Origin of the sequence: Corynebacterium sp. ACRPO (genome assembly GCF_022347205.1) — a bacterium.
Taxonomy (GTDB): domain Bacteria; phylum Actinomycetota; class Actinomycetes; order Mycobacteriales; family Mycobacteriaceae; genus Corynebacterium.
On the sequence record NZ_JAKRNE010000005.1, the window covers coordinates 56477 to 144847 of the forward strand.

Genomic DNA, 88371 nt, shown 5'->3' on the forward strand with positions numbered 1-88371 from the left:
CTGCGCTGGTCCGCACTGGCGGCACTTGCCGCCGATGGCGCGGTAGAAGACGTCCCGGCCGCCGCGGATGCGCAACTCGAGCGCGATAACTCCGCCACCGGCTATTACTCTTCCCTGCGTGCCCGCGCAGCCGTGGCAACCGCCGAGAACAAGCGCGCGGTATGGGAAGAAATCGTGGCGGGAAATCTCACCAACCGCGAGCTCACCTCCAAGCTGGAAGGCCTGCTCTACCCGCATAGCGATGAATTCCTGCCCACCGCGGAGTTCTTCGACATCGCAGAAAAGGTATGGTCTTCCCAGTCCTCCGAGGTGGCGCTGACCACCGTGACGGGTCTCTTCCCTTCCTGGGATATCACGCACAAGGGCCTGGACCGCGCCGATGCCTTCTTGAAGAAGGAGCTGCCGGGTGGTCTGCGCCGCACGGTCACCGAGCAGCGTGACCGCGTGTCCCGCGCGCTGCGCAACCGCCAGGTAGACGCTAGCTAAGCCGGCTTTCCCGCGCCGTTGCCCTGGCCCGGTAGGGGTTGCGGCGCGGGATCCTCACCCAGGACCACCTCGACGTTGGCGATATCAGAGCGCAGCGACTCTTCAATATAGGCAAAGACCGCGCCCGATTTAGTCTTTAACAGCCGCACGAACCGAAGCAGCGGGTGCGATCGGCTCACGTGCAATAGTTTCTGCTCTTCGGTGCGAGCGGTAGCGGCGCGCATGCTCTCGCGCTTAAAGACGGGCTTGAGGTTGTAGCCAGCCAGGATTCCCATGATGGGCTCGCGCAGATCGTGCTGATTGAGATCGGGAGCCATATCTACCGGGATGGTGTAGCGCGAAAGGATGACGGGCTTGCCATCGACGGTATAGAGGCGCTTGATATCCCACGCAAAGGTGGAATCGCTAACACCCAGTACCGCTGCCACATGCTTGGGCACGTGGGCTTTGTTAACGGAGACCACGCGTACGGCGGTGTCGTGCCCGCGCTCGCGCAGCTGGGTGACGATATTGTCCTTGTTGGTCAGGCTCAGTGTAGGGGGAACCGTGCGCACGTAGGTGCCACCACTGCGCCCGCGGCGGCGGTCAATGAGGCCTTCTACCTCCAATATGTCTAAAGCATGGCGCACGGTCATGCGCGCAACATGAAATTCCCGGACCAATTCGCGTTCGGTAGGAAAACGCTGACCGGGTTCTAATTCATTGCGTTCGATCTTATCGCGTAGGGCATCCGAGATACGGAGATAGGCGGGCCGCTTTCGGCTTTGGGAATTCACAGCCCCCGAGTGTAATGGACACCCCTGGAAACCAAACCCATTAATGTGTGATGTCCATTACCACTACTTGCGTTCCTACTTGCGCAGATGTAACTCGATTCGCGGCCTGACCTGGATTTCCGTCAGCTGAGTGGTGGGGCCTGCCTCTACCACGGTACGAATGGCACGAGCCACCTCAGCCGGGGCAATAACCTGGGAGGGATCATAATCCTGCAACCCCTTAAGCATCGGGGTATCGGTAGGCCCTGGAGCCACGGTGGATACGCGGATTCCCGGCTCAGAGATGCGCAGTCCATCGGCGAGTGCATACAACGCGTGCTTGGTCGCCGCGTAGATGACGTTATCGCCGTAGCTGTGGCGTCCAGCGCCAGAGTTAATAAAAACCACGGTGCCTTCCGCTTTGCGCAGCTGCGGCAGCAAGGCGCGGGTCAGCTCTGCAGGGGCATGCACGTTGAGGTCCATGTGCGCACGCCAATTTTCCGGCGTGGCTTCCTCCACGGAGTACTTGGTAGCTCGTGCAGCAGCGTGGACGAGCACGTCCACGCGGTCCAGCTCCGGCAGTTTCATGCCTTCATCGAGGCCGGCGACGAGGTCGATGACTACCGGCGTAATAGAGTCCGATTCGGGCAGTTCCGCCGCGCTACGGCCCAGTGCATACACGTGGTAATCACCGGCTAGGTCAGCGATGATCTCGCGCCCCATGCCGCCGGTAGCGCCGGTGACGACGGCGACCTTCTGCGGGGCTTCGCTATCCGAGTGTGCTGGTGCGGTGACGTTCTTAGTATCAGTCATGCCGCCCCATCATAGGGATCCTTCGCCTTCAGCGCCGCACCGGAGCAGTCACCGGCGGTAGCCGATTAACGGAAGCGCTTAGGCACGTCCGGCTGGCCCAGGGTGAGCATCAAACGATTAGCCCAGTTGAAGAAGGAGGAAGCGTAGATGAGGTCCAGAATGGATTGATCATCGAATCCGGCCGCACGCAGGTCTGCGCATAATGCCGCGTCGAAGGCGAAGGGGGTTTCGGTCAGTGCTACGGCGGCGCGACGGATAAGGTCCCATTCCTTTGAGCCAAGGTCGGCGTCGATGCCCTCGTCCAAGAGGCGGTCTACGATTTCACGGTCGCCACCCTCCTGGACGCACCGCGCCTGGTGCACGGAGGCACAGTACTCGCAGCCGTTGTAGCGCGAGGCCACAGTAGCGGCGAGCTCGCGGTCCGCACGGGAGAGCCCACCTTCGGTGTTATAGAAAATGTCCAGGTCAGTCAGCGTGCGCGCCTTCAAGGCCGCAGGGTCGCGGGCGAGCAAGCGGAAGTACTCGGAATCGATACGCTCTGGCTTGATGAGGGCATCGGTATGCACCGCGGTAAAATCCCCCTTCGCCAGCGCCTCTACCCAAGGCTTCCAGCCCAGAGAGTGGTTGACAAAGTGGTCCGGCAGCACGGTATCGGGCTGCAACGTAGTCGCGGTTACCTCCCAGCCCGGATCGGCCACGCCGCCGGCGCGCTCGGCTGCGGGGTGAGACGCGGAATCCTCGCCAGAAAGTACGCGCAGGCCGTGGACCACGCGCAGCTGGAAGGCCAAAAATGCCACCAGCTGGGACAGGCTGACGATCTCCGTGGCGGACCATCCTGCGGCATCGAGGTGCCCGATGGCCTGCGGGGAGGCATCCTTGGGGTGGAAAGCCAGAAGGTGCGCCCAATCGAAGGCCGCAGCTAGGCGCGTGCCCAGCGCGGCTTCCGCGGCGGTATCGCCGAAGATAAGGAAATCACCCTGGTGATACGGGCCGGTGGACACACCGCGCTGGCTCGCGGCGCGCACGGCGGCAACAAGATCCTCGTCGGCCTCATCGCCCAGCAGGTCGAAGTAGAAATCCGCAGCCTCGCTCGCCTGGTAGATTGCAGCGGTAAAAGCCGCCACGGCATAGCGCTCCGTATAGGAGAACTCGCCTGGTTCTGCTGGCTCGAGCAAAGCGCTAAAGCTCAGTTGCGCATTGTCCTGCGCATCGTGGCGCGCACGGCGTAGCTGTTGCACCTCGGCGCTGGCGTGGGAGAGTTCATTAATAATGTCGGTCATATTCTCAGTCCAACCTTTCTGGGGCGCGGTTATAGCCCCAAGTTTAGGTCTCCGGCACGATAGCGGGAGCCTGGGATGGCGTCAATTAGCTGGCGCGTGTACTCGGTTTCCGGATGCGCAAAGACCTGCGCGGTAGGTCCGGATTCCACTTGCGTGCCGTGCGAGAGCACGGAAACAGTATCGGAGATTTGGTTGACTACCGCCAGGTCGTGGGAGATGAAGATATAGGTAAGCTCCAGCTCGCGCTGTAGCTCGTCGAGCAAGCGCAGGATCTGCGCCTGCACGGTGACGTCGAGCGCGGACACGGCCTCATCGAGCACCACGAGATCGGGCTCAATGATCATGGCGCGGGCAATGGCCACGCGCTGACGCTGGCCACCGGAGAGCTCGCGGGGACGGCGGGAAGCCATGGAAGAATCCAAGGCCACCAAATCAAGAAACTCGCGTGCTTTGGCACGCGCATCGCGCTTGGAAGCGCCGGTGAAATTGCGCACCGGTTCGGCGATAGTATCGCCAATGCTCAAGCGCGGATCCAGCGAGCCAAAAGGATTTTGGTAGACCATCTGGATGGAACGGCGCAGCTCGCGACGACGCTTGCCACGGGCAGAGCTAATGTCTTCCCCGCCCAAGCGAATGCTGCCGGAGGTGGGCGTGCTCAACAAGGAAATGGCTCGGCCGGTGGTTGTCTTACCGGAGCCAGACTCCCCCACCAATGCATGGGTGGTGCCGCGGGCCACGGAAAAGTTGATGTCTTCCACCGCGGTGAAATCCCCGAAGCGTTGGCTCAGCCCTTCCACCTCGAGCAAGATTTCGTGTTGCGCGGGCGCGGCGGTCCGCACAGGAGCTGCGGCCTGGGAGGAAGTGGGGGCGGTGAGCGAGGGGGCGTCGGCAAGCAGGCGCTTGGAGTAGGCATGCTGGGGATCGGTGAGGACGCGAGCAGCAACGCCCGACTCGCGGACGGTGCCCTTTTCCATCACCACGATGTTATTGGCACGGTCGCCTGCTACGGCCAGATCATGGGTAATGAAAAGGATGCCCATGGTGAGCTCTTCGCGCATCTCATCCAGGAGGTCCAGGATGATCTTCTGCACGGTGACATCGAGCGCGGAGGTAGGCTCATCGGCGATGATGAGCTCCGGCTCCAATGCCACGGCCGCGGCAATGAGCACGCGCTGCTTCATGCCGCCGGAAAGCTCATGCGGGTACTGGTGATAGCGGCGCTGCGGATCATCAATGCCCACGCGCTCCAAAAGCTCCAGTGCACGCTTCTTCCGGGAGGCCTTATCGCCCTGCCCATGGATGGCCATGCCCTCCTCCACCGAGGCACCGATAGTCTTGAGCGGGTTAAGCGAGTTATTGGGATCCTGCGGAATCAAACCAATGCGGCGACCGCGCAACTCCCGCCACTGCTTTTGGGAATACTGGGTAACGTCGTGGCCGTCGAAAGTAATGGTGCCAGAAACGATCGACGCATTGTCTGGCAGCAGGCCAATGGCGGCCATGGCGGAGGTGGACTTGCCGGAACCGGACTCGCCCACGATGGCGGTCATCTCGCCAGGTTTTACCTCGAGCTCAATGCCGCTTACCGCTTCTACCTCACCGTGTGCGGTGCGGTAGGTAATGGATAGATCACTAATGCTAAGCAGGGACATTAGGCCGCCTTTCGCAGTGTCTGGCTGAGGTGGTTGGCCGCGAGGACCACGGCGACGATGACAATGCCCGGGGCGATGGTCAACCAGCCGGCCGTGGCGATGTAATCGCGCGATTCAGAGATGAGCAAGCCCCATTCCGGGGTTGGGGGCGGTGCGCCATAGCCCAGGAAGCCTAGGGTGGCTAGCTGCAAAATGGCCAGGCCAAATTGCAGGGCTGCTACAGCGAAGACCGCAGTGAGTGAATTGGGAAGAATATGGCGCACGAGCACCTGGAAGGAAGAACCGCCGGAGCCATAGGCGGCCTCGACGAAATCGGAGCCGGCGACGCTGAGCACCTGGGAACGTGCAAGGCGCGCAAAGGTGGCCACGGAGGTGATACCTACGGCGATGGCGGCATTGAAAATGCCGTGTCCGAGCACGATGATGACGGACAGGGAGAGCAAGAGTCCGGGGATGGACAGCAGCACGTCCACGATGCGCATGATGACGGCATCGACCCAGCCGCGGCGCACGCCGGCGATGATGCCCAAGATGGTGCCGACGATGAGGCCGAAAAGGACGGCCAGCAGCGCGCCGAGTAGAGATTGGCGCGCGCCATAGACCACGCGGGTATAGAGATCGCGGCCGACGGCGTCGGTGCCGAACCAGTGTTGGAAGCTGGGTTGCAAGAGCGCCGTGGTGTCCCCGCCCTGGTTAGGGTCCTGGGAGGTAAATAGTTGGGGGAACAGGGCGCAGAGCACCGCCAGGCCCAGCACAATCAGCGAGATGATGGTGCCCGGGGTGAGCTTCAGCTGTGTGGATTTAAGCTTCATGCTTGGACCTTCTTCTCGTTCGTTGCGGTGGTATCGGCGGTGGTGGCAGCGGTGGCGGAGCTAGGTGCAGCCTCGTGCTCGCGCTCGCGCAGGCGCACGTCAAGCACTGGGTAGAGCAGGTCCACAATCAGATTGATAAGGACAAAGACGGCGGCGGCAAGCACCACGATGGCCAGCAGCACCGAGGTATCACGGTTAGCCACCGCATCCACGGTCAGCGCGCCAATGCCGTGGCGGGCGAAGACCGCTTCCGTCACCACTGAGCCGCCGACGAGCTCACCAAAGGTAAGGCCAGCCATGGTCAGCGCCGGCAGCAACGCGTTGCGCAAGACGTTGCGCCACAACAACCAGGCGCCGCTAGCACCCTTGGCGCGCACGACCTGCACGAAGGACATATCCATGACCTCATCGATGGAGCGCAGCAGCACCTGCGCCAGCGGCGCGGCCACGAAGATACCCAGGGTAATTACCGGCAGGATGAGGTTTTGGGCGTCGCTCGCGCCGATGACCGGCACCCAGCCCAAGCCAAAGGAGAATATCTGGATCAAAATGATGCCGATCCAAAAGGTGGGCAGGGAAACCATCACGGAAGGCAAGCTGCGGAAGAAACTGCGCAGCCAAGAAAATGGGCCAAAGGTGGAGACAATAGCCACCACGAAAGCCAAGACCACGCCTACGAGGAAGGCGAAGACCGCCAGCGCCAGTGTGGAGGGAAGGGCATCTGCCAGCATTTCCGATACGGTGGTACCGGTGGCGACGGAAAAGCCGAAATCACCGGTGAGGAATCCGCCGAGCGCGCTGAAATAGCGGCTCACGATCGGTTCATCGGCACCATAAACCTCGCGGATGGCGGCCAGCTGCTCGGCGTTGAGACCCAAGTTGGGGTTGTCATAGCGGGTCGCGACGGCGTCACCAGGCAGTGCTGCTAGGAGGATGAAAGAAAGGGTGAAGGTTGCCCAGATGACGAGCACGGCTTGGCCGATGCGCAGGGCAATAGTTTTCAGGCTCATGGTTTAGTCCTCCCCTTCTGTGGGGTTGATGTCTACCGCATAGAACGACGGACGGCCAATGGCCTCGGTGCTAAAGCCCTCGATATAGGGCTGGAAACCATAGACCTGCGGCTCTTCAAACATGGGCAGGATATAGGCCTGTTCGGACAGATAGTCCTGCATGCGGCCGGTCATGGCGAGGCGATCCTTTTCACTGCTGAGGTTGAAGTAGTCCTCCACCAGTTTCTGCAGCTTCTCATCGCCAAAGCTATCGGTCTTCTCGTCATAGTTGAGGAAAGAATTGCGCCCGGTGCCATCCAGCCACGTGGCCAAGGTGTCCACATTGGCACGGCCGGTCATGGTGTGGCGTACCTGCACGGTGTCTTGGTCCTTCATGGCCTTTTGCTGCGCAGAGCGGTCGCCTGGGTTGAGGTTGGCCTCGATGCCGACGTTCTTGAGCATCTCCTGGGCCTTGGTGAACATCTCTTTAGAGCGCGGCTGTGGGACGGCTTCATTGAAGGTCACGGACAGGCGCTTGCCGTCCTTTTCGCGAATGCCCTCTTCACCTGGGCGCCAGCCGGCCTCATCGAGCAGGCGCTTGGATTCTTCTGGATCGAAGGCATAGTTCGCGGACTGATCCTTATAGCCAATAGCCGTCTTGGCCAGAATCGATGTGCCCTTGGGGTAGGAATCAGAAAAGAGAGTGTCCAGGATGTTGTCGCGGTCAATGGCGTGGATGATGGCCTGGCGCACTCGCTTGTCTTCCAAGAGTGGATGGCGGAAGTGGAAGTGGAAGCTATTGTTCACGCCACGGGTGGGGGCGGCGAAAATCTGCAGGTTTTGATCCTTCAGGTGTTTCTCATCGGGAGCTTCGATCTGGCGCGCGACATCGGACTGGCCGGCTACAAGCGAGCCCACGCGCACGGAGTCTTCGGCCGCGAGCACGATATTGATGCCCTCAATATCGGCCGGGCCCTGGTGGTCCTTGCGGGCCGGAGGCGCCCAGTCATAATCCTCGCGCTTCTTGAGCACCAGCTTGGTGCCCAGCTCTTCTTCCTCAATCACGAAGGGGCCAGAACCGGAAATCGCGGTGGCATTGCCCGGCGCGAAGCCGGTGTCATCCAAATCCAGGGTGGCATTAGAAAGCAAGCCCTGGTTCATCACGGAGGTGGACTGCGGGAAGCCTGGGGAAGGCTCGCTGAAGTAGAACTTCACCGTGTAGTCATCGATGACCTCGGACTTTTCATAGTTGGGCAGCTGCTCCGATGGAGTGAGCATGCGATCTTCGTCGCCTAGGGCATAAAGGTCATAGTTCTTCTTCACGTTCGCGGCATCTAGGCGGGAGCCATCAGAGTAGGTCACGCCCTTGCGAATCTTGAAGGTGAATTCGGTGTTGTCCTTGTTTGCCTTGGGCATCTCCTCCGCAATCCACGGGTGCAGCTCGAGGGTATCCGGGTCCTGCCAGAGCAGGCGGTCCGTGATGTTATTGAGCACACCACCGTTGGGGTAATAGCCGCCGGAGGGTGGATAGAGGTTGTTGAACATATTGGGCTCGACATAGGTGACCATGCCATCTTCCGCGGCGTGGGAAGTAGAGGCGCACGAGGTAAGCGAGAGAGCTAGCGCGCCGCTGGCCAGGACCGCGGCCACGGGCCGCAGGAGCCGAGAAAGTTGCTTCATAAAAGCTCGAGTTCCTTTAAGTCTTAAGTAGTACTCGCCCATTAGACCACACTCATACCCCCAATTACAAGACCGGACGGTCTACCGTATTACCTGCCAAAACGGCTTAACAAAATGATCACGGTAGACTGAAAGGTCTATTTTGCTCTTACTGCCAGGTCCAATGATCCTGAAAGGGCCTGAATGTGGCACGATAGGAGGTATGTCTACTCCAGCAATCGCGATCGTCGGAATGGGCCCGCGCGGCATTTCCATCTTGGAACGCCTCTCCGCCCGCATGGACGATTCCAGCGACCCCATTACCGTCCACCTCATCGATGATGCCCAGCATGGCGCCGGCCGCATCTGGGAAACGGACCAAACCAAGACCCTGTGCATGAATACTCGCGCCGGGGCGGTCACCCTCTTTACCGAGCCCGGCTCCACCGTTGATGCCCCTGTGCTCGAGGGGCCCATTCAATACGAGTGGATTCAGCTGTTGCGCGGCGATGGCGAGAATATCTCCGCAGCCAAGCGCGAGCTTTTTGAGCAGCATCCACCGGCCGCACATATTGCCCAGGACTACCGCGAAGAGCTCGCGGCTACCCGTCCCGAATCCAACCCTTCGCGCGCACTGTATGGCGAATACCTGCGCTGGGTCTATGACGTGGTCATTGCGCGGCTACCCAAGAGCATTTCCACCGTAAATCGCTTCAGCAGGTTGGAGACCATCACTGAGGACGAGGGCATAGACGTCCTCCACCTGGCCGATGGCTCCGAGGTGCGCGCCGATGCCACGGTGCTGGCCTATGGCTGGATGATTCCGGAATACAACGAGCAAGAAAAGCAGTTGGCCGCTTCCGGCTTGAACTGGATCGCCCCTAATAACCCGGTAGAGCAGGACTACGCCGCCATTCCGGGCGGCGAGGACGTGCTGGTGCGCGGTCTGGGCATGGGCTTTTATGACATCATGGCGCTGACCACCATCGAGCGCGGCGGCACATTCGTGGAGGACCCTTCCGCGCGCTCCGGCCTGCGCTATGAGCCTTGCGGCCAGGAGCCCAACTTCATTATTTCCTCCGGCCGCGGCTACCCCTACCACCCCAAGTCCGAGTACGGCGAGCTGCCGCCTACCATGCCGCGCCGCCGCCTGAAAAATGTCATTGCGGAGCTCAGTGGCACCCAGGACATCGACTTTGACGCCCAGGTCTGGCCTGCCATCGCGCGCGATAGCTACGAGGCCTATATCACCACCTTGGAGCGCGTGCGCCCGGATTCCCTCCTGCGCCCGCGCGCAGAGATTCTCGAGGCCATCGATGCCACCGCCCCCGATGAGCTGGGCGCGGCCATTGCGCCCATGGTCACCGAGCCATGGGACATGAACGATCTCATGTACCAGATTGCCGGGTTTACCGGGGACATCGCTGAGCTCACCGAGCACATTGCCCAGTCCATGGAAGGCGATATCCGGGAGGCCGCCGCCGGCCATGACTCCCCCATCAAGGCCGCGCTGTGGTCGCTTTCGCAATCGCGCAAGCCGGCCTCCATCCTCGGCGCAGAGGGCCGCTACACCCGCGAGTCCCGCACCGGCCGCTACGGCCAGGTCATGTCCTTTGGCCAGATGATCGGCTCCGGCCCGCCGCTCTTCCGCGTGCGCCAGTTGCTCGCGCTTGTCGACGCCGGCCTGGCCCACTTCTTAGGCGATCACCCCACCGTGTCCATCGAGGCCGATCACTTCACCTTGACCTCCGGCCCGCGCTCGGCTTCGGCGTCCACGCTTGTCGACGCCTTTATGCACCGCCCCGACATCCGCACCGCCGGCGATGCCATGACGCGCTGCTTGGTGGATTCCGCCCGCGTGCGCCCCTTCCCCGATCACGGCCAGCCCACCGGTTCGCCGGAAACGGATGGGGCCACCCGCCGCACCGTTCATCCGGACGGCGAGTTGGATGCGCGCCTGCACATCGTGGGCATCCCCACCTATTCCCAGTGGCCGGACACCACCATTTCCCCCATGCCGGGCACGGACCCGCTCATGCTGCAAGAAACCGACAAGGCTGCCGGTTCCCTTCTTGCCGTGGTGCGCTCCTAGCCACGGCACCTGCGCTATGGGACCAGTGCCGCGGCCTATAGAGCGTCGAGGGCCTGCTCCAAGTCCGCGAGCAGGTCATCGATGTCTTCGATACCGATGGAGACGCGCACCAGATCCTCCGGCGGCACCAGCTCGGACCCTTCCGCGGATACGTGCGTCATATTCTTCGGATGCTCGATGAGCGATTCCACTCCGCCCAGCGATTCTGCCAGGCAGATAAGCCGCGTATTGAGGCAGATCTGCTTGGCATGCTCCGCACTGTGGAAGCGCACGGACATCATGCCGCCGAAGCCACGCATCTGCTGTGCTGCCAGCGCATGCCCCGGGTGCTCCTTGAGCCCTGGGTAGAGCACCTGCTTGACCTCGGGTCGCGCCTGCAAGAATTCCGCTACTCGCTGCGCATTCGCGCAATGGCGGTCCATACGCACCGACAGCGTCTTGACGCCACGGGCGGTTAAGTAGGCGTCGAAAGGCGAGCTCACCGCGCCCACATTGCCCTGGAAGTAGAGCAGGCGCTCGTCCACGTGGGCGTCATTAGTAACTACCGCGCCACCTAGTACATCGGAATGCCCGCCCAGGTACTTGGTGGTCGAGTGCAGCACGTGGTCGGCGCCGAGTTCCAGGGGGTTCTGCAGGTAGGGCGTGGCAAAAGTATTGTCCACCAGCACCTGCGCATTCCCCTTAATCTTGGCCACCGCGGCAATATCGGTGATATTTAGCGCCGGATTAGTGGGCGTTTCCAGCCAGATGAGCTTGGTATTCTCTTGGACCGCGGCGGCAACCGCTGCGGTATCGCTGGTGTTCACGATGGACATCTCCACGCCCCACTCGGTGAAATCATTGAGCAGGCGGTAGGAACCACCGTAGGCGTCATTGCCCAAAATGACGTGATCTCCTGGGCGCACCAAGATGCGGATCAGCGTATCGGCGGCGGCCATGCCGGAAGAAAACACGCGCGCATACTCCGCGCCCTCCAATGCCGCTAGGGTGCGCTCGAGCGAGCGCACGGTCGGATTGGCCACACGGCCGTATTCGAATCCGCCGCGCAGCTGCGCCAAGCCGTCTTGCGCAAACGTGGTCGAGGCATAGATCGGCACGTTGATAGAGCCCATGTGCGGATCCGGGTGATAGCCGCCATGGATGGAACGGGACGTAAAGCCTTGAGCGAGGTTCTGCGTGCTGCGTTCAGTCATAGCACCACAGTCTAGACCAAGCTGTTCATTTCCAACCGAGAGATGGGTATTTATTTTCACACTCTCAGACACCCACGACTCATCGCACTTTCAGCCTCTGCCCTTACAATGGGCGCAGTTCATTTTGTCCTCGACTAAGAAAGAATGATGAATACGCAATTCTTAGCATCCGCCGCTTCCACCACGGACTCGGCCATCGAGTCCGTGTCCAATTTTTGGAATGACGAGAAGGTACAAAGCTGGCTTATCGAGCGCCCGATTCGCATCGCTATCATCCTTATCCTGGCCATTATCGCCCACTGGCTCCTCCACCGAGTTATCAACAAAGTGGCCGAAAATAGCATCAAGTCCTCCGGGCTAGATAAGCAGCGCCTGCGCGGGAAATTCAAGGGCCGCGCCAATCGCCCCGAGCTCAGCCAACAAGAAGAGGCCATGCGCCAAACCCGCGAGACCCGGCGCGCCTCCCGCATCAAGACACTTGCCGGCGTAGCCCGTTCCGCCGCCGCCATCTTCGTCTGGGTGTGGGCCGTTATTGCCATCCTGGACGAGTTAGAGGTCAACGTAGCACCGCTTATCGCCTCCGCCGGTGTCATCGGTGTCGCCCTCGGCTTTGGCGCACAGGCGCTGGTGAAGGACTTCCTTTCTGGCATCTTCATGCTCATTGAGGACCAGTACGGCATTGGTGACGTGGTTGATTTGGGCAATGGCGTCTTTGGCGATGTCGAGTCCATCTCCCTGCGCATCACCACGGTCCGCGATATCGATGGTGCCCTGTGGTACGTGCGCAACGGTGAAATTCTCCAGGTGGCCAACCACTCCGATGAGTACTCCGTTGCCCGCATCCAGATTCCGGTAGGCCTTTCTAATGACCCAGAGGTTGCTGGCGAAGTCATTGAGGACGCAGTGAAAGAAGCCGCACAGGACGATAAGGTGCGCAAGCTCATCCTCAGCACGCCCCGTGTGGACGGCATGTCTGGCTTTGAGCCGGATTATGTTTCCTTCCGCGTCTCGACCAAGACCTTGCCGGGCAAGCAGTGGGACGTTCAGCGTTTCCTACAATCGCGCGTGCTCAATGTCATGCACACTAAAGGTATTACCACGCCCTACCCACACGGCATCGGCATTACCGATCCCCGCAAGGAAGAAGAAGCGTAAATGGATTCTGTTTATGAGGCCATCGGTGGCATGGAGACCTTTGAGCGCCTCGTCCACGGCTTTTATTCCCAGGTCAAAGAGGACGATGTCATTGGCCCGATGTACCCCGATAACGACTGGGAAGGCGCAGAACAGCGCCTTACCTGGTTCTTGGCGCAATACTGGGGCGGCCCGCAGCTATTTTCTGAAAACCGTGGGCACCCGCGCCTGCGCATGCGCCACGCCCCCTACCCCATCGATATCACGGCGCACGACCGGTGGCTAGAACTCATGGGCAATTCCCTCGCGGACATAGACGAGGAAACCATCCCACCCGCCTACCGCGAGATGATCTGGGATCACATGCAGCACGTGGCCGCCATGATGATCAACAAGGCACCATAACCGCACCGTCTTCCCCGCGCACGAGACAAGCCCGGCCCCCGCTATTTAGCGAGGAACCGGGCTTGTGGTTTATCTAGCCCACACTATGAAGACCCGATGCTTAGTCTTCCCAGTCAAAGGCCTTGCGCACAGGCTCGGACACCAGACGACCGCCTCGGGTCATCACGCCGCCTTCTAGGCCTGGGAAGCGCTTGATGGCGGCATCCAAGTTGTCCTTGGCTACCGCGCGGATATACGGCAGCGTCGCAGACGATAGCGCGCGGGTCGAGGTATTAGCCACCGCGCCTGGCATATTAGCCACGCAGTAGAACAAGGTGTCGTGCACCTTAAAGGTGGGATCATCGTGGGAGGTCTTCTTCGAGTTTTCGAAGCAACCGCCCTGGTCGATGGCCACGTCCACGAGAACAGCGCCCTTCTTCATCTTCTTCACGGTCTCCTCGCGCACCAGTTTCGGCGCAGCGGAACCTGGAATGAGCACGGCACCGATGACGAGGTCGGCTTCCTGTAGCTCCTTTTCGATGGTGGCCGGATCCGAGATCAGAGTGCGCACGCCACCGGCGTACTGGTCATCGAAGCGCTGCAAGACGTGTGGATCAAGGTCCAGCACGGTGACTTCGGCGCGCAGGCCGTGGGCCATCGCAACGGCGGAGGCACCAACTTGGCCGCCGCCGATCACGACGACGCGTGCCGGCTGGGTGCCCGGAACGCCAGAGACCAGCAAACCGCGGCCGCCCTGGGTGGACAGCAGGTGGTGGGTGCCTTCGATAACGGCAAGGCGACCAGCCACCTGGGACATTGGAGTCAGCAGCGGCAAAGTACCGTGGCGGTCGGTGACCGTTTCATAGGCAATCGAGGTGGTATTGGCCTCGACCAGTGCCTCCGCCAGCGGGCGGTCCGCAGCGAGGTGAAGGTAGGTAAAGACGGTAAGGTCCGAGCGTAGGTACTTGTACTCGGACTCGAGTGGCTCCTTGACTTTGAGCAGCAGTTCCGCTTGCGACCACGTCTCTTCCGCTGAGTCCACAATTGTGGCACCGGCATCCTTGTAGGCAGAATCGGGGAAGGATGCGCCTTCACCGGCACCGGTTTCAACGAACACTTCATGGCCATCAGCAACGAGGGTTTGCGCTCCCATAGGGGTGAGAGCCACGCGGTTCTCGTTATTCATGATTTCTTTTGGTACCGCAATACGCATTACACCGTCTCCTTGTAGGTGCAGGAAATTACTTTTACATTTCTAGAGTAACGCAGCACACGTTTAGCTGGGTGTCTAATCTAAAACTCACATAGCCGAAAAAGCACGAACCTATATGACTACCGTTATTGTCCTGCTAGACGAGTGTTTTGCGAGATAAGCACCACTCCTCACCCTCCCAAAGGTGGACCGCTTTTGGGGGTCCATGTTCTCCGAGGAGGAGGCCCTCGCCGAGTCTTGCGGTAGATGGATGGGCTTAAAACAGCGAGAGGCGGGTGGACCGATAAATGCTGCCGAAGGGGGCGTCGAGACGCACCCAGCGGCCCAGCTGAGCCACGCGCAAGTGGCGTGGCACGTCCATCGGGGCGGAAAATCCAGGAATAAGGCCCAGATTGGTGCAGGCAAAAATCATGCGCATGGGAATTTCCACCGTGGCGCCATCGCTTTCTACGGTAACGACGGTTTGATTCAAGAGGCTGGACGGCGGGCCCATGGGGCCAGAAAATTGCCGGGTCATTTGCTGACCTTTATCGGAAAGTTCACGAACAACGGTGACCGGCAAGGTATCGACCACACTGTAGCCAGTCGCCGGCGGCAAGGCTCCCGGCCAGGATGGATCGCGGGCTGGACCCAAATCTAACGTGCCGCTAGATTCATGCTCTTTGAGATGCTCGGCAAGGGTGGCAGCAGAAACCACTGCCCCATCGCGGGAAACGACGCCCTGCACGCGACGGGAGGCAACCACCTCGAAAGGGGTGGTGACAAAGACATCGACGACGTCGTCAGTCAGCTGGCGCAGCCGCACCGAAGCACCCGCGTCCAAGCCAACTGCGCGCGTGACAAGGGCCCGAAGGCCAGGTCCACCGCTTCCAATTTCTAGAGTCTCGGTGACCATACCTTCGGGCCCTGCCTTTCTAATCTGTGCTCTGCTCCGCTGCTAGTTAGCGGCGGTATTTTGCAGAATATCCTTTTCCTGGTCCGTCAGCGGACGAGGAGTCTGCTGCTGACGGTCGATGACTACCTGCACGCACTCCACAGTTGCCGCGACTTCCCCTTGGTCATCCTTGACCTGCTGGGTAGTGGTAAACGAGGTCGTGCCAATCTGCGAAATGGTAGTTTCTACCTCCACCGTAGTGGTGTCCTTAAACTCCATCGGGCGAAGGAAGTCCACATCGAGGTGGCGCACGAATGCGATGAAGTCAAGGCCCTTGGAATAGATATGCTCCTTCGCAAAGGCCAAGCGCGCTTCCTGGGCGAGCTCGATGTAGTTTGCGTTCATCATGTGGCCGTACATATCAAAGTCCGACCAGCGGGTTTGAATACGATACGTGTGCACACTTGGGGTTGCCATCATTCTCCTCAATAAAGGCTTCAGCTACTTAGCGGGTCAGCTTGCGGTGGGTCACGCGAGAAGGACGAGCTGCCTCTTCACCGAGGCGGTCGACCTTATTCTTCTCATAGTCGCCGAAGTTACCCTCAAACCAGAACCACTGGCCTTCTTCCACATTGCCCTCCCAGGCCAGGATGTGGGTACAGGTGCGGTCCAGGAACCAACGGTCGTGGGAAATGACCACGGCACAACCCGGGAACTTCTCCAGCGCGTTTTCCAGCGAGCCGAGGGTTTCCACATCCAAGTCGTTGGTCGGCTCGTCAAGGAGGATCAGGTTGCCGCCTTCCTTCAGGGTCAGAGCCAGGTTCAAGCGGTTGCGTTCACCACCGGAGAGCACCTTGGACGGCTTTTGCTGATCCGGGCCCTTGAAGCCGAAGGCGGACAGGTAGGCACGCGAAGGCATCTCGTTCTGGCCCACGTGGATGTAGTCTAGACCGCCGGAGACGACCTCCCACACGGTTGCCTCGGGGTCGATATTCTCACGGTTCTGGTCCACGTAGGACAGCTTGACGGTATCGCCCACCTCGACGGAACCGGAATCCGGCTGCTCCAGGCCAACGATGGTCTTAAACAGGGTGGTCTTACCCACGCCGTTCGGGCCGATAACGCCCACGATGCCGTTGCGCGGCAGGGTGAAGGAGAGGCCCTTAATCAAGGTGCGGCCATCAAAGCCCTTCTGCAAGTCCTTGACCTCCACGACCTTATTGCCCAGGCGCGGCGGGGTTGGAATCTGGATCTCTTCGAAGTCGAGCTTCTTGTACTTCTCGGCCTCTGCAGCCATTTCCTCGTAGCGTTCCAGACGAGCCTTGTTTTTGGCTTGGCGAGCCTTCGCACCGGAGCGTACCCACTCCAGCTCGTCCTTCAGACGCTTGCGCAGCTTCGCGTCCTTCTTGCCAGCAACTTCCAGGCGCTCCTGCTTCTTATCCAGGTAGGTGGAGTAGTTACCCTCATACGGGTAGAGCTTGCCGCGGTCAACCTCACAAATCCAGCCCGCGACGTGGTCCAAGAAGTAACGGTCGTGGGTCACGGCCAAGACAGCACCCGGGTAATCGGCCAAGTGCTTTTCCAACCACTGCACGGACTCGGCGTCCAGGTGGTTCGTAGGCTCGTCGAGCAGCAGCAGGTCCGGCTCGGTGAGCAGGAGCTTAGCCAGCGCTACACGACGGCGCTCGCCACCAGAAAGGTTGGTCACTGGGGCGTCGGAAGGCGGGCAGCGCAAAGCTTCCATGGCCTGCTCGATCTTGGAATCAACCTCCCAAGCATCGGCGGCGTCCAGCTCTTCTTGCAGCTTGCCCATCTCTTCCATGAGCTCATCGCTGTAGTTGGTGGCCATTTCCTCGGCGATCTGCTCGAAGCGCTGCTTCTTTTCAAAGATATCGCCCAAGCCCTCTTCGACGTTTCCGCGCACGGTCTTCTCGTCATTGAGTGGCGGCTCCTGCTGCAGGATGCCCACGGTGGCACCCGGATCCAGGAAAGCCTCGCCATTGGAAGGCTGGTCCAGGCCGGCCATAATCTTCAGAATGGAGGACTTACCGGCACCGTTAGGGCCGACCACACCAATCTTGGCACCTGGGTAGAACGCCATTGTTACATCGTCAAGGATGACTTTATCGCCAATTGCCTTGCGCACGTTTTTCATCGTGTAGATGAATTCGCCCACTTTTACCCCTTTGCAAAAATTTGGGAGACGTATTTATCTACACAAACACTACATCAGAACCACCGCCCAAGTGCCTCGGGTCAGGTACACCCGAGGCGATCAAGCCGGGGAGGAAACGCTTAAGCGTTTACTGGGGCGGATTCTGCCTCGGCAGCCTCCTCTTCCACTTCGACGTCGAAAGTATCTTCTTCCCCACCGCGTCCAGGTGCGGATCGTTCGGCTAGATAGCGGTCCGCTGCGGTATCGGCAGCGGTATCTCCCTGCCCCGCCTGCTGCGGCGGCAGGCTGTGGTCCACGTCCGGTTCGATGGCATTGTCCCCCAGTTCTGGGACCGCAATATTTTCCTGGTTGTACTGCGGAGCGAGCCGCTTCGTACCGATAACGTGGCGGTTCAGATCCAGGCCCACATACTGCGCCTTAATGAATGTGCGGAAGTGATCGGTGCCCTGGTCATCGCGCCATTGTTCTGTCACTAAGGAGCCCACGATGACCAGCGGCATGCCTTTAGCCAGGGATTTGCGCACATTGATGGCGAATTGATTCCACATTTCGACATCGATGTAGAGGTGGTCTACGTCGCGCCACTGCGGGGCCTTGGAGTTGTGTCCTTCCGGATCATTGGCGCCGGCATCGACCTGACGGTCCGGAATTCGGCGCGAGGAAGCTACGCGCAGTTTGGCCTTATAGGCCCCAGTTGAAGTCTTGGTCAGGATGGGATCGCGAGTAAGGCGACCGGTCAAGGTAATTGGGTATTGGGACATGGTGCTAGAAAATCCTTTGCTGGATAGTTGGATAGGCGAGTTCGGTTTTCCTCGCTCGCTTCCACATCCTGATACCGGCGCGCAAGCCACACCATGCCGGCGACCACTACCCTGTGAATAACTTGTTGTACCCGTCAGCAAAACTCGGGTTTGGGGGCGATTTTGGGCCGGTTATCCACAGGCTAGCGCCCGCGGAAGCTCGATTCATCGCCGTGGCCCATATCCTGCAGCATCGCGTTATAGCGTTCCAGTTCGGCATCATCGTCCGCATCCGCTTGCATATCGTGGCGGCGGGCGGTAGCACGATCATCGCTGAGCCAATCCAGGAAGAGCTTGCCAAAGACAATAACCAGCGGGAATTGACCAAAGCCCCACGCGATGCCGCCGCCCACGCGTTGATCTTGGAGCAGATCCTGATCCCAGGGCAGCTCCAAATACTGGTAGAAGTCTGCACCCAACACACTTTGCAGCTGCATCAGGTACACGCCGGCAAAGAGGTGGAATGGCATGGAAAGGAACAACACGGCCAATCGGAACGGGGTGGAGTGGCGCTTGGGAAGCGGATCCGGCCCGATGATTTCCCAGAAGTAGAAGCAGCCGGAGATGATGAACGTGAAGTTCATAATGAGGTGGCCGGCGTGCTCGGAGATAGCGAATTGATACAGGCCCGGGAACAAATACAGCACGTAGAGGAAAAATAGGTACTGCACGAGGTTGACAAACGGATTGGTAATAAACGCGACGATCTTGGACTGGGTGGCCGCCAGCGCATAGTCGTGCAGGCTGGGCTTTCCCTTCGGTCCCGCCTCAAAGGCCTCCATGAGCAGGGTCAATGGCGCACCCAGGACGAGCAGGAGCGGTATTGCCATCGACAAAATCATGTGCACCAACATGTGCATGGAATACATCGCCGGCATATACAGGCCTAGGCCGGTGGACATCACAAGGGTCAGGCCCAGCGCACCGCACATAAACCACGCAGTACGCCCCTTGCTCCAGGTCAGGCCACGCTTGTGTACGCGGTAGACGCAGTAACCATAGGCCGCAGCCAAAAGCAGGCCAATGGTGCCAAACATGATGTCAAAGCGGAACATGGTCCACACGTTGAGCACCGTGGGCTTTTCAAACAGCTCATATCCCATCAGAATCTGCATCGAGTTGAGGTTGGGATCCCGCGGCGCCGGGGGCACAGTGCGGCCCAGCGTGATGGCTACGCCAATAGTGGCGGCCATGACCGCTACTTCCACGATGGCAATACGAAGGAAAAGGCGCGGATTCTTGCCCAGCTGCGGGATGGTGAGCTCGCGGTGAGCAAGGCCGAAAATGCCCAGCAAAATCGTCAGCACGAACTTGGTAATCAGAATGATTCCGTACGCAGAATCCACCAGATCGGAGACATTCATGCGGATGAGCGTGTTAATCAAGCCCGAAACAGCAAGCACCACAATGGCCATAAAGGCGATGCCGGAGTAGCGCTTCACCGCAAAGGCGAGGTTGGGGCCAAGGCGCCGACCATGGGCGATAAGCGCCATAAGCCCGCCTACCCAAAGCATGACAAAGACCAAATGCCACAGGAGCGAATTGGTGCCGTAATCATGGTCGCCGCCCGCCGCGGAGTGGCCTTCCATGCCAATTGGTACGACCTGCATTATGGACAAGAAAAGCAGGACCGGCTGCATGGACCAGCCGCGGCCCACGAGACCGAGAATGCCCACTACGAGAGCGATGAGTACGGAGATTGCCCACACGATGGTGGTGGAAATTTCCGTCAGCGCCATTTTCATGATGGAAGGCTCGAATACCTGGGAAAAGGGCGCGCCGGTGAGGTCGGACATAATGAGTGGAATTTCCACGAGACCCACGGCCGCCACACCAAAGGAAGCCCACGTACCGGTGCGCGCGGCGATGTGGCCGTCGACGGACAAGGGGGCATCGATAAGCGTGGCATTGTCCCCGCGCGGTGCAATGAGGAACGACGAGGCCAAAAATGAGCCCACGGACAAAGCCATAAGCACCCACGCCATGCCACGAAAAAGTGGCAGGCCAAAGGTAGTTATGCGACCGGGATCCGGGATACCCAGGGCCGCCAGGGAATCGGCTAAAAGGAACAGCGAAATAAAACCGGCAATCAGGCCGGCAATAAGCATCGCTGCGATATAAATTCCCCAGGAAGGGCGGGGCTTCTTACCCGCCGCGTTCACACTGTTAACCTGCTCATTCGCCATAGTGCGCATTGTATAGCGCGACCTAGTTACTCACATAACACCCATTTTGTCTTTACATGTGCCATCATGGACCTTATGGACACCCGTCAACTTCTTTATTTTCGCGCCGTTGTAGACCATGGCTCCTTCACGCACGCTGCCGAATCCCTCGATATGACCCAGCCATCCCTGAGCCTTTCCATCCGGAAGCTAGAAAAGGAGCTAAACGCCCAGCTACTTTCACGCGGTCGCTCCGGTGTCTCCACCACTGAGGCTGGCGATTATGTCTACGAAACGGCCGTCAAGGTTGATGCACTGCTAAGCGAAACCCAGCGCCATATCAGCGAAATCACCGGCGACAAGGCCAGCACCGTATCCCTCGCCTCCGGCGCCATTTTGAACTGGGAATTTACCCCTTCCGCCCTCGCTGAGCTCAAGCGGATTTACCCCACCGCCAATATCTCGCTGGATGACGCCGAGCCGGCTACCGCTATCAAGCACCTACTGGATGGCCAGGTGGACCTAGCGCTCTTGCCGACGTCCGATCCGAAGGCCTTCATTCGCCGCTACTCCCCCGAGCTAACCGTCCACCAGGTGGCCACGTTCGACTACTCCGTCGCCCTTCCCCAGCGCCTCGCCGAGTTGGAATCCCCCGTCTCCCTCGCTGACCTGAAGAAGGAAACATGGCTTGTCCCACCGCGCAGCCGCGAACTTCCTGAACTAGCCGAGTTCTATCAAGACCTATGGAATAGCCGGCCGGGCCTCAAGCCGAAAAAGACCCAGGAGGTCGCCAGCCTCAATAGCGCAATTCCTATGGTCTCCAGTGGCCTCGGCGTCAGCATCGTGCCCAATTGCGCACCCGCTGTGCAGCCACACGGCATCATCACCCGCCCCATTGCTGATGACCTACCCCGCTACTACGCCATCGTGGCCTACCGCACGGATCGCGAGCTGACCGCAGCCACCCAAGACTTAGTGGACATCCTGCGCACGCCGCAGCGCACCCTGGCTTAGGTTTCCCCGCCCTCGTGGGCTACTATAAGTGCGTTGTAAGCCCCCATAGCTCAGTGGATTAGAGCAGTGGGTTTCTACCCCATGTGTCGCGGGTTCGAATCCTGCTGGGGGCACCGCGCGAAAGCCTTGAGGCGCCGAGTTTCTCGCCGCTTCAGGGCTTTTTGTTTACGCTAGGACTCACCATGCCCCCACTCCGGAAAGGCTTAACCATGTCACTTCCCGCTCCTTCCCGAACGTCCTACGCCCTCGTTACGGGCGCCAGCCAAGGCATTGGCAAGGCCATGGCGCAAGATTTCGCAGCCCTGGGCTATAACGTTATCCTTGTGGCTCGACGCCGCGAGCTCCTGGAGTCCATCGCCGCCGAGCTCGAACAGCGCCATAGTATCGAGGCCATTGCCCTGCCAGCGGATCTAGCGGTGGCTGACGACGTCGCCCGCGTGGCCGAGACCATCGCCACCCGCGAGGTGTCGATCCTGGTCAACTCCGCCGGCATCGCCAGCTTCGGCCCCTTCATGGACCAGGACTGGTCGTACGAGACGACACAGTTCGAGCTCAACGGAACTGCCGTCCACCACCTCACGCGAGCCGCCTTGGAACAGATGCTGCCTCGCCGCAGCGGCGCCATCTGTAATGTCGGCTCTGCCGCGGGCAATATCCCCATCCCTAATAACGCCACCTACGTTTTCACCAAGGCGGGCGTCAATGCGTTTACGGAGGCCCTGCACTATGAGCTGAAGGGCTCCGGCGTCTCGTGCACCCTGCTCGCCCCCGGCCCCGTGCGCGAGGCCACCATCGCAGAGGAAGACCAGTCGATCGTGGACAAGGTGGTACCGGACTTTTTGTGGACCACCTACGAGTCGTGCTCCCAAGAAACCATCGAGGCCATGCGCCGCAATCAGCGCCGCGTGGTGCCCGGCCCGCTATCTAAGGCGATGAATACCCTCAGCCAGGTGCTGCCCACCCCGGTGATTGCACCGCTGGTAGGCAGCTTCTACGCCAAGATGGGCTAGGCCCCGGTGCCTTCTAAGTCCTTGTCTTTGTCTTTGAGCACGCTGCCCTCGCCGCGTGCTCGTTTGCGCTCGACCCAGAAGTCCGCGTTCTTAATGCCCACAGCTTCTGGGTCGAACTGCGGATCCTTGCCGGCCTTCTTCTGCTTTTCGTAGTCCTTGAGTGCCTTGATGGCAGGAACCTGCAGGAAGAGGATGGCGATGATATTGAGCCATGCGGTCGTGCCGACGCCGATATCGCCCAGCGCCCACGCCGCACCCGGAGTGGTGGTGGCGCCAACCACGACAGAAACAATAATCAGCGCGCGCAGCACCCAAATCAGGCCACGGCGGGCCGTGCGGGAGCGGACCCAACGGTTGAAGTAGGTCAAGTTCACCTCGGACATGTAGTAGTACGCCAGGACCGTCGTAAAGGCGAAGAAGGCAATGGAGACGGCAATGAAGGTTGGGCCCCAACCGGCAAAGACGCTATCGAGGCCGGACTGCACGTAGCCAGGACCAACCTCGACGCCCTCAGGAAGCGAGCCGTTGTAGACCACTTCTCCGTCCTCGGAGCTGCCGCGGAAGACGGTGTACATGTCCGTAGAAATAATCATGAACGCGGTAGCCGAGCAGACAAAGAGCGTATCGACGTACACCGCGAAAGACTGCACGAAGCCCTGCTTAGCGGGGTGGGAAACCTCGGCGGCCGCAGCGGACTGCGGGCCGGTACCCTGGCCGGCCTCATTGGAGTAGATGCCGCGCTTAACACCCCACATGATGGCCGCGCCCAACATGCCGGAGAATCCGGCTTCCATATTGAATGCGGACTTGAAGATGAGCCCAAAGACCTCCGGAATCTGCGAGAAGTTCATGCACATGACCACCACGGAAATCACGATATAAATGAGCGCCATAAAGGGCACGACAATGGTGGCGAAGTTCGCAATACGCTTGACGCCACCAATAATGATGATGGCCAGGATGCCTGCGAGGACGACGGCCGCCCAGGTGGAGTTGATTCCCCACGCGGTATCGGCCGCAGCGGCCACCGCATTGGCCTGGATGGCAGGCAAGAAGTAGCTGGTAGCCAAGATCATGGCGACGGCGAACACGATGCCATAGACCACCATGAAAGGCGCGGCCTTAGTGTGCTTGTAGGCCTTTTCGATGTAGTACGCGGGCCCTCCGCGGTACTCACCGGTGTCCTGATCCTTTTCCTTGTAAATCTGAGCCAACGTACATTCGATGAACGAGGTGGACGAGCCCAAAAGCGCCACTGCCCACATCCAGAACACGGCGCCTGGCCCACCGAAGGCGATGGCTGTGGCCACGCCGGCGATATTGCCCACGCCCACGCGGCCGGAGAGCGAGACCATCAAGGATTGGAAGGAAGAAACGCCATCTGCGGACTTTTCTCCGTTAACTATCTGCTTGAGCATGTCCGGGATGCAGCGCACCTGCAGGCCGCGTGTCACCACGGTGAAATAAATACCCGCGCCGAGGCATAAAAACACCAAGACGGGGGACCAAATTGCGGTATTGAGGGCATCGAGAAAGTTTGCCATCTGGTCTCTCCTAAGTCTGTCGCACCTCCCGAATGAAGAGCGATTAACCAGAGTATGCCCTAACTCACATCTGCAAGTGAGGCAAATCACCGATAAATTTTATGCAGCACAGTGCCACACTTTCCGAAAGGTCGCGTTGTCCAGTAGTAATCACCCCTCAAGGGCAGCCCGGCTCGTACCCCATACAGGGGTAAAAGCACGCGGGCGTAGAATGGGCCGCATGCCACATTCCGAGATAGCCGCAAAACACGACCGCCTCGTCTGGATCGATTTGGAGATGACGGGCCTCGACCCCGAGCGCCACGTCATTGTTGAGGTCGCTGCCGTCATCACCGATGGCAACCTCAACATCCTGGGCGAAGGCATCGACCTCGTCGTCCACGCCACCGAGGATGAGCTGGCACAGATGGATTCCTTTGTCACGCAGATGCACGCTAAGTCCGGGCTGGATAAGGAAATCCGCGAGTCCACCACCTCCATCGGAGAAGCCGAGGATGCCGTACTCGCGCTCATCAATGAGCATTGCGATCCCGAGCACCCCGCTCCCCTAGCCGGCAATTCCATCGCCACGGATCGCACCTTCATCCGCACTTATATGCCGCGGCTCGATAGCGCCCTGCACTACCGCATGATCGACGTCTCCACCATCAAGGAGCTTGCCCGCCGGTGGCACCCGCGCGCTTACTTCAACCAGCCCGATAAGGGCATGGCCCACCGCGCACTACAGGACATCATCGAATCCATCCGCGAGTTGGACTTCTACCGCCGCAGCGTCTTCCGCACCGACGAGGGCCCCACCTCTCCCGAGGCGGAGGAGATCAAGGCCGAAACCACCGCAGATTACCAGGCGTTTTTGTAATTTAGGCGGCGTGAGTTAACCTATATCTCGTTGCTTTCACGCAGCGATGGTGGCTGTAGTTCAGCTGGTAGAGCACCAGGTTGTGATCCTGGGTGTCGCGGGTTCGAGTCCCGTCAGCCACCCCAAGTGCCCGAGCCTTGCGCTCGGGCTTTTTCAGTTTTCCACCTGCAGGCTCGCCAGCAGCTCCTCCGAACGGGCCCGACCGTCCACATCTGGCATGTCTCCGGTCACCACAAACTCGCTCACGCCCAGCCGCTTGCCGACGCCCCTAAGTTCCTCCCCCACTTCCTTCACCGTTCCCCACACGTCATGGGCCAGCGCTTCCTCAATGCGCCGGCGCTGCTGCCCCGTCAGTGCATCCATGTCCAGCTCTCCTGCAGGCCGCAGGGCCGCGAACTCGCCGGTGGATTGCGCGATCACTTTGGCATAGGCCTCCGGTAACAACAGATCACGGGCAGCTGCAGACGTATCGGCAACGGCGATATTGAGCGAGGAGATGATAGGTGGGGCGTCGGCAAGCGCATGCTCCCGATACACCCGCGCGGCCGCCTCCTGCGTAGCCACCGGACCACCCAAAATGACGCCGAGCCCCATCTTGGCCGCAATCATGGCCGAGCGAAAGCCCGCCAACACGTAGATCGGAGTGCCCGCATACTCCGGCCGCACCGTCACCGCCTCCTCGCCGCGCAGGTAGCGCAGCAGCGTCGCCAACTCCGCCTCAAAGCGCTGCTTCACTTCAGCCGGTTCGCCCTGGCGCAGTGCCCGCCGCACCGGGCCGGTAAAGCCGACAGAGGAACCAATTCCAATATCGATTCGCCCGGGATACAGCGCCTCGAGAAGATTAATCTGCTCGGCCACCAGAAACGGCGGATGATTTAACAGCATGATTCCGGCCGTGCCCACCCGAATGCGCTGCGTGTGCGCCGCCACGTGAGCCGCCAACATCCCCGGCTGGCCCGCCGGAATTCCCGGCACACCGTGGTGCTCGGCCACCAGAAAGCGCCGGAAACCAAGCCGCTCCACATGCCGCGCGTGCTCAGCCACCTGGTCCAACGGCCCGGCCGCCCCGCGGTCTAAAACAGAAAAGCGCATGGCCACCACTGTAGCCATGCGCTCATCGCCCGCGCCGCTCGTGGGCGCTACTGATTGGCGCCCGCGTTGCCCTTGGACCACTCGTCCCAGGACATATTCCAGTCACCTAGGCCATCCATCGCATTAAGCGTTTCACCGTAGGTATTGAATACACGCACTACGTCGCCGCGCTTCATCGTCTCCTGGAACCACTGGGCAGCCTCCGGCGTCACGTTGATGCAGCCGTGCGAGGTATTGGTATTGCCCTGCGCCCACACTGACCACGGAGCGGAGTGGACATAGATGCCGGAATAGGACATCTGGGTAGCCCAGTCCACGGTCGTGCGGTAGCCGCCTGCCTCATGGGCTAGGCCAAAGGTCTCCGAGTCCATGACTAGCTGCGGGTGCTCGTCACCGATGATGTAGCGCCCGTTCGGCGTATCGTACTGATAATCGCGGCCTAGCGAGACCGGGATGGCGCGCAAGAACTTCTTATTCTTGAAGACCTTCATGGTCTTGGTGGCGTTATCAATAATCGCAACGGTGCGGTCCCCAATGGTGAAATTGGTCTTGGCGTTCTCGCCGCCATAGATTCCGCCGCCTAGGTCTTTGCCGTACTGGTCCACCTTCACCTCAACCTTGGTGCCAGGCTCCCAGTATTCCTTTGGACGCCAGCGCACCTCCTGGTTGTTGACCCAGTAGAACGCGCCCTTAACCTCTGGGTTGGTGGTCACAGTAATAGTCTTCTCGGCCGCCTTGCGGTCCGTAATCGGCACACCAAAGTTCACACCAATAACCTGGCCTACGCCCACCTCAGAGTCAGGGATAGGGGTAAGCGAGACTTCGGCAACGCCCGCTGCTTGCGGGGTGGAAAAGCTGAGGTTCTTCTTGTTGCCGTCCACATCGGAGGCAACGATGGAATAGGTGTGGTTATAGCCCAAGTCCTCCGCCGTAGACCAGGTCTTAGCATCCTTCGAGAGCTTTTCTTTGACTTCCACGCCCACTTCATTGGTCATGGTGACGCTCTTGAGTTTGCCGTTGGTCTCCACCGTTACCGGCTTCGACGGGTCTACGTTCTGCGCCCCGTCCTTTACGGAAACCTTCAGGCCGCCCTTTTTCTTTTCGGACTCTTTGTCACCATCCTTCGCGCCGCTCGCGCTCGCGGCGGCGGTGGATTCTTGGTCAGCGGTTTGATCCTCGGCAGAGGAATCAGAGGAGCAGGAGGCGGCGGCTAGGGAAATGCACGCAACGCCCGCAGCCGCGATGAGGCGGCGCGCAATAGGGAGGGAATGTTTCACTGAGTTGCCCTTAGACACGTAATTGCTGCTTTCAAAGACCAATTTAGATTAGCGTCTCACTCCAGCAATTACCAGAAGCCACTTCAGGCATTAACCAATTCGTTATAGACCCCTCAAAACACGCCATAACCAGGCGATTTTACACTTTTCAAGAATGGCTGCTAGAGTATCTACTCGTTGCACAGAGAGCCACACGGCAGGAAGTCAACGATGCGCCATTAGCTCAATTGGCAGAGCAACTGACTCTTAATCAGTGGGTTCGGGGTTCGATTCCCTGATGGCGCACCACTGTGAAGTCTCGAGACATCGTTCCTATTTCGATGTTTCGAGACTTTCTTCGTTTTGGGGGTTCGTTTTCTAGATTTCGCCGAGTTGGTTGCGGTGGTATTTTTTGGTTTTGTCTAGGTGGTATCGGCCCCAGATTTCGCCTGTGTGGGGGTTAACGGCGGTGATGTCGTTGTTGATGCAGATGAGCATGATTTCTTTGGTGCGGTGTTTTCTTCCGACGTAGAGTTTGCGCATCATGCCGGCCCAGCGGAGGGTTACTTTTCCGTCGTTGTCGACTTTGTCTCGGCGTAGGCGGTTGTCGGTGCCGATGGGGATATCGAGTGGCTGGGCTTTGGGCAGTCGGTTGTAGGCCTGAACTGGCGTTTGTCTGTTGAGTGCTCGGTGGGGTCGGTGGTTGTTGTAGTAGTCGATGATGTCATCGAGTTGTTGGTTTAGCTCGGCGATGTTGTGGGCAAATGGCCTTGTGTGCAGGGCTTTTTGGAGTGTTTGGTGGAAGCGCTCGACTTTTCCTTGGGTTTGGGGATGGTATGGAGTTCCATTCTTTTGGTGGATGCCCATTTGGAGCAGTAGCTGTTCGAAGCCGTTGCGAGTGTCGGCTTTTCTGTAGAGCTTTGTGGTGAACACGCTGCCGTTGTCGGTGAGGGTGGATTTGGGAAATCCATGTTTGTTTCCTGCGGATATGAAGGTGTCGATGACGTTGGTGCCGGTTTCGTGCTCGACGGCTTTGCAAGCGATGACATAGCGTGAGTGGTCGTCGATGATGGTCAGGATGGCTACGCGTTGGTTGTTGTTGAGGTACCAGTGGCTGTAGTCGAGTTGCCAGGTTTCGTTCGGTTGGTCTGCTTGGAATCGTTTCCAGGAACTGCGTGGCCTTTTGTGAGGTTGTTCGATGACCCAGCCGTGGCGTTTGAGTATGCGGTGGATAGTCGATGCTGCTGGTAGTGGGGTTATTTTTTGTTGTTGAAGGTGCCAGCGGATGGTGTGGGCGCCGTTGTCTTGGCCGGTGTTTTCCAGGTGTTGTCGGATATCGAGGATTGCTTTGACCGTGCTCTCTGGCACTTGTCTGGGGTTGGAGTGTGGGCGCCGGGAGCGTGGTTCGAGTGCTTGGTAGCCGCCTTTGCGATAGCGGTGGATAAGTTCGCGGATCCAGCGGGTGCTGACGCTAAAGAGTGCGGCGGCATCTTTATGGCTCATGCCGGTTGCGAGGATGGTTTCGACGATGACTTTGTTGGAAGTGTGTTTCTTGCCCATGCTCTATTTTGAGCGGAAGTATGTCTCGCTACATCCTGGGTTGGTGCGTGTGGCCTCATTTTCCCTGTTGGGGTGGTTGTGCGGGAACAGTGGAACGATGTTGTGGCACATCAGGGCCTTGTGGGGCGGAATGATGTCGTGAGACAGAGCGGAACGATGTCATGGAACCAGACACCTGATGGCGCACCACTTAAAAATTTAAGTTAAAAAATTAGGCCGGGCAATAGCCCGGCCTTTTTGTTATCTCACCCGCAGCGGGGCAATGAGTGGAGCGCCGCCATGCTGGACGACGTCCGCCTCTACCCCATACACACCTTCCACGAGCTCCCCCGTGAGAACGTCCGAAGGTTTGCCCTGGGCGCGAATATGGCCCTTTTTGAGCACTACCAGCTGGTCGCACATGCGCGCAGCCAGGTTAATATCGTGGATGGCCACCAAGCCCAGGCTGCCGTCGCGCTTCGCCTTGGCACGCACCTCGTCCAGCACGAAGATCTGGTGGTGCAGATCGAGGGCGGAGGTAGGTTCGTCGAGAAGCATCAGGCCTGGGTTGCCCACCAACATCTGCGCCACCGCCACCAGCTGGCGCTGGCCGCCGGAAAGCTCGTTGAGGTAGCGCGAGGCAATCGCATCCAGCCCCAGCGAGTGCAGCACCTCACCGGTGCGCGTAATCGGGTCCTCGCAGGCTTCACGGCGCGCAGAGATCAGCACGGCCTCAAACGCCCGCAGCGCGGCCGTGCTCGTGAGATCCTGCGGCACGTAGCCGATGAGCTGCCGGCGGCGCTTGCCGCGCGGGGCCGTGCCATCGACGCGGAAATCCACCTCGCCATCGCAGCCGCGGTGCACGCCGGCCAGGGACTTGATAAGCGTGGTCTTGCCGGAAGCATTCGGCCCCAACAGGCCCACCAACTGCCCGCCGTGGAGTTTTTCCACATCCACGGACTCCAGTACGCGGTGCTTGCCATAGGCTGCACTCAGCCCGGAAATAGTCAGTTCTACGTCCACAGGGCCCTCCTTCGGGTCATGACGATGGCAATGAAGAATGGCACGCCCAAAAGCGAGGTAACAATGCCAATGGGAATAGCCAGGCCCGGCTTAATCATCAGGCTGACCGCATGCGCGGCACACATCACGGCCGCGCCCGCCGCCATTGAGGCCGGCAAGAAGTAGCGCTGGTCCTCGCCCACCAGCATGCGGGCAATATGCGGGCCGACCAGACCAATGAAACCGATGATGCCGGCAAAGGCCACGGTCGTCGCCGCGACGAGCGACACGACGATGAGCACCACGATGCGCAGGCGGGAGGTATTAACGCCCATGGCGGTGGCGCGGGCATCGCCAAGCCGCAAGGCAGTAAGGCGCCAGCCCAGCGCCCACAGAATGGGCAGGGCGATAATCAGCACGGCCGCCAGCACGCCGTTGGCCGCCCAATTGGCGCGGGTAAGAGAGCCCATGGACCAAAAGACGATCTGTTGCAGCGCCTCGGCCGAGGACTGGTACTGGATAAGCGCCAGCATGGCCTGGAAGAAGAACACCAAGCCGATGCCCAGCAGCACCATGGTTTCTGCCTTCGCGCCACGGATGACGGCCGCGATAACAATAATGGCCGTAGCCACCGCGGCAGCAAGCCACGCCATCAGCGCCAGGTTGAACTGCGGCTGCGCAATCAGCTGCCACTTGAGCACGATGGAGGTGGCGCCGCCAAACGCGGCGGCCGCAGAAATGCCGAGGGTAAACGGCTCGGCTAGCGGGTTATTGAGGATGGTCTGCATCTCCGCGCCGGCCAAGGACAAGGCCATACCGATAAGCACGGCCATCACGGCCATAGGCAGGCGCAGTTGCCACAGCACCGTGCGCGTCTGGTCCTCCAGACCCGCGGGATTCACAATGCCCTTTATTACCTCGGCCGGGCTGATATCAATCGCACCGACGAAGTTGCTAATGACAAATGCGGCGGCCGCAATCAGGGTCAGGCCCGCAACGATGCCTATGCGTTGCCAGGTTAACTTCTTATGTTGCCGCGCTAGAGCGGCTACCTCTGCACCCTCCATTAGTTGGTGCTAAAGAAGGTTCCCTCACCAGAGACCGGCGAGTACTTTTCTTGCGCATCCATCCACTGCTTGGCGACGTCCATATCGGCATACGCCTCCGGGTCGATCCACTCCGCTACCTGCAGCAGTGCCAGGTAGTTAAACGGCGAATTATAGAACTGGTGCCACATGCTGTGCAGGTGATGCTCCTTAACCGCCCGCAGCTTATCGAAGCCGGCTTGCTTCTCCGGAAGCTTCGCAATGCTGCCCTTGGCTTCCTTTTCATCAATGCCGTAACCCACTGCAGCGTATCCGACAGGGTGGCCTTCATCGTCCTTCATCTCGGACCAATCGCCACCGGTGGCGATGATCATATCCGGGTCAGATTCCAGGACCTTTTCCGGGGTGATTGTGCCAGACTCGCCCGGAATGGCTTTATCGCCGATATTCTCGCCACCGGCCGCGTTGACCAGCTGGGAAATATTGGAATCGTTCCAGGAACCGCAGCAATCGGACACACCTGCTGCTCTCCAAACGAAAGTCTTTGGTTTATCTTTTACCTTCTCTGCGCGGTCCTCGACCAAATCCACGGTCTTTTGCCAATCCGAGTTAAATTCCTCAGCGCGATCCTCTTGGCCAAAGATCTCGCCGAAGATGTCCATAGTCTTGGGCGTATTCTCCAGCGGGTCGCGGCGGAAATCGGTGACCGCATACTTCAAGCCAGCTTGGTCCATCTTGTCGGTCAGACCAGCTTCGCGAGAGGCATCATATTGATCCAGCGAGAGGACAATGAGGTCCGGGTCTAGGCTCACGAGTTTTTCCACGGTGACATCACCCTTGGTAAAGCCGCCGATCTCTGGAACCTCGTTTACGGACGGCAGTTCCTTTTCCAGCGCCTTGTAGTAATCCGGCACGTTCTGCTTGAGATCCGTTCCGATGCCAACGACCTTGTCCAGTGGATTATCGGGGTCGAGTACACCGGTAGCAAAAATCGATCGGCCCTCCCCCAAAATCACACGATCGGGAGCCTTATCCAGTTCCACGTCACGGCCGGTGATATCGGTGAAGGAGAACTCAGCATCGCCGCTGGAGCCGCCAGTTACTTCCTCAGCTGCGCCGCAGCCGACGAGTGCGGTTGCCGACGCCGCCACAACCGCCATCACCTTGAAGGGGGTATGAGCCATTTTTAGTCCTTGGTCGTTGGATGCCCTCGCGGCAGCCGCGATGAGCCTTACATAGGACATCCTAACCTGATTAACTAAGGCAACCCAAATCTAAACAGGTTCGCCGTTGATGGTGTAGTCCTCCGGCTCGCCTTTCGGCACCTCCGTGCCGTCCGACATGGTGCGATCTTCCAGCTCCCCATCCGGATCCACGATGGCGATATCAAAGCCAGACTCGCGAATTCGGCGCAGCCCCTCCTTCAGCATGCGTCGACCCATGCGGTTCGTGCCCGTAATATGTGATAGCTCGAGCACCACCGTGCCCTCGCCAAAATCTGACTCCATCAGCTCGTACAAGATAGTCTCGGCCGCGTTGAAGTTAATCAAGCCCTGCAGATAGATCACGGTCAGCTCCGCATCCTGCTCCACCTTGCGCACCGGGTTCACGCCATAGCGCTCGTCTGTAGACATCAAGTGCAGGCCCATGTCCTTCGACAACAGCTTGAACGCATCCACACCGCGTACCGAATTACCTTCTTTATTAAGCCGCGGCGAGAATGTCGCCACGCCCAACTGGCCCGGCAGCGTGCCCAGCAGGCCACCCGAAACACCCGACTTCGCCGGGATACCCACCTCGGCCATCCACCGGCCGGCGCCGTCGTACATGCCGGCCGAGCTCATCACCGATAGCGTCAACCGGCACACGTCCGCGTCCAAAATTTTGTCGCCCGTCACCGGCTGCACGCCGCCATTGGCCAGCGTTGCCGACATCACGGCCAGGTCCCGTACCGTCACCACAATCGAGCACTGCTCAATATATGTTGACACCGCATCGTGTGCCTCGTCCTGGATGATGTCGTAATTGCGCAACATGTGCGCCAGCGAGAGGTTACGTTCGCTGACTTCCAGCTCGGAGGAACGCATGGCGTCGTCGATAAGCAAATCGCGTCCCGCCAGGCGCGAAAAATAGGTGCGTAGGCGCTCCACGCGTGCGGCAGGCTCCGAATCCACGCCATTAATCAGCTGCGTGACCGCAATCGCGCCCGCATTAATCATCGGGTTGACCGGCCGGTGGTCATCTCGGTTGAGCGAAAGCTCGTTGAAGGCCTCGCCCGAAGGCTCCATACCCACAATCTCGCGCACCGCAGATAGTCCCAGCTCCTGTAGCGCTAGTGCGTAGACAAAAGGCTTGGACAGGGACTGAAGGGTAAATTCCACCTCATCATCGCCCGCGGAATAGACGTGGCCGGTGGTGGTGCACATCGCGGCGCCAAGGTATTCGGGCTCCGCCTTGGCCAGTTCCGGAATATAATCCGCCACGGCGCCGTCGCGATTATCGCGCACCTTAGTGAGGATTTCCTGCAAATAAAAAGGGATTGGTGTCTTCATCCCAACCCAGCCTACGAAAAAAGTCCCCGCGGTGTGCGGGGACTTCCATAATTAGTGGCGCTCGGACAGCAGGCGCTGCAGCTCCTTCAAATCGCTCTTGCGGCGGCGAGAGCGGAAGACCGAAAAAGCAATGAGGCCAACCACAGCAGCGCCGACACCGCCCAAGGCCATCTGCACGTTGCGGTCCTGCAGCTTATCGGTGGCCGCGGTCTTAGCCTCGTTGACAAAGTTCTGCGGCTTGCTGCGCTGTGCCAGCTCGTCCAGGGTGCCGGCCAGCTGGCGGCGGGTGCGCTCGATATCGCGCTGAATGTCTTCAATATTGCGTGCCACGAAGTTCTCCTCTTAACTTAGGTTCGCTCTTAACGGGGTCATTCTACCCCGCCGGCCCAAAAGCGTGCAGCCCGGGCGGTAAGTAAGGTGGGAACCATGACTGAAAACCGTTTGAACGTTGGAGATACTGCCCCTGCTTTTGCGCTTGCCGACGATGCTGGAAACACCGTTTCCCTCGCCGATTACGCAGGCCAGCGCGTACTGGTCTACTTCTACCCCCGCGCCAATACCCCAGGCTGCACCAAGGAAGCCTGCGATTTCCGCGATTCCCTGGAACAGCTCAATGATCTCAATATTGCCGTCGTAGGCATTTCGCCAGATAAGCCGGAGGCGCTGGCGAAGTTCCGCGCGGACCACGAGCTGAACTTCCCGCTGCTTTCGGATCCGGATAAGTCTGTCATGACCGCCTACGGCGCGTTTGGCGAGAAGAAGAACTACGGCAAGGTGGTCCAGGGCGTAATCCGCTCCACCTTCTTGGTCGAGCCGGATGGCACCATCGGCCAAACGCACTACAACGTCAAGGCCACCGGCCACGTCGCCCGCGTGATGAAGGGGCTAAGCTAGCACGTGGGAGAGATTCTGCTACCGCGGCGTCGGCCAGCGCAGGCGCGCAGTCGCGAGCGCTTCGAGCGCATTCTGCAGGCCGCACGCGCCGTGCTTGTCGACGTCGGCTTTGAATCCTTCACCGTCGACGAGGTCGCCCACCGCGCCGGGGTGCCCATCGGCACGCTGTATCAGTACTTTGCCAATAAATACGTGCTCGTCTGCGAGCTCGACCGCCAAGACACGGCCGCCAGCCGGGCCGAAATCGAGCGCTTCTCCCGCCGCGCCCCGGACGTGCAATGGCCCGATGTGTTGGATGAAACCATCGATCACCTGGCGCGTATGTGGCGCGACGATCCCTCCCGGCGCGCCGTGTGGCATGCCGTGCAATCCACCCCCGCCACCCGCGCGACGGCCGCAGATACCGAGCGGCAGCTGCTTTTCCCCTTGTCAGAAATCCTCTCCCCACTCGCGCCGTCCATGAGCGATGACGAACGCATTGACCTGGCCGGCTTCCTTATCCACAGCGTGGTCTCGCAACTCAATTACGCAACTGCGGGCGACCCAGGCGACTTTGACGCCGTGGTCGTAGAGATTAAGCGCATGCTCGTTTCGTATCTCTTTGCCATTGCGGCCCACTGGGGCGGTTGACGCTTAAACAAGTTATCCACAGGCTGCGGACGTCTTCGCCTCGGCTCGCCCACCGGCTCTGCTTAAATTTGCAACCATGAACGCACTGCAGGCCTATGCCACCCATATTGCCTCGGCGATGGACATCCTCGCCGAGGCCCACGGCATGTCTGAACGCGCCCTTCTCGAGCTGGGCTTGCCGGATGTCGAGGCCCGCGACCTCCGCGCGCTGGCCGCAGTCTACTTCGGCCCGACCGGCTTCAGCCGCAAGCAACGCCACGCAGCCGCGGCTGCCCGACACCACGACCTCGTAACGCTCAAGCTGATTGAAAAGTACGTCTCCCGGGTGCGCACTAAGCGTGAGGCGTGGAACCTACGCGTGGAGCTGTGCCGCCTGCGTGGTCCCGCTTCTGACATCGCCCGCCGCGCCAAGCAGCGCCTGCGCGAACTTCGCCCGCGCCGCATGCCACCCCGCGAAGGCGTCCAGCTCCTTCGCCGGCCGAACGGCCCGTGGACTATGCGGATTACCGCGCCCTCGGCCTTCCTTGCTGAATTCGACGCCGCGCTCGACCCCGACCGCCCACTCGATTCCCTCCGCGACCTCCTTCGCGGCACCGGCGCACCTTCCGCGCGCACCACCACTAACGTCATCATCCCGCTCAACGCCCTAGACCAAATCCTGGAGGGCGACGGCGACGAAGTCACGCTACGCCTTAGCAATGGCGCCACCATTACCGGCGCCGAGCTCGTCGAGCGCACCTTCACCGAGCACGGCCTAGCCACCCTTATCCACCCCGTCAAGGGCCCAGTCAACCTATATCGCACATCGCGCTACGCCACCGAGAAACAGCGACAGATGGCCGCCGCCGAAAATCCCACCTGCCCGTGGCCACCGTGCAACCATCCGGCAGACAAGGCCCAGATCCATCACCTCAAGGCGTGGAAACACGGTGGGTTGACCAACATGGAAAACCTGACCGTGTGCTGCCCTTACCACAACGGGGTCAACCAAGATGATCCAAATGCCCCACCGCTGCGCGGGCGCCTTGCCCGAGTCAATGGCAAGGTCCGCTGGGTTCGTTAGCGCTGCCTCTGCGAGGTAGCGCTACTAGGCGTGCTCTAAAAAGTCCGCGTAGACTTCGGCGGCTACCCGCGCGAATTCGGCGGGCGTCATGCGGGCCATGCCTTCCGGCAGGCTGCCCCACAGCGGACAGCCGGTCACCTGCGGCATCTCCTCGAGGTTCAGTCGGGTAGCTAAATCCGGATCGGCCGGCAGCGAGCCACCAATCAGCCCGAGCACCTCGATTCCGTGGCGTTGCGCCTCGCGCACAGTCAGCTCGGCCGCGTTGAGGCTTCCTAGGCTGAGGGAGGTGACGATGAGGAGCCTATCGGCGACGTCGGCAAGCGTATAGGCGTCCGTCAGACGCACGAGCAGCCCGCCGGCGCCTTCAACAAGCACCACGCGGCCGGGCGCGTCAAGGGCGGCAATCCACTCCTTGAGTTCCTGCAGGCCGGGTTGGTCCATGCCGGCCCGGCGCGCAGAAAGGTTTGGCGCCAGCGGCTCCGGGAAGCGCACCATCTCGGTGACCTCCACGCCTGCCAGCTTGCCGACGGTCACCGCATCCCCCTTCCCCTCCGGCTCCCCCGTCTGCAGTGGCTTAGCGTAGACAACCTCACGGCCGCGCTGCTTGAAGGCACTGGCGAGCGCGGCCGTGGCCACCGTCTTGCCGACGTCCGTGTTCGTCCCCGTCACGTAAATAATCACTACCGTCCTCCTGCTACCGCGGCGCGCACGCCGCGGCACATCTGGGTTACTTCGTCGGCGGTGCTGATAAACGGCGGCATGATATAAATCAGTCGGCCGAACGGGCGCAACCACACGCCCTGTCCCACGGCCGCGGCCGTCGCAGCGGCCATATTTACTTCGCGTTCCATTTCCACCACGCCGATGGCACCAAGCACGCGCACATCCGCTACCCCCGGCTCCTCGGCTAGGTCTGCAAGCCCGCGCTGCAGCTGCTTTTCGATGCCCGCTACCTGCTCGCGCCAGTGCCCTTCCACAATGAGCGCAGTCGCCTCGGCCGACACGGCGCAAGCGAGCGGATTAGCCATAAACGTCGGCCCATGCATCAACGCGCGCGGGCGCATTCTCTCGGACACCTTCGCGGTAGCGAGCGTGGCGGCCATGGTCATAAACCCACCGGTCATCGCCTTGCCAACGCACATAATATCCGGCACGACGCCGGCTGCTTGGGTAACAAAAAGGTCGCCAGTTCGGCCGAATCCGGTGGCGATTTCGTCGGCGATGAGCACGATACCGTGGCGGTCACAGATATCCCGGGCCCCGCGCACCAGCTCGTGGTCATGAAAGCGCATGCCTCCCGCACCTTGGACTACAGGTTCAATGACTAGGGCCGCGACCTCCTCAGTGATGCACGCTTCCAGCTCGTGCAGATAGGTTGCGCGCTCGGCCGGGCTAGCTCCGCGGGTAGGCGGCGCTGGGGCGAAAATCTGGCGCGCTAAGGTGCCAGTCCACATCGAGTGCATGCCGCCTTCAGGATCGCACACGCTCATCGCCGCGAAGGTATCGCCGTGATACCCCGATCGCCACGTCAGCATCTTGGTGCGCTCGGGGTGCCCTAGGCCACGGGCGTACTGTAGCGCCATTTTGATGGCTACTTCTACCGATACAGATCCGGAGTCCGAATAAAAGACCTGTTCGAAATCACCCCGGGTCAGTTCCATGAGGTTGCGGGTAAGCCGCGCGGCAGGTTCGTGGGTGAGCCCGCCGAACATGACGTGGCTCATTCGCTCGATTTGTGCGGCCGCTGCTGCCTTGAGTCGCGGGTGTCCGTGGCCATGGGCGGCGGCCCACCAGGAAGACATGGCGTCGATAAGCGTGGTGCCATCCGCAAGCGTTAGATGGACGCCGGCGGCCGAGTCCACCACAAGCGTTGGCTCGCCTGGCTCGGCGTAGGGGTGCCAAATGTGTCGCGCATCGAGACCGGCAATATCCTCCGCTGAAATATCCATGATTTTAGGTCTATCACAGACTTTCGGCCGTTATAGTGCTTTTATGACAATTATTAAACAGCGTTCAATCCGGCGTCTACCGGCGGCTTTACCAGCAGTCGCCGGAATTGAAATGTGGGAACGCTTTAGCTTCTACGGCATGCAAGCCATCCTCGCCTACTACCTCTATTCCACCTCCGGCGGGCTCGGCATGGACCAAGCACAGGCCACCGCGCTTGTCGGCGCATACGGTAGCCTGCTCTATCTGTGCACGTTCGTAGGCGGGTGGGTCAGCGACCGGCTCTTGGGCGCCGAACGCACGCTCCTTGCCGGCGCGGTTCTGCTCATTTGCGGGCACTTTTCGTTGTCCTTGGTGCCTGGCGCGGCAGGTCTCGTAGCCGGGCTTTTGCCGCTTGCACTGGGCTCTGGCCTGCTCAAGACAGCAGCAATCACCATTCTGGGTGCGGCTTTTCCTCCCGCGGCCGGCGCACGAGATGGCGCCTTCCAGATCTTTTATCTAGGGATTAATATCGGCGCCCTACTCGGGCCGATGCTTACTGGCTGGCTAGCACAAGAATACGGTTACCACGCTGGCTTCCTCACAGCCGCGATCCTCATGTGTTGCGGGTGCGCCCTCTACGGCACGCTGCGCCGGCGGCTAGTTGCGGAATTCGATTCGCGGCCGCCCAACCCCACCACCACACCGGGCAGGGCCGCGGCGATAGCGTTGGCGGCCGTCGTGGGCGGCGTCGTCGTTGCGGTGACTGTCTCGCCAGATAAGCTGGCCGTGCTTTTGCTCCTTACCACGATCACCGCCGCCCTCGCCCTCTTCGCCAGCATGCTGCGGTCGCCGCGGGTCAGCGCGCCGGAGCGGCGGAAGGTCGTGGCATATGTTCCGCTGTTTTTCTGCTCTACGGCCTATTGGACCCTCCAACCGCAGATTTACGGCGTGCTAGCCGTGTACTCGGATCAGCGTGTAAACCGCATGGTAGGCGGATTTGAGATTCCAGCGGCGTGGACGCAATCGCTCAACCCCCTGTTCATCTTGGTGTTGTCCCTTCCATTGGCTGCTGGCATGGCCCGATGGGCTCGCTCGCGACGTCTATTAATGGCCGTAGGCATCATGGTGGCTGGTTCCGGAATGTTTGTGCTGTTGCCGTTCGTCGGGGGCGGAGAAAACTCAACGCCGTTCGCGGTTTTGGCCTTGACCATCTTCTTGATGTCGCTCGGCGAGCTATTCATCGGACCAGTGGGCATGGCGGCATCGGCCGCGCACGCACCACGGGCCTACGCGACGCGCTTTTCAGCACTGTACTTTCTCACCATGGCCATCGGCACCTCGCTGGCGGGAACACTATCGACGCTCTATGACCCTTCCTCGGCAGATGCGGAGCGGAACTACCTACTTATTGTCGGAATCGTCCCCGTCGCACTGGGACTCATGCTCTTGGTCGGCCGAAAGGACGTCGTGGACGAGGTTTCGGGCGGCGTCTAAGGTATCGGCTCCTGAGGTAGCTTGGGTGTCAGTGGAGAAAATCTGGCACTCGTGATCAGGTATCACCTCCGCGCGGCGGGTTATGCCACGCTGCGCGGTATAGGCATCAAAGAGGTTATCGATGCTCAGGACTAGTCCTCGTTTTTCAGTTGCTCGCGCAGCTGCTGGAAGTACTCGCGTGCAGCCTGGGGCTGCGCGGTGGAGTGCTGGCCCTGCTGCGGGTGCGGCTCTGCCTGCTGGTTCTCGGAGCGTTGCTGCTCAGCGCGCTGGGAGGCAGCGATGGCTTCGCGCTTAGCGCGTTCGGCCTGACGCTTAGATTCGCGCTCGATTTCCTCGGCACGGGAAGGCTTCTTAGGCTGCGGGCGACGGCGTTGCGACGGCTCCTCGGCGGAGTCGAGGGCACGGTTGGCCATGAGCACATCGCGCATGCCGCTGAAAAGATCGCCCATCCCCTGCGGGTTAGAGGGCATATAAAGAACGGACGCCTGGCCATTGTGGGAAACGTCGACCATAGCGTCGAGGTACTGGGAGACCAGCATGAGGGCTTCGGGGGATTCTTCCACGCCGGCGTCGCGAAGCATCTCGTACTGCTGGGCAATGCCCTCGACGATTTCCTTACGCTGGTCGGCAACGCCGCGACCCTGCAGCTTCTTCGCCTCGGCTGCGCCTTCGGCCTCCTTCACCACGCGGATCTTCTCAGCCTCCGCCTGGGCGACGGCCGCCTCGCGCTCGCGCTGCGCTGCGTTAATGGAGTTCATGGACTCGCGCACGCGGGAGTCAGGGCGGATATCGGTGACCAAGGTATTGACAAAGTTCCAGCCATACTCGGCCATATTGTCGCGCAGGGAGGCCGCAACATTGCGGGCGATGGTGTCCTTGGAGGAGAAGGAATCATCTAGGTTCATATTCGCTACGGAGGAACGAACATTGTCCTGGACGTAGGCCACAATCTGCTGCTCGTGATTGGAGAGCATGTAGTACGCTTCGCGCTCGCGGCCCTGGACTACCTCGTACTGCACGGCAACAGGGATTTGCACGAAGACATTATCCTTCGTCTTGGTCTCCACCATCACGTCCAGCTGGCGCACCTGCAGCGAAATCTTATCGCGTACACGGTCTATCCACGGCATCTTAAAGTGCAGGCCAGCATGCGCCACCTTTTGGAATTTGCCCAAGCGCTCCAGAATGGCAGCTTCGCGAGTACGAACGATGAAATAACCATCGAAGAGCGTTCCCAAGATAATCAGCAGGATAAGGACTATTACTATGGTGGCAATCATTGAGTCTCCCTAAAAGTCGTGATGATCACTAATATTTTCGCATAGGAAATAGCGAAATGCTAGTGATCGTCGATAAGCGAAAAGAGCTTCCCCAAGATGGTCGCACCATCCTCGCGGATGCCGTTGTGCTGGAATTCATTGTTAATCCACGGCCGCAGATCTCCCAGGTGCGCGGCCGTAGCCAAGGACTCCTCGAGCGGGACGAAAATATCATCGACGTAGATGGCCGCGGCCGTAGACGGCACCTCGCCCAACGCGTAGGGCGGGGAGAATTCGTGGCGGGCGAGGTCATGGGCGGCGTCGGCAAACGCGTGCAAGGCCGGGTCCTCGTTGAACTGCCAGGGGAAAATGTGCTCGCCGGTCAGCCAGGTACCCGCCTCTGCAAACTCCGGAAATTCCTCGCGCACGCGGTGCGCCGCCCAGTTCGTAGCGGCCTGGCCACCGGCGCCGCCATAAATCGACTCATGTATTGCGGCGTACAACGGAGCGTCCGCAAAGCTCACGCGCTGGCCGACGTCCGCCAGGAAATCACCCCGCAACCGCTTCTCCCCCGCCACGGTGCGGAAAGGCTCTTCCAGCAGATAGGCCAGCGAATCAAAGCCGGTGCCGCGGCCGAGCTCGATGCCGATGGTACGAAAGCGCAGCGCGGACAGGCGCTCGCCAGTTGGAAGCCTCTCATCTGAATTGTCCAGGTGGGAAATGATCTCCTCGATACGGCCCTGTGCCCACGGGAATTCGCGGTAGAAACGCTGCTGGCGGGCCTTAAGCTTGCTAAAGGTAGCGCGATAGAGCTCGTCCGCCCCCTTCAACGTGGGGATGCCGCCGGTGAAGAAAGCATGCTCGACGCGCTCGGGCGCCTGGGATAGGTAGGCGGTGATGCAAAAGCCGCCGAAGGATTGGCCAAACAGCGACCACTTCTCGAGTCCGAGGTGCTCGCGCAGGCGCTCGGCATCGCGGACGATATTGTCCTGGCGCAGCAACGCCAGGTGCTTGGCTGTGCGCTCAGCCGCCGGGCTAAGCGCATCAATGCGGTGCGAGCGGCCGGTGCCGCGCTGATCCATGAGGATCACCCGGTAGCGCTCTAGCGCCTTGCCAATCAGCCCCGTAGGCGCCAATGGCCGAGGCGCCGGGAAACCGGGACCGCCCTGCAGGTAGAGCAATGCGGGCAGGTCCTCTCCGCCGGGCGGGATTATTTCGCGGGCGTAGAGCCCAAAAGTCCCGTGGGGATTGGAATAATCCCACGGGACTTCTAGGTGGTGCTCTTTAATTGTGTGGCCGAAGCGGCGATAGGAGGTCATGTCCTCCCAGGCTAGTAGACTTCCAAGCCCTTCGAGCGGAAGACGTCGCGGATTCTCTCCACATCCTCCGGCTTTGGTGGCTTCGTGTCAGCTAGCTGGTAGTTCATGCCCAAGCTATCCCACTTGTCCTTGCCCATATTGTGGAAAGGCAGGACCTCAACGCGCTCAACGATGGATTTCCAACGCGCCACGATATTGGCCACATTTTCCACGTTCTCTGGCGAGTCCGTGAGGTCTGGCACCACCACGAAGCGGATCCACACCGGTTTGCCTATCTTGTTCAGCCTGTCGCCGAAGTCCAGCGTGGGCTGGAGTTCGCGCTGAGTGACCTTCCGATAGGTTTCCTCGTCGCCCGACTTGACGTCGAGAAGCACGAGGTCGATATTATCCAGGTCCTCGTCACGCAAACGCGCACCGAGATAACCGGCAGTATCGATGGTGGTGTGGATGCCCGCATCGTGAACTTCCTTGAGCACGCGGCGCGTGAAAGAAAGTTGGAAGAGGGGTTCACCACCGGAGATGGTGAGACCGCCACCGGAAGCGTTGAAGATTGGCTTATAACGCTTAATGCGCTTGACCACATCCTCGACCCGCTCTAGCGTGCCGGTCTTCATCTCCCAGGTGTCTGGGTTATGGCAATACTGGCAGCGCAGTGGGCAGCCGGACATGAACATCGTCATGCGGGTACCCGGGCCATCGACGGCGGTCACGAGCTCCCAAGAGTGCACGAGGGCAATATCGCCGGTACGGCGCGCCTCCATGAGTTCGGGGCGGGTAATGTCATCGAATTGAACGTCGTTTCCCAGGCCCGCGGCCGCGCCGCGGACTCGCTCTCCCTCTTCAGGAGAGAGGGTAACGACACCAGTAACGCCATCAGCCATGATTAGGAACCCTGGTGGAAGGTGCGGGAGATAACGTCGAGCTGCTGCTCCTTGGTCAGCTTAACGAAGTTGACTGCGTAGCCAGAGACGCGAACGGTCAGGTTCGGGTACTTCTCTGGGTGCTCAACGGCATCTTCCAGGGTGGACTTGTCCAGCACGTTGATGTTTGCGTGGTACAGACCAGAGTTCATCTGGTGTGCATCGCGGTTTGCCTTCATTGCTGACATGCGGTCTTCGAAAGTTGGGGTTGCCATGATTTTCTCCTTTTCGGGATGGTTGAGGGTTGGTGGTTTTTACTTCTCCATGATGAAGCCGGCATCCAGAACGCCCACCAAGTTATTGATGCGCTCTTCTGGGGTGCGGCCCAATCCGGAAGGAGTAATGGTGTTGGTCAGCGAGATGCCGTCCAAGGCGTCCTTGTAATCCAGCTTGCCGACGGACAGCATGGAAGCAACCATGCCGTGGCTGTCAGCACCGTTTTCAGGGTTAGCGCCTGGGGAGAACGGCGTGCCGGCCTTGTGGCCCGACGGGAAGGCGCCTGTTGCCTTGCCGTAGACCACGTTCGAGGTAATGGTCAGCACGGACTGGGTTGGGATGGCGTTGCGGTACATCGGGATGGCCTTAATCTTTTCCATCACGGTGTGGACAATGGTAGCGGCGATATCATCGGCGCGGTCATCATCGTTGCCGTAGAACGGGAACTCACCTTCGGTAATGTAGTCCGTAATCAGACCGGTCTCGTCGCGTACCGGGGTGACCTTGGCGTACTTGATAGCAGCCAGGGAGTCGGCAACGATGGACAGGCCGGCGATGCCGCAGCCCATGGAGCGGACGATATTGGAATCGTGCAGCGCCATCTCGACTGCCTCATAGGCGTACTTGTCGTGGGAGTAGTGGATGATGTTGAGGGCCTCAACGTAGGTGCCAACAACCCAGTCCAGCATCTCCTCGTACTTCTGCCAGACCTCATCGAAGTCCAGCGGGCCGTCGCCCTTGATGGGCTCGTAGCCTTCGACAACCTGCTTGCCGGATACCTCATCGCGGCCACCGTTAATGGCGTAGAGCAGTGCCTTTGCGGCGTTCACACGAGCGCCGAAGAACTGCATCTGCTTGCCAACTTCCATCGGGGAAACGCAGCAAGCAATTGCGGCGTCGTCGCCCCACTGCTCACGAATCTGGCGGTCAGACTCGTACTGGATGGAGGAGGTCTCAATGGAGATGTGGGCGCAGAATTCCTTGTAGCCCTCTGGCAGCTTCGGATCCCAGAAAATGGTGATGTTTGGCTCAGGTGATGGACCAAGGTTCACCAGGGTCTGCAGCAGACGGAAGGAGGTCTTGGTGACCATGTGGCGGCCGTCATTGCCAAAGCCAGCGTCGGACCAGGTTGCCCAGTACGGGTCGCCGGAGAAAATCTGATCGTAGTCGATGGTGCGCAGGAAGCGAACGATACGCAGCTTGAGAACCAGGGAGTCGATGATTTCCTGGGCGTCTTCCTCAGTGATGATGCCTGCGGCAAGGTCGCGCTCGAAGTAGCAATCGAAGAAGGCGGACAGGCGGCCGATGGACATTGCGGCGCCATCCTGGGACTTAATGGAAGCCAGGTAGCCGAAGTAGGTCCACTGCACTGCCTCGTGAGCGGTCTTAGCCGGCTGGGAGATGTCGAATCCGTAGGACTCGGCCATCTTCTTGAGCTTCTTCAGGGCCTTGATCTGCTCGGAGTGCTCCTCGCGGTAGCGTGCCCAGTGCTCAGAGAAGCCAGCATCTGCGACAGAATCGCGGGAAGCCTGCTTTTCCTCGATCAGGTAATCCACACCGTAAAGTGCAACACGACGGTAGTCGCCGATGATGCGGCCACGGCCGTAAGCATCCGGCAGGCCGGTGATGATGTGTGATGAACGAGCAGCGCGGATGCGCGGGGTGTAGATATCGAAGACCGCATCGTTGTGGGTCTTGCGGTAACGGGTGAAGATCTTCTCCACCTCAGGATCTACTTCCTTGCCCGCTTCGCCGATAGCCTGCTTGACCATGCGCCAGCCACCGAATGGCATCATGGCGCGCTTCAGCGGGGTATCAGTCTGCAGGCCGACGATGACGTCGTCGTCCTCTGAGATGTAGCCGGCCGGGAAAGCGTCAATGTCTGACGGAGTGTGGGTGTCGACGTCGTAAACGCGCTTTTCGCGCTCGACGGACAGGTAGTTCTTTTCCAGGGTCTCCCAGACCCGCTTGGTCTTTTCGGTCGGGCCCGCCAGGAAGCTGGAGTCGCCGTCATACGGCGTGTAGTTGCGCTGGATGAAGTCGCGGACGTTGATGCCCTCGGTCCACGGACCGGACTCAAATCCCTTCCAAGCTTCAAACTGTTGAGGCTGCGTTGCGGTAGTCATAATTCCCTTCTTTCGGGCGAATTTCTAGCAGGGGATAAATGCCGCTTTCTTCGAGCCACAGCACCAAGCCCCTCTGGCCTCAATTGTTGACCAATTCCCTGGTAATAACAAGTCTCGCAAACGTTTGAAAGCCAAGTAATAAACCGGTCGTGTTGTTTAGCTGGTTAGTGATTTCATGCAGTACGCACGTACGTCTTTTATCGGGGGTGAACTAGCCCCGAACGTGTCCCTCATCACCCTAAGATTTTGGCCCCTACCTGCACGAACCTCTACTGTTAATCCCGTTCAGCTTCGCTTCCGCACAAAGGAGGACTTCGTGGCTTCGCAGCCCAAGCATCCAGTAGATATCGTCCCACCCGCCCCCAAACTAGCTGCCTTGGGTTTACAGCATGTGCTGGCGTTTTATGCCGGCGCAGTCATCGTCCCGCTGCTTATTGCCGGCTCGCTCAATCTGGATGCGGAAACCACCATCCACCTCATTAATGCGGATCTGTTGACCTGTGGCATAGCGACGATCATTCAATCCCTGGGCGTCGGCAAGCGCATTGGCGTGCGCCTGCCCATTGTGCAGGGCGTGACTACAACGGCCGTCTCCCCGATTATTGCCATTGGCTTGGGCGCGACCGACGGCGCGGGCGGGGTGGCCTCGCTGCCAACCATTTATGGCGCTATTATTGTCGCCGGCCTTTTTACCTTCTTTGCGGCGCCGGTCTTTGGCAAGGTGCTGCGCTTCTTCCCACCGGTGGTCACCGGTTCGGTCCTACTGGTCATGGGTACGTCGCTACTTGGGGTGTCGGCCAATGACTTTGTCAATTACGCCGAGGGCGTGCCGGCCACCCGCGACTTACTCTATGGCTTTGGCACGCTCGCAGTCATCATTTTGGTGCAGCGTTTTTCCTCCGGCTTCCTGGGTACCCTGGCCGTGCTCATCGGCCTAGTCTTAGGCACTGGCGTGGCGCTCGTGCTTGGCGACGCCTCCTTTGACGAGGTCTCCTCCGCCCCCGCCCTCGGCATTACTACCCCGTTCTACTTCGGTATGCCGAAGTTTGACCTGGTAGCGATTTTCTCGCTCATCATCGTCATGATCATCACCATGGTGGAGACCACCGGTGACGTCTTTGCCACCGGTGAGATTGTAAAAAAGCGCATCCGCCGCGATGATGTCGTGCGTGCCATTCGCGCCGATGGTCTGTCCACCCTGGTGGGCGGCGTGATGAACTCCTTCCCCTATACCTGCTTTGCCCAAAACGTTGGCCTGGTGCGCCTGACCAGCGTGAAGTCGCGCTGGGTGGCCGTTGCCGCCGCCGGGTTCATGATGGTGCTGGGCATTTTGCCTAAGGCCGGCGCGGTCGTGGCCTCCATCCCCTCCCCCGTTCTCGGCGGCGCCTCCCTGGCACTTTTTGCCAACGTGGCGTGGGTGGGCCTGCAGACCATCGCCAAGGCCGATCTTTCCGATGGCCGCAACTCCGTCATCGTCACCTCCGCGCTGGGGCTGGCTATGTTGGTGACCTTCAAACCGGATATCGCCACCGCCTTCCCGGAGTGGGCGCAAACCTTCGTCTCTTCTGGCATGTCCATCGGCGCCATTACCGCCATCGTGCTCAACCTTTTGTTCTTCCACACAGGGGGCAAGCAGGGAACGCAGGTGTCTCGGGCCGTCGGCAAGAGCGTGAGCTTGCAGCAGCTCAATGCCGCCTCCCGCGAGGAATTCGTCTCCGTGCTGCGCCCTCTGTTTAATAACGAGACTTGGCCGCTGGAGCTGGCGTGGGAGTCGCGGCCCTTCGGCGATGTTAATGAACTGCGCGCGGCCATTCAGGTGGCCGTGCTGACCGCGGATGATTCCCGCCGCGCCGCCCTCATCCACGATTACCCGGCCATGGATGAGCTGCTGCTTGCCGACGCCGACGAGGCTGCCACCATCTCCGCTGACCGCGGCTCCCTCGGTCTGACCGACTTGGATGATGTACAGACCGAGCGCATCACCGAGCTTTCCGCCGCCTACCGCGAGCGCTTTGATATGCCGTTTGTGGCCTATTTGGATACCAATGACACCGTCGACCGCGTCATTGATGCCGGCGTGCGCCGCCTGGCCAACTCCCCGGAGCAGGAGTACCGCACCGCGCTGGGCGAAATCGTAGAAATTGCCAACGACCGCTTCGATATCCTGCTGGCCGATGCCAACCCGGTCCGCTCCTCGTGGGACCGCAAGTTCACCGAGGTGGACTAGTTAGCGAAAGGAAAAGTCCACCTCGGCCTCTGGGTCCACGCCGGAAATAATGCCGGTGTAGAACTGCTTGGCCTGGGATTGGAGGACATCGCGATTATCGGCGATGTCCTCTTTCTTTTTGTCCTCATTGAGGATTTTGGTGATGGTTTCCGCCTTATCGATATCCGGGGTAATCCAGCTCAGCGCGCCGTTGTCCTCCACCGCGGTTTCGAAATTCTCATCCGAGTGCCCGATGAAAATGAACTCCGGGATCTCCACGCGGAAGTGGTGCGGGGATTCTTCTTCCACTCGCACCTGGGAACCTTCGATGCCGAGCTTCGCGCGGTAGGAGTACTTGATGTACTGGGTGCGCTCGCTGCCCGGGACCTGCCAATTCCACAGCTTGCTGGTGGCGGATTCCTCCGATAGGCCCTCGATACCCAGCGAGACGAGCACCACCTGCTCTTCGCGCTCCACGGCCTTGATGACCTTGGTATTACTCGATTCGGTCTCCACCTCCACCGGTTCCCGCACCTGCCAAATGAACACCGCGGCGGCAGCCACGGTGGCAATGAGAATGACGGCAACAAGGGTGGATAGCAGCTTTTTCATGATGACCATCATAGGGCGGATATGAAGTGGGGGTACGCGAAAGCGCCGCCGACCATGAGGACCGACGGCGCCGATTGTGTGATGCTCACGGTCGCTGCCCAACACGGGCCTTCAAGAAACACCTCCGGACCTACGAGTATTAAATCTCTCAAAATCCATCGCCCCGAACCCACGTTGCCACAAAGGCCGCCATAGAATCAGCTTCTCGTCACTCGGCAAATGCGGGGAAACAGAGGGTAGGCTTAAAATTCCCACCTACCGAGGGCGGACGAGCATTAGGACACACGCTTAACATGAATTAGCAAGTGCTTTACGTTCAAATCGGCACCTTAGCCAGATTGTTCCCCGTGCCATTGCGAGCCATTCGAAGTTTCTAACACACCGAGAGCTAGTGCCTTCGCTTCTCGGGCGGATTCGCGATCGGGATGCAAGCCGTGCTCGGCGATCGCCCCCTCGAGTATGAGGAAGAGGTGGTCGGCCGTCGACTGAGCATCGAGCTGCGGTGCATCTTCGCTAACGAGAGTTTCCAAGCGCTTACGAACGCAGCGCTTGTGCTCATGTACAACCTTCATGGCGGGATGGTTTCGCGGCAGCTCTGCAGCCGCGTTTAGGAATGCACAACCCCGAGACGAATCAGCCACATCCTCGAAATATGAGTCGAACAGAGCACCGGTCCTTGGGGGTGCCGAGACCGCTAGACGCTGATCGAATCGTGACAGCCATCGTTGGTGCCGTTGCAAGAGATACGCCTCGATCACAGCATCCTTGGAGTCGAAGCGGTCGTAGAGAGTGCGCTTAGTGACCCCTGCCGCAGCAGCAATTGCCTCGACACCGACAGCATGAATGCTGCATTCGTAGAACAACTTCTCAGCCGCATCGATAATCTTCTGGGCTGCGGGGGTTCGCGCACGACCGCGGTCCGGATCCATGCCTTATCCCTCCTTCTGCGTTGACTCCAGCTCCTAGTATAGCTAAGGTCGTGCGCATATTTACCGATCGGTGAAGTTTCAAATCGTAGAACTCGCCAGGCAGAGGGAGTAACTGATGGTGTCGTCGAACGAAGCATGGAAGATGCAGGACCGTTCCTTGGACTTCTCACGGCGGCGTGCGGGATCGCTCATCGCAGCCGGTGCGTGCCTAATTGGCGTGTGCTATGGCTTTGCACGTTTTGCATACGGCCTGTTCCTGCCTGCTTTCCGTCAGACATTCGATCTCAATGCCGCGACCGCTGGGGTAATCGCTTCGAGTAGTTATCTCGCGTACTGCATAGGTATCGTCGCGGCAACGATTGCAGCGCCCCGTGTCGGCGCACGGATCGTCGCTGCTGCCGCAGCGGCACTGGCGGCGTCAGGCTGTGCGATCATCACATTCGCACCTACGACGATGATGCTAGCTATGGGAGTTGCCGTCGCAGGCACCAGCACAGGAGCAGCTTCTCCTCCGATAGCTCAAGCCATCTCTATGCACTTACCCCCGACTTGGCAGAGCCGAGCCCAAACCCTCACCAACGCCGGCACGGGAGTGGGCGTGTTGGTCGCTGGGCCCGTGGCTCTCTTAGCACAGGAGCAATGGCGCATGGCTTGGGCCGGCTTCGCATTGGCATGCGCAGTCGTTGGAATTTGGATCATAATCGTCATCCCCCGCGAGACTACGCAATCCACCTCCACTCAGCCCCGAAGCTATACGCGGGCTCGGACTCCTAACGGCACAGTCCGGATGCTCGCCGCTTCATTCTGGTTGGGTGTAGCCAGCGCGGCGGGATGGACCTTCGGACAAGACTTCATTCAGGCCACCGGAGGACACGAAGAAGCAGTCACTAAAGGAGCCTGGATTGCTCTAGGTGCGTGTGGCCTACTCGGAGCCGCAGCAGGCGATGCCATCGAAAGATCATCACTGCGAATCTCTTGGCGGGTCCTCATGCTCGGCTTCGCCGCGGTGCTCGGCATCTGGGCCTTGCTGGTAGATTCCGTCCTTGTTGCAATAGCCGCCTCAGCAGCTTTCGGTGCACTTTATATCGCCCTCACGGGAGTGTTGCTCGTATGGGGCACTCGACTATACCGAAAACGTCCCGCAGTAGGTGTGGGCCGAGCTTTTCTCGCCATCGCTGCCGGACAGACCGTTGCGTCATGGACCCTTGGCCTCGTTTCAGACGCTGCAGGGATGGAGGCTGCCTTCATCGCCGCCGCCATCATTGCGGCGCTGGGCGCCCTGTTCTCACCGCCAGCAGAGGACATCGCCTGAATCAGAGCTCGCGCAATCCACGAACTAGTTCAAATAGGCATATCCCAACCAGACAGTTTCTGAAACGCAAAGAAATGAACCTCTATCTGTTCTCTAAAACAAGTTTTTATCAACACATAGGTATTGTCACACTCTCAAGGCAATACGAAACAGAGTGTGGCTAATGTTAGCTAAAATGAGCTACACAAGTGATAGCCCTAAAGGCCAAATACAAACAATCCCATCCGAGGCGTAAAAGAAAACGTTAGCTACAAGGCCATTGAGCGCTGCAGTGGAATTTAAAAGTTCATCCTCAAAACAGCGCAAGAAGTGACTTGCACCTTAAATCACTTCAGGCACAATTTTCTACCGAAAAAGACCGGAAAAGAAAGAAACCGGAGGTAACACCCTCTTTCAAGTTCGTTACTTCCGGCAGCGCAGTATGTTCAACTGCTCTTGGTGCGCCCGGTGAGACTTGAACTCACACGTCATAAGACACTAGAACCTAAATCTAGCGCGTCTGCCAATTCCGCCACGGGCGCGGGGGACTTGCCATAGTGTACACGGCACGCCGTCAATCCAGAAACCAGGGGTGTTCTGTTTTCCGGCCGCTGGTGGGTAGGGTGGATCGCGTGAGCACTCAAGAGGAAAAGAAGATCAAGCGCGTGCAGGTGCGGTGGTGGCACATCCTCCTCATCGCGTTTTTCGTCGTGCTCTTCCTATTCCTGGCCTATTGGCAATGGACGCGCTTCCGCTCCGGCTCGGGCACCTTCCAAAACTTGGGCTATGCCTTCCAGTGGCCACTGTTCGCCGTATTCGTGGTCTACGCCTATCGCACCACGCTGCGCTATGAAAACGAGCGCCTCGCGGCCGAGGAAGAAGCCCGCGACATGGATAGCACCGTCACTGAGGCCCCGGCTGAATCCCCCGCTCAGCCGCAGGCGGAAACCAAAATCGATGATGATTTCCTGCCCCAGCGGCCGCAGATAGATGTGGAAACGTTTAACGCCATGAATACCCCGCGCCGCCGGCGCGGCGAGAATGAAGAAAGCTGATTATGACCAATAAAGTTCACCCCGCCCGCCAAGCCCGCATCCGCGGACCTTTGAAGTTTTTCTCCATCGCGGCCACCGTGACCGGTGTCTTCCTGATTATCCTGGTCATCCGCATGGTCTGCCAGTACCTCATCGGCATGGAGATCCCAGAATGGGCCACCTATATCGCGATCGTGCACGGCATCGCGTACATGACCTACCTGCTGTCCATCCTCATCCTCGGCCCGCGCGCGCTGTGGCCGGTGGGCAAGCTCTTTACCACCGCCCTTGCCGGCGTGGTGCCCTTCCTGTCCTTCTGGATGGAGCACAAGCGCCGCAAGGAGATTAAGGAGGAGTTCCAGCTTTAGGAACTGCGAACCAGCTCCGCGATGGCGGGGACTAGTTGACTTAGAGCGCGGCCGCGATGCGAGACCGCGTTCTTTTCTTCTGGGGACATCTCCGCAGCCGACCGGGACTCGCCTTCTGGCTGAAAGAGCGGATCATAGCCAAAGCCGTTGTCCCCGCGCGGCTCGCGCAGGAAGCGGCCTTCCCAGCGGCCCTCGGCCACGTGCTCGGTGCCATCGGGAGTCACGAGCGCGCAGACGGAGACGAAAGCGGCGGCGCGGCGCTCATCGGGGACATCGGCCATCTGCGCCAAGACCAGGTCATTATTGGCCTGGTCATTGCCGTGCTGGCCGGACCAGCGGGCGGAAAGCACGCCGGGCATGCCGTTGAGCTCTTCGATAGCCAGGCCAGAATCATCCGCGACGGTAGCAAAGCCGGTCGCAGCCGCGCCGGCGCGGGCCTTGATAAGCGCGTTATCGGCAAAGGTGCGGCCGTCTTCTACCGGCTCCGGGTAAGGCTCCACTGCGGATAGCGGGCGTAGCTCGACGCCCTCGATGCCGGCGTCGGCCAGGATGCGCTCCAGCTCCGCGAGCTTCTTCGGGTTATTGGACGCGACGAGAATTACCACCCCAGCGCCGCCTTCTGTGCGGCGATGAGCTCGCGGCAGCCCTTCTGGGCTACGTCTAGCATCTCGTTGAGCTCTTCGCGGCCAAAGAGTCCGTGCTCGCCGGTGCCCTGGATTTCCACGAAGTCCCCGGATTCCTGCATCACCACGTTGAGGTCGACCTCGGCGCGGGAGTCTTCCTCATAAGGCAGGTCGAGGCAGATTTCGCCATCAATGATGCCTACCGAGACCGCAGCGATGGGATCGAGCAGTGGCTCGCCGGGGACGACGCCCTCGGCCTTGAGGTGTGCGATGGCGTCGGCAAGCGCAACATAGGCGCCGGTGATAGACGCCGTGCGGGTGCCGCCATCGGCCTGGAGAACGTCGCAGTCGAGCTGGATGGTGTTCTCACCCAGCTCCTCCAAGTCCACCGCAGCGCGCAGGGAGCGGCCGACGAGGCGGGAAATCTCATGGGTGCGGCCCTTGACCTTGCCCTTCATGGATTCGCGCGGCATGCGGTCGTGGGTGGCAGAAGGCAGCATGGCGTACTCGGCGGTAAGCCAGCCTTCGCCCGAATCACGCTTGAAGCGCGGCACGCCGTATTCCACGGATGCGGTGCACATGACGCGGGTATTGCCAAACTCCACCAGCACCGAGCCGGCCGGGTTGGTGGTGAAATTGCGGGTAATGCGGACGCTGCGCATCTGGTCGAGCGCGCGCCCATCGGCACGAGTAAATTCAGTCATGCCGTCCAGCGTATCTTAGAACTCCATCCCCGCGGCGCCGAGGACAATCTCGCCGTCGAATTCGGAGCGGGCTGCCTCCAAAGTAGCTTGCGCATCGCCCCACGGCTGAATGTGGATGAGCACCAGCTTGCTCACACCCGCCTCGCGCGCCGCCCTACCGGCTTCCGCGCCCGACATGTGCATGTCCGGCGCCTTGCCCTCAGAGGTCTCGCCCCAGGCCGCCTCACAGAGGAAGATATCGGCGCCGCGGGCGGCTTCGACAAGCGCGGGCGTATACGAAGAGTCACCGGAATAGGTAATAGTCTGGCCCGTCTTCGTGTGCTCCACGCGCAAGGCATAGGCCTCTACCGGGTGGTTTACCGGGAAGGGGGTGATATAGACATCGTCCACGAGCTGGCGCTCGCCCGGCTCCCAGGCGCTAAAGGCGAAGGTATCGGACATGTCATCGATGCCATCGACCTCATCGGAGGACAGGCGGCCCAGGTGCGTGGGCGTAGCCTTCGGCCCGAAGCACATATTGCGCGAAGCCGCAGGAGCCGTGGGATGGAAGCGGCGCCACACCATCAGGGAGGGAAAATCCAGGCAGTGATCGGCATGCAAATGGCTAAAGGCCACGTGCGCATCACAAGGGTCCTGCTGCTGTTCCAGCTGCGCCAAGGTGCCAGGGCCCATATCGAGGACGATGGACGGCGCATTATCAAAGGACAGCAAGTAGCCGGAGGCGGGATTTTGGGCGGTGGGGACGCTACCGGAGCAGCCTAGGATGGTCAGCTTCATGGGCTCAATAGTTCCATGAAATCGCCCCGCATGCGTACTCAACGTGCAAACGGGGGAGAAATTATTCCTACTTAAACAATCTGCGGGCCGAGAAAGCGTGTGGCAAGGCGGGCAAAAGCCTCCGGATCGCCGGTAGATTCAAAAGTGTGGACCGGCTGATTATCCGCAGGCGCCAACATATCTGTCTCGGTGAGAATTCGCATGACGTCCTTGGTGGTCTCCTCCGAGGAGGTCACCAAAGAAACATTATCGCCCATCGCCAGCTGGATAATGCCGGTCAACAGCGGATAGTGCGTGCAGCCCAACACCAGCGTGTCTACCCCTTGTGCCTGCAGCGGGGCCAGGTAGCCCTCGGCCACGCCGAGGATTTGGCGGCCGGCGGTAATGCCGCGCTCGACAAAGGGAACAAAATCCGGGCAGGCGGTGGCAAAGGCCTGCACCTTGGGGTTGAGCGCAAAGAGATCCTGATAGGCGCCAGACTTGATGGTGCCCTCAGTGCCGATGACGCCGATTTTTCCGTTGCGCGTGGTGGACATGGCCCGGCGCACCGCGGGCCGGATGACTTCCACGATGGGGATATCGTAGCGCTCGCGCGCATCGTGCAAGAAGGCGGCAGTTGCGGTATTGCAGGCAATCACCAGCATCTTGCAGCCACGCTCCACGAGCTTATCGGCTACGTCCTGGGAAAAGGCGCGCACCTCGGAGATAGGCCGCGGGCCATAAGGACTGTGGGCGGTATCGCCGGTATAGATGACGGATTCGTGCGGCAGCTGTTCCATCACCGCGCGGGCCACGGTAAGGCCACCCACGCCGGAATCAAAGATGCCGATGGGAGAGGTCGCAGTTGGCATTAGCGCTTCACTGCCTTAACCGGGTCGTCCGAGGTAATGGTCATGCCGGCCAAAATGCCGCCGATGGCGCCGAAGAGGTGGCCCTGCCAGCTCACGCCCTCGTAGACGGGCAACACGCCCCACACCAAGCCGGAGTAGGCGAAGCCGAGCACGATGCCCAAGATGGTCTGGATGAGCGAACGGTTAAAAATTCCGCGCACAATCAGATACGCCAACCAGCCATAGACCAAGCTGGAAGCACCGATATGCGAGGTACCGGGTCCGCCGATGAACCAGGTTCCAAGGCCCGCCACCAGCGTGGTAATCAGCGTGACCTCCCACCAGGCTTTGCGGCCGGACAGACCGATGAGGAAGCAGAAGATAGCGCCGGGCACCGAATTGGATATGAGGTGCTCAAAGTTCGCGTGGAGCAGCGGGGCGGTAACAATGCCCCAGATTCCATTGAAGTCCAGCGGGCGAATGCCGTAATTAGAAAGCTGGCCGCCGAACAGGAAGGCGTTGATGATGTGGACCGCCCATTCCACCACGAGGAAGCCAAAGGCTATGGAAAAGCCGGTGGTGATGCGGCCGCTGCGGGTGTAGTTCTTGGAATCGCCGCGATTGACCTGGCCCGCGGGCGCCGGCCGGAAGTTAGATGTTCCACCTGAAGTCATAATGCGCCTTATCTTAGTCCAGCAGATCGCGGTACGCGCTCAAGCCTAGGCCGGGGTTGGCGGCGGTGACCGCGTTGACGATGGCTTCTTCCACGGCGTCGGCGGCAGCGGCGCACAGCTGGGTGACCACCTGCGTGCTCAGTTCGGCTGGGCGCTTGGCGGTGGACAGAACAAAGATCGTGTCCCCATCCAGCGGCGAATGCGCAGGACGCACCGCACGGGCGATGCCGTCGTGGGCAGTCATGGCCAGGCGCTGGGCTTGGGCGGTGGTAACGGGGGCGTCGGTAAGCACGGCGCCGATGGTGGTATTGAGCTTGGACTCCGCAGGGTGCGGCAAGGCGCGGTAGGCGGCAGCATTGACCGCGGTGCGCCCCGGCGCGCCGTACAGGCGGCCGGACTGCGGCTCGATGACCTCGCCCACAGGGTTGGCAACCATCGCGGCGCTGACCTCGTAGTCACCCACCCGGCGCGTGGCCAGCCCGAAGCCGCCTCGTAGTTTGCCAGCAGTGGCTCCTACTCCGGCTCCCACCGAACCCATGGATTCATCGTTGTCCGCAAGGGCAGCTCGCAACGCGGCCGCGCCTTCTTCCGGCCCGGGGCGGGAAGGCCCGACCAAAAGGTCAAAAATGACTGCGCCGGGAACGATGGGCACGCGCGGCCCAGGCTTATCCTCACCAAAGACGGGAAAGCCGATCCCCCTCTCTGCCAGCTCATTCATCACGCCGTCGGCAGCGGCCAGGCCAAAAGCAGAACCGCCTGCTAACACCACGGCGTGGACGCGCTCGACCGTATTATACGGCTGTAAAAGATCCGTTTCGCGGGTGCCTGGGCCGCCGCCGCGCACATCGACGCTGCCGAGCGCTCCGCCAGGCCCGCAGTAGAGCACCGTGACTCCGGTATCGGTGCCGCTATAGTGCCCGATGCTCATGCCGTCCAGCATTAGTCCATCAGCACCTGCAGCAGCGAATCTTGACAGAACGCCAGCCATTCCACGAGGCTGTCGCGGTCAGACATCAGGTTGTTATCGGCCACATCGCCCGCCGCGACAAAGAGGCGGAGGTCGTTGAGGCCAGCGACGAAGGCCTGGGCCTCTTGCTCGTTGATGGTGACCTCTACCCCACCGGTAGGTCCGAGGGCAGAGCCAATTACCTGCAGGTTTTCCAGCTTGGCGCGCGCAATGTCGTTTTCATGCAGGGAGCGCAGCAATGATGCATCGCCTTCATATTCCTCATCGCCGGGCATTTCAAAGTCCGGGAAGAGACGTGCCAGCGAGGGATCGTCCGGGGCTTCGGTGTGGCCGGTAGGCATGTCCAGCATTTCCGCCAGCTCGTCCTTGGGCGCGGACTGGGCGCGCTTAATGATCGCCTCGGAGACGGTGGCGGTGAGATCGCCCAGTACCTCGCGTTCCATTGGTTCGAATACGGCCGTGATTTTCGGCGCGCGCATGAGGGACTTCTTTTTCTTCCACGGTTGCATCGATTTAACCTGCCTGCTGCATCGTTGCCCACAGACCGGCGATCTGGAGCTTTTTCACGTCCGCTTCAATCTTGTCGCGCTCGCCGCTGGACACGGCGGCCTTGCCCTCGGTGTGGACCTGCATCATGAGTTCATTGGCTCGCTTCTTGTCATAGCCCAACACGGTTTGGAATACATAGGACACGTAGCTCATCAAGTTGACGGGGTCATCCCACACGATGCACATCCACGGCAGGTTCTCGCTCGTGGCTACGTCTACGTCGAGTTCTTCATCCAATTCGGGCGTAGCCATCGGAGAGCTCATCCGGACTACAGGAAATTGCGCCTTCATGCCCTCTAGCCTAACCATATTTGGGAATCTATTGTGGGCCCGCGCAATCTGGCTTCGCACATTCCGGCGCCAAAGAATCTAAACCCCTGAAAACCACCTAGTCAGTGGGTATTATCACTCCCGTGAATGACAAAGCTATCCCTAATGATCGCTCTACTGCACTGCTCACGGATAAATATGAGCTAACGATGCTCCAGGCCGCGCTGCGCGATGGCTCGGCAAACCGCCAGGTCACCTGCGAGGTATTCAGCCGCCGCCTGCCCAATGAGCGCCGCTATGGCGTCGTTGCAGGCACCGAGCGCGTCCTGCGCGCAGTGGAGGATTTCCGCTTTTCGGCCAATCAGTTAGCGGAGATGGACTTCCTGGATGAGCAGACTAAGGAGTACCTGCGCCACTACCGCTTCTCCGGGCAGATTGACGGTTACCGCGAGGGCGAGCTTTATTTCCCCAACTCCCCCATCCTGACGGTGCGCGGCACCTTTGGGGAGTGCTTGGTTTTGGAGACCGTCATCTTGTCCATCATGAACGCCGATTCCGCGGTGGCTTCGGCCGCTTCCCGCATGGTCACGGCGGCCGACGGCCGGCCCATCATCGAGATGGGATCGCGCCGCACCCACGAGTATGCGGCGGTAACCGCCGCCCGCGCGGCCTACCTGGCCGGGTTCGATGCCACCTCCAACCTGGAGGCAGGCTACCGCTACGGCATTCCGGTCTCCGGCACTGCCGCCCACTCCTGGACCTTGGCGCATACCAACCCGGATGGCACCCCGAACGAAGAGGCCGCCTTCCGCTCCCAGATCGACACCCTTGGCGTAGACACCACTCTGTTGGTCGATACCTATGACATCACAAAGGGCGTCGAGACCGCAGTGAAGGTAGGTGGCCCGCAGCTAGGTGGGGTCCGCATCGATTCCGGTGACCTTGGTGCGGTTACCCGCCGCGTACGCAAGCAGCTCGATGATTTGGGCAATCACAACACCAATATCGTGGTCTCCTCCGACCTCGACGAGTTCGCCATTGCCGGCCTGCGCGGCGATCCGGTAGACGTCTACGGCGTCGGCACGTCCGTAGTGACCGGCTCCGGTGCGCCCACCGCCGGCATGGTCTACAAGGTCGTAGAGGTAGACGGCATCCCGGTGGCAAAGCGCTCTTCCTCCAAGCAATCCGTCGGCGGTGCCAAGCGGGCGCTGCGCACCTACCGTTCCTCCGGCGTCGCCGTCGAGGAAATCGTCTACCCCTTTGAGGCACCGGCGCCGGATACCGGCCAGCTCGATACCCGCGAGATGACCATTCCGCTCATGCGCGATGGCCACATCGTCGACGGACTGCCGGATCTGCATGCCTCCCGCGAGTATCTGGATCAGGCCCGCAAGACCCTGCCATGGGAAGGCCTGGCACTCTCCCGCGATGAAGCGGCCGTGCCCACGCGGATGGTGGGCTTTAAAAAGTAGGCCGCTAGACTGTGTGGGGTGAGTGAGCACGCAGATGAGCCCCTAAACCTCGACACGGAAACGCTGCTGGGCAAGGCCGTTGACGCGCTGGGCGGCAGCCGGCGCGAAGGCCAGGTGCGCATGGCCACCGCCGTCTCGGCTGCGCTCGAAAAGGAGCGCCACCTGGCAGTGCAGGCCGGTACCGGTACCGGTAAATCCCTGGCCTACTTGGTCCCGGCTATCCGGCATGCGATGAACTCGGGGTCCACCGTCATCGTCTCTACCGCTACCCTAGCCTTGCAGCGCCAGCTGGTGGAGCGCGATCTGCCGCGGCTTACTGAGGCGCTCGCCCCTGTAATGGAGCGTACGCCCACCTTCGCCATCATGAAGGGACGCAATAACTACCTGTGCATGAATAAGATTGCGGCTACCCCAGATGACCCGGAAGCACTTATCGACGAATCCGAAATATCCCACCGCGGCAAGGCCGTGCGCCGTATCCACGAGTGGGCGCAGGAAACTGACACTGGTGACCGCGGTGATCTAGAGCCGGGCGTGCCGGACGTGGTGTGGCGGGCGGTATCGGTAACCTCCAACGAGTGCTTGGGCGCTTCGCGCTGCCCGCACGGGCCGGATTGCTTTGCGGAAGAGGCTCGCAGGGCGGCTGCCGACGTCGACATCGTGGTCACCAACCACGCCATGCTCGCCATCGACGCGGTTTCTGAGGCAAATATCTTGCCTGAGCACGACGTCGCCATTATCGATGAGGCCCACGAGCTCGACGGCCGCATCACCTCCGTTTCTACCGCGGAGATTACTACCCGCGCCATCAAGATGGCCGCCAACCGCGCGAAGTCGCTGGGTAATGCCGGCAACCTCTCGGACTTGGCCGAGGAATTCGATGACCTGATGAAAATCCAAGAGCCAGGCCGTTGGACCGACTTAGATGAAACCTCACAGGGCCACCTGCGCGCGCTTGCCGACGAATTCCTGCGCGTTAAGTCCCTCATTTCTCGCGCACCAGAAGGCGAAGCCACCGACGACCCGGAGAAAAACGCCGAGCGCCAAAACTTGAGCAACCACCTCTCCGACCTCGCGCAGGCCGTGGCGCGCATGCTGGAGGTTTTCGCCACCGATGACCCGGCCAAGCAAGACGACGTCGTCTGGCTCGAGCGCGATCCGCGCAGCGACGCCGAGACCCTCGCCGTGGCTCCCCTATCCATCGCCCACATGCTGCGCGAGAACCTCTTTGGGGAGCAAACGGTGGTGTTGACCTCGGCCACCCTCGCCCTCGGTGGACGCTTCGATGCCATGGCCGCCCAGTGGGGCATGCCGAGCGGCACCTACGACACCTTGGACGCGGGCACGCCTTTCGACCCAGCCAAATCCGGCATCCTGTACACCGCCAAGCACCTGCCCGCGCCGGGCCGCGATGGCCTGCCCAAAGAAACCATCGATGAGATCTATGAGCTCATTATGGCCGCCGGCGGGCGCACGCTTGGCCTGTTCTCCTCCCGCCGCGCGGCAGAAGAGGCGGCTACCGCCCTCAAGCCGCGCATCCCCTTTGACCTTTTCGTGCAAGGCGAGGATTCCATCGGCGCACTGGTAGAGAAGTTCTCCCAGAAGGAAAACTCCTGCCTCTTCGGCACGCTTACCCTGTGGCAAGGCGTGGACGTGCCGGGGCCGGCGTGCTCGCTGGTCATCATCGACCGCATTCCGTTCCCCCGGCCGGACGATCCCCTGATGCAGGCGCGCGCCCAAGCGGCCGATGCGGCGGGCCGCTCCGGATTCATGGAGGTCTCCGCCAACCACGCCGCCTTGCTCATGGCACAGGGCGCAGGCCGCCTGCTGCGCCACGTGACCGACCGCGGCGTGGTGGCCGTGCTCGATAACCGCTTGGAGTATAAGCGCTACGGCAGCTTCCTCAAGGCCTCCATGCCACGCTTTTGGCAGACCACCGACGCGGATACGGTGCGCGGCGCGCTTAAGCGATTGGTCGCCGCAGGGCGCACACGGTAGCCGAGTCCGGCGCAATCTCCGTGAACCCGGCGTCCACGATCACCACGGCGCCGTCCTGCGCGCAGGCCGTGCGAAAATCTTCGCCAGACACCTCGCGCACCGAAAGCTTAAAACCGGTGTCGGCCCAAGCACGAGCCTCCTCCTCCGACATCGCCGCGGCGAGCATCATCGAACCGTGGCCCACCTGCGCTGCGGCCTTGCCCGCAGACATGTCGAGGCTACGGTCGACGTAGATGACGGGGGCGTCGCCAAGCGGGGCTCCTGGCTCATCATAGGCAAGGTCAGTGTGGCCGATTTGCAGCTTGCCAATGAGCGGATCCACCTCCCCCACGGCCGAAGGTGCAAAGGCCCGGGCACGGCCCGCCACGGTCACGCCGGGCAGGTTCTGCACATCGCGCCAAGCCTTATTTCGCGCCCGGCGGGCGATCTTGCGGATGCGGTGTCCATACCACTGGCCCAGGGCGTGGGCGAAGGCCCCATCCTCCCCCGCGCGCTCATCCAAGCACGCGGCCACGACGGCGCTAGCGGCTGCCTCCAGCACTTCCGTGCGCGCCGGCGGCTCCTGCTTGGGCAGGTTAAGCGCAATCTGCATCGCTTGGATAGTGGCGGGCTCGTCTGGGTTTTCTGGGTCATCGCGCCACGAACGCGCATCACAGGCTTCTACCAAGCGCTGGTGAGCGATTTCAAACTTATCCACGTACAACCTCCTCGGCTGGGATTCCCAAAATCTGTAGTACCTCATCCAGCCGCCGGTGATTTACCGAAGTATCCGCCACTTCTTGCAGCGCCGGCTTAGCGTTAAAGGCGATGCCTAACCCCGCGGCGGTAATCATATCGATGTCATTGGCACCGTCGCCCACGGCGACCGTCTGACGCATGCCCACTCCGGAATCCGCGGCAAACTCCCGCAGGAATTCCTCCTTGGCCTTGCGATCAACCACCTTGCCGGTTACGCGGCCGGTGAGCTTGCCATCGGCGACCTCCAAGGTATTGGCGCGGACATAGTCTAAGTGCATTTCCGCGGCTAGGCCCTCTAGAACTTGGATGAACCCACCGGAGACCACAGCGGTGCGATAACCGATGTGGTTGAGCGTGGCAATGGTCTCGCGGGCACCGGGGGTCAGCTGAATCTCGCGGGCTACCTCATCAATGATGGAAGCATCCAGGCCGGCCAAAACAGCCACGCGCTCGCGCAGGGACTCCTCAAAATCCAATTCGCCGCGCATAGCCCGGGCCGTGACAGCGGCAACCTCTTGCTCCTTGCCGGCGTGCGCGGCCAGCATCTCGATGACCTCGCCTTGAATGAGGGTGCTGTCGCAGTCGAAGCAGACGAGGCGCTTGGAGCGCCGGCCCAGACCCGCCGGCTCGATGGCAATATCGATGCCAATCTGCTGTGCGAGCTCTGCCAGCGCCTGGCGTACAGGTGCCGCGGAACCATCAAGGGACAAGGAAAGCTCCAGCCCGGTCAGCGGAGAAGTGGAAAGCCCGCGGATGCGATCGATATTGGCATCAAAGTTAGCCAATACGCGGGCGACCTCCTCTACGTGGTGAGCGGTTACTTCCGTTCCCATGAGGACCACCGCATGCGTGGAGCGAGCTCGTGCGTTAGATTCCTCCTCCCGCAAGTCCATGGATACCTGCTGCCCGTAGATGCTCAAGGTATTGCGCAAACCTTGTTCAATCTGCTCGGCGCGCGTACGGGGAATGCGGGTATGGGCAGCGAGGGTGATGCGGCCGGAAAAGATGGCCTGTTCGACGTCGACAAGCGCGGCGCTATAAGACGCCAACACGCGGAAAAAGGCCGCCGAGACCCCGGGCTTGTCCGGCCCAGTAGTGGTAATGACGGCATAGGTATCAGCTTGGGTACTCACGCCGCCCATTATCGCACGTAGGGCAAATAAGATACGCCAAAGCCGCCTCCCACGGCCTTTGGCGGGCTGGGAGGCGGCTTAAGTCAGGAGTGCTTTAGCGAGTTATATCGCTTTAGTGGCTACCCACGTGTGCTTCTTCGCGCATGCGCTGAACCATGTGTGGGTAGTGCAGCTCGAAGGCCGGACGCTCGGAGCGGATACGCGGCAGCGACACGAAGTTGTGGCGCGGCGGCGGGCAGGAGGTTGCCCACTCGAGGGAGTTGCCGTAGCCCCATGGGTCATCCACGGTGACGATCTCGCCGTAGCGCCAGGACTTGAATACGTTCCACACCAGCGGGATAACGGAAGCGCCGAGGACGAAGGAGAAGATAGTGGAAATCTGGTTGAAGACCGTGAAGCCATCGGACTCCAGGTAGTCAGCGTAACGACGCGGCATACCCATGTTGCCGACCCAGTGCTGTACCAAGAAGGTGCCGTGGAAGCCTACGAAGGTCAGCCAGAAGTGAATCTTGCCCAGACGCTCGTCCAACATGCGGCCGGTCATCTTCGGGAACCAGAAGTACAGGCCAGCGAAGGCGGAGAACACAACCGTACCGAACAGGGTGTAGTGGAAGTGTGCAATCAAGAAGTAGGACTCAGCCAGGTGGAAGTCCAGTGCCGGGGATGCCAGCATAACGCCGGTCATACCGCCGAACAGGAAGGTTGCCATGAAGCCCATGGCGAAGATCATCGGGGTATCCCAGGTGATGTGGCCCTTCCACATGGTGCCGACCCAGTTGAAGAACTTGACGCCGGTCGGAACCGCAATCAGGAACGTCATGAAGGAGAAGAACGGCAACAAGATAGCGCCGGTGACGAACATGTGGTGCGCCCACACAGCCATGGACAGGGAGCCGATGGCCAGCAGCGCGAAGACCAGGCCGATGTAGCCGAAGACCGGCTTGCGGGAGAAGACCGGAACGACCTCAGATACAACGCCGAAGAACGGCAGCGCGAGGACGTAAACCTCAGGGTGGCCGAAGAACCAGAACAGGTGCTGCCACAGGATGCCGCCACCATTAGCGGAATCGTAGATGTGGCCGCCCAGCTTGCGGTCATACAGAACGCCCAGTGCCGCAGCGGTCAGCAGCGGGAAGATCATCAGCACGATGGCGGAGGCGGTAAACACTGCCCAGCTGAAGACCGGCAGACGGAACATGGTCATGCCCGGCGCACGCAGGGTCAGGATGGTCGTGATCATGTTGATAGCGGAGGCAATGGTACCGACACCGGTAGCACCCACGCCGACGATCCACATATCCGCACCAATGCCCGGGGTGTGGACACCATCAGCCAGCGGCATGTACATGGTCCAGCCGAAGTCAGCTGCACCACCTGGGGTAACGAAGCCCAGCAGCATCACGATGCCGCCCAGCAGGGTAACCCAGAAGCCGAAAGCGTTCAGACGCGGGAAGGCCACATCCGGCGCGCCAATCTGCAGCGGCAGGATGTAGTTACCAAAGCCCCACACAACTGGGGTCGCAAACAGCAGCAGCATCACGGTGCCGTGCATGGTGAACAGCTGGTTGAACTGCTCATTAGACAAGAACTGGAGACCCGGGGTGAACAGCTCCGCGCGGATCAACAGTGCCATAAAGCCACCGAGGAAGAAGAAGCTGAAGGACATGATCAAGTACATGATGCCCAGCTGCTTGTGGTCGGTGGTGGTTAGAAATACCCAAGCCTTTGAACCGGTCTTCGCGTTACCGGTTGGCTCTGGACGTGTGGGGGCGACGTAATCGTCGACCCGTGGCGCCACAGCGGTCATAAAATCCTCCTGAATAACAAAGTGTCTGTGGACAGACTCCACCTACACCTAGGTTTACTCGCCTTATATTAGGCCATTTTCCCCTGTTCTTTCCAGCTTCCCCCAATACTTCACCGCAAGGACACACCTCATCACTGACCACATCTGCCACATTGCCCCTGCACGTGGCGCGGCCACTATTTCCACCGACGGTTTTCGCCAAAGATGCAGAGTGCTACATGTCACAGCCGCGCCGAATTGTGCGGCCCCAAAACGCAAAAACACACCCCCGCTCGTTATCAACCTTTCGGTTGAGTTCGAGCAGAAGGTGTGCCGCAAGACCACGCTGATCAGCGGGAATGCTTAGAAGTCCCAGTCATCATCCGTGGTGTCCTCAGCCTTGCCAATGACATAGGAGGAACCCGAACCAGAGAAGAAGTCATGGTTCTCGTCGGCGTTCGGCGACAACGAGGACAAGATGGCCGGGGAAACGCGGGTCTCATCGGCTGGGAATAGCCCCTCGAAGCCCAAGTTATTCAGCGCCTTATTGGCGTTGTACCGCAGGAAGCGCTTGACGTCCTCGGTCCAGCCCAGGTCATCGTAGAGATCCTCGGTGTAATCGATTTCATTGTCATAGAGGTCATAGACCAAGTCGAAGGTGTATTCCTTCAGCTCTGCCTGGCACTCTTCATCTAGCTGCTTATACGCCTGCTGGAACTTATAACCAATGTAGTAGCCATGCACAGCCTCATCGCGGATAATCAGGCGGATGATATCGGCGGTGTTGGTGAGCTTCGCGCGGGAGGAGAAGTACATCGGCAGGTAGAAGCCGGAGTAGAACAGGAAGGACTCCAGCAGCGTGGAGGCCACCTTCTTCTTCAGCGGATCATCGCCCTTGTAGTAGGACAAGATGATCTTGGCCTTCTTCTGCAGGTTCTCGTTTTCTTCGGACCAGCGGAAGGCATCGTTGATCATCGGCGTGGACGCCAGGGTCATAAAGATATTGGAATAGGACTTGGCGTGCACAGATTCCATGAAGGCAATATTGGTGTAGACCGCTTCCTCATGCAGGGTCTGGGAATCCGGAAGGAGGGAAATCGCACCCACTGTGCCCTGGATGGTATCCAGCAGCGTCAGGCCAGTAAAGACCCGCATGGTGGTTTCCTTTTCCTTCTCCGTCAGCGTCTTCCAGCTGGGCAGGTCATTGGAGACAGGGACCTTTTCTGGCAGCCAGAAATTACCGGTGAGGCGATCCCATACCTCGAGGTCCTTTTCATCCGGGATGCTATTCCAGTTAATGGCTTTAACTGGCTTTTCATGACTAGAAACGTAGTCATCGTACTCGTGCGACACGCGGCGTCACTCCAATACTAAAAACGGACACTTTTAGCTCCCCAGCATACCCAATTCGCCCGGCCTCTTTGCCATTGTGGTGAATGCCTCATGCCTATACTGATCCCAGCTATACCGAGTGCCTGGACAGAGAGGATTCACCCACCATGAGCGCCACCCCTCCCCTACTCGACTCCGTGGTGGATCAACTCGGCGCGGATATAGTAAGCGGAGACCTCGCAGAGGGTGAGCGGTTCCGGCTGGGGGACGTCGAAAAGCGCTTTGGCATCTCCCGCACCGTGGCCCGCGAAGCCATGCGCACCCTGGAGCATCTCGGCATGGTGAGCTCCGGGCGCCGCGTGGGCATCACGGTGCTGCCGATGGAAAAGTGGGCTGTATATGACCCAGCGATCATTGGCTGGCGGTTGAACAACGATAAAACGCGCGGGCAGCAAGTGGCCCGGCTCAATGAGCTGCGGCTTGGAATCGAACCGGTGGCCGCGCGCCTAGCTGCCGGCAATGCCACCGCCCAGCAGCGGGGGGAATTGCTGCGCCTCGCCGCGCGATTGGCCGAGCTGGAATCCACTCCATCTCCGCGCGTGGGCGAAGAATTAGAAACCGATTTACGCTTCCACACCCTCATCCTGCGGGCCTCTGGAAATGAAATGCTGGCCGCGCTCGCCCCCTCCCTGGTGGCGATGCTCAAGGGCAAGTCCGTCTTCGGCTCCCGCAAGCGAGACCCCATCAGCGGCACCACACAGCTACACATGGAGCTGGCCCGTGCCATCGATGCCGGGCTTGCCGACGCCGCCGAAGAAACCTCCCGCACCATCCTCGACCGCACCCGGGCAGAAAACGGCTAAACGCCTCGCTGCACGTCCTTCCCCACGACGTGCAGCGAGGCGCCCTACCTGCGGTTTAGAGCATGCAGGATACGCAGCCCTCGACCTCGGTGCCCTCCAGCGCCATCTGGCGCAGGCGGATGTAGTACAAGGTCTTAATACCCTTGCGCCATGCATAAATCTGCGCGCGGTTGACATCGCGGGTGGTCGCGGTGTCCTTGAAGAAGAGCGTGAGCGAAAGGCCCTGGTCCACATACTTGGTGGCTACGGCATAAGTATCGACGATCTTCTCATAGCCGATCTCATAAGAGTCCTTGAAGTACTCCAGGTTGTCATTATCCATGTGCGGCGCCGGGTAGTAGACGCGACCGATCTTGCCTTCCTTGCGGATCTCAATCTTGGAGGCAATCGGGTGGATGGACGAGGTGGAGTTATTGATATAGGAAATCGAGCCCGTCGGCGGTACCGCCTGCAGGTTGCGGTTATACAGGCCGTACTTAGCCACCTCCTGCTTCAAGTCCTCCCAGTCCTGGGCGGACGGGGTGTGGATCGAAGAGGCGTCGAAAAGTTCCTGCACCTTCTTTGTCTTCGGCTTGAACTCTTCCGGATCGTAGCGGTCAAAGAATTCGCCGGAGGCATACTCGGACTGCGGGAATTCCGTGAAGTACTCGCCGCGCTCGCGGGCGATCTTATTGGAAGCGCGCAGCGCCGCATACAGCACGGATGCGAAGTAGGCATTGGTGAAGTCCAGGCCTTCTTCCGAGCCATACTCGATGTGCTCGCGGCCCAAGTAACCGTGCAGGTTCATCTGGCCCAAGCCGATGGCGTGGGACTCGTCATTACCACGGCGCACGGACGGCACGGAATCGATGGAGGTCTTATCCGCCACGGCAGTAAGGCCGCGGATGGCGGTTTCCACCGTATTGGCAAAGTCCGGCGAATCCATGGTCATCGCGATATTCAGGGAACCCAAGTTGCAGGAAATATCGCTGCCCAGCTCCTCATAGGTCAGGTCCGCGTTGAATTCGGATGCGGAGTTGACCTGCAGGATTTCCGAGCACAGGTTGGACATGTTGATCCACGAGGTCTTCACTGGGTTCGCGCGGTTTACGGTGTCCTCGAACATGATGTACGGGTAACCGGACTCGAACTGCAGCTCTGCCACGGTCTGGAAGAAGTGGCGGGCGTTGATCTTCTTCTTGCGGATGCGTGGGTCTTCCACCATCTCCTCATAGTGCTCGGTCACGGAGATGTCACCGAAGGCCTTGCCATAGACGCGCTCGACGTCATACGGCGAGAAGAGGTACATATCATCATTGCGCTTAGCCAACTCAAAGGTGATATCCGGCACGACGATGCCCAGCGAGAGGGTCTTAATGCGGATCTTCTCATCCGCATTCTCGCGCTTGGTATCCAGGAAGTTCATGATGTCCGGGTGGTGCGCGTTGAGGTAAACCGCACCGGCACCCTGGCGGGCACCGAGCTGGTTGGCGTAGGAGAAGGAATCCTCCAGCAGCTTCATCACGGGGATGACGCCGGAAGACTGGTTCTCAATGTGCTTAATTGGCGCACCGGACTCGCGGATATTAGACAGCAGGAGGGCCACGCCGCCGCCGCGCTTGGAAAGCTGCAGCGCGGAGTTGATGGAGCGGCCAATGGACTCCATATTGTCCTCGATGCGCAGCAGGAAGCAGGAGACGAGCTCGCCGCGCTGGGCCTTGCCGGCGTTGAGGAAGGTCGGGGTAGCCGGCTGGAAGCGGCCGGTCATGATCTCATCTACGAGGTGCTCGGCCAAGCCTGCGTCGCCGTCTGCCAAGAACAGGGCGGTCATGGACACGCGGTCCTCAAAGCGCTCGAGGTAGCGGCGGCCATCAAAGGTCTTCAGCGTGTAGCTGGTGTAGTACTTATACGCGCCCAGGAAGGACTTGAAGCGGAACTTATAGGAATAAGCGCGCTTGAATAGCTCCTTAATAAAGGAGAAATCATACTGCTCAATGACCTGCGGGTCGTAGTACTTGTTATTAATCAGGTAATCGATCTTTTCTTCCAGATCATGGAAGTAGACCGTGTTTTGATTAACGTGCTGCAGGAAGAATTGGTTAGCGGCCTCGCGGTCTTTCTCAAACTGAATCTTGCCGTTATCATCGTAGAGATTCAGCATCGCGTTCAGAGCGTGGTAATCCAACTGCTCTTCTGGCTTTACTGGCTCGGCGACGGTCTTCCCCAATTGCGTACTCACAGCTGACAAGGCCTTTCTTAAAAATCAGGATCTTTATTTAAGTCGTAGTGGGCGCTAGGCCGCGGCCTCGAGCCCGAGCTCGGCGGCGTTAGCCAATAAACCTTCACGACAAATTTTTATATCGTCATCGTTTCCCAGCAACTCGAAACGATATACATAGGGCACTTTACATTTGGCACTGATGACGTCACCAGCCTTGCCAAAATCGGCACCGAAATTGCTATTACCACCAGAGATTACCGCGCGAATGAGGCTGCGGTTGTGCTCATCATTGAGGAACTTAATAACCTGCTTTGGCACGGGCCGAGAGTTTTGGTGGCTGATGGAAGCGCCCCCGCCGTAGGTGGGGCACACCAAGACATAAGGTTCGTTGACCTTGAGGGGCTCCTCCGTGCGGCGCAGCGGAATGCGCGCGCTGGGAAAGCCCAGTTTCTGCACGAACCGGTGCGTATTTTCCGTCGCGGAGGAAAAATACACGACCAACATAGCTACTGGCCTCCCCTACCTCTTAGGCGGATGCCGCTACGGAAGCCAAGCCCTTGATACGGTCAGGGCGGAAACCGGACCAGTGCTCGCCATTAGCTTCAACTACTGGTGCCTGAACGTAGCCCAGTGCCATGACGTAGTCACGGGCTTCATCATCAACAGAAATATCGACCAGGTTGTAATCGAGACCGGCGCGGTCGAGGGCCTTCTTGGTGGCATTGCACTGGACGCAAGCTGGCTTGGTGTAAACGGTGATAGACATATAGATCCTTAAAGCTCCTGCATTGAAAAATTCGTCAGAGCGGGGAGCGTTTTCCCGCCTAAACGGGCGCTTCCTGCGCCGCTCTGAACAACATCAACGACACTATACTTTGGGGGAAATACCCGCAACTAACACAATATGTAGTAGTTACAGCCATGGTATTCCCAGGATGGCACACCCCCGGCCCCCACATGTTGACCACACCTAAGGACAGCCATGAAACTACACCAATGGGATTCCTGCAGGTTTACCTGGAGTTCACGATTTTGTGTGTCAAAGTTCACATTTAAGGGGCTGGCGACCCGCTCTAGGCCCCGCTTATCGGCACCCCCTCAGAGACGCAGGTCGACGGGTTCGGCCCCTCCCCCGGGGCGCGCGTCAGCCCAAAAATGACCTGACTCAACACCGTCCGGTCGGTCGGCAGCTTGTCGTGCCGAGGAGCCACGCCGCAGACCTCGCCCAGGTCGAGGTTGACCACATCGGCGCCGTCGCCAAGCGCCAGCTGCGAAGAACTATTCGGAGTCACCGTCGTATCCCCCGGCGAGTAAATGGAGGTATAAAGCACGCCTGGCGCGGTATCTGGCAGCGCATTGAGCCGTTGCATAAACTCCGACCCCACTACTTGCTGGATGCCGGCCGTACTAGCCAGGAAGGCGGCGAGGTGAGGTGCGAAGGCAATGAATTTAGAAAGCGTCTCCCCCTGCCCGTTAAGCGTGGTGCCATGGAAGTTGCCACCTAGCGCCACCGCATGGGACACATGCCCCGCCCCACCATGCATCTGTGTATACGTCTTGATGTGCATACCGCCCTGGGAATGGCCCACCAAGTTCACCTTGTCCGAGCCAGTGACCTCGCGGACATAGTCCACCTGATCCGCAATTTCCGCGGCCGAATCATCCAGGTCCGCGATGGCTTTGACGCTTGGAATCATATTCTGCAAGGTGACATCATCGGCGCCGTAGTCAAAGGCCCACACGCACGCCCCCTGATCTTGCAAGAGATGGACCAAATTTCCCCACACGGAAGCATTATTCGAGGTTCCATGCAGCAGCACAACGGGCTCAGTGATGTCCCCTGAAGGCACACAGGACGGGTCATTGATACCAAGAGACTCCGGTGCAGAGGATTCCCACTGTGGTTCTGCGGCATGAGCCACTGGGGCAGACAATCCGAGTGCGGCGGCAGTGAGCGCGGCGACGATTCGCTGGGACATTATTCTTCTTTCTCACGACATAAATAGACAAAATAATTATATTCATATATTTGCCTTTATGTTCACTTGGATTTAAAAGAATTTATCCTTTGTGCCGGAGCTCACGCATGAAAAAATCCGCCCCACTCCGGGAGTCCGGAGGGAGCGGATGGAATCGCGTCTCAATTAGCCCTGACGAGCCTTGAAACGGGGATCCTTCTTGTTGATCACGAAGACCTTACCGTGGCGGCGAATAACCTGGGCGCCCGGCTTCTTCTTCAGCGACCGAAGGGACTTACGGACCTTCATCGGGCGCTCCTTTCGTTATGCGCAATCTACATGCGGTTGAATAAGTAAAGCACGGACTGGGAATCCCCAGCCATGACACGAGGAAAAATGTTACCTCACACGGCCGTCAATACCAAAACACTAAGGCTTCACGGGTGCGGACTCGCGCTCGTAGCGCGACTTCATTTCCTCGCCTACCTCATCCAGGCTACGTCCCATAGTCTCTGGAACCAAAACCTTGGTGTAGCCGATGGCGATGAGACCAAAGACTCCGAAGACGATAAACGCCACTGGGCCGGTCAGCCACTCCACTAGCGGCAGGAAGTACTGCGCCACGGCCCAGTTGGTGGCCCATAGCGAGAGCCCCGCAATGCCCATGCCTAGGCCGCGCACCTGCAGTGGCACCAGCTCGGAGATGAGTAGCCAGGTAGTGGGCGACACTGCCGCCTGCTGAAAGGCGATAAACAGCGCCATGAATACCAACGAGACCATGGCCATAGCAGTGGAGTCCTGCGCATGAGAATAGGCAAAGGAGAGGATAAACAGCGAGACCACGTTGCCGGTCAGGCCGATCAGCAACAACCGCTTTCGCCCAATGCGGTCCACGACCTTGAGCCCCACCCAGCAAGCCAGCACGGATACCGTGCCGATAACGATGGAGGTATAAACCGAGTTGGCAGTGGATATCCCCACCTGGTTCATCATGGTCGGCGCGAAGTACACGATGGCGTTGACGCCGGTAATCTGCTGCGTCAGCCCCATCAACATGGCAAGCAACACCGTAATTTGCATCCACCGATGAGCTTTCAGAGCCTTCCATTCGGATCCGCTGGACTTTCGCGCAGTCTCCTGCGAGGTCAGATCCGAAATATCCATCCCGGCGCGCCCGGCGATCTCTTGGGCGCGGGGCATTTTCCCGTTAGTGGCCAGCCATACCGGCGTCTCTGGCAGAAACGCCATCCCAAGCGCCAGCGCCAGGCCCGGCACGGCGGCCAAGCCCAGCATCCACTCCCAGCTACCGGTAGAGGCCAGCGCAGAGTTGACCAGGTAGGCCATCAACTGCCCCACCACAATCGCGAGGGTATTGAGCGAGACCATGCGCCCGCGCACCTTGGCGGGCACGATCTCCGCGATATACATGGGAGACACGATGGACACTGCACCCACGGCCAAGCCCAAAAAGGTGCGCGCCGCGGCCAGCATTCCCACCGAGCCGGAAAGCGCACACCAGATGGACCCCAACACGAAAATGATGCCGCCTGCAATCAGCGTGAAGCGGCGTCCATATCTATCGGCGATGCGCCCCGCCGTCAGCGCACCTACTGCAGCACCCACGAGCAGCATCGAGGTCACCCAACCCTCTTGGTGGGCACTCATGTCGAATGCGGGACTAATAAAAAGCAAGGCACCGGACATCACGCCGGTGTCGTATCCAAATAGCAGCCCGCCCAGGGCCGCTATTCCAGCTACTACCTTGACATAAACTTCCTTATTCACAGCACAATATTGTGTCAGGCGGCTACCATGAACGTCATGTCGAACGATGCCGAAAAACTGCAGCAAACCATCATAAAAGCCCTGGGTGTGCGCCCCTTTATCGATCCAGAAGCCGAAGTGCGACGCCGCGTGGATTTCTTGGTTGACTACCTGCGTACCACCGGTGCTAAAGGCTACGTGCTGGGAATTTCCGGCGGCCAGGATTCCACCTTGGCGGGAAAGCTTGCGCAGCTGGCGGTGGAGCGCGTCGACGGCGCGGAGTTTTGGGCCGTGCGCCTGCCCCATGGCGTGCAGGCCGATGAGGACGATGCCCAGATTGCCCTGGATTTCATCCAGCCCGATCACCGCGCCACCGTCGATATCAAGCCGGCCACCCTGGCCCTCGACGATCAGGTGGCGGATGCGCTGCAGCTTGCCGACGTCACCGATTTCAACCGCGGCAATACCAAAGCGCGCCTGCGCATGACCTCCCAATACGCCATCGCAGGCGAGGTAGGCGCGCTAGTCATCGGCACCGACCACGCGGCGGAAAACGTCACCGCCTTCTTTACCAAGTGGGGCGATGGCGCGGCGGATCTCCTCCCCTTGGCAGGGCTCAATAAGCGCCAAGGCGCCGCCCTCCTAGAGCACCTCGGCGCCCCGCGCTCTACCTGGGAGAAGGTCCCCACCGCGGACTTGGAGGACGATAAGCCCCAGCTTCCCGACGAAGAAGCCCTCGGCGTCACCTACGCCCACATCGATGACTACCTAGAGGGCAAAGCGGTTCCCGACGCCGCCCGCGAACGCATCGAAACCTTATGGCACCGCGGCGCCCACAAACGCATCATGCCGCAGGGGCCGAATCTTTAGGCCAGTGCCTCCAAGGTTGCGGCCGCAGCGTGCTCCAGCGGCCGGTTATAGCTGGCGCCGTGCGTCAGCGCATGCACTGCCAACGGATGCAGCTGGTGCATGGGAATCCACTTTTCGATGTCCTTAGGCGCACCATATCCCCGGAAAATCTCCTCAAGGTACGGTGCCCCGAAAAGCGCCAACATCCCCAAATCCGTATGCGGGTGCCCACCATGGGCGGCGGGGTCAATCATGATGCCGCCATCCGCTCCAAAAAGCAGGTTGCCCGCCCATAGATCGCCGTGGATGCGCGCCGGCGCCACATCCCAACTGCGCGCGGCGATGGCATCGCAGGCACGCCTTACCAAGTCCAACTGCGCTGCACTAATCCCCGCTAGTTCCGCGAAGGGCAGCACTCGCTGTTCAACATAGAACTCGCCCCAATTATCCGTCGGGATGCAGTCCTGTTCGATACTGCCGATGAAGTTCTTGCCTTCCCACCCGGTAGGAGGCGCGCCAAACGCTTCGGCTCCCCCACGGTGCATGCGCGCCAGCTCCGCACCAAATGTCCGCGCCGCCTCCGGCGTAGGCATGACCTCGTCCACGCGCTCGGTAACGATTTCTAGCCCGTCGGCGCTCACGACGTTGACCACCGCGTCGGTGGCTTCCCCGAGCCACCGCAGCCCGGCAGCCTCGGCACCTGCTTGATCTCTGTCGCGTACTCGCTTTGAAAAAGTCTGCATGCCGCCCAGCCTAATCTGGCAAGGAAATTTTTAAAGCGCCGCGTACTCGCGCGTGGGCAGAGCCATCATAAAGAGCAAGGCGATTCCACCGAACACCGGAATGAGCCCAATCAGGCATAACAACCCCGACCTCCCGGAATCGTGCAGCCGCCGGCACATCAAAGAAACGACTGGAATCACAAGTACCGCCTCGGCAATAGTCTCAAAATCCACGCCAAAGTGCCGATCGATAATGCCGATTGCCACAGAACTCAGCACGAGGAAACCGAAAACCCACCAAAACTCACTCATGGACGCACGGCCACGAAAGTTGAAGTACTTTACAAAGAACCTGCCTAGCGCCTGTACAGGCGACGCCCCATAGAGCGCTTCGCGTGTAAAGAACCCTGTGGATTCATCAGTCATTCTGCGCGCGAGCCCCTTCGATGTTGACTGCATATACTCGGCTGCGCACCATGCTACCCACTTCCTATAAAGGAGGAGCAATGTACTCGGACGTCATCATCATCGGCGGTGGCTTTGCCGGCACCGCTGCGGCCATCACCTTGGCCCGCGCTAACCGAAAAATTCGGTTAATCGATTCCGGCGCTCCCCGGAATCGCTTCAGCGAACATGCCCACGGCATCCTTGGCCTCGATGGCGCGGCTCCCGCCGAACTGCTTCAGCGCGGCCACGCGGAGGTGGGGAAATTCGGTGGAACCATTACCCAGGGCTCGGTGGAGAAACTCACCCGGGATTCTGAGTGCGAGCCTTGGCAAGCAAAGCTTGGCAGCGGCGAGGTTCTTGAATCCCGCCACGTTCTCGTCGCGACGGGGCTCACGGACAAGCTCCCTGCAGTTCCCGGCCTGAGCGATTTGTGGGGCACCAGGGTCTTTCACTGCCCTTACTGCCATGGCTACGAAGTCACCGGAAAGAAGGTTGCGCTCATCGGCGGCGCGAATCCGCCTTTTACCATCCGGATCAGCAAGCTGCTGTCCACGTGGACGGACACGCTGACCTTTTACCCCAATGGCCTTGAGCTCACCGATCTTGATCGCACTCAACTCGCCGGATTAGGCGTAAAGGTAAACGATGCGAAAGTGACACAGCTCCGGCCAGAGGAGACATCGTCAACCGGCGTAGTAGTGCAAAGCACTACTGGTGAAGACGCCTACGAAGCATGCTTTACTGGGCCCGATTTTCTGCCCAATGACGCACTGCTGCAGGATGCTGGCTGCGAATCAGCCAACGGGTGGGTCAGCGTAGAGCATGGCCAGACCTCGGTATCGCGCCTGTGGGCGGCCGGCAATGTGGTCAGCTCACCGGACCAAGTCTCGCAAGCGATGGGCAGCGGCGCGGCCGTGGGCATCGCTATCGATCAGCGCATGCTCGATGAGAATCTAGCGGAGCTCTAGCCCTCCGCAACAAGAAAAAAGGAGAGGAACTGATGTTCCTCTCCTTTATTTTGTGGAGCTAACGGGATTCGAACCCGTGACCCCCACACTGCCAGTGTGGTGCGCTACCAGCTGCGCCATAGCCCCTCAAACGAGGTGCAACCCTGTGGGCTGCAACTCGCTTAAATATACATGGAGGGTATTTAACTCTCCAAATCGCCTGCTACTTGGTGACGATTTCTACCCAGTCACCCAGGTTCTTGCCGGCCTTTTGATCCTTTTCTGATGGAACATCCTTGCCATCCTTGACAATACGCGGCGAGGAGACAGAGCCGGTTTCCTTATCCAGCTTGTCGTAGTTAGTCTTTGCCACCTTATTGCCCTGCTTGACGTCCACATCCTTCATGGAATCAACGACATCATCGTCCGCGCCAAACTCCTTGGCGGCGTCAGCAATATCCTTGATGTCCCACGAAGTAGCCACCTTTTGCTGGTTCTGCAGCATGTAGTCACGCAGGTTCCAGTAGGTCTTGATATCACCAGACTTGGCCAGCTCGGACATAGCGGCTGCCGCCTTAGTGGAGTATCCCTCCTGGTTCTCAATATCCTCACCATCCAAGAAGTTGAGGGTACGCACGTGGACGATCAGCTTGCCGTCTTCGATGGCCTTCTGCATGTCACCGTCGGTGGCCTGAGCCAGTTCGGCACAGTGCGGGCAGGAGTAGTCTTCGTAGAGATCCACCTCAGGGGTGCCCTTCTTGGCGCTTTCAGACTTAAGGGTAATAGCACCGTCGTTGTACTCCATGGACATATTTACGTCCTTGGCTTCAAGGGCATCGACAGAATCCGTGGACGACTGCTTGCCATTCCACACGATGTAGCCAATAACAACGGCAATGATGACGAGGAGTACGCCGACTCCCCAAATAAAACCGTTGCCACCCTTGGCGTTAGGGTCAGTTACTTTGCTCATTTGAACCTTGCCTTCAAAATTTTCGGACCAATCCAGCCTACCTTGCCCACCGCTTAGGGGTGAAGGGCAAACTTGGTGAAGGGGCGCTTGATGGTCCATAGGGTCAGGAATAGAAATGCGGCGTCGCGCAGCAGCGTCTTCGCATAATCCATTCCTCGGTCAGGGTTTTGGGCGTCATAGCCAAAGCAGCCGCAGTCAATATCCAGTCCACGGGCCCAAGCTTGTGCGATGCCCACCATAAAGAGCAGCATCACGCAGGTAGCCACGATGGAGGACTGGCGCAGGAATAGCCCGAGCAGCAGCAGCACGCCACCGATGATTTCGAGCGGACCAATGACAATGGCGAGGTAGCCGGCCCAATCGGGAGTAAAGATGTCATAGCCCTTGATGGCCTGGGTCATGTCTAGGGTCTTGCCAAGCTTATGCACGCCGGCGTCAATCCACACCCAGGCCATGCCAAAGCGGGCAATGAAGCTGATGACATCAAGCACCAGCTTCCCATTAATCTTGCTACTCACGAGGTTGAGTGTAGCGTTAAACCCCTAATACATGGGAAACAACTGCCTGTGCTTCTGCTTGCACCTGCTTGAGATGTTCCTCACCCAAGAAAGATTCGGCATAGATTTTGTACTTATCTTCAGTGCCGGAAGGACGAGCAGCGAACCAGGCATTTTTCGTCGCTACCTTCAGGCCGCCGATGGCCGCACCGTTGCCGGGTGCCTCCGTCAGCTTGGCCACGATGTCCTCGCCTGCTAGCTCCGTGGCGGAAACTTTTTCAGGAGACAGCTTCTTGAGGATGGCCTTCTGCTCGCGGTTCGCGGGGGCGTCGGTGCGGGCATAGGCTGGGGCGCCGAATTTCTCCGCCAGTTCTGCGTAGCGCTGGGACGGAGTCTTGCCGGTGACGGCGGTAATCTCCGCGGCGAGTAGATCCATAATGATGCCGTCCTTATCGGTGGACCACACGGAGCCATCGAAGCGCAGGAAAGACGCCCCGGCAGACTCCTCGCCACCGAAACCAATGGTGCCTTCGAGCAACCCCGGTACAAACCACTTAAAGCCGACGGGCACCTCCACCAATTCGCGGTCTAGGCTTTTCACCACGCGATCGATCATGGAGGAAGACACCAGGGTCTTTCCCACACCGGCACTCCCCCACTGCGGGCGGTGACTAAAGAGGTACTCGATAGCCACGGCGAGGTAGTGATTGGGGTTCATGAGTCCGGCATCGGGAGTGACAATGCCATGGCGGTCCGCGTCGGCGTCGTTGCCGGTGGCAAGGTCGAACTTAGAGCGGGCGTCAATAAGCGAGGCCATAGCATCCGGCGAGGAGCAATCCATGCGGATCTTTCCATCCGTATCCAAGGTCATAAAGCGGAAAGTGGAATCCACCTCCGGATTCACCACGGTCACGTTGAGCTCGTAATGGTCAGCGATGGCCTGCCAATAATCCACGGAAGCGCCACCCATGGGATCGGCGCCGATGAGCAGGCCGGATTCTTTAATGGCCTGCATATCCACCACGTTCTTCAGGTCAGCCACGTAGTTGTGCACGTAGTCGTGCTTCACGCAGCGCTCGTCCAGCACGCCCGCGACAGACGTCCGCTTCACACCCTCCAGCCCAGCGCGCAGGTACTCGTTCGCGCGGCCCGCAATCCAATCCGTGGCCTGAGCGTCGGCCGGGCCACCGGTAGGCGGGTTGTACTTGAAGCCGCCATCGCGGGGAGGATTATGGGACGGGGTAATCACGATGCCATCGGCGCCAGGGTGGGTCAGGATGGCATGGGAGACCGCTGGGGTCGGCGTGTAGCGGCCGCGCTCGTCGACGCGAACCTCCACCCCATTGGCCAGCAGCACCTCAAGGGCGGAGACCATGGCAGGCTCGGACAGCGCGTGGGTATCGCGGCCGATGAAAATCGCCCCAGCAACGCCTTGTTCCGCGCGGTAATCCACAATGGCTTGGGTAATCGCTAGGATATGAGCCTCATTAAAGGCTCGATCCAGCGCGGAGCCGCGGTGGCCTGAGGTACCGAAGGACACCTGCTGATCCGGGTTATCGGCGTCCGGGGTACGGGTGTAGTAGGCGGTGACCAATTCTGCGATATCAATAAGATCCGCGGGCTGTGCCAGCGTACCGGCGCGCTCGTGGGCCATGGCGTACTCCTTGAAGGGTTGGGGTGGTATGCCATCCCAGCTTGCCTGCTCTCCCGTAGTTGCGCAGGACGAATATTCCCCCGGCTGGGGGTATGGGCAAATTTACTCCATTTCTATAGTTCGCTAGATTTACAGAATGGACTCGCTTAATTCCATCCTCTCCGCCATCAGCACCGTGGTGTGGGGACCGTTCATCCTCATTCCCCTCCTGTTGGGCACCGGCCTGTGGCTGACCATTCGTTTGGGCGGACTCCAGTTTCGCGCACTCGGCCGCGCACTGCGCCACGTCTTCGCCAGCGACTCCGGCGACGACTCCACTGAGGGTGATATTTCCAATTATCAGGCGCTGACCACCGCCCTTGCCGCCACCGTGGGAGTGGGAAATATCGTGGGCGTGGCCACCGCGTTGTCCATCGGCGGCCCTGGCGCACTGGTATGGATCTGGATTACCGGCCTCGTGGGCATGGCGTCCAAGTACACCGAGGCCTACCTGGGCGTGCGTTTTCGCACCACGGATTCCAAGGGCGAGATGTCCGGCGGGCCACAGCAATACCTGAAGCGTGGCATCCCCGGACCACTCGGATCGGTACTCGCAGTATTCTTTGCCATCTTTGCAATTTGCGCCTCCTTTGGCATCGGCAACCTCGCCCAAGCCAATGCTGTGGCCACCAATATGGAATCGACCTTCGGTATCGCCCCGGCGGCCACCGGTGCGATTCTCTTCGTCTTGGTGGGCTCCGTACTCCTTGGCGGAATCCAGGCCATCGGGCGCATTACCGCCGCCTTCGTCCCGTTGATGATCATCGTCTACGTCCTGGGCGGGCTCTATGTAATCTTCTCGCATGCCGCGGAGATTCCCGCCGCCTTTGCCATGATCTTCAGCGATGCCTTTACCGGCACCGCCGCTGGTGGCGGGTTCGTGGGCTCCACCATCATGATGGCTATTCAATACGGTGTTGCCCGCGGCATCTTCTCCAATGAGTCCGGCATGGGCTCCGCCGCCATCGCCGCCGCGGCTGCCAAGACCCCGCACCCAGCGCGCCAGGGGTTGGTATCGATGACGCAAACCTTCATTGACACCATCATCGTGGTAACCATCACTGGCTTGGTCATTGTTGTGGGCGGTACCTGGGATATGGGCCGCGACGAGGCCGGAATCATGACGGCCGAGGCCTTTTCTCGCGTGCTTCCTGGCGACTGGGGCGGCACCATCGTTTCGCTCTCCATTATTTTCTTCGCCTTTTCCACCATCATGGCCTGGGCGTATTACGGCGAACGTTCCCTGGAGTCCCTCTGCGGCCGCAAGGCCTCTATCCCCTACCGCATGTTCTTTGCCTGCCTACTCTTTGTCGGCTCCGTCTCGGAGCTCGAGCTCGCTTGGACCTTCTCCGATCTGGCCAATGGCCTTATCGCCATCCCGAACCTCATTGGCTTGCTCCTTCTCTCCGGCCTCGTGGCCCGCGAAACCAAGGCGTACTTAGCCTTTGACCCCAAGCTCAATAAGCCAGTGAATGAGGTGCGCGCGTTCGTAGAGTCCCAGGGGATGGACTGGAAGTAACATAGGCCGCATGCCTCAATTCCTCGTCGTGGGTGCTGGCGCTGCGCTCGGCGCGGCGGCCAGGTACCTCCTCTCCGCCGCGCTCGGCGGCGGCATGCTCCCATTGCTCGTCATCAATATCCTCGGCAGTGCGCTCATGGGCTACTTCCGCCCCGGCCCCTTTTGGGGCACCGGCGTGCTAGGCGGTTTCACCAGCTTCGCTACCTTCGCTTTCCTGACCTCCGAGGCACATTGGACCGTGGCCCTGGCCTATGTCCTGGCCACCATCATCGGCTGCGTGGGCGGCTACCTGGCGGGTGACAAGCTGCGATGAATCTTCTGTGCGTCCTTCTCGGCGGCTTCATCGGCGGTAGTCTGCGCTATGGCTTTACCCGGCTTGTGCCCGCCCCCTACTGCACTTTCGTGGCGAATATTTTGGGTTCCCTCGCTCTTGGCTTGGCTTATGGTTTTGCCCAGCTTGCCGACGCCCCCCTTATTCACCCCTTCCTCGCCCTCGGCCTCGCCGGCGGCCTATCCACTTGGTCCACATTGGCGAAGGAACTGGGGGAGATGATCAAACGCAAACAGTGGTGGCGGCTTAGCAAGTACCTCTTCTGGACCATCGGACTCGGCATCGTTTTAGCCTGGCGCGGCACCATCTGGGCGGCACGCATTTATCACGGCATTTGAGGGGCAAACTCCCAGCTAACTAGCAGTTACTTTTGTCCTGCACAGGCCTAATGTTTTCCGGGTGAGTTTCCTTTTGAATCTGCCTTTGGCGGATCCCATCAACGGCGTGATTTTCTACGCCATCCTCGCGATTGCAGGAATCATCATTCTCCTTCAACGCAAGGTGTGGCCGCTGATCATCGCGGCCCTACTGTGCGTCATCGCTTGGTACTTTCTCCAGCACTGGCAAGTTCCGTGGTATATCTTCCTCGCAGCTTTCGTCCCCGTGGCGGCGTTTCTCCGCAAGCCCAAAACTGTCACGATTGCAGCCGGAGTCTTCTCCCTCCTCGCCACCGTTGGCATCATCAACATGGAGTACCAAACCTACCCAGATATTGCCTCCCTGGACCCACGCCCCGTAGCAAAAGAGATGAGCTACGAGGAGTTTTCCCACACCAATTCCGGTGCAGCGATCGTCCACGTCGATCTTCCGGGCACCACCTCCCATTTCTCCGCTCGCCAAGCTACGGCGTATATCCCGCCTGCATACTGGACGGACCACACCCTGCCTGTCATCGTCCTCCTGCACGGCAACCCAGGTGGCCCAGAGCAATGGTTCGGTTCGGGTGAAGCGGCCGAAACCGCAGACCAATTCCAGGCGGCGAATGGAGGGCGCAGCCCTATCGTCGTTGCCGTGGACGCCACCGGCTCTGAAACAGCCAATCCCATCTGCGCCGATAGCACCCAGGCCAAGGTCATGACCTACCTCAGCCAAGACGTGCCGCAAGTTATCAAGCAGAAATTCAAGGTCAACCCGGATCAGCGCACTTGGACCGTCGGCGGCCTAAGCTACGGCGGCACCTGTTCTCTGCAGATCGCTACCAACCGCCCCGAAGCCTATGGCTCTATCATCGACATCTCCGGCGAGGCCGAGCCCACCATTGGCAACCACGCGGCCACGGTGAAGAAATTCTTCGCTGGCGACGAGTCAGCCTTCAATGACCAGGACCCCGCACACTTGCTCGCCCACAAGCACTACTCCGCCCAGGCTATCTTCATCGCTGGCGATAAGGACGCTGCTTCCGTCAACGCCCTGCGCTCGCTTTCCGACGCCGCCCGCAACGCCGGCATGAAAACCTACTTCGGCACCCGCCCCGGCGGCCACTCCTTCCAGGTGTGGCGCCCAGCCCTGCGCGAATCTTTCGCTTGGGCCGCTCGTCGCGGTGGCATGACCGCGATTAAGGATCCCTTCGACGGAATTGGAGCCAACGATGTCCGTTCTTAAAACCATCCTGACCAGGTTTCCTGTTTCCCTGGCCGTCTTAGTCATCATGTGGGCGCTCCACCTAGTGGACTTCCCCACCTCTCACTGGTTGGCGCTGACTACCGCGCACCCTGGCGGCGCTATCATCTTGTCGGTCCTTATCCTGTTGTGGCTCGTTCCCGCAGAATGGCGCTTGGGCTCCCTGCGCACGTTGGCGGTGGGAATTACCTCTCAGCTCATTACTGTGCCCCTATCCATCGTCCTTGCCCGCGGAATCGAGACCGCAGGGCTGAACCGGTGGGGCAATGATCTCCTTAGCGATACCTTCCTCACCCCAATCGGTTTTATCGCCGGTGCTGCCGGCTTTGCTTCCGCCCTACTACCCCGCCTGTGGCGCCGCCGGCTACGCATCTCGCTTATCGTGCTTACCGCTACCTTTGTGCTCTATTCCGGCACCATGTCCGATGTCCTCGGCATCGTTGCCGCCGCACTTTCCATTACGGCGGGCCAACTTCTCTTTAAGCCCGAACCCGCACCGCCTTCCATCAGAGAGCGCCGAGTGCTCCTCGCAGTTGGCGTCGCCTGTGTAGCCATCGGGCCCGCCTTTGTGGCACTCGACCCCATGGCAGAGGGCCCCTTTTCGCAGATTACGCAGCTCCTTTGGACCCCACATCTATCCGCTTTGGAGGCCGCCCAGTCCTGCGCGGATTCGGTCACTTCTGCCAGTTGCACCGCGGCAGTCGACCTCGCCCGCGCCCAAGGCATCGGCGCCGTGGTAGCCAATATCATGCCGTTCATCATCCAGCTAGTGGTGTGCTTTGGCCTTACCCGCGGCCGCGTGCTCGCGTGGTGGATGGCGGTCATTACCCAGGTACTTGCTATCACCCTGTTGACCTACCAGCTTTGGGATGACGCCCGCCTGAGCTATCTCCTGCCCAACCTCGTGCTCGTCCTCTTGCCCTGGCTACTGGCACTATTCATGCTGCTAATTAACCGCTCACTGTTTCACACCCACGAAAACCGCGCATTCTTCACTCGGACGGTCACCCTCGCCATACTTGCCGCCGCCATCGGCGCGGGCCTGTGGATCCTCACCGCCTCGTTGCACAACACCGTACCCCCGGCGAACCTCGCGGCGATCCTTGCAGAAACCCCACTGCGTTTCGTCCCGGCCGTAGTCGCACTCATCCTCCCCCACCACGTCGCGCCGGCCACGATGATTTCTTGGTTCGTCTACGAATGGGTGGGAAACGTCTTCTGGATCGTCGTGGCTGTTCGTCTCTACCTTGGCTTTTCACGGCCCGTAGACCCTGCACAAGAATCTGACCGCGACTCGGCTCGTCGCTTACTCGAGTCCGGTACCGGCGATCACCTTTCTTTTATGACCCTGTGGAGATCCAACCACTACTTCTTCCACGATGATTCCTACGTGGCCTACCGCGTCTCCAATGGCATCGCCCTCACACTGGGTGCTCCCGTCGGCCACGATATCAGCGCGGAGTTCGAGGACTTCGCCGCTGAGCAAGGCTGGACGGTGGCGTGGTATTCCGTCAATACCCAATTCGCCGATGCACACCCGCAGCTAAAACGCCTCCAGGTCGCAGAAGAAGCCGTACTCAGCTGCGAATCCGTAGAGTTCAAGGGAAAGAAATTCCAAAACGTGCGCACCGCACGAAACAAAGCAGAAAAGGAAGGCATCACGACACGGTGGACCACCTGGAAGGAGCTAGATATTGCCTCCATCGCCCGCGTCACCGCTTTAAGCGAGGACTGGGTCTCTGAAAGGGCCCTCCCCGAAATGAGCTTTACCCTCGGTGGCATTGAAGAAATGATGGTGGACGGCACTCGGCTCTTGCTGGCTGAGTCTGCCGATGGCACATTACACGGTGTCACCAGTTGGATGCCGGTATACGAAAATGGTGCCATTGCCGGCTACGTTCTCGACGTCATGCGCCGCAATGAGCACGGATTCAAAGGAGTCATTGAACTCCTCATCTCAGAAGCGATGCTCATCGCACACTCCGAAGGCCGAGCCTGGATTTCCCTTTCCGGTGCCCCACTTGCCGGACAACCAGACGAGCCTAGCTGGCTCGACGTCGCCCTCGACCGCCTTGGTGAGGAAGTCGAACCACTCTATGGCTTTCGCACCCTAGCGGCCAGCAAGCGCAAGTTCCAGCCCGAGGAGCACCCGTGGTATCTCTGTTACCACGATGAACTGAAACTTCCTTCCATCGCATTGGCCACCATGCATGCCTACCTGCCGGATATGAAAACAAAGGATGCGGTATCGGCAGTCAGGGCTTGGATGGCCGCGTAAATACAGGAAGGTCTCCCTTCTTTGTGCCAAGAAGGGAGACCTTGGGCGTTTTAGGCTAGTCCGCGATTGCCTCCAATGGCGGCGTCTTTGCCGCGCGTTGCGACGGCCATACTGCCGCAATAATGCCGACGATGGCCGAGCCTACGAGCATAATAAGCACCATCGCCCACGGAATCTGCGCGGAGTCCAATCCCTCATCACCGAGAATCTTGATAAAGGACCAACCCAAGCCAAGGCCGATAAGGATGCCCATTACCGCGCCAAAGAGCGCAATCTGCACCGACTCAAGAGTGATCATCGTGCGGATCTGGCGGCGCTGCGTACCCACGGCACGCAACATGCCAATCTCCTGGCGTCGCTCAATAACACCCAGGGTCAAGGTATTGACAATTCCCAGCACGGCGATAATCACTGCAAGGGCAAGCAGGCCATACAAGATGGAAAGCATCTGGTCGATGAATCCGGCGGCTTGGCCCGCATACTCCTCGCCAGAATTAACCTGAACCACGACCAAATCCTTGACCGAGTCCTCTAGGTTGTGGCGCAGTTCTTCCTTGTCATAGCCTTCCTGGCCCAAGACGCCCACCATTTGGACGGTAAAGGACTTCTTCGGTGCGACCTTTTCCGCCACATCCTGCGAAAGCACCATATTCTGGACCACATCGGTGGGCTTAAAGGTACCGACCAGCTTCGCCTCGGCCTTCTTGTCCTTTTCCTCAGAAGTAACCGTGTAGGTCTCTCCTACCTTCCAGCCGTGTTCCTTGGCAAAGTCTTCGGTAGCAATGAAGCCCTTCTCCAAGTTGGCATCACCCTCGACCATGTCGAGCGCAATCATCGACGACGGATCTCCATCCGCAGTCGTCGTTTGCTGGAATTGTGGACCATAATCCATCGATGCCTGACCATCGACGGCCACCGGAGCCATACCGACGGTAATCACCTTATCGACGCCTTCGGCCTCCGCCGCGCGCTTACCCGTGTCCTTCGGCGTCGGGAATTCACCGGAGCTAGGACCGGAAAGCAGGTAATCAGAGGTAATGTTTTGCTCCACGGTATCGGCCACAGAAGACTTCATCGTTGCACCAAGCATGCCGATGGCAGTCACCAGAGCCACGCCCAAGGTCAGCGCAAATGCGGTGGCTGCCGTACGGCGCGGATTACGACGTGAGTTCGTCGCCGCCAGTGAACCAATAGCGCCAAACGGTGCACCGATTACCTTGCCCACCGTGGGAACCAGAGGTAGCGACAGGGCCGGGCCGGCTAAGAAGAATCCCACGATGACACCGAATGCGCCGACGCCGACGAGGATGGCGCGGACGTTGGTTTCGCCGTCGGAAAGCACGCCTGCCAACGCCGCAACAATGCCCACCAGCAAGATAATGGCACCGAAAATCGTGCGTACCTTCAGGGAAGTTCCGGAAGCTGATTCGGTAGTGCGCATTGCCTCCACCGGCTGCACGCGGCCCGCGCGCCGTGCCGGGGCCCATGCGGATACAACCGTCACGATAGTGCCCAAAATGATTGGAACTACGATAGCCGAGACGCTCAGGCCCAAGCCGCCATCGAGAGGCATTCCCTGCGCGCTCATCACTGCCTTAATGATTGCGACCAATCCCATACCGGCAACCACGCCAACAATGGACCCCAGAACACCAACAATGGCAGACTCCACCACCACCGAGTTTGTAATCTGGCGACGGGAAGCACCCAGCGCACGCAAGAGAGCGAACTCCTTAGTGCGCTGCGCGACAATCATCGAGAAAGTATTCGCAATAATGAAGGTGCCCACCAGCAGCGCAATCAGGCCAAACGCGATGAGGAAGTAATTGATGAACTTCAAGGCAGAAGACATCATCTCCGAAGTCTCCTCAGCCAGGCGCTCACCCGACTCCGCCTTGACTTCATACTTCTCGTTCAGGTGATCCACCAAGGCATTCGCATCCACTCCATCGGCTGCAGAAACCTTGAGCTGGCTCGGCTCACCGTAGCGCTCCAGGTAATCCTTTTCAGCCATGCTCAGCACGATGCTCTCGCCCTGGTCTACCGCGGGCTCTGAGATGCCAGAAACGGTAACCGTATCCTGCTCATCGGGGTGAACCACAGTCAGCTTTTGGCCCACAGAAATGCCGTATTTGTCAGCCGCGGAAGAGTTGATGAGGACCTCGTCCTTACCGCTAGGCTCCTCGCCCTCCTTCAGTTCATCGGCGCCGCCAACGACCTTGTCTTCTGGATAGAACGGGACAACGCTGGCCGTGCCGCCCTGGGTTTGATAGGCCTCCGAGTTCTCATCGGCCGCGACAACGGTCTCCGAATCCGCGATATTGATGTTTTTAACATCCTTATCGTCAGCCAGCTTCTGACGCAGCTTGTCATCCAGTTTCGCGCCATTGTCGTCCTTTTGGCTCACCACTGCATCCACGCCGCGGAACTGATTATCCACGGCGGAGTCAAACGTAGACTTCAGCGAATTGGTGAACATAAACGAGCCGGCAATAAACGCAGTGCCCAAGACTACCGCGAGAATCGTCAGCCCAAGGCGCAACTTATGCGCCACAATATTACGCAGAGATACTCTGCGCATTGCGTTTCCGCGTGCCATTTAGCCCTCAATCTCCGCCATTACCTGGTGAATGGCCTCCATCGTCGGATTGTGCAACTCATTCACAAGCTTGCCGTCAGCAAGGAAAACCACCCGGTCTGCATACGAGGCGGCCTTGGCATCGTGTGTCACGATGACCACTGTTTGGTTGTCCTTATCCACCGCGGTTCGCAGAATATCGAGCACCTCGGCCGAAGAATTCGAATCCAGGTTGCCCGTCGGTTCATCGCCGAAGATGATTTCTGGCCGAGAAACCAATGCACGAGCACAGGCCACGCGCTGCTGCTGTCCACCAGACAATTCAGCTGGGCGGTGTTCCAGGCGCTCCGCAAGGCCAAGGCGGCTAGTGACCTCCTCAAACCACTGCTTATCGACGCCCTTACCCGCAATATCCGTAGGCAGCGTAATGTTTTCCGCCGCAGTCAGCGTGGGCACAAGGTTAAAGGACTGAAAAATAAAGCCCAGCCGGTCACGACGCAAGGCCGTAATGTTTTTGTCATTGAGCGCCGACATATCGGTATCACCGATAAATGCTGATCCGGAGGTCGCTGAATCGAGACCAGCCATGGTGTGCATCAGCGTCGACTTACCGGAACCCGATGGGCCCATGATCGCCGTGAATTCGTTCTTGCCGAATTCAATGGATACATGATCAAGAGCGACGACAGCTGTGTCATCGCTTCCGTATTGCTTAAACAAGTCAACGGCGCGAGCCGCAGCATCAGTCATGAGACAAATTCTCCTTGTAAATGGGAAATTACCTATTTAAGTCTAGCGACCATGGCCTCCGGCCAACATCATCCCTGAGGAGGAAAACGGCATGCGAAAGCCTGGCACGCGCCTTCCCCTAGTCACACACCGCAGGCTCCGGTCTACTCCCTAGCCTTCCTTTCTCTGTGTTCTTTGTTGTTGGTGTGTGAGGTATTGGGCCCAGGTGTGGTTCCAGTGGGTTTGGTGTGTGGTTAGTGGTCCGGTGGGGTGGTCTAGTTGGTAGGTGCCGTCGTGGTGGAGCCAGGCGATGGTTCCGGTGATGGGGTCGAGGATGTAATGGATTCTGCGGTCGGTTTTGATGTTGTGGTGGTGTTGGCAGAGGTTGACTAGATTATCTGGGCTGGTTGGCCCGCCGAGGTGGTATTCGATGCGGTGGTCGAGTTGACACCGGGTGGCGGGGACGGTGCAGCCGGGCCAGCGGCAGGTGGCGTCTCTGCCTTGGGTGTAGGCCCGGATGTCGGTGCTGGGGGTATAAGAGTCTACCTCGTCGGCTAAGAGTCGGCGGATGAAGGTGTTGTCTGTGGGGGCATGGTCGAGGTTTATCCATCCGGCACCGGGGTGAGGTTACCCTCGTTTAGTGGACACCCTATTTGTACGGATCCTGTGTCCGTAGGAGAGGATGTTCATTGTGAGTCAACAGCGCAAGAAGTACACGCCGGAGTACCGGCGTGAAGCCGCGAACTTGGTAATCGAGTCAGAGCGCCCGATCGCTCATGTGGCTAAGGAGATTGGCGTCTCCGCCGGGCTTTTAGGCCGGTGGGTCAAACTCGAGCGTGAACGCCGAGGGGCCTCGGATGGGATGAGTG

General features: G+C 59.7%; 82 protein-coding genes, 5 tRNA genes and 1 pseudogene (1 of these 88 running past the window's edge). 29 read left to right on the forward strand and 59 right to left on the reverse strand.

Annotated features, from left to right (window positions below; genetic code table 11):
- A protein-coding gene (pepN, locus tag MHY22_RS05125) for an aminopeptidase N (protein WP_239278337.1) crosses the window boundary here: on the forward strand, window positions 1–486 show its 3' portion. The gene continues 2031 nt to the left of window position 1, outside the view; only the last 486 of its 2517 coding nucleotides appear in the window; its start codon lies off the left edge, out of view; its stop codon occupies window positions 484–486.
- Here the strand turns inward: pepN and MHY22_RS05130 are convergent.
- The 7 genes from MHY22_RS05130 to MHY22_RS05160 form a co-directional block, all read right to left on the reverse strand.
- Window positions 483–1262, reverse strand: a complete 780-nt coding sequence (locus MHY22_RS05130; protein WP_239278338.1) for a GntR family transcriptional regulator — start codon at window positions 1260–1262, stop codon at window positions 483–485. The two genes, pepN and MHY22_RS05130, sit on opposite strands and share 4 nt — an antisense overlap.
- A gap of 75 nt (window positions 1263–1337) precedes the next feature.
- Window positions 1338–2054, reverse strand: coding sequence for an SDR family oxidoreductase (locus tag MHY22_RS05135; RefSeq protein ID WP_239278339.1), 717 nt, complete (start codon window positions 2052–2054; stop codon window positions 1338–1340).
- Window positions 2055–2119: 65 nt separating this feature from the next.
- Window positions 2120–3334, reverse strand: a complete 1215-nt coding sequence (locus MHY22_RS05140; protein WP_239278341.1) for an alkylhydroperoxidase domain protein — start codon at window positions 3332–3334, stop codon at window positions 2120–2122.
- A 29-nt stretch (window positions 3335–3363) separates the two neighbouring features.
- On the reverse strand, window positions 3364–4986 hold the full coding sequence (locus MHY22_RS05145; protein ID WP_239278343.1) for an ABC transporter ATP-binding protein: 1623 nt from the start codon (window positions 4984–4986) through the stop codon (window positions 3364–3366).
- Window positions 4986–5798, reverse strand: coding sequence for an ABC transporter permease (locus MHY22_RS05150; protein ID WP_005324024.1), 813 nt, complete (start codon window positions 5796–5798; stop codon window positions 4986–4988). The genes MHY22_RS05145 and MHY22_RS05150 overlap by 1 nt, the downstream gene beginning before the upstream one ends.
- Window positions 5795–6808, reverse strand: coding sequence for an ABC transporter permease (locus MHY22_RS05155; RefSeq protein ID WP_239278345.1), 1014 nt, complete (start codon window positions 6806–6808; stop codon window positions 5795–5797). Before MHY22_RS05155 ends, MHY22_RS05150 begins: the two co-directional genes overlap by 4 nt.
- 3 nt (window positions 6809–6811) lie before the next feature.
- Window positions 6812–8467 (reverse strand): TIGR04028 family ABC transporter substrate-binding protein, encoded by a 1656-nt coding sequence (locus tag MHY22_RS05160; RefSeq protein ID WP_239278346.1) that lies wholly within the window; start codon window positions 8465–8467, stop codon window positions 6812–6814.
- A gap of 202 nt (window positions 8468–8669) precedes the next feature.
- On the opposite strand from MHY22_RS05160, the gene MHY22_RS05165 reads away from it, so the two are divergent.
- Complete coding sequence (locus tag MHY22_RS05165) at window positions 8670–10538, forward strand: FAD/NAD(P)-binding protein (protein WP_239278348.1); 1869 nt, start codon at window positions 8670–8672, stop codon at window positions 10536–10538.
- 35 nt (window positions 10539–10573) lie between these two features.
- On the opposite strand, the gene MHY22_RS05170 is transcribed toward MHY22_RS05165, so the two are convergent.
- Window positions 10574–11731, reverse strand: a complete 1158-nt coding sequence (locus MHY22_RS05170) for a cystathionine gamma-synthase (RefSeq protein WP_239278349.1) — start codon at window positions 11729–11731, stop codon at window positions 10574–10576.
- A gap of 144 nt (window positions 11732–11875) precedes the next feature.
- On the opposite strand from MHY22_RS05170, the gene MHY22_RS05175 reads away from it, so the two are divergent.
- Entirely contained in the window at window positions 11876–12886 is a 1011-nt protein-coding gene (locus MHY22_RS05175) for a mechanosensitive ion channel family protein (RefSeq protein WP_239278351.1), read from the forward strand.
- Window positions 12887–13270, forward strand: coding sequence for a globin (locus MHY22_RS05180; protein ID WP_239278353.1), 384 nt, complete (start codon window positions 12887–12889; stop codon window positions 13268–13270).
- Between the two features lie 100 nt (window positions 13271–13370).
- On the opposite strand, the gene ald is transcribed toward MHY22_RS05180, so the two are convergent.
- The 6 genes from ald to MHY22_RS05210 all read right to left on the reverse strand — a co-directional run bounded on the left by ald (window position 13371) and on the right by MHY22_RS05210 (window position 20507).
- The gene (gene ald, locus MHY22_RS05185; RefSeq protein ID WP_239278354.1) at window positions 13371–14462 is read right to left on the reverse strand and encodes an alanine dehydrogenase; all 1092 of its coding nucleotides are present in this window, start codon (window positions 14460–14462) and stop codon (window positions 13371–13373) included.
- 256 nt (window positions 14463–14718) lie between these two features.
- A complete protein-coding gene (locus tag MHY22_RS05190; protein ID WP_239278355.1) occupies window positions 14719–15357 on the reverse strand; it encodes a hypothetical protein in 639 nt (212 codons plus the stop codon).
- 42 nt (window positions 15358–15399) lie between these two features.
- Window positions 15400–15816, reverse strand: a complete 417-nt coding sequence (locus MHY22_RS05195) for a thioesterase family protein (RefSeq protein WP_225746521.1) — start codon at window positions 15814–15816, stop codon at window positions 15400–15402.
- Between the two features lie 25 nt (window positions 15817–15841).
- Entirely contained in the window at window positions 15842–17512 is a 1671-nt protein-coding gene (gene ettA, locus MHY22_RS05200) for an energy-dependent translational throttle protein EttA (protein WP_225746520.1), read from the reverse strand.
- Between the two features lie 119 nt (window positions 17513–17631).
- The gene (locus tag MHY22_RS05205; RefSeq protein ID WP_225746519.1) at window positions 17632–18273 is read right to left on the reverse strand and encodes a single-stranded DNA-binding protein; all 642 of its coding nucleotides are present in this window, start codon (window positions 18271–18273) and stop codon (window positions 17632–17634) included.
- A 182-nt stretch (window positions 18274–18455) separates the two neighbouring features.
- A complete protein-coding gene (locus tag MHY22_RS05210; protein ID WP_225746518.1) occupies window positions 18456–20507 on the reverse strand; it encodes a cytochrome c oxidase assembly protein in 2052 nt (683 codons plus the stop codon).
- 66 nt (window positions 20508–20573) lie between these two features.
- Between MHY22_RS05210 and MHY22_RS05215 the strand changes: the two genes are divergently transcribed.
- The 3 genes from MHY22_RS05215 (at window position 20574) to cmrA (ending at window position 22501) form a co-directional block, all read left to right on the forward strand.
- A complete protein-coding gene (locus MHY22_RS05215) occupies window positions 20574–21491 on the forward strand; it encodes a LysR family transcriptional regulator (protein WP_239278357.1) in 918 nt (305 codons plus the stop codon).
- A 39-nt stretch (window positions 21492–21530) separates the two neighbouring features.
- Window positions 21531–21604: transfer RNA gene (locus MHY22_RS05220), tRNA-Arg, on the forward strand.
- A 96-nt stretch (window positions 21605–21700) separates the two neighbouring features.
- Entirely contained in the window at window positions 21701–22501 is an 801-nt protein-coding gene (gene cmrA, locus MHY22_RS05225) for a mycolate reductase (protein ID WP_225746516.1), read from the forward strand.
- On the opposite strand, the gene MHY22_RS05230 is transcribed toward cmrA, so the two are convergent.
- Window positions 22498–24045 (reverse strand): sodium:alanine symporter family protein, encoded by a 1548-nt coding sequence (locus MHY22_RS05230; protein ID WP_239278359.1) that lies wholly within the window; start codon window positions 24043–24045, stop codon window positions 22498–22500. The genes cmrA and MHY22_RS05230 overlap by 4 nt on opposite strands.
- A gap of 211 nt (window positions 24046–24256) precedes the next feature.
- Here MHY22_RS05230 and orn point away from each other — a divergent pair, with 211 nt between their 5' ends.
- Window positions 24257–24904: an oligoribonuclease gene (gene orn / locus MHY22_RS05235; RefSeq protein ID WP_005327280.1), complete on the forward strand. Its 648-nt coding sequence runs from the start codon at window positions 24257–24259 to the stop codon at window positions 24902–24904.
- Window positions 24905–24953: 49 nt separating this feature from the next.
- Window positions 24954–25029: transfer RNA gene (locus tag MHY22_RS05240), tRNA-His, on the forward strand.
- Between the two features lie 28 nt (window positions 25030–25057).
- Here MHY22_RS05240 and MHY22_RS05245 read toward each other — a convergent pair.
- Together MHY22_RS05245 and MHY22_RS05250 are read right to left on the reverse strand one after the other, a co-directional pair.
- Entirely contained in the window at window positions 25058–26014 is a 957-nt protein-coding gene (locus MHY22_RS05245; RefSeq protein WP_239278361.1) for an MsnO8 family LLM class oxidoreductase, read from the reverse strand.
- A gap of 29 nt (window positions 26015–26043) precedes the next feature.
- A complete protein-coding gene (locus MHY22_RS05250; RefSeq protein WP_239278363.1) occupies window positions 26044–27273 on the reverse strand; it encodes an Ig-like domain-containing protein in 1230 nt (409 codons plus the stop codon).
- A gap of 212 nt (window positions 27274–27485) precedes the next feature.
- Here MHY22_RS05250 and MHY22_RS05255 point away from each other — a divergent pair.
- Window positions 27486–27561, forward strand: a tRNA-Lys gene (locus MHY22_RS05255).
- Between the two features lie 69 nt (window positions 27562–27630).
- Here MHY22_RS05255 and MHY22_RS05260 read toward each other — a convergent pair.
- From MHY22_RS05260 to MHY22_RS05285, 6 genes are all read right to left on the reverse strand, one after another.
- A complete protein-coding gene (locus MHY22_RS05260) occupies window positions 27631–28812 on the reverse strand; it encodes an IS481 family transposase (RefSeq protein ID WP_337887845.1) in 1182 nt (393 codons plus the stop codon).
- 240 nt (window positions 28813–29052) lie between these two features.
- A complete protein-coding gene (locus tag MHY22_RS05265) occupies window positions 29053–29814 on the reverse strand; it encodes an ABC transporter ATP-binding protein (protein ID WP_239278364.1) in 762 nt (253 codons plus the stop codon).
- Entirely contained in the window at window positions 29805–30860 is a 1056-nt protein-coding gene (locus MHY22_RS05270) for an iron ABC transporter permease (RefSeq protein WP_239278366.1), read from the reverse strand. The genes MHY22_RS05265 and MHY22_RS05270 overlap by 10 nt, the downstream gene beginning before the upstream one ends.
- Complete coding sequence (locus MHY22_RS05275; protein WP_239278367.1) at window positions 30860–32023, reverse strand: ABC transporter substrate-binding protein; 1164 nt, start codon at window positions 32021–32023, stop codon at window positions 30860–30862. The genes MHY22_RS05270 and MHY22_RS05275 overlap by 1 nt, the downstream gene beginning before the upstream one ends.
- A gap of 90 nt (window positions 32024–32113) precedes the next feature.
- Window positions 32114–33391 (reverse strand): glutaminase, encoded by a 1278-nt coding sequence (locus tag MHY22_RS05280; protein WP_204611101.1) that lies wholly within the window; start codon window positions 33389–33391, stop codon window positions 32114–32116.
- Between the two features lie 51 nt (window positions 33392–33442).
- Window positions 33443–33721 (reverse strand): DUF3618 domain-containing protein, encoded by a 279-nt coding sequence (locus MHY22_RS05285; RefSeq protein WP_239278368.1) that lies wholly within the window; start codon window positions 33719–33721, stop codon window positions 33443–33445.
- 96 nt (window positions 33722–33817) lie between these two features.
- On the opposite strand from MHY22_RS05285, the gene bcp reads away from it, so the two are divergent.
- The 3 genes from bcp to MHY22_RS05300 all read left to right on the forward strand — a co-directional run bounded on the left by bcp (window position 33818) and on the right by MHY22_RS05300 (window position 35978).
- Entirely contained in the window at window positions 33818–34285 is a 468-nt protein-coding gene (gene bcp, locus MHY22_RS05290) for a thioredoxin-dependent thiol peroxidase (RefSeq protein ID WP_005327287.1), read from the forward strand.
- A gap of 3 nt (window positions 34286–34288) precedes the next feature.
- Entirely contained in the window at window positions 34289–34915 is a 627-nt protein-coding gene (locus MHY22_RS05295) for a TetR/AcrR family transcriptional regulator (protein ID WP_239278370.1), read from the forward strand.
- A 76-nt stretch (window positions 34916–34991) separates the two neighbouring features.
- On the forward strand, window positions 34992–35978 hold the full coding sequence (locus MHY22_RS05300; protein ID WP_239278372.1) for an HNH endonuclease signature motif containing protein: 987 nt from the start codon (window positions 34992–34994) through the stop codon (window positions 35976–35978).
- Window positions 35979–36002: 24 nt separating this feature from the next.
- On the opposite strand, the gene bioD is transcribed toward MHY22_RS05300, so the two are convergent.
- Together bioD and MHY22_RS05310 are read right to left on the reverse strand one after the other, a co-directional pair.
- The gene (gene bioD / locus MHY22_RS05305; protein ID WP_239278373.1) at window positions 36003–36659 is read right to left on the reverse strand and encodes a dethiobiotin synthase; all 657 of its coding nucleotides are present in this window, start codon (window positions 36657–36659) and stop codon (window positions 36003–36005) included.
- Window positions 36659–37927 carry an adenosylmethionine--8-amino-7-oxononanoate transaminase gene (locus MHY22_RS05310; RefSeq protein ID WP_239278375.1) on the reverse strand — a complete coding sequence of 423 codons (1269 nt, stop codon included), beginning with the start codon at window positions 37925–37927 and terminating at the stop codon, window positions 36659–36661. Before MHY22_RS05310 ends, bioD begins: the two co-directional genes overlap by 1 nt.
- Before the next feature lie 43 nt (window positions 37928–37970).
- Between MHY22_RS05310 and MHY22_RS05315 the strand changes: the two genes are divergently transcribed.
- Window positions 37971–39401: a peptide MFS transporter gene (locus tag MHY22_RS05315; RefSeq protein ID WP_239278377.1), complete on the forward strand. Its 1431-nt coding sequence runs from the start codon at window positions 37971–37973 to the stop codon at window positions 39399–39401.
- A 131-nt stretch (window positions 39402–39532) separates the two neighbouring features.
- On the opposite strand, the gene MHY22_RS05320 is transcribed toward MHY22_RS05315, so the two are convergent.
- From MHY22_RS05320 to pflB, 4 genes and pseudogenes are all read right to left on the reverse strand, one after another.
- A complete protein-coding gene (locus MHY22_RS05320) occupies window positions 39533–40681 on the reverse strand; it encodes an SPFH domain-containing protein (protein WP_239278379.1) in 1149 nt (382 codons plus the stop codon).
- A 59-nt stretch (window positions 40682–40740) separates the two neighbouring features.
- Window positions 40741–41979: an alpha/beta fold hydrolase gene (locus MHY22_RS05325; RefSeq protein WP_239278381.1), complete on the reverse strand. Its 1239-nt coding sequence runs from the start codon at window positions 41977–41979 to the stop codon at window positions 40741–40743.
- Window positions 41980–41990: 11 nt separating this feature from the next.
- Window positions 41991–42860 carry a pyruvate formate-lyase-activating protein gene (pflA, locus tag MHY22_RS05330; RefSeq protein WP_239278382.1) on the reverse strand — a complete coding sequence of 290 codons (870 nt, stop codon included), beginning with the start codon at window positions 42858–42860 and terminating at the stop codon, window positions 41991–41993.
- 2 nt (window positions 42861–42862) lie between these two features.
- Window positions 42863–45241: pseudogene (gene pflB, locus MHY22_RS05335) on the reverse strand (formate C-acetyltransferase).
- Window positions 45242–45557: 316 nt separating this feature from the next.
- Here pflB and MHY22_RS05340 point away from each other — a divergent pair.
- Window positions 45558–47468 carry a solute carrier family 23 protein gene (locus tag MHY22_RS05340; RefSeq protein WP_239278384.1) on the forward strand — a complete coding sequence of 637 codons (1911 nt, stop codon included), beginning with the start codon at window positions 45558–45560 and terminating at the stop codon, window positions 47466–47468.
- Here the strand turns inward: MHY22_RS05340 and MHY22_RS05345 are convergent, their stop codons facing one another.
- Together MHY22_RS05345 and MHY22_RS05350 are read right to left on the reverse strand one after the other, a co-directional pair.
- A complete protein-coding gene (locus MHY22_RS05345; RefSeq protein WP_239278386.1) occupies window positions 47469–48059 on the reverse strand; it encodes a hypothetical protein in 591 nt (196 codons plus the stop codon).
- Window positions 48060–48388: 329 nt separating this feature from the next.
- On the reverse strand, window positions 48389–48988 hold the full coding sequence (locus MHY22_RS05350; RefSeq protein WP_239278388.1) for a TetR/AcrR family transcriptional regulator: 600 nt from the start codon (window positions 48986–48988) through the stop codon (window positions 48389–48391).
- Between the two features lie 142 nt (window positions 48989–49130).
- Between MHY22_RS05350 and MHY22_RS05355 the strand changes: the two genes are divergently transcribed.
- Window positions 49131–50300, forward strand: a complete 1170-nt coding sequence (locus tag MHY22_RS05355; protein WP_239278432.1) for a YbfB/YjiJ family MFS transporter — start codon at window positions 49131–49133, stop codon at window positions 50298–50300.
- Between the two features lie 436 nt (window positions 50301–50736).
- Here MHY22_RS05355 and MHY22_RS05360 read toward each other — a convergent pair.
- A tRNA-Leu gene (locus MHY22_RS05360) sits at window positions 50737–50821 on the reverse strand.
- A 90-nt stretch (window positions 50822–50911) separates the two neighbouring features.
- Between MHY22_RS05360 and MHY22_RS05365 the strand changes: the two genes are divergently transcribed.
- Together MHY22_RS05365 and MHY22_RS05370 are read left to right on the forward strand one after the other, a co-directional pair.
- Complete coding sequence (locus MHY22_RS05365; protein WP_239278390.1) at window positions 50912–51334, forward strand: hypothetical protein; 423 nt, start codon at window positions 50912–50914, stop codon at window positions 51332–51334.
- Between the two features lie 2 nt (window positions 51335–51336).
- Window positions 51337–51681 (forward strand): DUF3817 domain-containing protein, encoded by a 345-nt coding sequence (locus MHY22_RS05370; protein ID WP_204611086.1) that lies wholly within the window; start codon window positions 51337–51339, stop codon window positions 51679–51681.
- Here the strand turns inward: MHY22_RS05370 and rdgB are convergent.
- The 8 genes from rdgB to clpS form a co-directional block, all read right to left on the reverse strand.
- Entirely contained in the window at window positions 51678–52286 is a 609-nt protein-coding gene (rdgB, locus tag MHY22_RS05375; RefSeq protein WP_005327300.1) for an RdgB/HAM1 family non-canonical purine NTP pyrophosphatase, read from the reverse strand. The genes MHY22_RS05370 and rdgB overlap by 4 nt on opposite strands.
- Window positions 52280–53008, reverse strand: coding sequence for a ribonuclease PH (rph, locus tag MHY22_RS05380; RefSeq protein ID WP_005323955.1), 729 nt, complete (start codon window positions 53006–53008; stop codon window positions 52280–52282). The genes rdgB and rph overlap by 7 nt, the downstream gene beginning before the upstream one ends.
- A gap of 15 nt (window positions 53009–53023) precedes the next feature.
- Window positions 53024–53785: an MBL fold metallo-hydrolase gene (locus MHY22_RS05385; protein ID WP_239194593.1), complete on the reverse strand. Its 762-nt coding sequence runs from the start codon at window positions 53783–53785 to the stop codon at window positions 53024–53026.
- 71 nt (window positions 53786–53856) lie between these two features.
- Complete coding sequence (gene murI, locus MHY22_RS05390; RefSeq protein WP_239278392.1) at window positions 53857–54636, reverse strand: glutamate racemase; 780 nt, start codon at window positions 54634–54636, stop codon at window positions 53857–53859.
- The gene (locus MHY22_RS05395; protein WP_239278394.1) at window positions 54636–55289 is read right to left on the reverse strand and encodes a rhomboid family intramembrane serine protease; all 654 of its coding nucleotides are present in this window, start codon (window positions 55287–55289) and stop codon (window positions 54636–54638) included. Before MHY22_RS05395 ends, murI begins: the two co-directional genes overlap by 1 nt.
- Before the next feature lie 13 nt (window positions 55290–55302).
- Complete coding sequence (locus tag MHY22_RS05400) at window positions 55303–56229, reverse strand: P1 family peptidase (RefSeq protein ID WP_239278396.1); 927 nt, start codon at window positions 56227–56229, stop codon at window positions 55303–55305.
- The gene (locus MHY22_RS05405; RefSeq protein WP_005327313.1) at window positions 56229–56765 is read right to left on the reverse strand and encodes a DUF2017 domain-containing protein; all 537 of its coding nucleotides are present in this window, start codon (window positions 56763–56765) and stop codon (window positions 56229–56231) included. Before MHY22_RS05405 ends, MHY22_RS05400 begins: the two co-directional genes overlap by 1 nt.
- Before the next feature lie 4 nt (window positions 56766–56769).
- Window positions 56770–57096, reverse strand: a complete 327-nt coding sequence (clpS, locus tag MHY22_RS05410) for an ATP-dependent Clp protease adapter ClpS (protein ID WP_005323948.1) — start codon at window positions 57094–57096, stop codon at window positions 56770–56772.
- A gap of 122 nt (window positions 57097–57218) precedes the next feature.
- On the opposite strand from clpS, the gene MHY22_RS05415 reads away from it, so the two are divergent.
- Both MHY22_RS05415 and MHY22_RS05420 read left to right on the forward strand, forming a co-directional pair.
- On the forward strand, window positions 57219–58547 hold the full coding sequence (locus MHY22_RS05415; protein ID WP_370658833.1) for a nicotinate phosphoribosyltransferase: 1329 nt from the start codon (window positions 57219–57221) through the stop codon (window positions 58545–58547).
- Window positions 58548–58565: 18 nt separating this feature from the next.
- Window positions 58566–60545: an ATP-dependent DNA helicase gene (locus MHY22_RS05420; protein WP_239278398.1), complete on the forward strand. Its 1980-nt coding sequence runs from the start codon at window positions 58566–58568 to the stop codon at window positions 60543–60545.
- On the opposite strand, the gene MHY22_RS05425 is transcribed toward MHY22_RS05420, so the two are convergent.
- The 4 genes from MHY22_RS05425 to nrdF all read right to left on the reverse strand — a co-directional run bounded on the left by MHY22_RS05425 (window position 60511) and on the right by nrdF (window position 65555).
- Window positions 60511–61242: an aminoacyl-tRNA hydrolase gene (locus MHY22_RS05425; RefSeq protein WP_239278399.1), complete on the reverse strand. Its 732-nt coding sequence runs from the start codon at window positions 61240–61242 to the stop codon at window positions 60511–60513. The genes MHY22_RS05420 and MHY22_RS05425 overlap by 35 nt on opposite strands.
- On the reverse strand, window positions 61235–62425 hold the full coding sequence (serB, locus tag MHY22_RS05430; protein ID WP_239278401.1) for a phosphoserine phosphatase SerB: 1191 nt from the start codon (window positions 62423–62425) through the stop codon (window positions 61235–61237). The genes MHY22_RS05425 and serB overlap by 8 nt, the downstream gene beginning before the upstream one ends.
- A 103-nt stretch (window positions 62426–62528) precedes the next feature.
- Entirely contained in the window at window positions 62529–64223 is a 1695-nt protein-coding gene (ctaD, locus tag MHY22_RS05435; RefSeq protein WP_239278403.1) for a cytochrome c oxidase subunit I, read from the reverse strand.
- Between the two features lie 342 nt (window positions 64224–64565).
- Window positions 64566–65555 carry a class 1b ribonucleoside-diphosphate reductase subunit beta gene (gene nrdF / locus MHY22_RS05440; protein WP_239278405.1) on the reverse strand — a complete coding sequence of 330 codons (990 nt, stop codon included), beginning with the start codon at window positions 65553–65555 and terminating at the stop codon, window positions 64566–64568.
- Between the two features lie 146 nt (window positions 65556–65701).
- On the opposite strand from nrdF, the gene MHY22_RS05445 reads away from it, so the two are divergent.
- A complete protein-coding gene (locus MHY22_RS05445) occupies window positions 65702–66397 on the forward strand; it encodes a FadR/GntR family transcriptional regulator (RefSeq protein WP_239278407.1) in 696 nt (231 codons plus the stop codon).
- Between the two features lie 55 nt (window positions 66398–66452).
- On the opposite strand, the gene nrdE is transcribed toward MHY22_RS05445, so the two are convergent.
- The 6 genes from nrdE to MHY22_RS05475 all read right to left on the reverse strand — a co-directional run bounded on the left by nrdE (window position 66453) and on the right by MHY22_RS05475 (window position 72340).
- Window positions 66453–68615, reverse strand: a complete 2163-nt coding sequence (nrdE, locus tag MHY22_RS05450; protein ID WP_239278410.1) for a class 1b ribonucleoside-diphosphate reductase subunit alpha — start codon at window positions 68613–68615, stop codon at window positions 66453–66455.
- Between the two features lie 54 nt (window positions 68616–68669).
- Entirely contained in the window at window positions 68670–69101 is a 432-nt protein-coding gene (nrdI, locus tag MHY22_RS05455) for a class Ib ribonucleoside-diphosphate reductase assembly flavoprotein NrdI (protein ID WP_239278412.1), read from the reverse strand.
- 22 nt (window positions 69102–69123) lie between these two features.
- Entirely contained in the window at window positions 69124–69363 is a 240-nt protein-coding gene (gene nrdH / locus MHY22_RS05460) for a glutaredoxin-like protein NrdH (RefSeq protein ID WP_198491999.1), read from the reverse strand.
- A gap of 307 nt (window positions 69364–69670) precedes the next feature.
- Window positions 69671–70576, reverse strand: coding sequence for a triacylglycerol lipase (locus MHY22_RS05465; RefSeq protein WP_239278414.1), 906 nt, complete (start codon window positions 70574–70576; stop codon window positions 69671–69673).
- Between the two features lie 165 nt (window positions 70577–70741).
- Window positions 70742–70864 (reverse strand): type B 50S ribosomal protein L36, encoded by a 123-nt coding sequence (ykgO, locus tag MHY22_RS05470; protein ID WP_003847162.1) that lies wholly within the window; start codon window positions 70862–70864, stop codon window positions 70742–70744.
- A 120-nt stretch (window positions 70865–70984) separates the two neighbouring features.
- Window positions 70985–72340 carry a sugar porter family MFS transporter gene (locus MHY22_RS05475; protein WP_239278416.1) on the reverse strand — a complete coding sequence of 452 codons (1356 nt, stop codon included), beginning with the start codon at window positions 72338–72340 and terminating at the stop codon, window positions 70985–70987.
- A 27-nt stretch (window positions 72341–72367) separates the two neighbouring features.
- On the opposite strand from MHY22_RS05475, the gene nadE reads away from it, so the two are divergent.
- Entirely contained in the window at window positions 72368–73189 is an 822-nt protein-coding gene (nadE, locus tag MHY22_RS05480; RefSeq protein ID WP_239278417.1) for an ammonia-dependent NAD(+) synthetase, read from the forward strand.
- Here nadE and MHY22_RS05485 read toward each other — a convergent pair.
- Both MHY22_RS05485 and MHY22_RS05490 read right to left on the reverse strand, forming a co-directional pair.
- On the reverse strand, window positions 73186–73911 hold the full coding sequence (locus MHY22_RS05485) for a fructosamine kinase family protein (protein WP_239278418.1): 726 nt from the start codon (window positions 73909–73911) through the stop codon (window positions 73186–73188). The two genes, nadE and MHY22_RS05485, sit on opposite strands and share 4 nt — an antisense overlap.
- 30 nt (window positions 73912–73941) lie before the next feature.
- Entirely contained in the window at window positions 73942–74316 is a 375-nt protein-coding gene (locus MHY22_RS05490) for a DUF805 domain-containing protein (protein ID WP_239278419.1), read from the reverse strand.
- 80 nt (window positions 74317–74396) lie between these two features.
- On the opposite strand from MHY22_RS05490, the gene MHY22_RS05495 reads away from it, so the two are divergent.
- A complete protein-coding gene (locus MHY22_RS05495; RefSeq protein ID WP_239278420.1) occupies window positions 74397–75305 on the forward strand; it encodes an NAD(P)/FAD-dependent oxidoreductase in 909 nt (302 codons plus the stop codon).
- Between the two features lie 53 nt (window positions 75306–75358).
- On the opposite strand, the gene MHY22_RS05500 is transcribed toward MHY22_RS05495, so the two are convergent.
- From MHY22_RS05500 to pgm, 4 genes are all read right to left on the reverse strand, one after another.
- Window positions 75359–75431: transfer RNA gene (locus tag MHY22_RS05500), tRNA-Ala, on the reverse strand.
- Between the two features lie 76 nt (window positions 75432–75507).
- The gene (locus tag MHY22_RS05505; RefSeq protein ID WP_239278421.1) at window positions 75508–76257 is read right to left on the reverse strand and encodes a thioredoxin domain-containing protein; all 750 of its coding nucleotides are present in this window, start codon (window positions 76255–76257) and stop codon (window positions 75508–75510) included.
- Window positions 76258–76310: 53 nt separating this feature from the next.
- A complete protein-coding gene (locus tag MHY22_RS05510) occupies window positions 76311–76775 on the reverse strand; it encodes a MauE/DoxX family redox-associated membrane protein (RefSeq protein ID WP_239278422.1) in 465 nt (154 codons plus the stop codon).
- A gap of 16 nt (window positions 76776–76791) precedes the next feature.
- Window positions 76792–78408: a phosphoglucomutase (alpha-D-glucose-1,6-bisphosphate-dependent) gene (pgm, locus tag MHY22_RS05515; RefSeq protein ID WP_239278424.1), complete on the reverse strand. Its 1617-nt coding sequence runs from the start codon at window positions 78406–78408 to the stop codon at window positions 76792–76794.
- A 136-nt stretch (window positions 78409–78544) separates the two neighbouring features.
- Between pgm and MHY22_RS05520 the strand changes: the two genes are divergently transcribed.
- The 5 genes from MHY22_RS05520 to MHY22_RS05540 all read left to right on the forward strand — a co-directional run bounded on the left by MHY22_RS05520 (window position 78545) and on the right by MHY22_RS05540 (window position 84195).
- The gene (locus MHY22_RS05520; protein ID WP_239278425.1) at window positions 78545–79966 is read left to right on the forward strand and encodes a sodium:alanine symporter family protein; all 1422 of its coding nucleotides are present in this window, start codon (window positions 78545–78547) and stop codon (window positions 79964–79966) included.
- 10 nt (window positions 79967–79976) lie between these two features.
- The gene (locus MHY22_RS05525) at window positions 79977–80279 is read left to right on the forward strand and encodes a fluoride efflux transporter family protein (protein ID WP_239278426.1); all 303 of its coding nucleotides are present in this window, start codon (window positions 79977–79979) and stop codon (window positions 80277–80279) included.
- A complete protein-coding gene (locus tag MHY22_RS05530; protein WP_239278427.1) occupies window positions 80276–80635 on the forward strand; it encodes a CrcB family protein in 360 nt (119 codons plus the stop codon). The genes MHY22_RS05525 and MHY22_RS05530 overlap by 4 nt, the downstream gene beginning before the upstream one ends.
- 61 nt (window positions 80636–80696) lie before the next feature.
- Window positions 80697–81899 (forward strand): alpha/beta hydrolase family protein, encoded by a 1203-nt coding sequence (locus tag MHY22_RS05535; RefSeq protein ID WP_239278428.1) that lies wholly within the window; start codon window positions 80697–80699, stop codon window positions 81897–81899.
- Window positions 81886–84195: a bifunctional lysylphosphatidylglycerol flippase/synthetase MprF gene (locus MHY22_RS05540; RefSeq protein ID WP_239278429.1), complete on the forward strand. Its 2310-nt coding sequence runs from the start codon at window positions 81886–81888 to the stop codon at window positions 84193–84195. Before MHY22_RS05535 ends, MHY22_RS05540 begins: the two co-directional genes overlap by 14 nt.
- A gap of 55 nt (window positions 84196–84250) precedes the next feature.
- Here MHY22_RS05540 and MHY22_RS05545 read toward each other — a convergent pair whose 3' ends face one another.
- The 3 genes from MHY22_RS05545 to MHY22_RS05555 form a co-directional block, all read right to left on the reverse strand.
- A complete protein-coding gene (locus MHY22_RS05545) occupies window positions 84251–86794 on the reverse strand; it encodes an ABC transporter permease (RefSeq protein WP_239278430.1) in 2544 nt (847 codons plus the stop codon).
- Window positions 86795–87523, reverse strand: a complete 729-nt coding sequence (locus tag MHY22_RS05550; protein ID WP_239278431.1) for an ABC transporter ATP-binding protein — start codon at window positions 87521–87523, stop codon at window positions 86795–86797. It abuts the gene before it with no gap.
- 150 nt (window positions 87524–87673) lie between these two features.
- The gene (locus MHY22_RS05555) at window positions 87674–88108 is read right to left on the reverse strand and encodes an HNH endonuclease signature motif containing protein (protein WP_370658834.1); all 435 of its coding nucleotides are present in this window, start codon (window positions 88106–88108) and stop codon (window positions 87674–87676) included.
- A gap of 76 nt (window positions 88109–88184) precedes the next feature.
- Here MHY22_RS05555 and MHY22_RS05560 point away from each other — a divergent pair.
- A partial coding sequence (locus MHY22_RS05560) for a transposase (RefSeq protein WP_157844602.1) occupies window positions 88185–88371 on the forward strand: 187 nt, incomplete at its 3' end.

Bases quoted from the DNA above. Each gene is read 5' to 3' on its own strand.
- MHY22_RS05505 (WP_239278421.1), bottom strand. From the start codon at position 76,257: ATGAGCAAAGTAACTGACCCTAACGCCAAGGGTGGCAACGGTTTTATT.
- serB (WP_239278401.1), bottom strand. From the start codon at position 62,425: ATGGGCGGCGTGAGTACCCAAGCTGATACCTATGCCGTCATTACCACT.
- MHY22_RS05540 (WP_239278429.1), top strand. From the start codon at position 81,886: ATGTCCGTTCTTAAAACCATCCTGACCAGGTTTCCTGTTTCCCTGGCC.
- rph (WP_005323955.1), bottom strand. From the start codon at position 53,008: ATGACTGAATTTACTCGTGCCGATGGGCGCGCGCTCGACCAGATGCGC.
- MHY22_RS05205 (WP_225746519.1), bottom strand. From the start codon at position 18,273: ATGTCCCAATACCCAATTACCTTGACCGGTCGCCTTACTCGCGATCCC.
- MHY22_RS05395 (WP_239278394.1), bottom strand. From the start codon at position 55,289: ATGACTTCAGGTGGAACATCTAACTTCCGGCCGGCGCCCGCGGGCCAG.
- MHY22_RS05150 (WP_005324024.1), bottom strand. From the start codon at position 5,798: ATGAAGCTTAAATCCACACAGCTGAAGCTCACCCCGGGCACCATCATC.
- MHY22_RS05355 (WP_239278432.1), top strand. From the start codon at position 49,131: ATGCAGGACCGTTCCTTGGACTTCTCACGGCGGCGTGCGGGATCGCTC.
- MHY22_RS05530 (WP_239278427.1), top strand. From the start codon at position 80,276: ATGAATCTTCTGTGCGTCCTTCTCGGCGGCTTCATCGGCGGTAGTCTG.
- MHY22_RS05520 (WP_239278425.1), top strand. From the start codon at position 78,545: ATGGACTCGCTTAATTCCATCCTCTCCGCCATCAGCACCGTGGTGTGG.
- MHY22_RS05140 (WP_239278341.1), bottom strand. From the start codon at position 3,334: ATGACCGACATTATTAATGAACTCTCCCACGCCAGCGCCGAGGTGCAA.
- MHY22_RS05175 (WP_239278351.1), top strand. From the start codon at position 11,876: ATGATGAATACGCAATTCTTAGCATCCGCCGCTTCCACCACGGACTCG.
- pgm (WP_239278424.1), bottom strand. From the start codon at position 78,408: ATGGCCCACGAGCGCGCCGGTACGCTGGCACAGCCCGCGGATCTTATT.
- MHY22_RS05190 (WP_239278355.1), bottom strand. From the start codon at position 15,357: ATGGTCACCGAGACTCTAGAAATTGGAAGCGGTGGACCTGGCCTTCGG.
- MHY22_RS05445 (WP_239278407.1), top strand. From the start codon at position 65,702: ATGAGCGCCACCCCTCCCCTACTCGACTCCGTGGTGGATCAACTCGGC.
- MHY22_RS05215 (WP_239278357.1), top strand. From the start codon at position 20,574: ATGGACACCCGTCAACTTCTTTATTTTCGCGCCGTTGTAGACCATGGC.
- MHY22_RS05465 (WP_239278414.1), bottom strand. From the start codon at position 70,576: ATGTCCCAGCGAATCGTCGCCGCGCTCACTGCCGCCGCACTCGGATTG.
- MHY22_RS05135 (WP_239278339.1), bottom strand. From the start codon at position 2,054: ATGACTGATACTAAGAACGTCACCGCACCAGCACACTCGGATAGCGAA.
- MHY22_RS05405 (WP_005327313.1), bottom strand. From the start codon at position 56,765: ATGCAACCGTGGAAGAAAAAGAAGTCCCTCATGCGCGCGCCGAAAATC.
- MHY22_RS05525 (WP_239278426.1), top strand. From the start codon at position 79,977: ATGCCTCAATTCCTCGTCGTGGGTGCTGGCGCTGCGCTCGGCGCGGCG.
- MHY22_RS05155 (WP_239278345.1), bottom strand. From the start codon at position 6,808: ATGAGCCTGAAAACTATTGCCCTGCGCATCGGCCAAGCCGTGCTCGTC.
- nadE (WP_239278417.1), top strand. From the start codon at position 72,368: ATGAACGTCATGTCGAACGATGCCGAAAAACTGCAGCAAACCATCATA.
- MHY22_RS05400 (WP_239278396.1), bottom strand. From the start codon at position 56,229: ATGCTGGACGGCATGAGCATCGGGCACTATAGCGGCACCGATACCGGA.
- MHY22_RS05180 (WP_239278353.1), top strand. From the start codon at position 12,887: ATGGATTCTGTTTATGAGGCCATCGGTGGCATGGAGACCTTTGAGCGC.
- MHY22_RS05260 (WP_337887845.1), bottom strand. From the start codon at position 28,812: ATGGGCAAGAAACACACTTCCAACAAAGTCATCGTCGAAACCATCCTC.
- MHY22_RS05315 (WP_239278377.1), top strand. From the start codon at position 37,971: ATGACAATTATTAAACAGCGTTCAATCCGGCGTCTACCGGCGGCTTTA.
- MHY22_RS05165 (WP_239278348.1), top strand. From the start codon at position 8,670: ATGTCTACTCCAGCAATCGCGATCGTCGGAATGGGCCCGCGCGGCATT.
- MHY22_RS05490 (WP_239278419.1), bottom strand. From the start codon at position 74,316: ATGACTGATGAATCCACAGGGTTCTTTACACGCGAAGCGCTCTATGGG.
- MHY22_RS05310 (WP_239278375.1), bottom strand. From the start codon at position 37,927: ATGGATATTTCAGCGGAGGATATTGCCGGTCTCGATGCGCGACACATT.
- MHY22_RS05350 (WP_239278388.1), bottom strand. From the start codon at position 48,988: ATGGATCCGGACCGCGGTCGTGCGCGAACCCCCGCAGCCCAGAAGATT.
- murI (WP_239278392.1), bottom strand. From the start codon at position 54,636: ATGCCAACTGCGACCTCTCCCATCGGCATCTTTGATTCCGGCGTGGGT.
- MHY22_RS05230 (WP_239278359.1), bottom strand. From the start codon at position 24,045: ATGGCAAACTTTCTCGATGCCCTCAATACCGCAATTTGGTCCCCCGTC.
- MHY22_RS05325 (WP_239278381.1), bottom strand. From the start codon at position 41,979: ATGACCTCCTATCGCCGCTTCGGCCACACAATTAAAGAGCACCACCTA.
- MHY22_RS05275 (WP_239278367.1), bottom strand. From the start codon at position 32,023: ATGGCTCATACCCCCTTCAAGGTGATGGCGGTTGTGGCGGCGTCGGCA.
- MHY22_RS05210 (WP_225746518.1), bottom strand. From the start codon at position 20,507: ATGCGCACTATGGCGAATGAGCAGGTTAACAGTGTGAACGCGGCGGGT.
- clpS (WP_005323948.1), bottom strand. From the start codon at position 57,096: ATGAAGGCGCAATTTCCTGTAGTCCGGATGAGCTCTCCGATGGCTACG.
- MHY22_RS05195 (WP_225746521.1), bottom strand. From the start codon at position 15,816: ATGATGGCAACCCCAAGTGTGCACACGTATCGTATTCAAACCCGCTGG.
- MHY22_RS05270 (WP_239278366.1), bottom strand. From the start codon at position 30,860: ATGGAGGGTGCAGAGGTAGCCGCTCTAGCGCGGCAACATAAGAAGTTA.
- MHY22_RS05170 (WP_239278349.1), bottom strand. From the start codon at position 11,731: ATGACTGAACGCAGCACGCAGAACCTCGCTCAAGGCTTTACGTCCCGT.
- MHY22_RS05280 (WP_204611101.1), bottom strand. From the start codon at position 33,391: ATGAAGACACCAATCCCTTTTTATTTGCAGGAAATCCTCACTAAGGTG.
- ctaD (WP_239278403.1), bottom strand. From the start codon at position 64,223: ATGACCGCTGTGGCGCCACGGGTCGACGATTACGTCGCCCCCACACGT.
- MHY22_RS05550 (WP_239278431.1), bottom strand. From the start codon at position 87,523: ATGACTGATGCTGCGGCTCGCGCCGTTGACTTGTTTAAGCAATACGGA.
- nrdH (WP_198491999.1), bottom strand. From the start codon at position 69,363: ATGTCTATCACCGTTTACACCAAGCCAGCTTGCGTCCAGTGCAATGCC.
- bcp (WP_005327287.1), top strand. From the start codon at position 33,818: ATGACTGAAAACCGTTTGAACGTTGGAGATACTGCCCCTGCTTTTGCG.
- MHY22_RS05245 (WP_239278361.1), bottom strand. From the start codon at position 26,014: ATGGCTACAGTGGTGGCCATGCGCTTTTCTGTTTTAGACCGCGGGGCG.
- MHY22_RS05160 (WP_239278346.1), bottom strand. From the start codon at position 8,467: ATGAAGCAACTTTCTCGGCTCCTGCGGCCCGTGGCCGCGGTCCTGGCC.
- MHY22_RS05145 (WP_239278343.1), bottom strand. From the start codon at position 4,986: ATGTCCCTGCTTAGCATTAGTGATCTATCCATTACCTACCGCACCGCA.
- ykgO (WP_003847162.1), bottom strand. From the start codon at position 70,864: ATGAAGGTCCGTAAGTCCCTTCGGTCGCTGAAGAAGAAGCCGGGCGCC.
- nrdI (WP_239278412.1), bottom strand. From the start codon at position 69,101: ATGTTGGTCGTGTATTTTTCCTCCGCGACGGAAAATACGCACCGGTTC.
- MHY22_RS05300 (WP_239278372.1), top strand. From the start codon at position 34,992: ATGAACGCACTGCAGGCCTATGCCACCCATATTGCCTCGGCGATGGAC.
- ald (WP_239278354.1), bottom strand. From the start codon at position 14,462: ATGCGTATTGCGGTACCAAAAGAAATCATGAATAACGAGAACCGCGTG.
- cmrA (WP_225746516.1), top strand. From the start codon at position 21,701: ATGTCACTTCCCGCTCCTTCCCGAACGTCCTACGCCCTCGTTACGGGC.
- orn (WP_005327280.1), top strand. From the start codon at position 24,257: ATGGGCCGCATGCCACATTCCGAGATAGCCGCAAAACACGACCGCCTC.
- MHY22_RS05495 (WP_239278420.1), top strand. From the start codon at position 74,397: ATGTACTCGGACGTCATCATCATCGGCGGTGGCTTTGCCGGCACCGCT.
- MHY22_RS05370 (WP_204611086.1), top strand. From the start codon at position 51,337: ATGACCAATAAAGTTCACCCCGCCCGCCAAGCCCGCATCCGCGGACCT.
- MHY22_RS05320 (WP_239278379.1), bottom strand. From the start codon at position 40,681: ATGATTGCCACCATAGTAATAGTCCTTATCCTGCTGATTATCTTGGGA.
- pflA (WP_239278382.1), bottom strand. From the start codon at position 42,860: ATGGCTGATGGCGTTACTGGTGTCGTTACCCTCTCTCCTGAAGAGGGA.
- MHY22_RS05385 (WP_239194593.1), bottom strand. From the start codon at position 53,785: ATGAAGCTGACCATCCTAGGCTGCTCCGGTAGCGTCCCCACCGCCCAA.
- MHY22_RS05545 (WP_239278430.1), bottom strand. From the start codon at position 86,794: ATGGCACGCGGAAACGCAATGCGCAGAGTATCTCTGCGTAATATTGTG.
- MHY22_RS05345 (WP_239278386.1), bottom strand. From the start codon at position 48,059: ATGAAAAAGCTGCTATCCACCCTTGTTGCCGTCATTCTCATTGCCACC.
- MHY22_RS05485 (WP_239278418.1), bottom strand. From the start codon at position 73,911: ATGCAGACTTTTTCAAAGCGAGTACGCGACAGAGATCAAGCAGGTGCC.